The following is a 115,343-nucleotide window of genomic DNA, read 5'->3' as shown; positions in this document are numbered from 1 at the left end:
ATCATTATAAGGCCGCCAATAAAGAAACCAATGACGGCAATTAATGAAGGTATTTGTAGGTTGCTCAATCCGGAAATAGCATGACCGGAAGTACAACCACCCGCATATCTTGCTCCGAAGCCTACCATAAAACCTCCAGTTATTAGTACAAATAACACTACAGGATCACCAAGATTCTCCATTGCAAATATTTCGGGAGGCATATAAGCTTCTCCCGCACTATTTATTCCGTATTCGTTACTTAATTTATCTGCTAATTGCGTATTTATTTCTACTGTATTATTTGAGAGATAAGTAGACGCAAAAAATCCACCCAGTACAGCACCCAAAACCACCATAAGATTCCATCTCTCTTTTTTCCAGTCGAACCTGAAAAATTCTGCAGCTTGGCCTGCTCCTCCAACTGAACACATCGTGCGAAGATTAGAAGACATTCCAAATTGCTTACCGGTATATAGCAACACGAACATTGTTGCAGCAATTAAGGGACCTGAAACATACCAGGGCCATGGTTCATAAATCCATTCCATGTTATATATAATTTTGAACGAAGATATTGAATTGAAAATGTGCGTCAAGTAACAAATGTTACATGAACATATAATTTTGGATTTAAATCAAAAAAATTATAATTTCCTGCAAGTTTTAATTAAGGTCCAGCATAAAAAATAACGGCCTTGGGAATACCTAAGGCCGTTAGAAATGATAGGATATTGTTGTTAATTTTAGGAGGAGTACTTTTTTACATCCTCACTCAAATCAAAAACCGGAACTTCATTAATTTCATTTTCCAGTATACTGCTGCCTGCAGCACTACGATATCCTCCGGCACAGTGAACCACCATAGGTTTATCTTTTGGAAGATCACCTATATTATTACGCAGATCATTTAAAGGAATGTGGTATGCATTTTCAAAAATCTTTCCTTCTGAAACTTCACTAGTATTCCGAATATCCACGATCGTATAATCTTCCTTATTTTTATCAAAAGATTGTATATCAAATTTCTCTGAGGAACCTGAAACCTCTTCAGATAAAGTGAAAATTCCTTTCAATTGTTTTTCATAACCTATTTTAGCAACCCTTTCTAGGATCTCCTCTAGCTTATCTATACTTTCCAACACTAAATAAAATTGTTCTTCAGGCTCAATGATAGCTCCCAGCCAGGTCTCAAATTTATCACTTTCACTTCGTGCCATTATGTTGATACTATAGGGTAAATGGCCTTTCTTATAAAGTTGCTCATTCCTGGTATCAACTACAAGAAATTCATCTTCAATATTTTCCACATTTAGTTTAAGGGGTACTCTAAATTTAGCAGATTGAACATTTTCAGCTCCCTTGCGATTTAAATCGACATTAAAACCAAAATATGATGGTATAAAAGGTTGGTCTTTTAATATCTCTGCAATAAATTCATCTTCGGTTTGCTCTTTGAATGCCCAATTACCCATACGCTCATTACCCAGAGTACTACTATTGGCATCACTCATATTCTTTCCACATAATGAACCGGCACCATGGGCTGGATATACCTTAGTATCATCAGGAAGCTCATTAAATTTATTTTGAATTGAATAATACATCATTTGCGCTAACTCTTTACGTTTAGCTTTAGTATTACCTGCTTTTTCTCTTAAGTCTGGTCTACCCACATCACCAATGAATAAAGTGTCTCCAGTAAATAGAACATTTTCATCATTAAGGAATGCATGAAAAGTTAAGCTATCTGGGGAATGTCCAGGAGTAAATATTGGCTTAATGCTTGTGTTCCCAATCTCTATACTGTCTCCCTCATCGAAAGCCTGATGCGGGTAGGATACTCCAACTTTTTCACTTATATAAATAGTAGCTCCTGTCTCTTTGTGTATTTGAAGATGACTACTAACAAAATCTGCGTGTGGATGAGTTTCCAAAACCGCTACAATTTTTGCATTCTCCTCCTCGGCATATTTATAATAAGGAATAGGATTTCTACTTGGATCTATAACTGCCATTTGACCTTCACTTAGCAAAGCGTAGGAAAAATGGGATAGGGCATCATCTTTAAATTGTGTTATCTTCATAACTATTATTTTTTAGGTTTGTATTCCAAAGTTGCCAAAAATCTTTAATCCGCACAGTAACAAATGTTACGAATCAAATTTTTTTAGAACATTAATTTTTTTCACCTATCATTTGTAGTACACAACTTTTACCTTTGTGATATTTTCCTTCGTTTTGCTCTATTTCTAATTCTTCCAAATATTTAATTGTAAGTCCGGAAAACTCATTTCTCAACTCTTCTTTTGAAAATAACATTGCTTGTTCTTTAGGCCCTCCAGAATTATAATCAAGCTGTTTTTTAGAAAATGCTTCGAAGATTAAAATTCCTCCTGGTTTTAAAAATTGTAATAAATGGTTATGTATACCAGGTCTGTCTTCAGCATTAAAATGAGCATAAATAAGTGCGATAACCTCAAATTTGATATGGCTATCAAATTCCTGTGCGGAAGTGACCTCATAATTTATTTCCACATCATTCCTCTCAGCCAGTTCTATAGCTTTTGCCTTTCCAGCCTTACTCAGATCAAATGCAGTAACATCCCAACCAGTTTTTGCGGCAAATACGGCATTACGACCCTCTCCATCTGCAGGTAAGAGAATGGAATTAGGATTCAATTTACCTAGCTCAGTTCGAAAAAAGACATTTGGATCTTTACCATATATGTATTCTTCATCGCTATACCTTTCTTCCCAAAATTCCTTTGACTTATCTTTCATATCTCTACTGAAATTTTAAAAAACAGGTTTGGATAATTTTTCGTCCCATTGCATAATACCACCGGCAAGGTTGTTCGTATTAAAGCCTTTAGTATCCATGATTTGACAAGCCTGCCCACTTCGATTTCCACTACGACAGTAGATATAATAGTTCCTGTCTTTTTCTAAATTTGAGACTTCTCGTTGAAAAGTTACAGGTTCAAAAAGGTTGATCAATTTAGCATTAGGTATTATTCCGTCTTTCCATTCCTTTGGGGTCCGCACATCCAGAATAATAGCATTATTATCATTTTCAATTTTGTCTGCAAACTCTTTTGCATTTAAGTTTTTCATAATAGTAAATTTTAATTTGCACCTAATTTTTAACAAAGAATTCCATATAGAAAATAAATCCGGCCATTAGAAAGATAAAGTAACCAAAGCCTTTTTTAAGACGTTCTCCATTAATATAATTGCTTAGATAGGATCCTATGAAAATACCCAAAAAGGAAAGACCTGTTATTATTCCCAAAAATGTCCAGTCTATCTCCATAGTTATGGCATCCCCAAGGAAAAATCCCAGGAGTGATTTAAATGCGATAATTATTAATGAAGTTCCCACAGCCGTTTTCATTTCAATATTGGCTAAAATCACCAGGGCAGGGATTATTAGAAAGCCTCCTCCAGCACCAATCATACCAGTAATCCCTCCAACGATTAAACCTTCTGCCAGAATTAACGGATAATTATACTTCCTTTCATTTGAGGATTTTTTTTCTTTTCCAGAATCCTTTTTTCGTAACATAGAAAAAGCAGCTGGTATCATAAGAACAGCGAATAGACCAAACATGGCCATCCTTCTTGTAAACTCAAAATCTTGGATATAGAATAAGGATTCAGGTAACGCCGGTACCACATAGTGTCTAACGATAGTGACCCCTATAACAGCTGGAATCCCAAAAATGATGGCGGTTTTCCAGTCTACGTAACCTTTGTAATGTTGTTTGATCCCACCTACGAGTGCACTGGCTCCTACAATGAATAAGGAGTAAGCTGTCGCCACACGCTCCCCCATAGAAAATAAGTATGCCAGAACAGGTACCGCAAGTATAGACCCGCCTCCACCAATTAATCCAAGTGAGATCCCAATTATAAGAGAACTTATATAACCAAATATTTCAAGTAATTCCATTCCTAGATTTTTATTCTGGACGAAATTATAATTATGAATCAAAATCTACAGTAACAATTGTAACAAATGAGATAAGACTTGTGAAGGTTTCTAATAATTTTAAATAGGTCTTAAAGAATGTTCATATGCTTCATTAATTGATTATAAATAATTTATGTTTTATCTAAAAGGTGTTCTGAACCCCATAACTTTATTCTTTTTTTAAGAAATTGGAAATATATTTTGTGTGAATTTTAAAATTTAAAGAAGATGTTTTTAAAGGAAAAATAAATTTTTCATCGCGGTAAAATGCAAATAACAGAACCCGCCACCGGCATCGGTCGTAAGCATGGCATCAGTACTGCTGTTATTTCAAATGGTGGGGACAGGGGCAATTAAAGGTTTCCGATGAATCCAAATAGCTAAAGGTACACATTGAAATAATTTTCCTTACCAATCACCATGTAGTTTGGATGCTAAAAATCGGATTAATCGCATAGAAACTCAGGAAGATTAAAATAGACAATGTCATCCGAATTTTGAGAATATCAACCAGCCAAGAGAACATACATAAATTCAAATGGTGGATTACGGCCACTAATAATCGTAAGATTCAATAGGCAGAATATCAGCTATAAATTACGTGAAACTTAATTATTTAGAGGAAGCTTACAATTTATCCTCCAAGATTAAAAAAAGGCTGCTTAGAAGTAAACAGCCTTTTTCGGCTAATCAATTCAGAATACTTCTAGCAACTTTAATATTCTAAATAAAATTATTAAAAATGTATATTATTTCAAGTTTTCTTTTTCTTCTTTTTATTCGTGAATTTCCTAATTGTTGGAGATGAGGTATACCATAGCAAGAATCCACTTAAAACCGTAATAAGACCAAGTAAGGAAAATGCTCTTAATATTAAATTATTAAAATTATCCCGGCCTTCGTAATCCATTGTATGAGTCATCCATAAAAAATCGAACCAGCGCCAATCTCGGTGCCTTAGAGTTCTAAAAGCTCCATCAGTTTCAGAGACATAAGCTCTAATATCCTCAGATGTATTATAAGAAATCACGTAAGCTGGAAGAGGTCTGCCACGATATTCATGATGTTTTCCAGTAGAAGTTATTCTTTCTACCCCGGTCACTTCCAATTCATCAATTATATGTTGATTAGCAACTTCAACAGCTTCTGTTTCGGAAAGGGATTCTTTAATTTCTCCTGTCCTGGCATTCTGAAGAATTTCCTCGTTAATCCAGTAATAAGGTTCGCCTGCAACTTCTTTCAATTGTAAAGAATTCATCTCAATTTCAGGATTAAATTCTGTGGGACTTCCAAGCCCTGAGAAATTGGGATGTTTCATTTCTGTTTTAAGAAATTGATCTCCGTGTATTTCATCTATATCGGTCCAGCTGAAGTATAAACCACTTACAGTCCACATTATAAATTGTATACCTATAAAAATACCCAGGTATCTATGTGCCTGTCTTATCTTCAGGGCTGTTTTTCTTTTTACCATAATTATTTGGTAATAAAGCGATAATCATTGTATTCAACCACTATCGCTTTGTAAATATTTCTTACTTTTTAATATTATTTTTTTGGGGTTCTTGAAGATGAATGCATTTTAATTATTTTCCAATTACCGTCTATCTTTTTAAGAACAGAAGTCGCTACACCTTTTTTCTTTATAGTTTTTGACTCGCTGTTTTCGTCCGATTTGGTGACAATGGTATAAATATAAGTTTCGGTGGTAAAAGCATACGGAGCGTCTACCTGCACGTCAATTTTATAATCTGAATATTCAAATTTATTGAAATGACCTAATTCCGGCCCTATATGATGCTCTATATAGTTTGCATACGATCCTTCAACGCCGCCCGATTCAAAAATATGAGAGTCCTTGGTGAATAATTCAAATGTACCCTTGGTTGTTAGATTCTGCATAGCATTCTTGTAATTTTTCATGACGCTTTTTACAGCCTCCTTTTCTGCCTCCATATTTTGGCTATAAATTTGTCCGGTTGCTAAAAGCATAAAAATTAGAATTGCTGATAATTTTAAAATTTTCATAAGTTGGATTTTTAAGATTTTTAATTATTAAATTTTCGAATTGTATTTAATTTATAGGAAAAACCCATATATCATCATCAAGAAGATGACCTCCCTGGGAATCTATAGCTGCTTGATACTCATTTGGGTTTGATAATCTTTGGGATATCGTATACAATAATCTTCTAGGAACTATACCGGATGGATTTAATGGATTTACTCCATTTGCATTAGGAATTAGATCGGGAAAACCTGTCCTTCTATAATCATTCCATACCTGCATCGGGGCTTGTCCATACATAGCCTTATATTTTTCAAGAATGATGGTTTGAATACTTATAGATGGCAGATTATTTAAATACTCGTCAATTTCAGATGAAGTAATTCCTAAATACGTCATATTAGCCCTTACCGCTTCTTCTAAGGCTTCTGTTCCATCCTCCCCAGTTCTTGCTAAAGCTTCCGCTTCAATAAACTTCGTTTCTGAGTAACTAATCACTGGACTTGGACTATTCAATTGAGCCCAAAATAAATCAGGATTATTAGCTTGGAAATAAAGGAAATTCCCCCCATCTATCTCAGTCATATATAAGTCCATTCTTGGATCTCCCATCATTAAATTGACAAAGAAATCATCAATTATTATAGTATTAATTCTTTGGAAGCCAAACAAAGCAAGTGGATTTCCACCGTTTTGAGTATTTTCAAATTGAAAGTTCAGTTGTTCTGTATTGCTGGAAACGGCCATATCTAATTCGTCAAGGGCTAATTGTGCAGCATTGGGATTTACGCTGGTTTGTTCAAGATAAAACCTAGCTTTCAAAGAATGAGCTGCACTTATCCACTGTTCGTTACTCCCATTTAATAAATCACCTTGAATACCAGAAATATCGTCCGCATTAAGATCATCTATTGCTTCGGAAAGAAGCATTTGGATTGAAGCATAAATTTCTTCCTGATCATCGTATTTTGGAGATAGATTTTCTTGTCCTAAAAATGCCTCAGAATAAGGGACATCCCCCCAAGCATTGGTAACTAACCCCAGATTAATCGCCATATATATTTTTGCAATTCCTCTTGTGTTTAAAGCATTTGTCATTGTAGCACGTTCAATAATATCTGCGGCATCGCGCATGGATCCTGTGTAAAAACCGAGATTCCACACAGCATCCGGTTCACTTTCCCCAATTACATAAGAGGTGTACTCAAGTTGCTGAGCGTCAAAACCCTGCCATTGCTGCATAATTATACCTGCATATCTCCCAAGTTCAGAAACAATATTTCGGTGAGTTTGGGTTTGCATTGCAGGAACGATTGCAACTAATGGCACGCTTTCTCCCCCAGGCCTTGTTGGATCTTGGTTCAGGTCATCATATTCACAGGAAACCAATAGCGAGATGCTAAATAAAACTGTGAAAAATACTGTTGTTAATTTGTAATATTTCATAGTATTTTTTAATTAAAAATTAAGTTTGAACGTTAATGCATAACTTTTTGTATTCGGCTGGTTGAAGTAATCTAACCCTATCGCATTACTGGCTCCCGTGAGGTTAGTTTCTGGATCGACTCCGGGATAATCAGTAATCAAAAATAAATTTCTTCCAGAGGCAGTTATTGAACCAGAGTTCAAAAATGTGGCGTCAAGAAGGGAACTTGGAAGCTGATAAGTGAGGCTTGCTTCCCTTAACCTTACCCAGGATGTATCGAATACATAATCTTCATTTACACCCCCAAACCCATAACGTGTCCAGCGATAAGAATTAATTCCATTTTCAGGATTGGCTAACGCAACTTCTGTCGTATTAGGTTGACCCGTATTTACGTTAACCCCTTCAAAAACATAATCTGTAATTGTCCTTTGCTCAGCTGTAACCTGTGAGGTACCAAAATAATCAATAACTGCACAGGTACCACACCAAACATCTCCCCCTTGCCTTACATCTAATAAAGCTGATAATGAGAAATTTTTGTAAGACAATGTGTTTCTTATTCCCGCGTTCCAATCTGGGATGGGATCACCAATTACGCCTTCTTCTGTATCTACCAGAGGGTATCCACTATCATCTATTAATAAATCCCCATTCTCATTTCTTGCGAATCTCGAACCAAAAATTACACCATATGATTCCCCAACTATAACTCTGGATGAAGCGCTTATATCCTGCAACGTTACTGATTCTACATTTTCTGCAAGTTTTAATGTGGTATTTTCATAAGTAGTCCAATTTATATCAATATTCCAATTGAAATTGTCGGTTCTTATAGGATTAATAAAACCTAAAACTTCCCATCCTTCATTGGAGATGACCCCAGCATTAATTACTCGTGATGTAAAACCTGTTACTGCTGGTTGATCTACCGATATAATTTGATCTGTAGTCTCTTTATTATAATAAGTAAGATCCAACCTGAACCTCGAATCCCAAAATCTAAACTCGGCGCCTAATTCATATTCTTTAGTAGATTCGGGTCTTATTTCAGCATTTCCTAATTGCTCAGCTCTTTCAAAAGCTACAGTTGAGAATATTGGGAATTGGTTACCACTTACAAAACCGCCTGGTCCAGCATTTGCTGCATTGTAATAAGTTAGCGTACCGAACGCTGGAGCATCATTACCGGTTTTACCATACGACCCTCTTAATTTCGCGTAATTTAAAAAACCTGGTTTCAGTAATTCAGAGAACACAAAGGAACCTCCGACACTATAGGATATGAAATCATTGTTGTCATCAGGTAAAGTTGAGGACCAGTCATTCCGAAAAGCTCCATTTATAAATAACATATTATTATATCCCAGTTTAATATCTGCTAATAAAGCATCCAGTTGTTTTCTTCCAACATCTTCAAAAACTGACTGACTGGCCGTGTTGGAAACATGAAAGAAACCTGGTATAGTCAAATTATTTCCAATTGCTTGACGTGTTAATGATTCTGTCTTGAATCCGTCATAACCGAACACACCATTAAAAGTTATATCATCTGATATGTCTTTTTCAATGAGTAATAATAGCTGTGAATTTATATCCTCACTAAAAAGTGTTAGATCTGAAACCTGACCTTGTGGGTTACCGGCAGAGTTAATATCCACCCCTGCTTTTCTAACATCTGAATATTGATCATAACCTAATGTTCCTCGAAGGGTAGCCCAGTCCAGAGGTCTGTATTCAAATGATAAACGTCCAATAAAACGTTTTACATCATCTGTAGAAGGGTTTTTTGCAACAGTCCAGTATGGATTATCATAAATTCCGGCGCGATAACTTCTCTGGCCGCCATCTGGTAATAGATATGTACTTGTTGTATTTGCTGCATCTCTACCAGTTAAACCATTACCGTTATCAAAGGAGGGTGTAGTTCTTAGTAAACCAAGCATTACACCTGATACATTTGATCCTCTCTGTACTCTACTTCCTCCTGATGTAACATAATTTCCACTTGCAGAAAGTTCAAAATCATCTCTTAGTTTTGCACTAACATCAGCTCTAAATGACTTTCTATTAAATTCTTCCACTGGAACAATTCCTGTTTGATTTAGTAGTCCTCCAGACACATAGTATTTAATTCTGTCTGAACCTCCTCGAACAGAAACATTTTCCTCATTAAGGACACCTGTAACAAAAAAATCGTAGTGATCGTATGCATTAGCAGGCATTCCATTACCTTCTCCTTCAGGAACCAGACGTCCAAATCTACTATATGGGTAAGAGGTATCCCCGTCATATTCTAGACTAGAAATTCTTGGCCCCCAACTAAACCCGTCACCAGTCTCGGGCCCCCTATATGTAGTAACTCCATCAATAGGTCGTCCTTGTGCAAATTCTTTTTGTAGGTTAGGCAGTTGACTTACTTCACTAAATTGAATCGTCGATGAAACCGCCACGGTGGGCGCACCAGTTTGACCTTTTTTTGTGGTAATGATAATAACACCATTTGCGGCTCTAAGTCCATAGAGGGTTTGAGCAGCTGTTCCTTTTAACACATCAATGGAAGCAATATCGTTTTGATTTATATCTATTGCTCTATTGGAATTGTCTGCACCTCCTGTCCCATTCCCTACTGATGAATTATCAATTGGCACACCATCCACAATAAACAATGGGCTATTTGATCGATTGATAGAAGTATTACCTCTAATTCTTATATTAGAAGAAGCTCCAACAGAACCCGAAGAACTTACAACACTAACACCTGCTGCTTTCGATGCTAGCGAATTAACAAGATTGGTTTCTCCAGTATTTTCAATGTCCTCTGCGGTCACATTCTCCACAGCATAGCTGACTGACCGGGGAGTACTTTTTACTCCAAGAGCCGTAACAACAACTTCTTCCAGAGTTGCTGAATCCGGGCTCATCACGACATTTATAGTTCTTCCATCACCCACCGGATATTCAGTAGTTTGCAATCCGACGAATGAAAATATTAATATGTCTTCTTGAAAAGCTTCAATAGAATAATTTCCATCAAAATCTGTTTGAGTTCCTGCAGAACTTCCTTTAATTATAACATTAACGCCAGGCAGAGGCAAACCATCTTGATTTGTCACCTTACCCGACACCATAAATTGGGCGTTAAGTTTATTCACAGTGTTACTTGTCGAATCCTGGGAAAAATTCCCTTCGGCCTTTCGTTTTTTTAAAATTATCTGCTTATTTACCACTTGCCATTCCACATTTGTATCTGAAAACAGTTCCGTAAGCACTGTTTCAATTTTTTGTTTTTCCATCTTTATGGAAACCTCTTTATCTAAGGCCACCTCCTTTCTATTTAATAAAAATTTGAAATCGGAATGGGACTCTATTTCTCGGATAACTTCAGCCACAGTCGCATTTGGCATATACAAGGTGATTTTCTTATTCTGGGAGTAGGTATTCGCATGAATTTGAAAGAGGGTAACTATAGTTAGAAACACTGTAAGTTTCATTTTCAGGTCAACCTTTAGTTGATATGGTATAATACAATCGATAAAATAAGAGTTTTTCATAATTTAACATTCTTTAAATTGGTAATAATATTCAAACTATAGGAAGTAATTATTGGTTTAATAATTTTGTATATAGAGACTAGTTTTGGGTTACCGGATAAATACTTTATTATTTTCTATTTCGTACTTGAATGCATAGCTTTTATTAAACGATTCCAAGACATCTTCAATAGTTTCAATATCGAAAGTGGCATCGAACAGTTGCTTATCAAGATCTTTGTTTAAGTTCTGTATGGATACGTTGTATTTTCGTTCCAAAGCATGTCTAATTTTTAGGAAACTTGTGTTGCGAAAAATAAGTTTGCCCTGTATCCAGGCGGTATAGATTTCGGTATCTACACTTTGGATGGTAATGTCATTTCCTGCTTTCTGCCACTCGGCCTTAAAGCCAGGCTCTAGAACGATTCCTTCCTCATGTTTTCTATCTTTAACTCTAGTATTGATTTCAACCGATCCCTCGACCAGAACAGTATTTATATTTGAGTCTTCGGGATAATGAGATACGTTGAAACTGGTTCCCAACACTTTAATATTTAGTTCATCCGCATAAACCATAAAAGGATGCTTCTTGTCTTTCGTTACATTGAAATAAGCTTCTCCAGTCAAAAAAACGGTTCGGTCAAATCCCTCTAAAAACTGCACCGGATACCGCAAAGAGGTACCAGAGTTCAAAAAAACTTGTGTCCCATCGGACAGGGTTACATCGAAGCGTCGGCCGTAAGGTACTTTTAAAGTATTGTAAACAATTTTATTTACCTCAGGATCTTTAGTAATAGGGTCAACGGATTTCGCATATGTCAATTTAGACATATATTGAGTACCGATTACATTGCCATGGGCATCCTTTACTTCTCCAAACATTAAGGGATCTAAGGTTTTAACAGTTCCATTATCCAGAGTGATGGTGATGGCTTCTTCCTTGGGTTCAATTTTACCTGGGTTATTGCCTTGATTCTGCTGGAAAAAATAGCCGAGAACCAAAAACACAAGACCGACGGCTGCATATTTCATTAACGATCGAACTTTTCGGTAGGGAAACACGTATTTATCTCTTTTCATTCTTTTTTTAAGAATTTCCTTAATTTGTTTAACATCCGGTTTCACCATAGCAGTATTTATTTCGTAATGCGTGCGGACAAATTCTGTAAAAACCTGTTCGTTACCTTTAACCAAAATCCAATCGGATAATTCATTCAAATCTTCTACAGTTGCTTCTTTCAAAAGGTATTTTACAATTCGGTTTTCAGGTTTCGAGACGATCATATATTGGCTGGATCTTTATAGTTAAGACAAAGCTAATTCCCAATACCCTAACTTTTTATTTACTTTTTTAACATTTAATTATATATTTATGAAATAATTAATGATAAAACTATGGAGGAAAATGAAATGAGCGAATTGATAGAACGGTTGAAAAAAGGAGAGGAAGAGGCATTCATTCAGCTTGTCGATTTATACAATGCAAGGCTGTTCGGTTATGCATTGACACTAACTAACGACCAGGCCTTAGCTCAGGATATTATTCAGAATGTCTTTTTACGCACATGGGAAAGACGTAGAAAATTGCAAATAGCTACTTCCTCCCTGAAGAATTTTTTATTTAAATCCGTTTACAACGAATTCATCAACCAATACAAGAAAAACCGTTCGACCATGGCCTTAGAACAGAAATATTTCGAAGCCTTGGACAAGGCAGTGCAATACCACAGCGAAACCTCTTGGGAGAAAATCATGACCAGAATTACCAAAGAAATCGAAAACTTGCCCCCAAAATGTCGAGAAGTTTTGTTGCTTAGCAGAAAAGAGGGATTAACCAATCTTGAAATTTCAGAGTATTTAAAAGTTTCAATAAAAACCGTAGAAGCGCATTTAACTAAAGCTTTTGGAGTGCTGCGAAATAGACTGGGCGAAGAATATAGAACATTTTTGTTTGTGCTGTTCGGTAGGAAGGGATTCCAGATTTAGTCATACACGAATTAAAATAAATAAAGAGTAAGCAGGACTATATTATAAACTGTGTAAATGGAAATTATTATTCAACTGTGAGTTTTTATAGCAATTCAAAGGTGTTGACGAGCTCACCGGCTTTTTAAAATCATGGGATAGTGTGGCATTGAAAATATGCTGACAGGAGAACTGGATGATTCCTTGGCTAGGATTAAAATTAAAGGTCCGGCAATCACAACACTAGAAATGGTTTTGGTAAAAAAAGATTTGCGCCTTCTTAAAGCCCCGTATATCCCGCTTTTCAAATATCAGAATGCCTTTTTTTGCCTCCCTTGATCCAATACAGTGATATTGTTTAGGATTAATAACATCCTTATATTTTTATACACTATAAGAATTAGCTAAAAAAATATCAAAGAGATTAGGAGGTTTACAACTTTGAAATCTCTAATTCCACCATCTCCCGAATCATAAAAAATCACTAAAGATTTTGTGGGTTGGTAAAAACCCCCATTAAAACCAGTATACCTGACCGTTTGGATGTATAGAAATTTCCTTTCGGATTTTTGAGAACTCTACAAGAAAGTAAATATTGAGGCAGGACTTCCCAGGGTTCGAAAAAAATTAGGCTTAGGCTGGGCAAAATATGTATCCTTGGTTTTGGATTAGGGTATACAATCCTTGTGTATCCCATATTTACTCATTAAAAATATGTTAACCTAAACGGTTTTACCAGTATTTCCGAATGTTTTCCTTGAACCAAAAACCCAAAATTAATTCGTCATAACAAATTTAAAACTCTTGTATTAATGATGCTGAATATAAAGTCTTTTCAGAAGCTCAACTTTTTATGGATCTTTGCAGAGATATAGGCTTAACCATCGGTAATAAGAAATGAACATAGTCTCCCTTTGTTCCAATTCCATTGAAGTATGGATCCTATAATGAAATAAGGATGCTTTTATTTTAGAAAATTAGGAGCTATTTTTTTAATTTGCTGCTCCACAAGTTTTGCCTCATTTTCCTTACCTTTAGAAAAATGTTCTATGTATCTGGAATAAAGCATGCCAACTTTAATATATTTTTTCTCATCTGGAGGTAATTCTGAAAGATAGGGATCACTTTTGGGTGGTAGTTCTGATGTTATCATTTCAGTTAATTTTTCCAATTCTTCTCCTACTAAATATTTTCCCTGGAGCGCATTTGCCTGTTGGGAAAATTTAGGAGCTTTAAATTCTACCACACGCTTATCATCTGTATTAAGTATATAATTATCCAAGTTATTTTTCAAGACCTTTAAATTTCCTATATAAAATAAGCCTACCATGTGTTGATAAGCATCATTTTTTTCTACCCTATTATTTTTAAAAATCTTCGAAATATTTTCCTTTAGAGATTGTTGGGCTAGTTTAGCATTTAAGTCCTGGCCTATTAAAGCAATACTTGGCCTGGTACTATTAAAATCGGCACGCCAAACAGTTACCTGTGGGAAAACTGAAGAAAAAGTAGCAGCTATAGTATTAAAATCCTCTGGGGTTAACTGATACATTGGTAACCATTGAGCAAATAGACCACCAGGATTTAAAGTCTTCTTAATTTGTTGAAAATTTTCTACAGTATAAAGGCTTCCTGTACCGGCATGCCAGGGCGTAAAAAGATCTCCTATAATTACATCAAAAGATTCATTAGTGCCAAGTACATAGTTGCGTGCATCATCTTTAAGTATGTCTACGCGATCATCAGTAAATAATCCATTAGTCCAGGAAGAGAAATATTTTTTTGCTGCGGTGACTATGTTTCCTATAAGTTCAACAACCACAACTTTACTTACTGTATGATCTAAAGAAGCGCCTGCCGTTATGCCGGTGCCCATACCAAGGAATAATACTTTTTTTGGGGAAGGATGAACAAAAAGAGGTATATGTGCCTGCATTTGTTCGACTAAAAGAGACTCTGAATCGCCCAGGATATAAAAATTATCCAATCTCATTTGAAGGTTGTTTTCCGACTTGGTGATGGACACCACTCCATTATTGGAATTCCAGTATTCCAATAATTTTTCCTGAGGCCTTAATTGTACTATGGCAGGGTCTTTAATAAAAAATATCCCACCAATAATTATTACGGTTAAAAAGCTCCATTTAACTTTCTTGGAAATATCTAAAGATAGTGATATGTAAAGCGCCAACACGGCATATAAAATAGCAATAAGTTTAATGCTGACCCACAATCCAAATAATTGTAAAAATATAAAACCTGCGAGGAGCGGGCCTAAAAAACTACCTAAAGAATTAAAAAGTATTAACCTGCCTACAAATTTTCCTGGCTCTCTAAATTTTAAGGGAGCTGCCTTCAGTAGGAAGGGAAAAATAGTTCCCAATAAGGTGGCCGGGAGTACGACGATAGAAATACTTAATTTAAAAACTTCAACTAAATAAACAGGCCATGAAGCATATGGAGCTATATATTCCAGTCCATCTGTATATATATTAAAAATTATGGGAGAAATTCCAATTGTTAGGGAACTGAATAAAAGGAATAGGAATAATATTTCTTTTGACCCATAGTTTGTTTGTGCAAGTCTATTCGCAATGATTCCCCCAAAGCCTAATGAAATTAGAAAAACCACAAGTATAGCAGAAAATGAATAGACTGAATTTTGCAGAACCTGAGCAAACATTCTAAACAATAAGAGTTCTAAAGAAAGGGCAAGAAAACCAGAAGACAACGCCAATATAATAAATTGTGGAGTAGATAGATGATTCTTATAGACTGTATTATCACTTTCTTCTACTTTATTTTTGGGTCCAGCATCCAATTTTATAGGAAGTCCACTTTCTTTATTCTTAAACTTATCACATAATATCATTGCGAGTACACCTACACTAAAAGATAAAGTAATTGCCAAAATATAAGTTACTTGCATTCCAAATTTTTCGATCAAATAGAAACCGGTCAAAAAAGCCCCAATAGCTGCTCCAACAGTATTTAATGTATACAAGACCGTTCCTCTTTTTTCAAGGTTTTTTCGTTGCTTACCTACGTATTTTGACAACAGTGGAAAGGTTCCTCCCATAAGGATAGTAGGAATGATGAGAAGGAATGTACTGAACAAGAACTTTAGTAAAATTATCCAATATGGATTTCCCCCTGTCACAGAATACAATAGATTATAGTTTCCTTTATAAATTTCAATAGCCGGCAAAAGAAGCAAGCCAGAGATAGCTATACCAATTTCAATTAATCCATAAGTAAATAATGGCTTTTTAATTTTCACAGATTTGTTCCCCCAATACCATCCGCCTATGGCGATGCCCATAAAAAAGGTTGCGAGGGTGGTAGCTGTTGCATAAGAGGCATTTCCAAAAATTAAACTCAACTGGTACATCCAAGCAATTTGCAGTATTAGTGCAGATATCCCAGAAAAAAAGAATAAACAATAAATTAGCACCAAATGTATTGATCTCATTTATATAAGTTTATTTTTAAGCATAAGCATCCGTCTCTAAGTTTTACAATGTACCAAAGGAGCTTAAAAGCCCCCTCGAAATATAAAGATGATTTAATTATGGATTACGGTCTAAACAACCTTGGTAATTAGGATTATTGGCTTCAGACTGAGGGATAGGAAATGTCATATTAGGGCCATATTCCCCACCTTTAAAGTAAGCTCCCGAGGGGAAAACCTCTGAAACTTCTCTATTGTAAATCCTAACAAGCCTACGCATATCACCTAATCTATGCCCGGTACTAAACAACCAAAAAGCTCTTTCTTTAAAATGAAATTCCCTTAGTTGGGTTTCACTCATTTCCGATAAATCTACTGGAGTAAGCCCAATCCTGGCCCTTAAGTTATTATGGATTTCTTCTACCGCCTCCTTGGCATTTTCAGCTACCAGAGCTTCAGCTTCAATCAACCTTGCCTCTATGCCTGAGGCCAAGACTACAGGTTCGCCGGGTGAAGGATACTTTAATTGATTGTAATAGATTGTGACATCGTCCTGGCCTAAATCATCACCACCATCCCAGGGGGTCCTGGGATCCATTTCACTTCTAAATAAAAGACCATTCCCGCCTTTCTCGTCTGCAATAGAAAATTGCCTACGAACAGTAGTCATAGTATAAATTCCATTTTCCTGCCTTCTGGAATTTATAGAGTGTTCAATATTATATACAAAATCTGTGGAAACTGATGACAATTCATTAGCAGCTTCCGTCAAATTACCTAACCCAAGCAATGCCCTGGCCTTCCCCACTTTTCCTAAATTAGAATATCGCTCATTTCCTGTAGCAATGGCATTATCAAAACGCGAAATAGCAGTTTCAAACATTTCTTGAGTAGTAAGGGGCACTCCAAATTCAAGCTCTCCACCATCTGTTGGAGCCCTGCTGAAAGGTACTCCGGAACAAAAGGTTTCTGCAAACAAAGTATAGGAAAAACCAACAATACTTTGCATTTCGCTCTCAAGATTTGGATCTCCCCCTAATTCTGAAATCATGCTGATGGTTGCTTCTGCTGAAGCCCTGGCACGATGCAAATTACCATATATTACGTCAACATCTCCATTGGTGTTTTGAACCAATCTCGTATCTGCTTCACGGCGGGTAGGAAATGTACCGGAATAATAATATTCATCGGTCATTAATCCACTCATTACAATAAGGCCCGTGGTGCCCCCGTGTCCCGCTGATGAACCACTCATAGCTATTGCAAAATCACCTAAAGACCCGGCCCTTAAAGTGGCTATACCAGCTTCACTATCCAAGGATTCTGGCGTCACTATATCGGGATCCGTAACCTCTACAATAGAATCACAACTAGTCAAACCAAAGAAAAGGATTACGAGCAACGTGTATAAAGAGCGACAATGAATTTTCATAATTTTATTTATTATTTTCATAGTAGTTTTTGTTTAAAATGTTAAGTTTAGACGAGCCTTCCATGATCTCACGGGAGGTTGGCTTAAAAATTCCTCGGTCACAAAATTATTTTGACCTGCGGAACTTATTTCCGGATCAAGTCCAGAATAATCGGTCCAAAGTCCAAGGTTTTGTCCAGATACTGTAAAGCTTAAATTTGAAAAGCCAATATTTTTGATTAGTTCTCTGGAGAAGTTATATGTCAAAGAGAGTTCCCTTAATCGTAGGAACGAGGCATCTTCGATATAGCCGGCATCAGTCCCATAGAACTTAGATGCAATAGCTCTTGCTTGCCCTTCTAGAGATGATGAAGGATCATTCAACTCCCTGGTATTATTATTTCCATTTCGCCATGAGGCGGTATTATTATACAACTTCTGTCCTCCTCTGTAATTTAACAAGCCTTGGAGAATTATCCTTTCTCTAAACAATCCTAATTCAGGTGTAACGGATATGTCTGTAGTAGCAAAAGGAGTTCCTAAATAAGTTAATTCTCCTACTTGAACTTCGTCGATTGCAATCAGCCCGTCACCATTAGCGTCATTAAAAGTATATTGTTCATCCCAGTATCCTCCTAAAGGATAGCCCTCTACATGGCGCTGGACTCCAAAAATAACTGGTTGAATACCGTCACCAAGTCGTACCAGTTCATTGTCTATAAATGAAGCTATAAAGTTTAAATTAAAGTAGGTGGTTTCTGTTTCTAAAATACGTAGATCTAAAGCTACTTCAACACCGGTATTTTTCACTGAACCTAAGTTCTCAAACCTACCTTCTCCTACTCCAAGAGATAACGGTAACTGCCTAAAAATCAACGCATCATCAGTTTCCTTATTAAAATATGTTAGCTCTAAATTTATACGGTTAGTGAAAAAGGAGGCGTCCAGCCCCAATTCAATTTCACTAGATCGTTCCGGTTTTAAATTTGCATTTCCAACACTGCCAAAAGTAACTCCTGTTACATTTTGTCCCCCATCTACTGTCGCGGCAATTGGAGTAAAAAACCTGAGTGCATCATTAGTCCCTGGTTGAACGCCAGATGCCCCCCATGCACCTCTTAAGCGAAGTGAATTTAACCAGTCTCCTGTTTCAAAAAATGATTCTTTTGTAATTAACCATGAAGCACTTACTTTAGGGTAAATTACCGCATCGAAAGAAGCTCCAAATGCACTTCCTCTATCAGCACGGAGGGCTCCTGTAATGTAAAGTTTTTCATCAAAACCTACTTGCTCTTCCACAAAAACCCCCACTGTCCGTGATTCTACGGTTTGTTCTGAACTTTCTGTTACGGCAGCACCTGCGATTGACCTACTCCCAGCAACTATCTGAAAACCAGAAGCAAGTGTGCCCTGCGTTAGATTTTGTAGATATTGAAACCCTATTGAACTTCTTGAACTTATGTTCTTCCATATGTTGGCCTCATATGAACCTACAGCATCCAAGGTATAAACGAATTCATTAAACCTGTTGGAAAATTTGGCGCCCTCATCATAATTAAGGAAAGCAGGAGCCTCTCCGGTGGGAAAGAATTGACTATCCCACCTGGAAGTAAAGTCAAGGCCCCCGGCTAATCTAAAGGTTAAATTGTCATTTGGAGTCCAATTAGTATTAAGCCCGGTAGTATAACGGTTTATACGCTGTCTTGTATCAATGGTGAACAATTCCTCTGGTGTAAATTCCCCCCATCCATTATTAACATCCCGGGTTGCATTCCCACTGAGCCCCTGGGACATAAGTGCCAATGAGAAATTATCATTGAGTGGCAATTCTAAATCACTATTGGTATATCCTGTGGTAATATTTATTTTTAGTTCATCGGTAATATCTGTACCTAAATTGGCACGAAAATTTGTTCGGCGAATATTACTCACTGGTAGTACCCCTTCATTATCTCCGAAATTACCCGATACATAATAATTTATTTTTTCGGTGCCTCCTGAAACACTAAGCCCAACCCCATATGAATTCCCGGTTCTAAATGGTGAAGTGTCGGGATCGTTTAGAGGTTGAAAAGAATTAATGATGCTTGGTGTAAACTCTCCTTCTGCGGCTTCAAAATTGAAACCAGGATTGCCTGCGGCATCTAGGGCTTGGTAATTCTTTGGGTAGTCACCAATATCTTGAACTAACCCACTTTCCAGATAAGCGGACCATCTGGCTTTTCCAAATTTTCCTTTTTTAGTAGTTACTAAAATAACACCGTTAGCTGCGATGGAACCGTATAGAGTTGCTGCAGAGGGTCCTTTAATAATCTCTATGGATTCTATATCTTCTGGATTTATATCGTTAAATCTTGAAGGGGATTGACCACCAGTTTCAAACGAAATGGAATTAGATTGATTATTAATTAATACCCCATCAACATATATTACAGGCTCATTCGATAAAGAAGCACTATTAGATCCTCTAATCCGGATGCGAGAACCCATGCCGGTAGATCCGCCGCTATTATAAATTTGCACCCCGGAAGCCTGTCCCTGGATTAGATCAGAAACATTGTTGATGGGCCGCTCTTTTACATCATCACTTACTTGTAACTGTGAAATTGCATTACCTATTTCTACCCTTTTTTTGGTACCGGTAGCCGTCACAATAACTTCGTCCAAAGACTGCGAATCTGTCTTCATAACAACATTTAGAACGGTTTGGTCGCCTACGGTCTTACGAGCTGTCTTCATTCCTAAAAATTTAAACAAAAGCACAGATTCATTGGAGGGGGCTTCAATAGAATAATTCCCGTCAAAGTTTGTAGTAGCACCTATTGTAGTACCCTCAACAGTAATATTTACACCTGGTAAAGGCATTCCATTATCATCGGTCACAGTCCCAGTAATCACCTGTTGAAATACCTTTTTATTTCTTTGTTCGACGTTGTAAGAAGTAACTTTATTCAGATCAGATTTTAGGATTATTTGTTTATTAATAACTTGAAAAGTAATTCCTGTATCAAGGAATATATTCCTGAGGACTCGAGAAATAGGTTCTTTAACATAATTCACAGAAATTTTTCTTTCAAAATCAATTTCTTTACTATTATATAAGAATTTGAATTCACTAAGTGTTTCAATTTTTTTTAATACTTCTTCTATACTTTTTTCCTCAAGTTGTAGGGTGACTTTAGCATTCTGAGAATAGCTATTGGCCTGGACCTGAACAATCATTATAAAGAGGAAAAAGAATGTGAGCCTCATTTGTAATTTAAATTTGTTAGAATAATCAAATATCCCCCAAGGGTGTGTGCGGTTTTTCATATTTTTGAATTGGTTTGTGGTTTTACTTCGAGTTTAATCACATAATCTACCCGGGGAATGGTGCAACATTCCCTGGGTTTTTATATTTCTTTAATTAGTTCTTTCATATGCTTATTCAAATTTTAGTTAATAATTATCTTGTTTTTAGAGCGAATAAAATTAATGGGATAACTCTTATCAAAAGCGTTTAGAACCTCTTCTATAGTTTCAATATCGAAGCTGGCAGTAAATATTTCCTGATCTAATTTTTTATCATGATTTATAATTGTGACATTATAGTGCCTTTCGAGTTTCTTTACAATATCCCCAAAAGGAATGTGGTTGAATACTATTTTTCCGGTTATCCAGGCGGTATAATTAGAAGTGTCTATTTCTTTATATGAAAAGTCCGCTTTGTCCTTGCTCCACACAGCCATATAACCCGGGTTTAAAATAGAAAGATTTTCTTCTTCCAGGCTTCTGCCTTTAGGTGCTAAACCAATAGATCCCTCTACTAAAACAGTATTGATGTTAGATTCGTTTGCATAAGCTGAAACATTAAATTTAGTACCTATAACTTTAATTTTCGGTCCATTGGTATTTACAACAAATGGGTGTAAAGAATCTTTGGCAACCTCAAAAAAAGCTTCACCCGTTAAAAAAACTTCCCTTTTTTTTCCTTTTACAAAAACATTCGGAAATTTTATGGAACTACCGGCATTCATATGGATTTTTGTTCCGTCGGAAAGACTTAAAGAGAACCTTTTACCATAGGGAATGGAGAGGGTACTATATGAAATTTTAGTAACCTGCGAATTACTTTTATAAATTAGTTCATTCCCCTCCTGTCTTACTACTGGCTGATTATTATTGCTTTTTATATTTATATTTTGGAATTCTGAAAGGACTTTTGGAGCCTCGCCATCAATTTCCAGAGAAATTAAGTTATTGGGAGTTTGTTCCTCTTTAGGAAAACCACTGGAAAAAATGAAATCTTCATGGAAATAATATCCTACACTTAGGAAAAACACAGCAATTGCCGCATATTTAGCTAATGTTCTTAAGTTTAACTTATATTTTAAGGATTTATCCTTTCTAATTTTATCTAAAAGCAATTTTTTAGATTTATCACTGTCATAGTTATTCATACAACGATTTATTGCAAAATTTAATAAAGAACTATTCTTGAATATTTTATCATTAGATGTAGAATCTATTTCATCTACAAGTGCGTCTAGTTCTTTTGCATTAATAATGGAACAGAAATATTTGATTGATAAAATCTCAAATTCTTTTAACTTCATATAAATCGGTTTCTATATCTAAAACGTATCTAAAAATTAAAACCCTAACTTTTTATTATTTTTTTTTAATATTTTTACAAAAATTATGATAATTATGCTGGAAAACGAAATTGATTCTAAACAATTTAGTAAGAATGCACTACTTATTTCAGAATTAAAAACGGGAAACGAAAAAGCCTATACTCACTTGGTTGACCAATATCACGAACCATTATGTGCGTATGCTTATAGTCTCATTAATGATAGAGATATTGCCCAGGATATCGTCCAGAATGTTTTTGTTAAAATTTACGAAAAACGCAAATCATTAAAAGAAGACTTTATAATAGAGAGGTTCTTATACAAATCGGTTTTTAACGAATTTATAGATCAGTATAGGAAAAATAAGCTGGTTACAAAATTAGAAAAAAAGCACATTGAAGCTTTACACGAGTATTTTGAAAGTGAAGATGGAAAGCTAGAAGCGCTTTTCACCATGGTCCAAACAGAAATTGATAATTTGCCTCCAAAGTGTAAAAGAATTTTTGTTTTAAGTAAAAAAGAAGGACTTTCCAATAAAGAGATTTCAAACCATCTTAGTATTTCTATAAAAACGGTTGAAGCACATATAACTAAAGCTTTTTTTTTGATTAGAGAACGAATAGATCTTTCCTCTCGGCAGGAACTTATATTAACCTTATTGTTTAAAGGTTATAGCTATAGTTAAGCCTTTCTACAAATTACCTTTTGTACTCCTGAAACTGGGGAGTTATAGATTTTTCAACTATAAATTTATCTTTACCCTATTTGGTAAATAGGGTAAAGATAATTCAGTTTCAACTAGTTTGCGCTCGCTGCCTGTGAGACAGTAAAGTCAAATTTGGCTGCAATAGCTTCAGAAATTCTATCAATGGTGGCCGGTTTCAGATCCCAAAAACCATTAGGCCCATCACCCAAAAGAGACGAGGTAAAACCATTTACCTCACTTTTAGTAAAAAAAGTAGTACCGGTGTTGTTATTTCTGCTAAAACGTAAACTAAAAACAAATCCGTAGCCTTCGGAGAGGTTTTGGAATGCGCCACCAAAATCTCCATTTGTAAGCAAATTTTTACCTTGTTGCAAATAGTAAACCGCACGTATTGCCATTAATTCCGATATTTTTTGTCTTATAATAGCAGCTTGAGCATCCCGAACTGTATAATCTTTCGCTACTATCGCGGCACGACCTAATTTGAAGGCATCAAAAATATCAGCAGCAAAAGTAGAGAAATCAGGATCTTCGTTCACTGTGCCTAAATAATTATTTAAAAAGCTATCATCCTTTCCGATCGTAGCATTAGGATTGGCCGGATCAACAGATGTCCCATAAAGGTAACCATAGGCTTCATCCCAATTATGTTCCATAGTGGTAAAAACCTCTCCTTCTTCAGTAACTCCGTTATTATTGTCCTCCACTTTATTGGGAGCATCAAGAACTGAAGTACTTAGATAGTTGTTCAGCATCTGATCGGCCATCAGTGAGCCAATGAGGCTTTTAGCAAATATTTGAGTGTAGACCAGTCCCTGATTATTAACATACCGGGTTTTAGCACCATCTCCAAGCTGACCTGCACTACCTGCGGTTGCCAATACATTCTGGTTTGGAAATACCTCATTGATCTGACCAGAAATATAACTGTCAAAAAGAGCCTTGATTGCTGCTGATTCGGTTGTATTCGCACTAAAATAATCTTGAGACGCGGCAGTTTTACCACGAACACTTTTATCTGATGCATTTAGGTTCTCATTTGTGAAATTAGTATTTCCTTCTTGATGATCATACATTGCCTGTAATGATAACTCCGTTGTATTTTCAAAATCTGTGAAGGCGTTCAGTACTTCCTCTGCCATTAAGATTCGAGTTGTCTGACCGGTAAAATTTACAGTAGATTGTCCATCTCGCTCGAAGGTATAATCCGCTGGGGTTGCAAAGTTTGGGGGTTGGGTACTCGGTGCATCATCTTCAGAACATGAAACTAGGATAAGACTTAAAATGATAGCTGTAAAAAATGATTTTTTCATTATTATTTTTATTTAGATTTAATAAACAAATATAAAAGGAACGCTTGAAAGTTTAAAATTAATTTAGATTAAATTTAAATAGTGATATGCAAAAAAGTTTCTCGCTTTAGAACTATTATCTTTACCCTTGATGAGTACGGTTTTATAACCAGACTCAAAACCCATCGCATTTATGCGGATGAGAATAAATTATATTAAAAATTCTCGTATATAATGGGTTTTTTAATATATCATAAAATGAGTTTGATTATAACCTCAATTAGTAACATTCCTTCCTCTATATTGATACAGGTGTTTATAAAAAAAGTGAAAATTTAATTCAATCTAGTGGGAGTTAAAAAGGGATAGCTTGTTGTATGTCTTTAATCGTATTTAGACTATACCCAGTTAATATTGGTCCAAGAAAATAAGAATGGCGAGCAGTAGGCTAATTGTTCGCCACCAGGTTAAAATAAGGTCATAGATAGAAAATAATTATTTCGTATTTCTAGAAGAAGTATGTATTTTGGTAATTTTCCAATTTCCATACATCTTCTTTAAGATAGACGTTGCCACCCCTTTTTTCTTTATAGTCCTTGTATCATCTTTGTCATCTGGTTAAAGCACGATGTTATAAATATAAGTTTCTGTAGCAAACGCATAAGATGTATCAACCTGTACATCAATCTCATAATCTGAAAATTCAAATTTTTTAAAATGCCCCAATTCTGGTCCCAAATGATGTTCTATGTAGTGGGCATACGAGCCCTCGACACCCCCTGATTAATAAACTCTGGAATCTTCGGCAAATAACTCGAAAGTACCTTCGGTTGTTAGGTTTTGTAGGGCATCTTTATACCATTTCATAACTTTTAAGACCGCTCCTTTTTCTGTGTCGGGATCTGTGTTTTGACTATAGATTTGACTATTTGCAAATAACAATAACGTTAAGAATGTTGTAAGTTTTGTGTCTTCATAATTTTAGTTTTTAAAGATTTATTTATTTACGCGTATTCTATTCACATTTGCAATCCCAAACACCAGTACAAAAAACCTTAAAACTACCTCCAAAATTACCAACATCTTTGCAATTAAAGATGTGGGGAAGATATCGCCATAACCTACCGAAGAAAAAGTAATTGTACTAAAATAGAGGTATTCAAAAAACACCTTAGTACTCGAAGATTCAATATTAAGTGAAGATTTAAAACTTTCAGGCGCAAAAAATTGTAAAGAAGTAAAATCGAATGCAAATGAGGTTATAATCATACTGATGAGCAGCCCGAATAAAACAAGTATATGGCTCAACAGATGACTCTGGTTGATTATTTTCATCAATTGCTTAAAGGCAAGTTTTACTATGAAAAATGCTTTTACAAATGCGAACAATAAGATTATCCACGACAGCCAAAATGAATCCAAGAGGAAAGGCAGACCCCAAATGCTCAAAATTGCTAATCCTGCAATAAGTGCTATGGTAGTCCAACCTTTTGACGCAAGCTGAATGTAAAAATCATCTGTATGTTCTATTGCGTTGGTTTTATTCATCTATTACTTCTTATAGTAAAATTAATTTCTGCTATTAAACTGAAAGTAGTTTCACACATCCATATTTAGAAAACATCTTGCCACAGTTTTTATGTTTTATCTTTGTATGCAACATACAATGCCCTGGCTCTTCCTACACCAATTGCTATTTCAATAAATTATGGCAATACAATCCTCTCCGTGTCCTTGCTATTCATTATGCCGTAATAAAAGGCATAGCTCTAAAATGCTAAATAAACATAGCTGTGACCATGATAAGAGAATGAGGTTAGCCCCTAAAACTAAAAAGAATCCCTGTGTAAGAATTAAAGACTATGGCTACTCAGAAATGAGAATAATATTACTATTAAAACTCCTTATAAAAGGTAAACCTTATATTCTTCTTAGGAATCTTTGTAAATTTCTTCATAGGATTTACCTTTTCCATCCACTTTTTTAAAAACATTTCCTTTGTGAATACCGGTTTTATCTTTTAATCCCATCGCTACCAATATTTCTTTTAATCCTTCAATGGTATTTCTGTGGTAATTGGCGACCTTGACTTTTTTATCTACCACAGATAAAGAATCAATCCTGCCAGGATCCATTGTGGTAATACCGGTAGGACAAGTGTTTAAATTACATTTTAAAGATTGCACACATCCCAGGGCAAACATCATCCCTCGTGCACTATAACAGGCGTCAGCCCCCAGAGCCAAAGTTTTATATATATCAAATGCCGATATAATTTTTCCCGAAGCTAATATCTTAATATGTTGTCTTAAATGAAATGCAACCAAAGTTTTATTCACAAAGTGTAAGGCTTCCTGTAAAGGTGTACCTCCCCAGTGCAAGGAGTCCATATTAGCCGCTCCTGAACCACCTTCTGCACCATCTATAACTATAAAATCTGGATAACTTTGTATTTCTGCAAATACCTTTATCATTTTTTCAAACTCTTTTTGCTGTCCTAAACATAATTTAATGCCAATAGGCTTACCGCTGGACAATTCCCTTAATTTTTCAATAAATTTGATAAGCTCCTGGGTATTATTAAAAGCACTGTGATGGGCAGGGGAATGAATTTCAGTATGGGCTTCTATCTCTCTAAACTTTGAAATTTCTTCTGTATTTTTTTTAGCGGGAAGTATTGCTCCAAAGCCAGGTTTTGCGCCCTGGGAAATTTTAACCTCTATCATTTTCACGAGATCATTCTGGGCTATTTCAGTAAACTTTTCAGCATCAAAATTCCCTTCAGCATTTCGGCATCCAAAATATCCGGTTCCAAATTGAAAGATTAGATCTGCTCCGTATTTTTGGTGATAAGGTGTAAGTCCCCCCTCACCAGTATTTTGTGCAAATCCCGCTATTTTAGCTCCTCCATTAAAGGCCAGGGTAGCATTTTTACTTATGGAACCGTAACTCATACCGCCCAAGTTTAAAATACTTGCGCTATAGGGCTGGTTACATTTAGGCCCGCCAATTGTAACCCTAAAATCGTCCTGGAATTTTATTGACGGAAAGGCTGAATGTAAAAACCACTCGCGCCCCATTTTTTCAAAAGATAATTGAGTACCAAAAGGCTGACTTTTATTATCGTCTGCAGCTCGTTTATATACAATTTCCTTTTGGATCCAGTTAAAAGGCATCCCTTCGCTACGATTGAGCAACAGCGCTTCCTGAAGTACATGACGTTGTTGTTCTATGAAGTTTGTGATTCTACCAATTAAAGGATAATTACGTTGAATATTATCACTTTTTTGAAAATAATCTATTGAACCCAATATCAAAAAAGGAAGGATAACTAAAGTAATCCACCACAAATACGGGACCCATGCTATAATTAAACCTACTGTTATAATTATTGTAAAACTTATAATTAAAAAAGCTTTCCTCATATTTTTTTAATGTGAATGCTCCCCACCTTCTCCATGGCTTTCTCCGTTTTCATCCCCTAAAAACTGCCCTTGTGGCCCTACCCCTTCTATATACACAAGTTGGGATCCATAATGCCCAGCCCAGCCCACAGAATAACCTGCAAAGGCAAGCACTAAAAAAACTGAAATCTCAAACCATCTTTTTTGTTTAAAAAGGAAGAGGCTTCCCAATTTTAGCACAGCAGCAATAGCACTGGACCATATCGTCCAGGTGGCATATTTATCATGCTGTTCCAGCACTTTTTTAGCAGTTTCGGTAAGACCTTCAGTGTATGGATGTACAAATGTTCCGGCGACATAAGCTCCAATAAATCCAGCACCTACTGTAAGCAGGATGACCCAGTCCATAGTACGGCTCATTGTGAACAATTGTATAAACTGTAGTAACACGGCTAACAACAGTAAAGCAATGGGAAAATGGACCACTAAAGGATGTAGGTTAGGAAATTCATCAAGGCCTACTGCTTCAGAACCCTGGACTGGAGAAAAGGTATCAGGAACTGTATCTTCCATTGTTACTTCGATATTATTTAAGGATACTGAATTGAGGTCTTTCGCAAAAGCATTTGAGAAATTTACAAAAAAGACCAAAAGTAATGTGGTGAATAATAGTTGTTTAATTCTCATTTGTTATGGTTTTAGATTAGTTCTCATTTAACTGAAGTAACAAGGCTCCTATGATTATAATTACAATGATCCCAAAGATTGTAAAGTTGAACCATTTTTTAAATCCACTCCCCCTTTGTCCTTTTTCATTTCCAGTCTTGCAACAATCTTTCATTTAATTCTTTATTGCGCCTGAGGGGGAAGGGTTTTTCAGTATATAACACCCTTCCCTACAGGTCTTTAAACACCAAGTACCAGAAATTTCAACTAACCAATCAAACAATTATAAAAATTATTCTTTCTGATATTGGGTTTTATTTATAATTCACTTTTAAGGCCGGTTATATAATTTATAATTTCTAACTTATCTTCACTTGAAAGTTTCGCATCCCCATGGATCAGGGTATAAGAATCCAATGGCATCTCACCGTCTTCAATCTGGCTTATAATAGATCTCAACTTGCTGTTCTTTCTGCGATCTGAATAGTCACCCCATTCGTTAAAATTAAGTTCCGCCTTTCCTTCTCTAATATGGTCTTCCAGGAACCAGGCCACCGGCTGTACTTTGTTATACCAGGGATATTCAGTATTATTACTGTGGCAGTCGTAGCAAGATACCTGTATCTTATTCTGTATTTTTTCAGGCACAGTGTTGACCAACATAAAATCTGCACGGGACACTTCTTCACTCTGATTGCGTTCTATCGGAAAAAATTGTATTACAACCAATGAGACCAAAAAAAACCAGCCAATGAACTTAATTACTTTCAATTAATTAATCTCTTTTTGAATGTTTCCGCAGTCCATCATTTTACTTCCGAAATACGGGTTTTTAATTTCTTTTGTAGCACTTAACCACTGTGCCCCTTTATTGTTGTTATACATTGGACAAAAATCCTGATATAATTTTTTATTCGTTCCGGTTATGGCAATCATATCTATAACATCTTTGCTCAAAATATCGAAATGTTCCCGTTGATGGTCAATTGCGCTTTCGGCAATATGTTCTGCATGCTCCTTTGCATCTTCAATGATATCAGTTAACTCCTGCTGTTCCTCTGAAGAATAATTGCTCTTGTCAAAATTCTCAAATTCATCAACCAATTTGCCTCCGGCCTGAGCGGCTGCTTCCTGATCATCTGCAACTAGCGCATTTTTAAGCTGCAGGTAGTTATCGATAATGGTATTTGTAGCATTATTACCTGCATTCTCGGCCATCATTTTTCCGGAACCTCCCTGATTATCAGAATCTTCCTGATACATCTCACTGGACATCGGTTCAGAGACTTCCTTTTCCTGACTCGCGTCCTTACAAGACATTGCAGTTAGTGTCACCAATACCATAAGATAAATTTTTATTGTCATTCTTACTTTTTTCATTTTGATTTGATTTAATTTAATTTAATTTATAATGAAAGTTTTAATCTGTTCTATTTTGCGAGAGTTGTAAAATTCGCTTAACATTCTTCTTAATCCTATCTGTGTGTTTTTTACATTGCTATTTAATTTAAATTATTAAAATCTTAGTGATAGTCCACCACCAGCGCCAAAACGGTTGTCATAGCTTCCCATCAAGGAAAAATTCTTGGATAAAAAATATTCAATACCTGTACTCCAGGTAACCTCTTTTTTGAAATTATTTCCTTGAGGCAGTTCATCTACCCACCCAAAATCTGCCTGGTACTCGTACATTCCGAACAATATTGTTCGCGGAAAAATACTGATCGCACGGCTCAGGCTAATTTGCGGGCGCAATTTGCTGTCCATTCGCACATCCAACGTAAATAAGTAAGGAGTGAGATATCGTACACCTGCTATTGCTGTTGTTGTTATCTCATCGAGGCTATCCTCCATTCCGTTCTCGACATTTACACCGGCAAAAACTGTCAAATAATCATAAAGGTATCTATCATAAGCAGCTTCCACCTCCATATTCTTGTTCCACCCGTATTCCCCCCGAAAACTGAATTGATTTCGGATATTGGACGATATCAGGTTCAATGTGGTCATATGCGATGCCGCATCTATCATTCCGTAGGAATAATACTGATCGGTCTCATCCAAGAGCTTGGAGACAGGATATTCCTCTAACCTTGGATCCCTAGGGGTGTCATAGCTTACAATGCGTGCCATACCACCTACTAAATGGTAAAGGATATGGCAATGGAAAAACCAATCGCCGTATTCATTGCCATAGAATTCAATGGTCACCTTTTGCATTGGCGGTACATTGACCGTGTGTTTTAGAGGGGAATATTCCCCGTTTTCATTGATGACCCTAAAGAAGTGGCCGTGAAGGTGCATGGGGTGGTGCATCATAGTCAGGTTGTTAAAAGTAATCCTGGTCACCTCGTCTCCCTTGATTTTTATTTTATCTGCCTCAGATAAAGGGACACCGTTCATACTCCAGATATAGCGTTGCATATTCCCGGTAAGGTTCAGTAGGATTTCGGATACGGGCACATCGGGATCATAGCTGGTCTTCTCTGGCGACTTCAGGTAGTCATAGTTGTATTGCGAAAACATAGCCATTCCCTGCATGCCATCTGCTTCGTCCATTACTTCCCGTCCGGCAGTCGGGTTCGTCTTGTTCATATCCTCCATTTGAGAGGCCTCTTTCATTTTGGTATCCTTTTTCGTATCCATCCCGGCCATTTTGGAACGGTCCATCTGCATCGAATCCTTTTTCATATCCATTTGCATTCCGTCCATTTCATCTTTCTTCATTTCCATATCCTTACCATTGGACTTGTCCCCATTCATCATATCCATATTCATTTCCTTCATTCCTTCCATCTGCATATTATCGTCCATTTGCATGCCCCATTTCTCCTTCATCTGATATCGCTCGTCTTTGCCCGGGCGGAATTTTAAAGCGGGTGCACCCATTTTCATTTTCATTTTGGCCATTTGCTGCATCATCCCGATTTTATCCGGTCTGGAAACATCAGGGGCGGCAACGATAGGGCCTTGGCCCAAGTAAGCAGTTGCGGTTCCGGAGCCATCCTGGGCCATAATTTTAAATTCCAGTTTGCCGTTCTCCGGTATGGTCACGATAAAATCGTAGGTTTCCGCAACGGCAATAAAGGTTTTGTTTCTTTTAACAGGAACAACATCTTTACCATCTGCCGAGACAAGCAAAGGGTCTGGGCCGCCAAAGGCCATCCAAAATGAAGTTGATGCAGAGCCGTCAATAATGCGCAGGCGTACTTTCTCCCCAGGTTTGAATTCGGGATATTCCACATTTTCTTCTCCATTTATTAAGAACGCCGGGTAATATATGTCCGCTATATCCGCGCTTTCCATACGCTGTCTCCAAAAATCGACCTGCGCGCCCAGTGCCCCCCTGGCAATAACCTGGTTGAGCGGTGTGGCCGTCCCTTTTCTTATATTGTACCATTCTGTGCCCCGTTTTAAAAACCGCATTACATCCTGGGGCTTTTCATTGGTCCAGTCAGACAATACCAAAACCTGCTCTTTATCATACTCCAATGTTTTGTCTTTCGGTTGTATGACGATGGAGCCAAAAACACCACTCTGTTCCTGCAACATCGTATGGGAATGGTACCAATAGGTACCATTTTGCTTTATTGCAAATTCATATTTTAAGGTTTTGCCGGGTTCTATAGGTGGGGTAGAAAGGTAGGGTACACCATCATAAAAATTGGGCAGCAACATACCGTGCCAGTGAATGGAAGACTCTACGCTCATTTCATTCTTCACATAAATTATGGCATATTCCCCTTCATTAAAATCTAATGTGGGCCCGGGGATCTGACCGTTTACGGTCATACCCATAACCGGCTTGCCAGCCTTGTTGACCTGTTCTTCCCGCAAGGTCAACGTGTATTCCCGCACAGGCAGATCGTCAACGTTTCCTTCTACGGATGCCTCTAATTCTTCCTGGCTGTAACCCGAAAAACCTAAAAATATCAGTAGGATTAGAAAGTAATTTTTCAATTTCATAGTTTGTTATTTTATTTATTTTCGTTCTCCAAACGATAAATGATCTTCTTCATTTGGGCGATTTCCCTTTTCTGGGCCTCAATAATTTCTTCGGCCAGTTTCTTGGTTTCAGGATCCTGAAGGTCTGCCCGTTTACTGGTTAAAATTGCAATGGAATGGTGAGGGATCATCGCTTTCATATATAAGACATCTCCAATAATGGGACGTTGTGCCCTTACCAAACCTAAGGCTGAAACAAATAACACCAGGCTACCGATATAAATAGCGATATTCTTCTTCTTACTTTTATACATTTTCAGCATAAGGGATAACATGATCACTGCCATTGCTGCTATTCCCAGGCACGTCATATAAAAGCGGGTTAAACTAAAATATACATGGTCAAACTCATACGTATTCATGTACATCGTGATATACATAGCTATAAAAGACAGACCGAGCATTAGGAAAAACCGACCATAATTACTTCCACCAGACTTGTGGTTATTGTTGTTTTCTGAATTCATACAATTAGGTTTTACGGTTAATTGGGAAATTTTACTTTTTTATAGTTTTCTTTACGGAGCCGCAGTTGAGCATTTTATCACCGAAATATGGATTTTTAATTTCCTCAACGTCAGCATACCAGTACGCACCATCATTATTAAAAGCCATAGGACAGAATTTCTTGTAAATAGTCCCACCGGATAATGCTTCCTCAAACATTGGCCCAGCCAATTCTGTAAAATTTGAAAATAATCTTCTCTGCTCCTCAATATCGTCAGTATCTCCCAATTGCTCAGCGATAGATTTTAATTCTGCACGCTCTTCTGAGAAAGAATCGGCCATACTTTTAGCTGCATCCTTTGCCTGGCCGGAGTCCTCATTGGTAAGTGCCATTTTAATTTCCAGGTAGTTATGCCAGATTTTCCCTGTCATGCCATCTATAAAATCCTGATCGGCGATATCAGCCGTTTCTTTTTCAGCTTTCTTTACTTCCTCTGGAGTATTAATTTCTACACTTTGGCCTTTTTCTTTATCCATACAGGAAACAAAGATCAAGACGACTAGAAATAATATCCCAATTTTTGATAATTTTCTCATTTGATATTTTTGATTGGTTACAATCTTCTAAATTACTTTTTATCGGCAACTTATATTGTTACAATTATGATAGATACTTACACAATTTGGTCTAATGAACTTCTTAGGTTTTTATTCTGTTTTTTATAATTTGAAAGGCTCATCCCTGTTTCGTTCTTAAACTGTTTGGATAGGTAATTAAGGTTGCTGTAATCCAGAAGCCGACTTATTTCAGTAAAATTAAATTCATTAGACTGAATAAGCTCTTTAACCTTTTCAATTTTCAACTTTATAAAATATTTTTCAACGGTAGTATTTTCTGTATATGAAAAAATTCTACTCAATCGAATATAATCATATTCAGTTTCCTCAGACAAATAACTGGAAAGTGTACCTGTCTTTTGAACAGGTAGATTTTCAAACAACCTTAATAGGCTTAATTTGACTCTCTCTACCAGAATTTCATCTGAGCTTTTTAATAATTCAAAACCATTTACTTTAAGAACTTTATCCAGTCTTTTTGCGTCTTCGATTTTATTATTGCTTTCATAAACAACCCGTCCCAATTCCACATCTTTCACTTCAATCCCTGCCTCACACAATTCATTCCGTACCACCTTAATACAGCGGTCGCAAACCATATTTTTGATAAATATTTCTACGATCATAATTTTGTTGTTTTTATTCTTAGTCTTCCACCTGGAAAGGAAGTTTTAAAAGCACCCTCTCCCAGGCCAGGGAAATCTCACCAATATCCTCACCTGTTTTACTTATAGTATAGTCCAGTTCTTCTTGAATATTTTCAAGTTTTTCAGGCTTTACTTCTACAGTTATAATATTCTTCATAGGATCGTATTCATCTTTTCCATGCTGGTCCCAGTGACTGTTAAACATTACTTTCCAGACATTTTTTCCAGGGATTGTAAAAAACGCATATTTACCCGCTGGTAAGAGTTTTTCTCCAAGCATAAGGTCTTTATTAGTTTCTAGCCAGGTAACATTATGAGCTCCAGATTGCCACACAGTATTGTACCCCACCAAACCTCCAAAAACAATCCTGTTACGAACCCTTGGGGAAGAATAATCTATATGTACATGGGCCTCCCCTACCATCGCCATAGCACTTTTATGAGGGCTCATTACTTTTTTATTTTTATCTATAGCCTCACTTTTGACTATATCATGTGTTCCATGTTTATGCTCCTGTGCGAAACCGGAATAGGCCAGTACACCTATAAATACAGTAATTAATAGTGTTTTCATTTTTATTTTTTTTATTTAGTTTTGATACGGCTGGCAGAAGAATGAAGTATTATTCTTCATTAATCCCTGTGATTTTTTTAATATATAGCTGTAAAATCTGCCAAGGGTAATCATTTATATTTTTTTAGGTTAAGGAATAAATTGTAGAGCTGCAAAAGTGGATAAAAGGATCACTGCAAAGTGGTTGTATTTTTTTCCTTTAATTAATTTCTCTATAGATAGAACCACATTTCAGCATTCTTTTTCCGAAATACGGATTCTTGATTTCCTCTGTTGAACTTAACCACGCTGCCCCTTTATTATTGTTGTACATTGGACAAAAATCCTGGTAGAGTTTTTTATCGGTTCCTGTTATAACGATCATACCTAGAACATCCTTGCTCAAAATTTCAAAATGTTCACGCTGTTGGTCAATGGCGCTCGCAGAAATAAGTTCTGCATGCTCCTTTGCATCTTCAATGATGTCTTTTAACTCCTGCTGTTCCTCTGAAGAATAATTGCTCTTGTCAAAATCCTCAAATTCACCGGCCAATTTACCTCCGGCACTAGCGGCTGCTTCCTGGTCATCTGCTACTAGAGCATTTTTTATCTGCAGGTAGTTGTCTATGATTACTGATATGCTTTCAGACTGGGATTCACCTATTTTTTTTCCCTTAAAATCTAATTCAAAAGTATCTCCATTCTGCACCAGACCCTGTTCCCTGTTTTCACTTAATAGGTTTTGATCCCTACTGTTTTCTTTACAGGATATTACAATGATGGCCATTAATGTTGCCAAAATGCTGATTTTAAACCTTGGTTTACTCATTTTAAATAAATTTAAGTACGTTCTTAATATGATTGTAAATATTGAAAAAAGCCCCCTTCTAAAGATGAAGAAGGAAACATTGCTGTTTTGACAGGGAACCTATTATTGACTACGGCAAGTTACTGCCGCCCGGACACACGAAAAAACAGTTGCACAGAACAATTGAAGGCGTCCTGAAAACCTTAGGGTTTCAGGACTAATGTTCCCTCAGAATAAATCTCAAATAAGAAATGTAGCGTATAGTACCGAAATATCCTTAACAATTAAAGGCGGAGCGTAATCATCAAAAGGAGCCGGCTTTTCAGGTGTAAAATAATGCGGGATTAAAAAAGAATATGCAATAGTGATAAACAGCTGATCGATTGAGTCATGATTTAGCTGAATATTTTTAAAGTCTTTTTGCCCCTCTACGGTAGTTTTTGTAGTGGAACAGCAATCGCCCTGCACTAAGCCTTCGGAAGAAGCCTTTTCCATGCCACAGGTTTTTGCCTTTAAATTAATGGCGGTATCCACCAAATAGTCCCCACAAAAATGCTTGCTTATGGTAAAAGAAACAGTGGACATCAACATCAAAAAAGATATCAAATGAAGCAGGCTATTTCTAAAAGAATTTTTCATTTTTATGATAGTACCAAGCAAATATAAAAAAATAAAATATAAAAAAAGTTGTAATTTTATGGAATAGAGTTATAAAATCATGGATTTAGTAGATTTTTTTTAATTAAATCTATATTATTGAGTAAAGATAATTCTTAAATACATAAAGAAGTGTGTAATAAATGTCTGGCGAACTCAGGAATAATTAGAGACTCTGTCGTTTCACTACAGTGTTAGACCTCCCGGATTTTAACTTAAAATGTAAATTGTTAGAAAGTTTAGCTACCGTTTGAAATACGTAATTGGCTCCTCCGTTCAAATTTACGGGTAGAGACCGTATGAAGCTATTTTTTTGTTATAGCGAGCAAAGAATATAGTTCATAGGTTGTGTGGGAATAAGAAGGCGCCTTTATCGGCTTAACCTTTTTTCTTTCGTGGTTTCTAAAATTATACCTTTTCTTCCATACCTTTTTTGGCAGCTGTTTAAATTGTTATTCCATAATTAGATGGAGAAATTATAGGATACCAATGAATGTGTAAGCTTCCCTTAAAACCGAACTGTTTAAAAGTAGAATAATTCTTAATTTTAAACAGTATGAAAAAAAGTAAATTTTCCCCTCAGAAGATCTCTAAGATCCTTAAAGAATGCGATAATGGTAAAACTGCTGCTGAGATCAGCCGTGAATATGGCATCAGCACAGCTGCTTTCTATATTCTTAATGATTGCTATTATAGAATTTATTCCTTTTGAAATAATCTTTTCCAGACTTTCAAATTTAGGTCCTAGATCTTCGTGTGGAGAAATTTGGTTTTTTTCAAAAAAAAGCTAAAATCACATCTACAGATTCTGTATGTGATTTAGCTACAAATTTTGAATATTCACGAAATCGACGTGCAGTTTTTTTCTTGATGCGGATAGTTGCAAAATTGTCCATAATTGAAAAGATTTTCAAGTTTTTGCCGCAAAATATTAACGTTTTACTGGGGTGGGTTCCCAGTCGATTTGCGTCAAAAAAAATAACTTTAATTAATTGAACATCAATAGTTATATGGTTTTTGTGGATTTATAACATCGCTCTGCGTGTTATCCTCTTGCTATTCCCCCTTTTTGTCCGCCAGGCGGACAAAAAATTCATACAATACAGGCTAAACGCCAATTTCCATTTTCTTAGAATTCAAGATTCCTTGTGAAATAAATTGATGGATATAGTAAGCAGCGAAAGTCAAAATAATAGGCTCACTATCCGTAAAAATAAATGCTGAAGATCAGCCTTTTAAAGATAAGGTTTTTTTACTAAATGAAATTTTCAAAGCATAAAAAAAACATCTCTGGTATTTCAGAGATGTTTGTAATTCTATTTGGTCGAATTCAGATATTAAAAACATAGGTGTTATTATACATATTTCGTATCGCTTCCTCTTCGATAAGCCGTTTAAAATTGAAACCATGTTCTTTTGCATATCTTCTAATATCATCACCAGATTTAGTTCTACATCCCTTTTGGAATTTTTCAGAAGTCGTTTCTGTGCTTCCTTATTTAAGTTTGAATAATTTAGATATATCATAACTTTTTGGTTTAAAGGATTCCACTATCTGCGAAACTAAAATAATCACCATCGGGGGTCAGGATTAAATGGTCCAGGATTTTAATATCTAAAAGTTCTCCCGCTTTCCTAATTTTTTCAGTCAGGCGTTTATCTGTTTCGCTGGGCTTTAAAGTTCCCGACGGATGATTATGCGCTTTATGCAAAGCTTTACATAATGCTCATTATGTAAAGTAAATTATTATGTAAAGTAATCCTTTGAGTACCCCATAAATATTGAAGTATTTATAAAATTACTTTACATAATAATATTAGAATCTTTTCAGCCAACTAATCAAATTCTCATTTTTTGTCCATACAGGTTCCTCATCTGGATTGATATCCACGTATGCATTTTCCAAGGCTTTGCGCTTTTGTCTGGAATCGGCCCTGGCATAAATCTCTGTGGTCTGAACGGATACATGCCCCAAAATATCTCGGATATATACGAGATTCACACCAGCCTGCAACAAGTGCATGGCCTTGGAATGTCTAAAAGAATGGCAACTAGCCTTGTCGGGGATCAATGTGTTGTCTGCTTTTCTGGCCATATCCATATATTTATGGAGGATATGGTTGATTCCGGCACGCGTAAATTTTTCCTTTCTGCTATTAAAGAAAAGAGGATGTATATTGGCGGTGGGCTGGTCCAATCGATGTTCTTCCATATAATTTTTAAGGTGTATGATCTGCGCGTCTAACATTGGAACAAGCCGTACCCGGTTCCCCTTACCGATGATCTTGATTACAGGAGGCTTTCCCAGTCTTAACCTAGAAGGCGTCAGATCTATGATTTCCTGAACTCTCGCACCGGTATCATAGGTCAGGGACAGCAAAGCCAGATCACGCCTTCCTCTAGTGGTTGTTGTATCGGGCTGTTGCAGAAGTAACCTTATCCCTTCGATTGAAAGATAGGTTATGCTTTCCTTTCGGGTTTTCTTGGACCTGATGGACAGAACCTTTTGGCATTCGTGGAGATTGTCCAGGTTTTCGTACTGCAAGTATCTATAAAAGGAATGGATCGCTGCCAAACGCATATTTCGAGTCGAATCGCTACATTTCCGTTCTTTTTGTATCCAATCAAGGAATTCTATGATCGTTTCCTTTTTGATCTTTGCAAGGGTCAGTTTTTCTACCTTCAAGAGCTTCTCTTTTTCAATAAAATCTAGCAGCAAGACGAATGTATCCCTGTAAGCAGTAATGGTATTAACACTTGCACCTCTTTCGTCAGGAAGATACCTTATAATAAAATCGGATATATACTTTGAAAAATCAGTTGGCTTCATAATTCTTGAATTTAGGGAATACGTCCAAACATATTGCATCTATATCATTGATCAGGTTTGGATACATATTACTGGTTAATCTAACATAATGGTTGGTCGCACCGATGGACTGGTGTCCCAGATAGTTCGAGAGTATCGGCAGTGAGGCATAAAGATCGATACCCGATTCTGCCATTTGAGCAAGCGAGGTGACGGCGAAGGTGTGCCTGAGATCATGTAGGCGTGCGCTGCCCGGTATCCCTGCTCTGTCAAGACATTTTTTGAACCATGCCCTTACGGATTGACCACACTTGTGCCCATTGACCTTGACAAAGAAGTAGCCGGAACTTGTTTTTCTAGAAGGAAGTAGATTCCTATATTCTAGATATTCCCGGCAAACAGATACCAGGGATTGTGAGATAGGTATGATCCTTTGTTTTCCGTTCTTAGAATCCCTCACCAATAAATAACCTTCTTCCAGATTGACATCTTCATCTTTTAGAGCAATGGCCTCTCCCATACGGATTCCAGTACAGTAAAGTAGCCTAATCAGCGTGGGCATACAAATCATACAGGAATTCTTATTTAGCATGCCTATTCTTAATTCATCACAGACCTTGAACAGTAGATGAATCTCTTTCTGCGAATAGATGTAGGGGATAAATGTATTTTTTGGGAAGCGCGGTAATCTAGGAACATATGATGGTATTCCCAGATCACATAGGTAAGAGGAGAACTGTACAAGATGGCTTATTCTTGTATAGCGATAAAACTCGGATTCGTTGGGGCGCCTTTCACTCCATAACCTTGTAAAATCTTTTGTGATTCCCGATGTGGTTTCCTCCCTTTGGTCGGCCAAAGTATCGATTTTGGATAAAATGAATTCACCTGTTGTATACTTAAACCCTAGTTTTCTCTTCAGATCGATGTACTGTCCTATATAAGGGCCATATTTACTATTGTATAGCTTATTCATAAAAAACCCCTCCTTTCTGCTCATAAAAATTGGTAGGTACAGGAGGTACATCGAGCATACATTGCCTCATCGATTTAAGATCGATCCGGAGATAGTACCTGGTGGATTCTGTGCTTTTATGGCCAAAAACTTCTGAGATAATGGGAAGGGCAGTACTTTCTTCCAGCATTCTGAAGCCCAGACTATGGCGCAGGGAATGAGGTCCAAACTTCCTGCCTTTAATATCGATTCCTGCTTTTCTATAAGCTCTTTGCACAACATGGGTAACTACTTGGCTAGTATGGAATTGGGCATAAGGTGCCTTTGCTATCAAGAATACAAACGGGCTCTCAGATTTTGGTCTGCCATATTTCAGATAATCAATCAAGGCATTACCAACATCAGGCAATATCGGGAGCACCAATTCTTTCCCTGTCTTGACTTGTTTTATTTCTATAGTACTGGTATCCCAATGTAGTTCCGTGAACTTCAATCTTGAGATATCAGATGCTCGAAGCCCCAATCTAGCTGCAAAAAGAATAATAGCATAATTGCGTTTTCCCTGTGGGTTAGATCTATCGACAGATACAATCAGCTTTTCAATTTCCTCTTTAGAATATGTCGAAGGTAACTTAGGTTGATCGACAGCCCTGTATCTGGGTATCTTACTGGAATAATCAATAGCCAACAACTTCTGCTGATAAGCATATTTCATAAAACTGCGGAGTGCTAGAATAGTAACTTGTACCACGGTCTTTTTTCGACAATCCAGTTGATTTAGATATCCGAGGATAAAAGCTTGATCGATATCCCCCATGGAACCAATGCTATTTTTATTGCAATATTGCAGGAAGGGGAAAAGGTTTTTCCTATAACCATATAAAGTTGATACGGTCAATCTTTCTTTTAGTCTTTTATGCTCCAAAAATCCGGTAATTGCTCTTCCGATTGCTCCACCAAAAACGATTGGGTCTTCTTTGCGCTGACTCCGAGCAGGTGCGGTTATAATACCTGTATTCTTGAATTCAGTCAACATCCTGGCTCCATGATAGATATATCTTTCATTCTCTGACAGTTTTGGGATACTGCGTCCACCGAGCTTATTCTGGAGTAATGAATTCTCTACCTTTTGGTCATAACGTTCAATATCGTTTAAAACCATGTAATTCTTGATCTCTTTCCAGCCCCACCTATATCTGGCTATAGTACTTAATGAATAAGATAGTTCGGACTCGAGATAATCACCCGCTTTAGACATTAACTCATGGAATTCTTTGATTTGTTTGTTCATAATACAATTATCTTGAATGTGAATAATTTCACTAAATAAATGATTGCACAATGAATTTAAACTGAAAATGAGATATTATTATGTAAAGTAATTTTAAATACTTTCTAACAATAATGGGGGTTTAGCAGCTTCACTTTACATAATAATTTACTTTACATAATGTGCAATTATCAAATTTACGCTTAATGACTTTAATACCACGGCAAAAAGGATACGCAGATCTACCAAAGTACCTGTAATTCCACCGGTAAAAACTTCAAAAATGCCCTTCACTTTATTGCCGTTATTAAGTAGCATTACTTTAAAACATTCCTGCAGACCGATCTGATCTTTATTCCTTTCATTGTATAATAGTTCCGCAGCGCTTACTGAAGAAGTTATTTTAGGCGCCTGAGAGATTTTAAAATTTCCCTGATATTTTATCGATATTTCATTAACTTTCGTTTTCATTTGAATCTTATTTAAAGGGTTGAAATTGAAAAAAGAGGGCGTTACCGTGAACAAGTACCCGCCCTCTTTATTTTAAAATTACTCGGCTGAATTATTGTCGTTCTTTACGCCTAACAAAAGAATTTCACTGGCTACGACTTCGGTAACATATCGCTTCTCTCCTTCTTTGGTTTCATAGGAGCGATTAGTCAATTTACCTTCGATGGCAATTTCTTTTCCGGTTCCTACATATTTCTCTACAATCTCAGTGATTTTCCCCCATACCACAATATTATGCCATTGGGTTTCCTGTACTTTTTCTCCGTTAGAATTTTTGTAAAATTCATTGGTTGCAATGGAGAAAGTGGCTAGTTTTTTTCCACTTTCAAAATTTTTAATTTCGGGGGTCTGCCCCACATTTCCGATTAACTGAACTTTGTTTCTAAGCGTTCTCATCATTAAAGTTTTAAAGATTTCTAATTGATTTACTTATTATATCCGGAGCTTTTCTTTTTTGATGCTGATCCATTTTCAGCATATAGAATTAGAGAGGACTTATAAAAGGGCAGACGCAGTCAATCGGCTTATGCAGTCCGGCTAACTTTTATATGCTGGTATTTTGCATTGATAAAAAGGAAGGTACAGTATCGGTCAGGTAGGTAAATGGAAAACGATAAAATGAAAAACAAAACGGAAGGAGAATAAATTCTAATAACTCAAATTGCAGCTAACTAATTATTTCCAGTATAATAAAGTTATCTCTAAGCATTACTTTAAGTTAGAATTAGAAAAATGAATAAGTATATTAGAAATAATGATTTTAAGTTTCAGGATCTCTGCTAAAAATTTTAATCAAATTAAATATCATTACACAAAAAACGACCCATATAAACCCCGCAATGAACCCGCCAAATACGTCTGAAGGATAATGTACTCCAAGATAAATCCGGCTTAATCCAATCCCGAGGATTAAAATTGCGAAAATTGTGATCAGAAAAAACTTAATGAATTTATTTATCGGTAAACTGAAGATGAGATATATTATAAATCCATAGAATGCCATCGCCATAGTAGCATGGCCACTAGGAAAACTAAGCGTTTCTACTTTAACCAGATGTTCTGAAACAGGTCTAGGTCTATCTATTGTTTTTTTTAAAAGTAAATTAGAACCCAGAGCAAGAATCATTACCAAGGCAATTTGAGCTACATATTTCCAACTTTTTAAAATCCAATAAAAGAAAATAGCACTTAAACTAAACATAATCACATATCCAAGTGTATCCCCAAAATTGGTTATAAATGTAAAAACAGTAGTTATTGCACGAGATCGAAAATCTATAAAAAAATTAGTGACTGCGGTATCATAATTCGCTAAAACATCAGATTTTAAAAATTCAGTAAGCTCTATAAATAATTTGATCCCCCCTATTACAATGATAGCAGTAATTAAAGTAGTTATAATATAGGGAAGCTTGTGATCGTATTGTCTAAATTTATTTGAAAGAATTTCTTTTATCTTTCTTAATACGCTAAAAAGTTGTTTTCGCATAGTTCAAAATGAATAAATTATAATTAACGTGCAAATTAGGATTCGAATCTAAAGACAAATTGAATTTTCTATATTTACTTTAATATTTCTTTAGAATCAACCTCTACCTTTATTCCCTTAACTTTTTAATAATGAAATATCTAATTGCCGAGGATGAAAAAGAATTACAGCAATCTATCGCCACTTATTTGAGTCATGAAGCTAATGTGTGTGAAACCGCATCAGATTATCACGAAGCTTCAGAAAAATTAGAACTCTATGAGTACGATATTGTTATCCTGGATATTAACCTAGTTACTGGGAGCGGACTCGATCTACTCAAAAAACTCAAAAAGCAACAAAAAAAATGTGGCGTGATTATTATTTCAGCAAACAGTTCATTAGATAATAAATTAGAAGGATTGGATTTGGGTGCAGATGATTACATCACTAAGCCTTTTCATCTTGCCGAACTAAATTCACGCATAAAAGCAGTCCTAAGACGTGGGCAATTTGGTGGAGATAACACTATAAATTTTCAGGAAATTAAGTTGGACACTATGGCCCGTAGTGCCTATGTAAATGGGAAAGCTATTACACTTACAAGAAAGGAGTATGATCTTCTTTTATTCTTTATCACCAATCAGGGAAGAGTTCTATCAAAAGCAATTATTGCAGAACATCTTTGGGGAGACGATAGTGACTTGTTAGATAATTTTGATTTTATTTATGTGCACATCAATAATTTGAGAAAAAAACTTACTAAAGAAGGAGCAAAATATATCCAAACGGCCTACGGAAGTGGTTATAAATTTATCGCAGATTAAAAATTCAACCCCAAATAAAACAAAACTATTAAGAAAAGCTTCCAAGACTTTTCTAATTACCAGTATTGTGATAATGATACTCTCAGGTATTGTTCTTTTCATATATACCAAATCGCTTTTGGAGAATGAAATTGAAGAAGAGCTCTATTCCAATAAAGACCGGGTAGAGCGTTTGCTGAAAAACAATCCTGATCTCGTGGGAATCCCGCCAATCATGATGGCTGAAAAAACTGAAATTTCAGAAGAAAATGTTCTTATTGACACACTTATTTTTGATCCGCTTCAGGATGAAGTAGAACTTTTCAGGCAATTATCTGGTACCAGGAATATTAATGGTCAAGAGTATAAAATAACGGTCCGGGCAATGGTTATTGAATCTGAAGATATTCTTTCTGCAATTGTCCTCACATTCCTGTCAATAATTTTCCTAGCTTTTATTTTCCTTTTTTATCTGAATAAATCCCGTAATGAAAAACTATGGCAACCATTTTTTGTGAATTTGGAACGCTTAAAAAGTTTCTCTTTAAAGTCTGATAAACCTTTAGAACTTAATGATTCAGATATTGTTGAGTTTGATGAACTGAACAAGCAAATGCTGGCATTAACTTCAAAAGTTCAGGCCGACTATCGAAATTTAAAACAATTTACCGAGGATGTCTCTCATGAAATGCAGACACCACTTGCAATTATGCAAGCTAAAATAGAAACGCTCTTTGATCAACAAAATATAAACGAAAAACAATATGAGCAGCTTAGCTCACTTCAGTTTGATATACAAAGACTTAAACAACTGAACAATCGGTTGATATTACTTGCCAAAATTGATAATAATCAGTTTACCGCAGATGAGAATATTTCGATAAATGAAACTCTTAAACAGTCAATTGATAATTTTACTGAGATCACTCAGACCAGGATAGCCCTTAATGGAAAGGATGAAATAACTGCTATTATGGACAAAGCGCTCGCTTCTATACTATTTAATAATCTATTGACCAATGCTATAAAACACAATTTTGGAAACCAGCCTATCAGTGTGGTTATCGAAAAGAACCATGTTCAAGTTATCAACGCCGGAACTGAAGGCCTAAGTAATCCAGAATATATTTTTGATCGTTTTTACAAAGAAAGTAAAAAACCAGATTCCACAGGTCTGGGTCTTTCCATAGTGAAGAAGATTTGTGACTTTTATGGGTTTTTACCTTCCTATAGATTTCATGAAAGCAGTAAAAAACATATTTTCCAGATTGAATTTGATACTTGAAATTTTTTAAGTCTAAAACTTTAAATTTCCTTTAGATCGCACCACTACTTTCACGCAAAATTCAGCTGATGAAAGTATGCCTGAAGAAAGAAACTCTTCTTTTATTTTTCTTATTTATTTCAACCATTGCCGTAGGCCAGGGTATTACTGTTACAGGCCAGGTAATAGAACAAGATACGCAGGAAACACTCCCCTTTGTTACCGTATCTATTTTTGATGCAACTAGTCTAAACATAGTAACAGGTACCGTAACCAATGAATCTGGCCAGTTTACGGTAGAACTGCCTACCGGAAATTATCTACTGAAAATATCATTTGTAGGTTTTGAAACGCTAGAAAGAAAAATAACTGCCGGTGGACTTAACCCTATTTTTGATTTGGGAAAAATTGAGCTTGCCGCTTCTTCAGAATCGCTGGATGAAGTAGCTATTGTTGCAAAACGAACAACAGTCTCTTCAGATCTTGACAAAAAATCTTTTAGCCTTGATGATAATGTAGCACAATCTGGCGGATCTGTACTAGATGCCATGAAAACTATGCCTGGAGTAACTTTTGACCAGGAAGGAAAAGTGGTGCTTCGCGGAAGTGATAAAGTAGTGGTGCTCATTGATGGAAAACAGTCCAGTTTAACCGGGTTTGGTAATCAAAAAGGCCTTTCTAATATTCCCGCGGCTAATATTGAACGTATCGAAATCATCAATAATCCATCGGCAAAGTATGACGCCAATGGATTTGCGGGAATCGTCAATATCATTTATAAGGAGGAAAAGCAAAAAGGGCTTAATGGTGATTTGGGAGTATCTTCTGGTTTAGGTGTTTTGTCTAAGAGAAAAAAAGACACCCCCACAGATTTTGGCAGCTACTCGATCAACCCCAAACTTATTCCCAGCCTGAATCTTAATTACCGTACCGAAAAACTGAATTATTTTCTGCAAACAGAAATTATTCTACAGGAAGCTTTACCAAATAATGAATTTACTACTAGATATTATGACGATGGCAGAAACATCATCTCCCAAGTTCCGGAAAACCGCAGACAATTTCGAAGCATTATAACCGGAGGTGTTGACTATGAAATTTCAGAAAATGACAACATTACTTTTTCAGGAATGTTTGATCGGGAGAAACACATTGACACTTCTCAAGTGGCATTTATCAATTTAGACAATAATGTGCGTAACCGTTTATATACTTGGAAGGAAGATGAGGTGACCAGTTTTATCCATGCGGCTGTTAATTATGAGCATAAATTTAAGCAACCAGGTCATAAACTCTCCGTAAATGCTCAATATACGCGGGGATTGGAAGATGAAAGTTATTTTTTAAACGATAGTTCTACGGTTCGTATAGGTCGGGACATGACAAATATTAGGGCCATTGAGCATACTAGCAGTTTTTCTACAGATTATGCGAGGGCGCTAAGCAATGGAAGGATAGAATTGGGTGCAAAAGCTCGCTTTAGAAGACTTCCTGTGGATTATACTATAGAACGTGGGAACCAAAGTATTATATATCCCAGTCTGGGCGATTTTTCAGAATGGAGAGAAAATCTTTTTGCTGCCTACGGAAATTACCTGCTGGAAAAAGAAAATTTTGACATAGAAGCTGGCTTAAGGGCTGAACATACTGAAGTTTCCTACGAGCTTGATCCGGAAAACATTTATTATGAAACAAACGATAAATATAATTATTTTGAATTATTTCCCAGTGTACGCTTTACCTATAAACTAAATAACAAAAACAAACTTTCCGCTTTTTACAACCGTCGTATCGACCGGCCAGGAGAACCCGAGTTACGTATTTTCCCAAAATATGACGACCCGGAACTGCTTAAAGTGGGAAATCCTTATTTACGACCACAATTTACCAATAGTTTCGAATTGGCGCATCGTTATTCTTGGAGTTCGGGATCCTTATTTTCTGCGATGTATCACCGTGAAATTGATGCGGCGTACCAACGCATTTTCAGTATTGATGACAGTAATCCACAATACGATATCGTAAATAGAATTTATCAAAATACAGGGCATAGCACCAACACCGGTATTGAATTATTATTAAGTCAGGAAATTGCCGATTATTGGAAACTAAACTCAAGTTTAAATATTTATAGAAATGGTATTGATGATTTTCAGGGAACTTTATTGTTTCCTTTTGAGCGACCATTTTTCATAGAAGAGTCTAAAGATACCGCTGGGGATTTTAAGATAACCAATACGTTTACTTTTCCTTGGGAACTGGAAGCTCAAATTACGGGGCTTTGGTACAGTGCCCGAAACATTCCCCAGGGAGAAGAGCTCGCTCGTTCTTCTATTGATGTAGGTTTTAAAAAATCAATTTGGGATAAAAAAGGTGAGATCACTTTATCTGCATCAGATCTGTTCAACAAATTTGGTTTGAGACAAAAGATCAACGGTCAGGATTTTACGGCTCTGTATGAAAATTATTATGAGACTCAAATTGTAAGACTTGGTTTCAACTATAAATTTTGATATTTGAAACTTAAATTTTTTAATCTTTTAGTAGATATAACTTTTACTTAAAGTTTACTTTAGATTACCTCCTTAGATTTCAGTATTAAAGAATACATTAATTTATAAATCAGGGCTTATTGGCTAAAACTACTTTTTAGGTAAGACAATCTTTATTTGAATTAGCCATTATTTAAGGTACGATACCTGAATAAAAGCCCTGAAAAGGAAGGATCATCCTTACGAACTTGTGCCGAGCGCATTCGAAGTATCGTATTGCAAATCATCCTTCCTTTGTCAGGCACAAAACTCTAATATCCATAACTTTAAGATTCCATTAGAATTACGTAGTAATTTAATTCCATTATTTAAACAGACTTAAAAAATGGAAAAAATCATTTTAAACAAAGTTGCAGAAATAACTGTATTGTTCTGGATTATGAAAATTATCGCTACCACATTGGGCGAAACTTTAGGTGATTATATCGCACAGACTTTAGCACTCGGATATACTTTGGGTATTCTTATTACACTAATATTCTTTGTTGTGGTATTGGTTATTCAGCTTTATGCTAAGAAGTATATTCCGCTGTACTTTTGGCTTGTAATTATTGCTACCACAACCCTGGGGACCGAAATTTCAGATTTCATGGATAGGAGTCTGGGCCTTGGATATACTTACGGTAGTTTGATTTTATTTACTGGCCTCCTGGCAATACTATTAATATGGTATAGCAACTATAAAAACCTACAAGTCTATCCCATTTTTGAGAAGAAAAAGGAACTATTTTTTTGGACGGCCGTACTTTTTTCAAATAGTTTAGGAACGGCCTTTGGCGATTATCTCGGAGATGTGGCGGGACTAAGCTATTTGCAGGGAGCACTTATAACCGCTTCAATTATCGCAGTTGTAATTCTCTTGCACTACTTTACTAAGCTCAACCAGATTTTTCTGTTTTGGATAGCTTTTGTATTTACCAGACCTTTTGGGGCAACCTTCGGTGATTTTCTTACCAAACCTCGGGATAATGGAGGTATGGATTTGGGAACACTACCTGCTTCTTTAATCTCAATTGTGCTGATTTCCATTCTAATTTATATTTCACATAAAAAACATCATCAGAAGATGATGAAGGAATCTCTTTAGATTTGCTTAAAGCCAGCTTGAGATTTGCCCTGTAGATTTACATTATAATTATAAATAATTAGTACATATGAAAAAATTAATTTTAGGGGTAGGAATGGTTGTAGTGGCAATGACTACCATAGCATTCACTTCAGAAAATAAGGATAAAGTTCCTCAGGTCGTTAAAAACGCTTTTGCAAAAAAATTTCCCACAGCAAAAAAGGTGGAATGGGAAAAAGAAAATGAAACCGAATGGGAAGCTGAATTTAAAATGAACAATGTTGAATATTCAGCTAATTTCTTAGCAAATGGCACTTGGCAGGAAACCGAGCACGAAATGAAAACCAACGACGTTACACAGAATATTTTATCCTCGTTAAAGTCAAACTTTCCAGGATATGAGATAGAAGAAGTTGAAATATCTGAAACTTCTAAAGGGTCTTTCTATGAATTTGAAATTGAAAAAGGGAAGATAGAAATGGAAGTTACTCTTGATAGTAGCGGTACTATTATAAAAAAGCAAATGGAAGAAGAGGAAGACAAAGATTAAGTGTTAGTTTTCATAATTGATTGGTTAGTTTGAAATGCTCGATACTATTATTTAGGATCGGGCATTTTCATTGACTTTTAAACCAATCGATCTGTTCCTGCACTCCTTCTTCAAGAAGCACCGTGGGATTATAATTAAGTAAATCTCTTGCTTTAATAATAACTGCTTTCGTACGCAATTGATCGCCACTACGAGCGGGTTTTTCCTTACTCTGAATTTTGGTTTTGAGTAATTTTTCAACAACCTGCATACCTTCCTCTGTAGTGTATTCTTTATCAGTTCCAAGATTAATTATCTGCCCATCACATAGCTTCTCCTTACCTATTACACTTACAATTCCTTCAACAATATCTTTAATATGCGTAAAACTGCGTTTATGAGTGAGGCTACCTAAAAATAAAGGGAACTCTCTCCCATTCAAACCACATTTAATTAACTGACTGAACATTTTATCCGGGCGTTCCCGAGATCCATAAACTGAATATAACCTTAGAGAGCAGGCAGGAAAATTCCCAAGTCGGGAATGGGTCATGGCTATTTGTTCAGCAGCAAGTTTCGTGACCCCATAGTTAGATACCGGTTTTGCCATTTGTTCTTCATCACAATATACATCGGAACCATAAATCGATGAAGTCCCAATATTGATAAATAACTTTAAATTAAGATGTTGATTTGCAAAATCGGTTAAATGATGTGTCGCAATGATGTTATTATTTAGATAATCTTCAAACGTAGAAGTACTTGAGATTCCAGGTTGCGCAGCACAATGAAAAACATAATCAAAATCTCTGGGTAGAATTGTAACTAAAAAATCTACGCAGATATCCTGCTCGATCATAGGAATTCCAAAACTGCGTAATTGGTTGGCATTCTGCCTTTTTAAATGGACGTTATAGTAACCTGAAAAGTTATCCATCCCAATTACTTCATGTCCCATAGAATGCAATTTTTCAGCAAGGTGGGAACCAATAAAACCAGCTGCACCGGTTACTAATATTTTCATTTATATTCATTTGAATTACTTCAAATTAATGAAGAAAAAGCCTTTATCACAAGGCTTTATAACAATAGTTGTGAAAACAGTAAAACTTAAAAATTACTTTAGATTTACAACGTAGTATTGCAAATTAAGCTAACAATTCCTGCCTAAGAATGCCAAATACACTCACCATAATTGTACCTGTTTACAACGAAGAAAAAAATCTGACCAGAGTAGAAAAAGAATTGCAGTCCTACATCGATCAATGTAAGCTCAAAATCACCGTTTTATTTGTAAATGATGGTTCAAAAGATTCAAGCTTGCAGATTATTAAGCAAATATGTACCCAGAACAAAACTTTCAATTATCTCAATTTTGATAAGAATTATGGATTGAGCACTGCTATTAAGGCAGGTTTTGATCATGCTGAAAGTTCGCTCGTTGGATATATTGATTCAGATCTTCAAACGAGTCCAAAAGACTTTAATCTTTTATTGGAATATATTGATGATTATGACCTAGTAACAGGAGTACGCTCCAACAGAAAAGATAGTTTAATAAAAAATATGTCCTCTAAAATAGCCAACGGTATTCGTAGAAGCTTTACTCAGGACGGGATGGATGATACCGGGTGCCCGCTCAAGATCATAAAAGCTGATTATGCTAAACGTATCCCCATGTTTCAAGGCTTACACCGCTTTTTACCAGCAATGATTCTGCTTCAAAATGGAACGGTAAAACAGGTGCCAGTGCAACATTTTCCAAGGATTGCGGGTAAAGGCAAATTTGGTGTCTGGAATCGTCTGCTTGGTCCTTTAGCAGATTGCATTGCCTATATATGGATGAAGAAAAAATATATCAATTATAAGATAGCAGACAAAGCATGAGTAGTTGGTTAATTTATACTATTGGTTTTTCTGCTCAATTATTATTTTCAGGTCGTTCTATTTTACAATGGATAATTTCTGAAAAACAAAAGAAGGTGCTTACCCCCGTATTATTCTGGCAACTGAGTTTGATAGCTTCTTTTCTATTATTCATGTATGGTTATTTACGCAATGATTTTGCCATCATGCTGGGCCAAATACTGACCTATTTCATTTACATACGCAATATGCATCTGCAAAATCAATGGCTGAAATTCCCGAAAATGCTGCGTTGGTTTTTATATATTTTTCCATTTATCATTCTTTATATTGGCTATAATAACCATGTTTATGATCGCGCTAAATTATTTCAGAATGATAACATTCCGCTTTGGCTTTTGTTATTAGGTATTATAGCTCAAGTGATTTTTACTTTGCGCTTTGTTTATCAATGGTTTTATTCTGAAAAGCGGAAAGTTTCTTCCCTGCCTTTGGGTTTTTGGTTCCTAAGCTTATTTGGTTCTTTAATGATTCTTATTTATGCAATATTTAGGAAAGATCCTGTGTTACTTTTAGGTCATTCATTAGGCATTTTTCTATACGTTCGAAATATTTTGATCCTTAAAACCGAATCTAAGATCCTTTAGGTTTGCTTTAGATTTCGTTTAAATTTTCAAAAGATTTCAGTTCCACTTTTGTAGCAATAAACTACAAAGAGTGACCCTAAAAAATACTACTGACCGCTTTTATCTATTATTTATTTGTCTTGCATTTATTTGTCTCATCATTGGTTTAGGTTCTTATGGTCTTGCGGAAAGTAGTGAAGCCAGATATGCTGAAATCAGTCGTGAAATGTTTCTTTCAGGTGACTATCTAAATCCACAACTTTTAGGGATTTTTCATTTTCATAAGCCACCTATTACCTATTATATTACCTCTTTGGGCTATAAAATATTTGGTATCAATGAATTTGGCGCTAGATTTTTTCTTCAAGTTGCTATTGTAATTCAGCTTCTTCTAATTTATGGTTTAGCTCATTTACTATTTAGAAGTAGAAAAATTGCTTTTCTCTCCGGATTGATTTATTTCTCCATGCCTATTGTTCTTATATCAAGTCGAAACCTTACTACAGATGCATATTTAACCACCTTTATCATGGCAGCTATTTTTAGCTGGCAGTATTACATCAGCAATAAAAAGTTACCTTTTCTCTATCTGTTCTATATACTACTTGGGTTGTCACTTTTGACTAAAGGTCCGGTTGCACTCTTATTTGTTCTGGTATATATCTTCACCTATAAAATCATATGTAAATCTGGTTTTAAGATCAATACACATCATGTATTTGGTGTTTTAATATGCTTAACTATAGGAGCAAGTTGGTTTTTACTTTTAGTGGTTGAAAATCCAAAGCTCTGGGACTATTTTATTGAAAAACAAATTGCGGGAAGAATGACTGGTAGTTCTTTTAGTGAAAGAGCTAAACCTTTCTGGTATTTTATTCCCATAATATTTGGTTTACTTCTCCCCTGGCTAGTTGGAAGTATTCCTACTTTTAAATTTAAACTGAAATCTCTTTATAAGACAAAAAATCAATCTCTGGTTTTATTGATATCCAGTAGCCTGTTAATTCTACTTTTCTCAGTATTTCGTACCAAGCTTATATTATATATCCTTCCTGTATTTTGGATGATGGTTATTTATATAGCCAAACAATTAGAGAGCCTGGACAAGGAAAGTAAGAAATGCATAAGCCTGGTTTACTTGATAATTTTGACCATACTATTTATTGGTCTTCTTATTTGCTGGTTTTCTGAATTTGAGTTTATTAATATTCATACTTCAGCAATTATCACCTCCTTTTTAGTAACTATATTTTCTTTCGCTGTTCACTATTTCATAGAAAATGATAAAAAATATAAACCGGCAGTAGTTGGGGCTATTTTTAGTGGTGCTGTACTTTTAATTTCCAGCACTATTTTAAAAACAAATAGCCCATTAATTAACTCTACCCGACATATGGCAAATTTCATCAATACTATTTCAAAAGAGAAGGATAAAACCATCTTGGTTTACGACTATTTACTTACTTCTATTCCATTTTATTCTAATGCTGAATATATCACACTACAATCCACTCATAGAACAACAGATAGGGAAGTTCAATTTCAGAATAATGAGGATTGGAGGAAACAATTATGGGATGTGAATACTCCTGATGTAATAGCTAATCTTAAACAGTTATCCAAAGCCCGACATACTTTTCTTTTAGTTCGGAATAAATCGGAATTAAACGAAAATATCCAATTCTTGAGAAATGCGTTTGATCAAAAAAAGGAGTATCCTAAATGGACGATTTTTTACAATAATTAAGACTTTAGATTTCCTTTAGAATCTCTTTAGATTCTCAAAAGACTTTTCGTTCATCTTTGCTATCAGAGAAAATCAAAAGCCTATAGATAACATTTACTCAAATCTAAATTTTACTAATTAATGCTTATCTATTTGCAAAATTTCAAATCTTCATTTTGGACAGTAATCATCGTTTGCTGTCTTCTATTTGCTCAGTTTTCTTATGCTCAGGATACAAGTGAGACCATTCCACAAGTTGGCACAGTACAAAAAATAGGTGACGTAATATTGATTGCTTTACCTGTTGCGACTTTAGGAACCAGCTTGATTAAGGGGGATAATGAAGGAGCCTGGCAATTTACAAAGGGGCTATTACTTACAGAAGCAGTCACATTTGGTTTAAAATTAGGGGTAAATAAGCAAAGACCAGATATGAGTAATGATAATTCTTTCCCATCAGGACATACCTCTACCGTTTTTCATAGTGCAGGATATATACATAGAAGATATGGTTTTAAATATAGTATACCTGCCTATGCTCTTGCGGGATTTACAGCCGCAAGTCGTATAGATTCCAAGAAACATGATATCCTGGATGTTCTTGCCGGAACAGCAATTGGTTTGGGAAGCAACTTAGTCTTCACGACAGAGTATCAACAGGAGCACATGGAATTAACTTATGATAATTTTGAAGGGAATCATTTGATCGGCTTTAAATACAAATTTTAGAAGTATGAATAAAATTGAAACATCTATTTCCACAACAAATAGAAGAAACTTTATTAAAAATGCCGTGCTGGCATCTTTAGGTTTTTCAATTTTATCTAGCTGTAATACAGAAGAACTATTTTGTAAACAAGAGGCTGTGGAAGGTATTATACCCGATCCAAATGATTATTTAAGCTTACCCCCTGGATTTTCTTATAAAATAATATCATAATCTTTGAACAGGTAATAAATCATATATAGGCATAATGCAATGGCAACCCCATAAGTAATAATGTACTGGAGAATAAGTGGATCGGTTAAATTTTCAATAGGCAAAAATCCCCCGGTGGCATTGTAAGCGATGTACAGGAGGCCGAGAATTATATATCTGTGGAAACTAAGGTGCTTAAGATTAATGTTTGCAATGGTAGCAATAACTACAATAAAAGTATCTATCAGCAGGTAAAAAAAGGTGGTCCAATGTATTGAGGTGCCGAACATTTTTATTCATTTTTAGGCTCAAACTTGTTTGATTCCAGATTTTTGGTAACATTGCTCCAATGAAAAATCCTGCCATTCATAACCACATAAACATCAGGTTTTAAAAATTGTAAAGCGCAGATTGCATAGCCTAAATTGAATGAAGCATCGGTGTTTGCAGATGATCCTAAAATAAAGGAGCCGACAAGGACGATAGTCTTTTTAAGTTCTTCCTTTCCAAAATAAGTCGCGGTATCTTCCATAGTAAAAGTCCCATGGGTTATTAAAATTTTTTCTGCATTGGAAGCTTTTATTTTTTTTAACAAAAAATTCCTGTCTTCATCGGTAATTGATCGGCTATCCTTAGAAAATGCCCTTTCGATAATATAGGGAAACGAGACATTGGCCAGGTCAAGAAATTCTCTAATCGCTATTTCGCTTTGCTCTGTTTTATTTTCTGGGTTTTCATAATCCAAGCCTTCAATGGTTCCTCCTGTTGTAATAATATGTATCATAATTTTATTTTTTATAGAAATTAATGTTTATGGATATTCCCTTTTAACACAAAAAAGTAAAGCAGAAAAGCAGCTATGATCAGAAGGACAAGCGCGATAATCCCCTTCACCTTATCTTTTTTTGTGATTTTGTTCTTAGATGGTTTCTGAACTTTTTTCTTTCTTCTATTTCTTCTATTTTGGGACATTACATTTTGTTATACTATTTCCAATCCATTTTCTGTAAACGGATTGCTTTTAGGACGGCCTATAAAGCTACGCCAACATTGGCAAATACGGTGTGAAAAAAGCACTTATGACTTAAAGCCGAATGGCAGAGTTATAATGTAACAACAGCTGCCTAGTTTTTCTAAAAACATGCCCTTTTGGAAATTTGTTTAATTTCCAGAAAATAACTTCATAGGACTTATAAAATCTGATATAATTCATTAAAAGCGGGCACTACCATTATTTTAAAATAAGTACAGGAATTTCTGATTTGAAAATCATTTTCCTTCTCAGCCCCAGTTCAGTTAGTTTTTCTATAAAGTCATGTTTCCTGTAAAGTAGCGCCAAAATATCTATGATATTATCTTTCAAAAAACCGGTTATTTTATCTTCGGTTTTCCCTTCGGAAAAAAGATGAACAGAAATATTCTGCAGATTAAAAAACTCCTCATAATAGTTTTTAATCTCCTGTTCATTAATAACTTCATCTTTAATTTTGGAAAAATGAAATATAAAAAGGCGTGCGTTAAATGCCTTTAATAGATTAGCCAGAACCTTTAGTTCCCTATCAGGTTTCAGATTATCTGAATCCAGCGCCAGACAAACTCTTTTTAAATCAAAAGTTTCTAAATCTTCCGGTACTACCAGCACAGGGCAGGGTACATCCTTGCTCACTTTTTCACTGGTAGTTCCTGCGAGGTAACCTTCTACCTCACCTGCACCTTCTGTCCCCATAATTATCAAACTGGCTTTTTCTTCTGTTGCTAGTTGATAAATTATATCTGAAGGTCTTCCTGGGGCTACCATACTCTTATATTTTATTGTCGCCAGACGTGGAAAATTTTCGAGAAATTCCAGCATTTTTTCTTTGTACAATTTCTGATAAGAACTAAAATTGTCGGGAACCGGATAAACTATAGCCCCATATCCGGCATATTGATAACCTTCAGAATAGGCATGAACAAAGATAATTTCTGAATTTAAAGATTCGGCCACCTTTGCGGCATACTCAACTCCAATTTTGGAACTTTGACTAAAATCAATCGGTACTATTATTTTCATGGTTTTTTAATTTTAATTATACATTCAGTTTTTCAATTAATTATTTAAATAAAAGGTTTATTGTTTAATCCACTTTTTGGCAATTTCCTTTTCCTCTAAGTCAAAATATTTTACTTCAGCATTGGTAAAAGGTTTCATGAATTTTGTAATCCAGTCCTGCCATTTTTTGTTGCCCACCATCGCGATTTTCTCATAATCTTTTGCATGGGCAGTATCCATTTTTAGATCTTCCCACAGGCCTGGAAAATCCCAGCCGGTAAAATTCTCCATTTCAAAATACCAGCGTACGTTTAATCCTTTGTCCAAAATAGCATGAATAAGGGGATGTACCTTCTCAATATCCATCTCGGTTAAATCTCCCGATGCTCTGGTTGCAATAATATTATCTCCTGAAATCTCAATAATTTGTAACATATCTATTTTTATTAATTATTAACCGCCTAAATCGTAAAACCATTCTTCAGCTTTCATAATTCCTTCTTTTATGGCATTTCCCTTAGTATAATTCTTTTCTATAACCAGACTTTTAGCAATTTCCAGGGCTTTTTCCTTCACTGCAGGATGGAGGCCATCCAAACTGGTTTTAAATTCTTCAAAGGTCCATTCCATAGCTTCATTTTAATGGTTGAACAGTTCTTTTTCTTTTTCGGGATCTATCTCATTCTTTGACTTTTTGTCCAAAAAATAATCCAGTACGATGCCCACTATAATTGCTCCCACAAAAGCAACATACACCTGCCAGTTAAACTGAACTACCAGAGACAGGCTAATAATTATGGCCAAAATGGGTAGGATAGGTACTTTCCCTATGGAAAGGGGAACTTTAAAAGGTCTTTCTTTGTCAGGTGCTTTATAACGCAAAACGATGAGTGCAATATTCACAGCTACAAAAACGAGTAACGCCCCTAAAGAGGACATTCCTGCGACAATTTTAATATCTCCCAATAATAAAAATGCCGCTACCGCAGCCATAACCACCAGTGTAGTTACCCAGGGTACTTTCTGCGCATTGGTCTTGGTCATAAATTTTGGAAGCTCGCCCACGCTTGCCATACCGAAAAGCAACCTGCTAATGGAAATAATGCCACTAAAAGCCGCATTAGCCGTAGCAAAAAGTGCCGCAACTGCCAGGGCTACGGGCAACCAGGAATTTAAATTTGAAGCGGCCAGCGACAATGGGGAATCTACCTTTGCTATTTCTGCGGGGTCACTTATATTGAGTACCGTAAAAGATATTAGTAGGTATATAATTGTGGTAAACACCATTGTCAATAAAAATGCCCTCGGAATAGTCTTGCCCGGATTTTTTACCTCGGAACCCAATGCTGCCATATGCTCAAAGCCGGTATAAACAAAAAATAAGGTAGCAGTCGCTGCCAGGGTGCCGGAAAAGGACTCCACTTTAAAAAATTCTGATTTTGGTGGTCCTGTTTCCAAAAGTCCGACCGCAATAAGAATAAACAATCCCAATAGCTGAATACTGACCATAATGATATTGGCGGTAGATGATTTTTTGATGCCCGTAATGCTTATCAATGCAAGAATCAGTAGCACAGCATAGCTAACCAGTAAGGAAGGGATGTTAAAAAACGTATTGAAATACCCTGAAAAAGCAAGTAGCACCGCGGCGATGGTGGCCGAACTGTGAAATGCAATCGTCCAACCTGTTAGAAAAGATGGAATGTCGATTTTTGGAAAAGCTTTCCGTACAAAAATGAATTCTGCACCGGCATTAGGATAGGTAGAGGACAGCTCTGCATACGACATTGCCGAGACACTGGCCGCAATGGCGGCAAAAATAAAACTCAACCAAAGGTCTGTTCCCGCCTGTCCAGCGGCTGCACCAATTACAGTATATATTCCAGCACCAACAATGGTACCTACACCATAAAAAGTAAGGCGAAGAGTACCCAGAGATTTTTTTAATTCTGCCATAATACTATTAGTAATATATTATCCATTTCTATCTAAATTCCTTTTTTCCATCTCTGCCTTTACGATACCACGCTCAATAGCCTCTTCTTTTGAACAATTTTTGTTCAAATAGAAATCTCTTGCATAATTTAATGCTACTGCTCTAATATTTTCATCCAGCACATTTAGCCTCTCCTGGTAATCCTTAAATAAGTCCTCCTTCATTTTTTAAAATAGTTTTAGAACAAAAAACACCATAGTTAAGAGATATACAATATACGCTGCATCGAAAACGAATATCTGCCATCTGCTGAACCCGTGAAGCTCCTTGCTTTGATGAACAAATACCGAATATAAAAGCGGCATCAGTCCTACAAAAGCCAGGTTGACCCAAAACAACTGGAAATCTTCGATAGGTGTTGTTACCAATGCCAAAGGAAAAAATGCTATCGTCATGGTAACAGCATTATCGGCAATTACGCTCGTGGTGCCCGCGGTCACTTCACCTCCTTTTACCACACTCCATGTTTTAAATATTTCTGGGGCAGTCGTCATTATTCCGGTAATAAACAGCCCTCCAACAATTTCGGAAATGTTCAACACCGAAACAATATTTTCCGTAGCCTTAACAATAAAAAAAGCACCCACGGCTATTGCCATAGCTCCGGCTACTGATAACCACACTTTCTTCTTATCCCACTCCACACTTTCCCCTTTTTTCCTGCCTTTTATAATGGCACGCATTAAAAAAGCCGCATAGGCCGCCAGCATAATCCACCCATCAATGGGTTGTAACCCACGCCAGGCTTTTGGAAGGGTTAGTATAGCTACCAAAGCAATGATTGCCAGATAGGGGATGGACAATACCGAGACAGAACGTTTGTTCAGGGCCAGCAGGTTGGTATCTAAATGTTTTTGATGTTCCTTATTGTTTTTAAATTGTTTTCTGGAAGCGAAATAGGCGATGGTTACCATGAGTGGGATGGAAATTATATTGGAACCAAGCAAATTTCCTAATCCGATATCAGATACTCCCCGGGCAGCACTTGTAATATTTATCGCCACTTCCGGGCTCGCTGTTACAATAGCTAGGAAAGCTGCTCCTGCAGAAGCTGTAAGCCCCCATTGCTTACGCAGCATTTTCAAAGGTGTTAGGAGTTGATCAGCACCCCAATGTGCGGCCCAAGCTGCCAATCCCAATACTACTACCCAGAGCCAAACGTTCATAACTAATCGATTTTTATAATTGTCCTGTTACTTTCAGTATATTTCAACTTTTTCTTATCCGATATTTTCTGGTCTTTTTTTTGTTGGCTTTGAAAGATCAGGAGTAAAATCACTCCCGTGCTAATCCAAACATCTGCGGTATTGAATACAGGGTCGAAAAAAGTAAATTCATTGCCTCCCCATAATGGCAACCATTCCGGAAGCCTTGTATCAATAATAGGGAAGTACCACATATCCACCACATTGCCATTTAAAAATCCCGCATAACCACCGCCTGAGGGGAATATTTCTGCAATGTTGCGAAGTGCGGGATCACTTTTTTCAAAAAACAGTCCGTAAAATGCACCGTCAATCAAATTGCCCAATGCACCTGCGTATATAAATGCGGCACAGATTATAAAGACTTTTGCATATCCTTCACGTATCATCTTTTTGATATAAAAGGTCCCCCAAATAATGGCTGCTAAGCGAAATAGTATTAAAATAAATTTGGCCACATATCCCTCCCCAAATTTAAAGCCCCAGGCCATTCCGGAATTTTCCAAAAAATGCAAGCGAAACCAATCCAAGCCAAACACGTAGTACTCCTCGCCATAATAAAAATGGGTCTTCACATAAATCTTTATGGCTTGGTCTATTGCCAACAACAGTAAAATCAATAATGCTACATTTCTTTTATTCATAATCATTATGTTGTTAGCAATACATATTGTGTCGATCACATATTTAAATTATTTCGAAATTTTCAATATCCTTATGGCGCCTCGCATTACAAAAGTGAACACGATTCCACCAATGATCAAATCTGGCCATTTGCTATCCAGAAAATAGACCAAAACACCGGCCAGTATCACCCCACCGTTGACGATGATATCATTCGACGTAAAAATGGCACTGGCCTGCATATGCGCCTCCTTACTTTTGGCCTTATTTATCAACCAAAGCGAAATAAGGTTACCCAGAAGGGCGAAAATGGAAACAATGATCATCAATTGGAAAATTGGTGTTTCACTACTGGTAAAAAACCTTCTTAATACCTCTGCAAAACCAAGTGTTGCCAAGGCCATCTGAAAATACCCGCTGAATTTTGCCACCTTCTTTTTTCTGGAAATGGCACCACCTACTGCAAATAAACTTAGCGCATATACTATCGAATCTGCCAGCATATCCAACGAATCTGCAATAAGGCCCATAGAAGAAGAAATCCACCCCGTGGTCATTTCGATAATGAAAAAGCCGAAATTTATCCCGAGGACCCACCAAAGGATTGTTTTCTGTTTGGATTGGTCTTCTATTTCAGGAGGCTCGGCTTCTTCTGTCCCTTGGAAGGAATCCCCAAGGTTTAAACCGGCTATTGATGTTTGTATATCTTCGATTCCATTCACATGATATACTTCCAATTTCCTGTTGGGAATATCAAAATCCAAATATTTCACTTGTGTATAAGCCTCCAACTTCATCCGGATCATCTGTTCTTCTGAAGGACAGTCCATTTGACTTACTATAAAGGTACTTTTGTTCATTTCTCCCATATCACTTAACTATATTTTTCCTTCCTTTATTGGAAGTTAATAAGAGAATTACCGCACCGCCAATAGCTGCAAGTAACGAAGCTATCAAAATACTTATTTTCGAAATTTTAATCAATTCCTGATCATTAAATGCGAGATTGGTAATAAAAAGGGACATGGTAAAGCCAATTCCCGCAATCATACCAATTCCAATTATATGTTTCCAGTTTAGTGTAATATGTAATTCGGAAACTCCAAGTTTTTGCCCAATCAATGTAAAAATACCAATCCCTGTTACTTTACCAATTGCTAATCCCAAAAGGATCCCCAGCCCCAAAGAACCGGAAACAACCTCAATTAAATTTACATCGAGCTTTACTCCCGCATTCGCGACTGCAAAAATTGGAATGATAAAGAAAGCATTGAAATCAACAAGGGAATTTTCCAGTTTGAGCAAAGGAGGCCTTGAATTCTCAGTATCTGTTTTAATGGCTTTTAAAATTATTTGTTGTTTTTTATCCTGAAGGGGATTTAATTTTTCCAGCTCTGTTTTCTCAAGATTAGTAACGTTTGTGGCAGTCCTTTCTTTTAATATTTTACTGTCTAATTTGGGCACTATTGGAATGGTAATGGCAAAAAGTACCCCCGCAATAGTTGGATGGATCCCCGAATTAAGGAAGCAATACCATAAGATGATCCCAATAATAATATACCAAATCAAATTTTTGACCCCAGTCCAATTCATTAATAATAATAACCCAAATGCCCCCATGCCCGATCCAAGGTATATCCAGCTCAACTCGTTGCTATAAAACAATGCTATCACCAATATGGCCCCTATATCGTCAGCAATAGCGAGGGCTATTAAAAATGTTTTTAACTGCCTGGGGACATTTTTCCCCAGTAGGCCAATAATCCCTAGTGAATATGCGATATCGGTAGCCATAGGGATGCCCCAACCCTTTATATTTTCAGTGCCTAAATTTAGGCTAATAAAAATGAGGGCCGGAACTGCCATACCACCTAAAGCTGCCAACAAGGGGGCTGAGGCTTTTTTAATTGAAGATAATTCCCCCACCATAACCTCCCTCTTCAATTCAAGGCCGGCAACCAAAAAGAAAATTGCCATTAGGCCATCATTGATCCATTCTTCAATTGTTAGCCCAAAACTAAGATGCTCGGAAAATTCAAAAAGCAATTCATCGCCAAGAAAATGATGATAGGCACCTGCCCACTGTGAATTAGCTAAAAGAAGGGCAACTATAGTAGCAATTATTAAAAAAATCCCCCCAGCTGTTTCCCTGTCGAGGAACTTTGTTGCCGTTTCCCTGATATACCCAATAGTGGATTGATTTCGAACTGATTGCCCCATTTGATCTTATCTATTTTTTGAGTTAATTATTTAAACCTTAATATTTCAAAAAGCTCAGTAGCGTCTTAATTTTTAAGAACTTACTGTTAGGTCAACTTTAAATATGTAATGCCCTATCATCTGTAGCGGCCAGACACGCCTCTTTAAAGGTCTCTGAAAATGTGGGATGCCCGTGTGACATTCTTGCAATGTCTTCAGCAGATGCCCTAAATTCCATTGCTACCACCGCTTCGGTATAACTGTCTGCAATGCGAGGGCCTATCATATGCACGCCCAGTATCTCATCGGTCTGCTTATCTGCGATTACCTTTATAAAACCATCGGTATCCATACTTATCTTTGCCCGTGCGTTTGCCTTATAGGGGAAAGACCCTATTTTTATATTTTTATTGGCCTTTTTCAATTCTTCTTCCGTCAAGCCTACGCCGGCGACCTCGGGCTGGGTGTACACGATATTTGGGATGAGCGAATAATTAATATATGGCTTTTGACCAACAATAGTTTCGGCTACAAAAACGCCTTCTTCACTTGCTTTATGGGCAAGCATCGCCCCCCTGATTACATCCCCAATGGCATATATTCCTTTGACATTGGTTTCGAGATTCTCATCTACGATTATCTGTCCTTTTTCATTGATTTCCACTTCTATGTTTTCAAGTCCTAAATTTGCGGTGTACGGTTTTCGCCCAATGGCCATAAGGCAGTAATCGCCATCTAAACTCATTTCTTCTTTATCGGAAAGGTTTTCCGCTTTCAACACCACTTTGTTGTCCGTTGCTGTTGCATTCGTCACCTTATGTTTTAAATAGAATTCAATTCCCTGTTTTCTTAGGGAACGGTGCAATTGATGTCCCAATGCACCATCCATAGTGGCGATGAGGCTATCAAAATATTCTACTATAGAAACCTTTGAACCCAGGCGGGCGAATACGGAACCTATCTCCACACCGATAACGCCACCGCCAACGACCATTAAATGCTTGGGGATTTCCCGTAGGGCAAGGGCTTCGGTAGAAGAGATGATGCGCTTTTTGTCGATTTTAATATTGGGCAATGAAGCGGGTTTGGACCCTGTGGCAATGATGATTTTATCGGTTGCTATGGTTTCCGTTTTATCTTCGCCCTTAATTACAATCGTATTTTTATCCTTGATGGTGCCGTGGCCTTCATAAACGGCAACCTTGTTCTTTTTCATCAAATAGTCAACACCATTGATAATTTCCTGTACCACGTCCTGAACCCTTTGGTTCATTTTTAGGATATCGACATTGGCCTCTTTTACGTTGATCCCAAATTTTTCGAATTGATGCTTGAGCTTGTAATTATGTTCAGAGGCTTCCAACCAGGCTTTTGACGGGATACAGCCCACATTAAGACAGGTTCCTCCCAGGGTGCTATACCTTTCAACTATAGCCACTTTTAAACCTAATTGGGCACAACGGATTGCACCTACATACCCGCCCGGGCCAGATCCTATTATAGTTACATCAAATTTTTCCATATTCACATTTTTTTAAGTTAGTTACGGTGGAAAAAACCTTAAGCTTGACCATTGGGGGCTGGGATTCAGGCTTAAGGCACTTCCACCTATTATTTTTTACTACAATTTTTACATATCCCTTTTAATACCAGGTTCACATCGTTCACCTCATAATGGTCTGGCAAACTCTCTTCCGATATTTTATTTGGTAAACAGATTGTTTTCTTACAATCGGTACAATGAAAGTGCATATGTAAATCTGTACTGTGTTTAACATTGGTGTTTTCATCAGAAAGCGCATATTTTGCAAAAGCAGTTCCATCGTCAATTTGGTGCACCATGCTTTTTTTCTCAAAGAGCTTTATCGTCCTGTAGAAAGTGGTCTTATTGGCCGTTTTGATATTTTTATTGATAAAGACTTTTTGCATTTCATTTAAACTTACTGCATAAGTTTTCCTTTTGAGGTATTTGTATATCTTCGACCGCATTTGAGTAGGTCGAATACCGTGATTTGTTAATATTTTTTCCGTTTTTGTCATTTAATATTCTTTCAAAAAAGCTGGATTCTTCTAAGTCCCAATTTTTCTAATCTTTTTTATAAGCCAAAAGGCGTAGCGCATTGGCCACGACCACCAAGGTAGACCCCTCGTGAAATGCCACGGCTATCCCTATGTTTGCCCAGCTCAAAATGGTGGCCGGTATCAGCAGTGCCACAACCCCAAGGCTTACCCAAAGGTTCTGCTTGATAATAGCTTTTGCTTTTCTACTCAAGCCAATAGCAAAAGGCAGGGTTTCCAACTTGTCGGCCATTAGGGCAACATCCGCCGTTTCCAAGGCCACATCGCTTCCAGCCGCTCCCATTGCTATGCCCACGGTACTGTTCGCCATTGCGGGTGCATCGTTTACCCCGTCGCCTACCATTGCCACCTTGGATTCCTTTTCCTTTAGCTCTTTTATGGCATCCACTTTTTCCTCTGGTAACAAGCTCCCCCAAGCATCGGTCAATCCTATTTCTTTCGCCACGGCATCGGCAACCTTTTGGTTGTCACCAGTAAGCATAATCATTCGTTTGATACCGATTTCCTTTAATTTTTTGAGGGTTTCCTTGGCAGCTTCGCGAGGGGTATCCATTAGGGCAATAACACCTATATATTCTTGGTTTTTCCGAATAAGCATCGTAGTATTTCCCCCACCTTCGAGGTCACGGACTTTCGTTATTATCTCTTCGGAAGGGGTGCTCTCATCAAGCCCTTCGTACAGGTCGAGGTTACCGACATAGATTTTGTCATTGCCCAATGACGCTTTTATACCTTTGCCAAGCACGGCTTCCAAATCGGTTGCATCAGGTATTTCCTCGCCTTCCATCCGCTCCTTTCCATCGCGAACTACAGCTTTTGCCAGGGGATGATCACTCAAACTTTCCACAGCTACTGCAATTTTGAGAAGTTCATTTTCTGAAATATCCCCAAGTGGTACTACTTGCGTAAGTTTTGGCTTTCCTTCGGTCAGGGTACCCGTCTTGTCAAAGGCGAGCGCGGTAATAACCCCCAAGTCTTCCAAAGGACGACCCCCTTTGATAAGTACCCCGCCACGGGCCGCTCGTGCAACACCGCTCAATACCGCACTCGGGGTCGAAATCGCAAGGGCACAGGGACTGGCAGCTACCAATACGGCCATAGCCCTATAAAAGCTGGCACTAAACGGTTCATCGATGACCAGAAAAGCAAAGAGCAACAACACTACCAATACCAGTACGGAAGGCACAAAATATCTTTCAAATTTATCGGTAAGCAACTGGGTGGGCGATTTTTGGGTCTGGGCCTCGTTCACCAATTTTACCAATCGGGACAGTGTAGAGTCCTTTGCCTCTTTGATTACCTTTATTTCAAGCGTATTGTTGCCATTGATAGTCCCGGAAAAAACGCGGTTTTCGTCCTTTATATCATCGTCTGCCGAATAATCCTTACTCGTATCTTCCACAGGAATTTTATCCACCGGTACGCTTTCCCCTGTGATGGGGGCTTGGTTGACACTACTTTTACCATCGACCACAACGCCATCGGCAGATATTTTACTGTTTGGCTTAACTACAATAATATCGCCTTTATTCAACTTTTCAATACCAACTTCTTTGGTCTTTCCATCTTTTTTTAGCAAGGCCGTTTTCGGTGCTAAATCTGCCAGTGCCGCAATAGATTTTCGGGCTTTCTCCATCGCATAATGTTCAAGAGCGTGCCCGAGGCTGAACAGGAACAGTAACAAGGCACCTTCCGCCCAAGCGCCCAAAGCAGCGGCACCGATGGCGGCGACCAACATTAAAAAGTCGATTTCAAAACCACCTTTGGCCACTGTCTGTATGGCCTCTTTCGCGGTAAAATAACCTCCAAAAAAGTAGGCGCCTATGTAGAGGGACAAGCTGACCCAATCCGGTATCGAGTCCACGTAGGACAATCCGAAACCTATTCCGAGAAGGGCACCGCAAATGATGGCAAAAATAAGTTCGGTGTTTTTTCCAAAAACACCACCGTGGGCGTGGGAATGTTCTTCCCCGGCCCCGTGGCTTTCACCTTCCATATGATTCTGGACTTCGTTATCTTTATGCTTTTGTTCTTCTTTGCCCTTTGCCTTTTTTTTATTTAAATTTTGAGGATTCTTTTCCGCAGGTTCAAAGCCTTTATTCTCAGCAGAGGAGCTTTTATTAACTTTTATGTTTTCTTTTTCTAACTTTGCACTTATTTCATCAAAACTGGTCTCACGCTTATCATATTCTAAACGGATCATTCCTCCCGCATTGGCGGAAGCTTCCAAAACGCCTTTGATATTCAGCAGACTCTTTTCTATAGTCCTTGCATGCCGGGTATGTCTAATCCCCTCAACCTCTATAAGCAAATGTCCATATTTCTCGGTAATTTCAGCCCCGGTTCTTTCTGCCAATGATTGAATTCGGTCAATAGAGATAATGTCCGGATCATAATGAAAGCACAATTGTGGAACCGTATCTTCCTGATCATCTTTTATATGCACTTTTTCAAGACCTTCTTTGGCTTCTAATTCCTCAATAAGTCTTTGTACACAGGTATCTTTTTCATTTGGCACCTGAGGTAGCAGTACCGGAATTTTAAGTTGTAATTTTTTCATTTTAGGTATTGTTTGTTTTATGTTTTTTCAAAAAAGGGAAATGATGTGAAACCAATAATAGAATAAGAAAAGCGGATGTAACACTTCCAATGAGGTACATACCAAACCCAATTGATATACCAACCGCGGCAGTGGCCCAAATTGTAGCTGCGGTAGTCAAACCGGAAATTAAATTTTTCGCGCTATCCCTAAAAATAATTCCTGCACCAAGGAACCCAATACCGGAAACAATATTGGCGACAATGCGGGTTTGGTCAGTTACTTCAATATGAGTATTGATTATTGTAATTAATGCGGCCCCAAGGCAAACGGCTGCATACGTTCTAATTCCTGCCGCATTTCCGTCAATTTCCCTATCGAGTCCTATCAGGACACCTAGTAAAAGAGCGACAAATAATCTCGGTATCAGTGTTATTTCAGTTTGAAAATCCATTGTATTCATCTTGTATTATAAAATATAATAATCTGTTGGCTCTTTCTTTACAGGAACATCTGTTTCACCTATCATTTGTTTAATGTTTATTTCTATCGTTTCGGCCAAATCAGTCATGGGTGTATCCAAAGGGTCGTTTTCAAAGGGATCCTGCATGAGTATGGATGTTTTTTCAATGGCAATGAAAATGACTGGTATAATAAATGTTATAGCGATTTCAACTGCTATATTTTTATCGTCCAATCCAAAAGGCAACATTGTAGCAAAAACGTAGATGATCAAATGAATCAATAAGCTGTGTGCTTTGGGGAAGACAGTATTTTTTATACGTTCGCATTTGCCCATTGAATCACATAACCTGGCTATAGTACTGTCTATCTGTACCTGCTGAAAATCATTGACCATACCAATTTCTTTTGCCTTTAACAAAGTTTCAGAGTGTTGTGACAATAAAGCATTAGGAATATTAAATGCTTTAATCCCATAGGATTCTGAGTATACCTTAACCCGAGTGGAAAAGGGTAGTTTCCTCAACGATTCCCCTAGGGCATAGCACCAGATTACCTGACGATCGGTCATCTCTTTCACCATCTTTTGATAGCCTCCTTGACCCCTTGCAAAAAAAGACACACACTGCCTGACCAGTGTTCTGGAATCATTGACAATAGCCCCCCAAATAATACGGGCTTCCCACCACCGTTCATAGGCTTGATTGGTTCGAAAACCCAAAAGTAGAGCCACCGCAGTACCAAAAACGCCGGTTATTGCAATTGGAATAGAGATTTTTGACAAAAAACCATATTGGTCCATATAGCCAACCAGAATTGAATAACTACCGATAAATATCAGGTCAAATTTTATGGTTTTCAAGAAGTCAAAAATTGATATCCGCTTATTTAAGAGCATATTTAAAAATTATTTAAGTCCGTTCAATAAGTTGTTTGCTTATTCTCATAATGTAAACTATACTTCATTGCTACATTTAGAACAAAATTTTGCATCCATAGGTATTGGTTCTTGACAACTTATGCATTTTACTTTACCTAAAGGCTCGCCACAATGTTGTCAAAAAGAAGCATTTTCAGGATTGTTTTTGCCGCATTTTGTACATCTCACAACAACCTTGGGTTCATTAAATCTTGGGGCATTATTTTTACGTTGATGCTTGTTGGAATGATGACCATAATTTCCTCTTAATAAATGTTTTAAAAATCCCATATTGTTTAGTTTAAGTATGTTTCCATATATTCCAACGCCTCGGGCATATCCAACTCGCGGGTTCCGTTCCCGGTTCTGATAAAGAAATGCGAACGATCGCCCAAATTCAAATACACAGGTTTTTGTGATTTGTGAACCCTTACATAACAGATATCCTTTTCTTCAAATTGGTGAAAAGACACTTTAACCAAAGTGCAAAAATGGGTACCCAACTTGAGGGACACCAATTGCATTATATATTGCTCAAACCCGTCCTTGCCAGGTTTTTTTAAAGTACCATAATCCTGTTCCAGCCCCAGAATACTACCTTCATCATCAATTCCGATAATTAAATGCCCTCCTTGGGTGTTCATAAACCCGGCAATTGTTTTTGCTATTACGTCTTCCAAAGCCTTATTCGGTTTAAACTGCCTCAAATCCCATCTCAAGGTAGATTTAAATTCTACTTGCTGGTTTTCTCCTGCCGCAATCAGCTCTCTGATCTCCTCCAGCTTATCTCTTCTTCCGGTCAATTGAAATATTCTTTGCCTGACCATAAACATAAGCGACAAGGCAATGCCCAGCAGTCCAAATAGCAATTTGATTATGGCTTGATCCAAATCCCATACTCTAAATTCCTGCTGATATGAAGCAAGCAGGTATTTCCACCATTCGCCATTATCTCCCTGCATGTCATACATGTGGAGTGAAATAGCCAGGGGCTGTATTATAAATAAGCCAAGGGCTAATCCAATGAATATAAAAACAAATACTTTCCGTTTTTTCATTTTTACCTTCTTTTATATGCCATAGGTGCCATCGGCTTCGATACCTGTGGCCTTATAACTACTTCTTCTTATCCTGAAGGACTTTCTTCTTTTGTTCAAATTCCTCATCGCTTATCTCGTCCCGGGCGTATCGATCTCTCAGGGCTTCCATAGCCTTATCTTTCCGTCTGTTTTGTCCCGGCGTGGGGTAAGGAATTAAGAATATCCAAAAGATAAGGATTATCCAAAGCCCCCACCATATCCAGTGCATTCCCCCAAAATATCAGTCGTCCATCATAATCTTTCTGTTTAAATTTATTTAACTTTTTTAATGATTTCCTTTCTCCATCCATTCCTTGGCCAAATCTTTTTCTTCAGGGCTAAAGAATTTAATATGTGCCTTTGTAAAGGGTATCAAAACTTCCGTAAACTGTTCCTTCCATTTTGTATTTCCCACCAATGCAACCTTTTTAACGCGTTCTTCGTTCGGAAGTTTCAGTTCAATGCCCTTCCAATACGCACTTGCGGTCCACCCCTCAAAATTTTACATTATTAGTAATAAGCGAAAAATGATAAGACGGAAATATTTATATATCACATCTATCTCCCTAATTGCGGTACAAATTTTGTACGGCAGGAGGATATTTTATTTACACTTATTACATCTCCCCAGCGCTATTTTAATAAGGCACTACTGGAAGAGGATGGGATTCTATTTATACTTTTTCATCTTTCTATGTTATTTTGAATTAAATGGCATTCACTCTTTCTTTAAAATAAGCTGGGCAAATTTTATTTCTATGGATCCTTCAAGTCCAGGAACCACTTGATTTAAGCTTGGGCTTATAGTTTTCTCTATAAATCCACCGGCACTTAAAAGACAGGAAAATGTAGGACCTTGGGGGATGTGGGTCAATGTCGCTTTAAAGTAGTTTTGCACTTCTTTATTAGGAAGCCTGATCGTTACCAACCAATTAAAATCAATTGGTTCATGTGGGCGCAAAAGGAAATCCTCAACCGGGACCTTCCCGGTAAATCTTATCCATATAGGTGCTTGAGTACTTTTAAGATAGGTGGCTAGCTGTGGATTATTTGTGTCTATAGTTCTCAAATTTATGGAACCCGTAATTTCTTTACTTGTGTAATCAAAAAACATGGAAAGTTGATGGCTTTCCGCCTTAAATGCCTTGCCATCTATATTAGCTTTTATAAGGATATGCCCCTCCCGTGTACTGTATATAGTTTGGGTATGCAGGATAGGAGCCAGCATTAAAAAAAATATAGTTAGTTGTCCTTTTCCCATTATTTTTCCTGCCTAATTTTTTTCTGGTCCTTTGGTTCATTTTTATTTTGAAGAATATTTACCCGGTGTTTATATTCTTCCTCGCTTATTTCGCCCCGTGCAAAACGCTCCCTTAGAATTTCCATTGCTCCGTCTTTTTTCCGTTTTTGTCCAGGGGTGGGGTAAGGAATTAAAAATATCCAAAAGATAAGAATTATCCAAAGTCCCCACCATATCCAGTGCATTCCCCCAAAATTCCAGTTGTCCATCATAATCTTTCTATTTAACTTTTTTAATGATTTCCTTTCTCCATCCATTCCTTGGCCAAATCTTTTTCTTCAGGGCTAAAGCATTTAATATGTGCCCTTGTAAAGGGTATCAAAACTTCCGTAAATTGCTCTTGCCATTTTGTATTTCCCACCAATGCAACCTTTTTAACGCGTTCTTCATTCGGAAGTTTCAGTTCAATGCCCTCCCAATACGCACTTGCGGTCCACCCCTCAAAATTTTCCATTTCAATATACCAGTACACTTTATGGTTTGACTGTATATGGTTTTTTAATTGAGATATCAAATTGTCATAATCGGTAGCATCCAATCTATTTTGAGCTACCATATATACCTTGCTTTCTTTCTTATAAATTTTCATCATTGTTCCAATTTTTTAAATCAAAAAACTTAATCCAAGTCATTGCTACATTTCTCACAGACTCCCTTGGCCACCAGATTGATATCCTCTGCCACATAGCCTTCGGGCAGGTTTATCTGAGGGATTTTGTGCTCTGTAAGGCACACGGTTTCCCCGCAACTATTGCAATGAAAATGTAAGTGAAGGTCGTTTCCCACCTCACATTCACAATTGTCTTCGCACAGGGCATATTTAATGATGCCGGTGCCATCCTCAATTTGATGCACGATTCCTTTTTCTTCAAATGTCTTCATAGTACGGAAAAGCGTACTCCTTTCCGAGCTTTCGAAATCCTTTCCAAGGTCGCCTAAGCTAACGGCCACATTCAGTTGTGCCAGCCGTCTATAGGTCATCAAGCGCATTGCCGTAGGGCGGATGCCTTTGCTTTCCAACTTTTTTACTATTTTTTCCATTTGCTATAAAAGTATTTAGGGGTCGTAACGCTTTATGGATTCCCCGGTTTTTATCTGGAAGGCATCTTCAATATCGGAAAGATAAATTATTCCGTCACCGGGTTCAGTTGTTTTTGCATTCTCAAGGATAATATCTATTGCTGATTGTGCTTCTTCGTTTTGACATACCAGTTCTAACTTTACAACCGGACTGTCTGTTACACGGAAATCTAAAGAAGGTGATGCGCCTTTTGCTTTAAAAGCCCCGGTACCTTCCCCCTGGGAAAGCGTCATACTTTTGAATCCACTTTCACTAAGGGATTCTATCACTTTTTGAACTCGTTTCGGTTTTATAAATGCTTTTATTTCTTTCATTGCTGTAATATTAATTTTAGTATTAAGGATGAACCCTCTGGAATTTTAATTAAGACAAACATTTAACAGAGAGTCCATCCATCTAATTTTTTTAATTTAATGACCATGGGAAGTCTGGCTTTTCTGCATTTCAGAAACCAGATAATAGGCATTATTATAGGCAACCAACGTACCTTCAGGCAGAGGCTCCAGCAGTTTAATTTCAACCCAACCATCTTCATTTATTCCCGTTCTAACCTGCACTGGTTTCAATTCCCATTCGGTTTCACCATCTTCCTGGTGTTTTTGGGCCGTAAAGATGTAGGGATTTCCTTCTTCTTCAATTATTGCTTCTTCCGGTAAGGCAGGAACAGCTTCTTCACCGGTCCTGATTTTTCCGTTTATATACATCCCCGGAATTAGAAAATCTTCTTTATTATCGATTTCTGCATGCACATGTACCGCTTTGGGGTTTTGTTCAAATTGTTTCCCCACTGAATAAATTTCCCCGGTTAAATTACTGCCTGGAACCGATTCCAGTGTAAACGCAATCTTTTGGCCTTCTTTCACCTTATAAATATCTTTTTCAAAAACCATTAGATCGGCATGCACATGTTCATTATCAACTACCATAAACATACTGGTCTGAGGGTCTACATATTGTCCTACCTGTACCAGTACTTTTTCAATATAACCTCCAATTGGGCTTACTACCGGAATATATTCATATAATTCACCGTCTCTAACCTGGGAAGCATTTAGGTTTAACTGCCGTAACTGTGATTCATACCCCCGCACTTCACCTTGTACAGACTGGTAATCTGATTGGGTTTGTTGAAAAGATTTTCCAGATCCTACCTCTGCTTCATATAAACGTTTCTGTCTTTCAAATTCCTTTTCCAAAAATTGCATCCTACTATATGCATTAATATAATCAGACTGCATTCTGGTTAAATTTGGGTGAGAAAGATAAGCCAACACCTGACCTTTATTTACCTTATCCCCCTCAATAACCTTTATAGAAGTTATATTACCGCCTAAAATTGCCGTAACGGTAGCTTCATATTGTGGCGGCACTTCTAACTGGCCATTGGCTTCCACAATACCGGACAAAGCTTTTTTAGGCAAGGTATCTACTTTAATCCCCAGACTATTGAATTTCATTTCTGAAAGATGTACCGAACGCATCCCTCCTTCTTCTTCATCTCCTTCCTCACCGTGATTTTCACCTTCTTCGGTATTAGTAGTTGCAGTTTCACTGGAAGCATCTTCCCCTGCCGCAGGATTTTCTTTACATCCAAAGAATATGCTGAGCGTTAAGGCAAGCATTAGAATATTTATTGATCTTGTATTCATATCGATTTTCTTATTTTAATTTTTAATTTGAATTCTTAAGGTAATATTCCAGTTGGTAACGGCTGTCGAGATAATCGTTAAAAGCACTCCAGGCATTTACCTCGATTCTAATGGCATCTCTTATATTTTGGAGAAATGTCACATAATCGATAGCGCCTTCCTTAAAGGCCAGCACTGATCCATCTTGTTGCTCTTTAGCCAAGGGAAGCGCTTCATCCTTATAATAATTCCATGAATTTCTCCATTTGATGAATTCTTCCCGCATATTTTTATAGGCGGTTTCCAATTCGAGTTTATCCTGGTAAAAATTTTGCTCTGCAATCTTTCGATTCACTTTTGCTTCCTGAGTACGGCCTAATTCAGGCCCAAAGAATAACGGAATTTGAATTCCTATTTGATATTGGAAGAAACCCGATTGCCCGGCTATTTCCTGCCTACCGTACTGACCCTGAAATTTGGGCAAAAATTCAGATTTTCGTTCTCTGGTAACCGCTTTGGCAACATCTATCCTTTGTTCCGAAACCTGTAGCAACGGATGATTTTCAAGCGACTCTACCAGAAAGTTTAAAGGTTTGTCTAAAGTTTCAACAGGCAAATCTGGTACATCATAAATCGTATCACTAACAAACCATAGGTTTAAACGCTGTATTGATTTCAGGTAATTTCGGTATGACTGTTCCAGCTGTATTTTAACCTCGTTCGCCTGGTTGGAGGTAGCAAGATATTCCAGTTTAGAGGTAGCTTCTGTCTCATACCGGATTCTTGCAGCCCTTTCAATATCTTCAAAAATTGAATCCATTTTTCTATATACCTGATACGCCTTTTTAGTTGTATAAACAGATGTCCAGGCCCTGCTTACTTCACGTTCAATTTCAATAGTAGATAGCTCTAAGGCATTTTCAGCAAGTGCCACCCTTTCTTTCTGTAATTTCAAACGGGGAGCTATTCCAAAAACATCTATGCCTTGTTGTTGAACACCAATTTGGGTATAGATCCCATCAGAACCATTTCCTACCTCTTCTTTTCCTGTAAAGATTTGGGTATTCCCAAAATCATAAGCGGTTTTACGCAATACTTCCTCACTTTCAATTTCAAGTTGGGCAGCTTTTAATTGTGGAAAGTTTTGGATTGCCATTTCTTTAGCCTCTTCCAAACTAATAGTTTGTAAAGAATCCTGTATTGGATTTTCCGATGACATTTCATCAGATTGTGCATTTACGGAAAAGGTTCCGCCTAACATCAATCCAATTATCAAAATTGTGGCTAAAGATCGTGAATTGGAAGAACCAAGCTTGTTCTGTTCCTTTTTCTCTCGTCTCTTCTCTACAAATGTATAAAGGACAGGAAGAACAACCAGAGTAAGTAAGGTAGCTGTAAGCATGCCTCCAATAACAACCGTAGCAAGGGGTCGTTGTACTTCAGCTCCTGCTGACGATGAAAAAGCCATCGGCAGAAATCCAAAAATATCTGTTGTTGCTGTTAACATAATAGGTCGTATTCGTTCTTTGGTTCCTGTAAAAATTCTATCTTTTATACTGGTTACCCCTTCTTCTTTTAAGGAATTAAACCTGTTAATAAGCACCAGCCCGTTTAAAACGGCAACCCCAAACAATACAATGAAGCCTACACCAGCTGAAATACTAAACGGCATATCTCTTAACCAAAGAGCAAATATTCCTCCAATAGCCGCCAGTGGAATGGCTATATAGATCATAATTGATTGGGAAAAAGATTGGAGTGCAAAGTACAGAAGCACGAATATCAGAAATAGAGCGATGGGCACTACTATTTGTAAACGCCCTTTTGCTCTTTGAAGGTTTTCAAACTCCCCACCATAAGTAATGTAATATCCTGGAGGTAAATCTAACTCTTCATCCAATTTTTGCTGGATGTCATTTACCACAGATTCCACATCCCTCCCGCGGGCATTAACTCCCACATAGGTTCTTCTAAAGGTGTTATCCCTGGAAATTTGCATAGGACCCGGTACATAACTAATATCAGCTACTTCCTTAATCGGAACCTGGGTTCCATCCGGCAGATCTATATAGAGGGTACGTAAATCATCAATGCTTTGGCGGTGCGCCTCATCAAAACGTATAACCATATCAAACCGCTTTTCCCCTTCAAAGATCACTCCGGCCGTTCCTCCGGCAAAAGCTGCACTTATATAATCGTTAATCTTTTCAATGTCCAATCCATATTGCGCAATTTTTTTACGATTAAACCGCACCGTCATTTGTGGAAGACCAGATGTTCGTTCAGGGTTCACATCTCCTACGCCCGGTATAGTCTGTATTATTTCAGCCATTTTATCAGCTTTTTCAGCAAGAAGGTCTAAATCTTCACCATATAATTTTACCGCAACATCTTCCCTGACCCCGGTAAGCAGTTCATTAAAACGAAGCTCTACAGGCTGGCTAAAAACCAGGTTGACTCCCGTAAGTTCTTCATTAAGTTTCTCTTTGATCTTTTCTATCAATTCCTCTTTAGAACTTGCCGAAGTCCAATTATCCATATCCTTCTCTAATACAATAAACATATCGGCAATATCCATAGGCATTGGATCAGTAGGGATATCGGCAACCCCAATCCTCGCTACGGCGGTTTCTACTTCCGGGAAATTCTCAAGAAGGATATCTTCTATTTTTGTGGAAACATCAATTGCTTCACTCAAACCACTTCCAGGTCTTATTAAAGCCTGCATGGCGATATCCCCTTCATCAAGTTGAGGGACAAATTCCCCTCCCATTCTGGAAAAGATAAAACCGGCTACTATAAGTAAGACAACCGCAGACCCCAATACTATAAACTTCAATCTTAAAGCTCCTTTTAATAAAGGCATGTATCCTTTTTGAATCCCTCCAATAATTTTATCACTAACTTTTTCCAGCCAGCGTTCAAACTTTCCAAACCAGTTCTTTTTATTCTGAATTGGTTTCATAAATAAAGCAGACATCATAGGGACATAGGTAAGGCATAAGAAAATAGCACCTATCATAGCAAAACCAAAAGTAAATGCCATTGGCCGAAACATTTTCCCTTCTACCCCCGTAAGAAAAAGAATGGGCGCAAATACGATAAGAATGATAATTTGTCCAAAAAAGGCCGAACCCATCATCGTACTTCCGGCATCATAGGCTACTTCATCCATTTTAGCCTTATTAAATTTTATTTTGCCGGAACGCATCCGTTTTTGTATTTCATATACCGTACCCTCAATGATGATCACAGCACCGTCTATAATAATTCCAAAGTCAATAGCTCCCAAACTCATTAGATTGGCCCAGACATTAAATTGCTTCATTAATATAAAAGCAAAAAGAAGTGATAAAGGAATGGTCGTAGCGGTTATAAGTCCACCTCTTAAGCTACCTAATAGTATCACCAGGGCAAAAATCACGATTAAAGCACCTTCCAGAAGATTCTGGGTCACGGTACTCGTAGTTCTTTCAATTAAAACACTTCTGTCAAGGAAGGGTTCTATTGATAAACCTTCAGGCAAAGATTGTTCTACCGTCTCCATACGATCCTGAACATTTGCAATTACTTTATTAGGATTTGCACCTTTCAACATGAGCACCATACCGCCAACAGCTTCACGGCCATCCTGGGTAAAAGCACCATAGCGTACCTGGCTACCAAACTGGACCTCTTCAGCTGCATCTCCAATTGTTACAGGCACTCCATTTTCATTCTTGATAACAATAGATTTTATATCATCTAGTGACCTGATTAAACCCTCACCACGGATAAAATTGGCCATATTATTTTTTTCTATATATGCACCGCCTGTATTAACATTATTTTTTTGCAGGGCATCGAAGACTTGGGAAATAGAAACGTTTAACGCATTCAGTTTTTCGGGATTAATGGCAATTTCATATTGTTTTATAGAGCCCCCAAATGAATTTACCTCTACTACACCTTCGACGAGGGTCATTTGACGCTTTACGATCCAATCCTGGATGGTACGCAATTCCGTAGGGGAATAAACAGTGTCATACTCTTTTTGTGGCTTTATCGTATATTGATAAATCTCACCCAAGCCTGTAGTAATGGGTCCCATAGCGGGACTTCCAAATTTTTCAGGTATTTGGTCCCTGACTTCGTTTAGTTTTTCCTGAACCAGTTGACGGGGTTTGTAAATGCCCATATCGTCCTCAAAAACAATTGTAACCACGGAAAGGCCAAATCGGGAAACAGATCGTATTTCCGTAACCCCAGGTAAATTACCCATCGAAAGTTCAACGGGATAGGTTACAAACTGTTCAATATCTTCAGTGGCAAGATTTGGTGACTGGGTGATCACCTGAACCTGATTGTTAGTAATATCTGGTACCGATCCCAGGTTTACGGTGGACATGGACCAAATACCCATTCCTATAAGCGCTAAGGTAAGTAGCCCAATAATAAATTTATTATTAATGGAAAATGCGATTATCTTATTAATCATATAAATAAAAATTTAATTCAGTTAAAATTCTTGATAATAATTTTGTGCCTAACAAAATCTATCAATAGGACCAAGGATCTAGTATGAGAACCAGGATTTGGTCAAAAAAGAATATAATTATCCTTTAAAAAAACTGAATTAAACTTTTGGGGGATCTAAAAAGGAAAGAATAGGTTCTTCCACTGAGCTGTCAAAATAGACAAAGGCTTTTGATGGAATTTCCTTAATCAAAGCCTTGAAATTTGAAGAACCGAAATCTACCGTATGCACATGGCAGCAATGACAACTACAAAAAGGAGGGCATAAATCTACTACTTTATCATGAGAATGGTCGATATCTAAATTCTGAGCAGCAACCACTGTAACTTCTGAATCAGCAATCACTTGTGAAGTATCACTATCATTACAGGCTAATAAGTTAAGCCCGAATATATACAGAGATAATATGACAGCGATAATTTTCACACTACAAAGATAAAAAAAAATCAATGCACAGATTGTGCAAAAGACAAGTGCGTATATTGAATCAAGGATTTTTATATGGTTTAATATGTTACTAAAATTTTTCGATATCCTATTTTCGTATAACTAAAATAATCCGTGTGTCTCTCACTAGAATTAGATTAAATATATTCTACAACAATTTTGCTCCTCTTAACCTCAAGGCATTGGCAATAACTGAAACCGAGCTAAAACTCATGGCCAGAGCCGCGATCATAGGAGAAAGTAATAACCCAAAGAATGGATATAATACACCCGCAGCAATTGGCACACCCAGGGTGTTATAAATAAGAGCAAAAAACAGGTTCTCTTTAATATTCCGCATTACTTTTTCGCTGAGTTTGATTGCCTTAAGCACTCCTTTTAAATCTCCTTTCACCAGAGTGACCTCGGCACTTTCAATCGCTACATCGGTCCCTGTACCCATAGCGATGCCAATATCCGCCTGTGCCAGTGCAGGGGCATCATTAATACCATCTCCAGCCATGGCTACTTTTTTACCTTCCGCCTGGAGTTTTTTTACTTCCTCCATTTTATTCTGCGGGATCATACCCGCTTTAAAATCAGCCAGGTTTAATTCCTTTGCCACGGCTGAAGCTGTTTTCTCATTATCCCCGGTAAGCATGATCACCTTAATACCTTCATTTTGAAGTTCGGATAATGCTTCCCTACTGGTTCTTTTTATCTTATCTGAAATGGTCACAAATCCTACAATACTTGAATCTATTGCCAGATATGAAACTGTTTTCCCTTTTTCCTGTTCCGCAGTAACCTGATTATTTATTTCTTCTGAAATTTCAGCATTTTTAGCCTGCATTAATTTTTCATTTCCAAGCGCCAGTTGTTTTCCTTCAAAATTGGCCGTAACTCCTTTCCCGGTAACCGAATTAAATTCTGAAGCTTCGCCATATTTGATTTTTTCCGCTTTCGCATAATTAACAGTTGCATTAGCCAGCGGATGTTCACTTTGTGCATTTACAGAAGCGATAAGGCGGGTGAGCTCCTTTTCAGAATATTCTGAAGAAACCGAAACAACTTTTTCTACGGAAGGTTTACCCTCGGTGATAGTTCCTGTTTTATCTATTATAAGCACATCGATCTTGTTCATTTCTTCCAACGCACGGGCGTTCTTGATCAAAACCCCGTTTTTTGCACCTTTACCAACTCCCACCATCACAGACATAGGTGTAGCCAGACCTAAAGCACAGGGACAGGCAATGATCAATACCGCAATAGCATTTACAAGCGCATAAACATAGGCAGGATCGGGGCCATAGATTGCCCATACAGCAAAGGTTACTACAGAAATAATTACCACGATAGGCACAAAATAGGCTGAGATTCTATCAGCCAGTTTTTGGATAGGCGCCCGTGACCTGCTGGCATCATTTACCATTTTTATGATTTGCGCAAGCAAGGTTTCATTTCCAACTTTTTCCGCAGTCATGGTGAAACTTTGATTGCCATTTATGGTACCGGAATTTACCTTATCGCCTTCCTGTTTATCTACAGGAATAGGTTCTCCGGTGATCATGGATTCGTCAATACTGGATTTGCCTTTTTTGATGGTCCCGTCTACCGGGATTTTATCGCCGGGCTTTACTCTTAGAACATCCCCTTTCTGAATCTTATCTACGGAAATTGTTTCTTCTACCCCATCAACCACTCTTACAGCCTTATTCGGTGCCAGCCTTAGTAATTCCTTTATAGCTGAATTAGTTCTGCTGTGAGCACGTGCTTCCAGAACCTGTCCCATTAAAACCAAAGTGAGTATTACGGTGGCGGCTTCAAAATAAACATGTACGGTTCCCATTTCAGTCTTAAACTGATCAGGAAAAAAATTGGGGAATAGCATACCAAACACACTGAATATCCAGGCTACCCCCGCTCCGATACCTATTAGGGTAAACATATTCAGATTCCATGTTTTAATGGACCTGTAAGCACGTTCAAAAAACATCCAGGTTGCATAAAAAACCACCGGCAGGGAAAGTCCGAACTGTATCCAATTCCAAATCTTCATATCTGCCAGGTCATACAGTGGATTATCGGGAATCATTTCAGACATCGCTATCAGGAAAATAGGAAGTGTAAATGCTACTGCGATCCAGAATTTCTTCAAAAGTGTCTTATAACCTTTTTCTTCAGCAGAACTCTGTGGTTCTTTGGGAACCAGATCCATCCCGCAAATAGGACAATCTCCTGATTCATCTTTTATTATTTCAGGATGCATGGGACAGGTATATTCATCCCCTCCTGAAGAAGGAGAACTCAAATCCATTTGCTCCACCAGATCCATTCCGCAGACCGGGCAATCGCCAGGTTTATCATAAGTTTTTTCTCCTTCGCAATGCATGGGACAATACCATGTGCCGGTTCCTTTACCTATTGGTGTTTTATCTTCAGACTGATGCTTATGTTTTGCTTGTTTTTCCCCGGGGAGCATGATATGATAATTTCCTCCGTGCTCCTGTAGGGCTTTTTCAAAAACATCAACTTTAATGTGTTCTTTCATACTGATCTCTGCATCCCCTTTTTCAAGGTTTACAGCAGCATTTACAACACCTGACACCGTATTTAAGGTTTCTTCCACATGAGATCTGCAGCGATTACAGGTCATTCCCGTAATCTTATAAGAATGTTTCATCAGTTGCCCGGCAGATTGATCAGTTTTTCCCGGCATCATTATATTATAATTGCTTCCCTCTAAGGCACGCTCAAATCTTTCCAAAGGAATATGTTCCTTCGTTTCAATCACTGCTTCCTCCTTTTTTAAATCAACAGAAACCTGAGTGACCCCATTGACCTTGCTCAAGGATTTTTCTACATGTGACCTGCAACCATTACAAGTCATGCCGGTAATTTTATAAGTATGTTTCATTTTCCTTTATTTTTCATCCTGATCGTGAAACCGACCATTTAATTCTGGGACAGACTTTTCAGAATAATACATCTCATTACAAACCCTAGTTTTTATCGCTTTTTTTTATAAACTGAGTGAGAAATACCGCTCCCAACATGGCGACTCCAAAAATTCCAATTACTTTTTTGTGTTCATAAACTTGATCAAATTTACTGTAATCTTGGGCGGTGTTATTAAAACTACCATGAACACCGTGATCCCCGGCCACTGGTTCCCAAAGATTGTGTTTTCTATCGGCATCCTCTAGATTTTCGGTCAACTGCCCATCAACTCCATTTCTGGCCATATAATGATCTAAAAATTGAGGTACTAGTTTATTGCCCCAAACAGTCTGAATGGTGGGATATCCTACCATTCTCTGTCGAACCCCAGATTTAGCCACATTTACAATTGCTCTTGCAGCGACCTCTGGTTGATAAATTTTACCCATGGGTTTAGGCTTTTTGTCAAACCTGGTCTTTACCCAACCAAACTGGGTGGTATTCATTGCCGGCAAATGTACTATGGAAAGATCTATATTTAGGTTATCATGTATTATCTCCGCACGCAATGATTCAAAAAATCCCTGAATGGCATGTTTGGAAGCACAGTAAGCAGACTGCAGTGGAATACCGCGATAGGAAAGCGCAGAACCTACCAGAATAATTTTCCCATAATTTCTCTGCTTCATTCTTTTTAATGCAGCCAGGGTTCCATAAACCTGCCCCAGGTAAGTTACATTGGTAACTCTGGAAAATTCTTCCGGATTCATATCTATCGCTTTGCTAAAAACACTCACCATGGCATTATTGACCCAAATAGCAATAGGACCAAGATTTTCTTCAGCAAAGCTTGCTGCCTCTTCCATCTCACGAGCATTTGCCACATCGGCAATATAGATCCATGCCTCTCCACCACATTCTTCAACATCCCTTTTTGAGCCCTCCAGTCCATCTTTACCTCTGGCAATAAGTAAAATTCTAGCTCCTTTTTTCGCAAATTCTATTGCTGTTGCCCTACCCACTCCAGCAGAGCCACCGGTGATTACAACACATCCATTAAGGCCACTTCTGTTATTATCTGATAATTTCATAGTTTGGTGTTTATTTCAATTTCGTGTACAAAATATTTTGTCAACTTTTTCTACTGAAGTTTCTGGAAACCAGCTCATGTCCCTTCAGCAATAAGGGTATTGATTAATTTTCTTTTGCCCGCAGATACTCCTTTATTATTTACACCTTGATTTTTACCAATTTCAAAGCCTTTAATAGAGTTTTCTTCTAAAGTAACCCTGAAAGTACTGGTGGCTTCATCAATAAAAAAATGTTCTATTTCCTTATTCAAATGTATAACGCCCACCGGACTTTTACTGGGACTTACGGTAAATTCAGCTGAAGTTTCTTCATTTTTTATATCGGTTACATACACCCAATTCTCAGGTGAAGGTATTGGTAATTCAATTTTTATATAATCATGTATCTCCAGCTCCTTCATTTTTTCACCTTCAGCATTATAAATTTGAAATTCTGCTGAAATCTCTGGTAATGCAGACCATCTGTTCACATCAAACAACTTTTGCTTAGAGCGAACAAACTTTTCCCTGGCAAGCTCCGGGGAATCAAATCTATTTTCGCTACTATAAGTTTTATCTTTTAATCTGCTTCCTGAATTTTGCTCTTGACTTTGCCAAAATTCCTTTATCCATCCCCATATACCCATTACTTTTCAGTTTAAATTGGATTTAACTCTTTCTCCCTTCATCATATCTATAACAAGGCCTGCCCACGTAAAATCTTGAGCACCGTAACCTTCTCCAGTTAGCGGATTGTAATATTCTCTGAAACCACTTTTCTCAATAAGCTCTTTGATACTGGAGGTCAATTTTCCAGCAAGTTCCTCGTATCCATTATTTTTTAAGTACTGGTGTAAAAACCAGTTATGCACAATCCAGGTAGGACCCCGCCATATATAGAGCGATTCCTTCGGATTAAACGCAGATGAATTTAAAGCTACAGATGGCAATGGATAGCTTGAATTAAATTCGTCACCCTGCACTAAATGTTTATCAATCACCTGTTTCTTAATTTTTTCAGATATTCCAGAAAGCACCACAGGATAAAAAACAGTAGGCGTTAGAATTTTTATTTTTTTATCTGTTTTCCCATACACATCGTAAAATGCTTTATTTTCCTTATCATACATAATCGTAACAATGCTTTCTGTTACTTCTTTTGCCCTGTTATAAAATACCTGCGCATCCCTGTCATCTACCTTTTCACATAATTCTCCCAGGCTTTGAAGATTTTGTGCATAAATCGTATTCAAACCCACTTCTTTAACCAGGAAATAGCTCTTCTTATAAATCTTTTTTAGATTATAATTATTCAGGAAATTTCGAAAATCCACCCAAATGACCTTCATGTAAAGCAAGTTATTGGCCTTTCCTTTAAAATTTAGCGGAACATCGAAAGTGGGTTTCCAATCCATGCCAGATTCGAAAGGTGATATGATACTAAGCAAATGATCACCTTCAAAATCACGGTTTTCAGCCAGCCAGTTATAATATCTTTTTAACTTCGGAAGTACTTGCTTTAAAAATTCCAGATCACCCGAAGCATTAACAATTCTGCTCACTGCCTGTGCAATAAGAGGTGGCTGGATAAGAGAACTCATATGACTGTTAAGGAAGTTTTTATAACTGAATTTCGACTGAAAAATATCTGCCCATCTACCTGGTTTCAATCGGTCCCAATAGATCATATGCCCAATAAAACCATCCTCCTCCTGAAGTCTTAACAAACTATGTATATGCTTCTCAGCCATTTCAACTTCATCTATAGCGACCAGAATAAAAACGTGAAAGCAGGTATCCCAAAAGAATTGGTAGGGATACCTATCTGGAGCAGGCCGGGTGTAATGATAACGTGGGCTATCATCCTCTTCAGCCATTTCCATATTCTCATAGATAATTTCCCTGACTTTTTTTAAAAGCTCTTCATCGCTCATTAGAATGCAAGTAAGTTTCTATTTTACGTATTTATCCCAGAGTCCATATTCTTCTTTCTTCGGTCCTCGAGGGAAAGAAAGTCCGGCTACCAATAATCCTACAACCAAACCGGTTATTTGCAATCCTAAAGTACTGCCATCTACCACCCATGGACCCACTGCAAGTACTAAACCTAACAGGATATTAAAATATCTTCCGCGACGAACAACCTCTCCCATGCATATTACCGAAGTAACTACGATAAGAGAACCGCTGAGATGGAAAATATTAGAAGGCATGGTTTGAATCTCTACTCCAAATACCGCCGGTGCAAACATTACTGCAATACCTAAAAGAGTTGAAACTGCCAGCGTCCATGGAACACTCATCCCCCAAATGGAAGATTTATAAACGGCCACTGGTTTGTTGGGAAATTCCATAAGTTCAGTAGTACGATCATCTGTATTTTTTTCAAAAGCTTTTCCACCTTTCCAGAACACTTCCCACATATTATCTCCTCTCTTTTTAGCCTGGACCATATGTTGTCCCATCGCGATTACCTCATCAAGTTCCAGCGGGATCATTGGCAGCATAATAGCCGCGGCCAACAAACAAAAGGTGCACCATTCTCCAACTATAATAGGTTGGGATATCACCAGAAATATATGGACCAAGCCTAAAGGAATGACTAAGATCCCAAAGAACGTAACCATCCATGGCATAGTTCGCCATCTGGAAGGACTTCCCATCCAGCCCATCAAAAATTCGAAGGTGTAAGCAAGCGCCCCAAAAGCTCCATCTGAAATTGGCAAAGAATGGGACATATTAGGATTTAATATTTTCATCGTGCTTTCCCCGAAAAAAGGATCTGCCGCAAAATCTGTATATCCTAATTGAAATGTTCCCAGATACCGGGAAACGATCCATCCAAAGAAAGCTAGTACGATCATGATCCAACGTTGGGGCCAGCTGGAAGGATTATAGCTCCACCCGGGAGGAACCACAGATCCCATTTTCATGTAGGTGATCATATTCGGCATGCCAGGAATAAGAATGGTCAATGCAATCACCATTACCCCTACCATGGTATCATTATTATAAATATAGGCATTGGGTGCCCAATATAACCGGAGCAAAGTTTAGCCAGATCCCAACAAAACAGGCTATCCAGAGACTTATGGGCCGGTTAGGAGTTAGGGAACGCCACCCAAAGAACATCAGCAGCAATCCACAAATTATATCGCTCCACTGCATGATTTGAACCCGCATTGCATCACTGAGCCAGACAGATCTTCCTCCTGATGGCTGCATTATATCTTTCCCATAATCAAAAGAAAAAGGGGAAACTACTAACCATGCTCCCAGGAGGATAAGCAACCAGTATATCCAAAGAGTTTGCTTATGATGCATGTGCAGCATTTTCATTCTGTCCATCCCATTATCCTCGCCATCGTCCTTTCCTTTCTTCATTTCTTTCTCGGCCATGGGTCTAGTTACTCCCCGACTCCCCATTCCAGGTGTTTCAGCTTTTTTTTGGTGGTTTTGATCTGCCATATTGAAAATAATTATATTATAATAAGACTCCTTTCCCTTATTTCAGAAATTCAATCAATCAGACTTAGAATAAACCTGTTAAATAAAAAACCCCACAAAATCTCCAGAGAAATTAATTCTCTATTGAAAATTTAATGGGGCCTTAACTATAATTTGATTTTACGCCAAAAACTCTTCGCAGGCGCGTTCACATTCTTCACAGGCTTTAGCACAATCTTTACAATGTTGTGTTTCATGTTTGCTGCACTCGTCAGCACATTTCCTACATATTTCTTTGCAGTATTTAACAAGGCCGGTTACCTCTGCACCATCCACCGCAAGAATTTGATTCAAAGCAGCACATGCTTCAGCACAAATTCGATCCAGCCTGATACACTTTACCATTTTTTGAACATCGTCTTCTCCAAGGCAGGCATCTGCGCAATAATTACAATGGTTGATACAGTTACCTAATGCAGTAATTAATTTTTCATTTCTCATAACTAATTGATTTTTATGGTTATAACATAAAGATAGAAATGAGTTCAAACCGATACTTATAAAATTATGGTAAGATCTTTCAGTTTTAAATAAATTTAACTTGTGGGAAGAATATTTAAGATTTTTTTTCATCTACCTGATTCCAGGTCCATCCATCCTGCTGTACCAGGGTTAGAAAAATTTTACGAAGATCTTCAGACTTAGTGTCTAACGCGTGGTTCCCCTTGGACTTGTCAATTAAACTAAGTTCCTCTAATTTTTGTATGGTTGAATATGCTGGAGTTTCATTACTGGTATTTATATGCGTTACCTCTTTTAAAACTTCAAAATAATTCTCGAAAGCAATATCTAATGGACGTAAGTCTCCTTGCTCTGGTTTTACCCTATCATTTAAGTTAAATGCTAGAATAAGATAGGCTTCGTAAAGTCTAGCAAGTTGTAAAATAATGGCATTCTTCTCTTTGTGATTATGGAAATAGTGAATTACAGGATAAGCCCTATGTTGCTGACTATATTTTATAATTGATCCAGATAGTTCGTCAACTTTAGAAGTAAAGGATTGAAAGCTTTTACCATCCCAGAAGTTTAGGATTATTTTTTCAGGACTGCTCCCTAATATGCTAAGTCTTATTCCCAGTTTTCGTTGCTCTATAACTGCTGATAGTACAGGGATGAAATATGTGACCGACATAGTTAAGAGAATGAGGCCGGTAAAAGAATAAAAGCTGGTGAGAATCCTGCCCCCATTTCCGGCAGCTATAAAATCTCCCATGCCCAGGGTAGATAAGGTATATCCGCTGTAATAAATAATTTCCAAAAGATCTGCAGGAATTTGCGTGCTACTGTTAACAATAATTCCAGGTTGTGATATCAAAATAAGGACAAAACTAATCCACAATAAAAATACCCAGATTAAAACAATTGAAATCAACAAGATATAACCTGCATGAGATAAGATTTTTGATTTACCATTACCACCGGAAACAAAAAGAAAAAGTTTCCAGAAGAGATGAGAATACCTGCTAGTTAACCAGCCTCCTCCTTGCATAGACAATGTCGTTTGAAGTATATCCAGTACTGTAGCTATATAAATAATGAGCCCTAAAGCCAGAAATATTGCCATATCATAAATTATTACTCAGATCGTTTTAAATAGAATTCAATCCTGTCATTATAAAATACACTAGTAACGGTGAACTTTCAATTATAGCTATTTTGTACACTCATATCTGACCATGTTTAGTAAATGATATAAGCAGGAAAATACAGGTTTTAGTGTCCATGTCCTTCAGATTCGAGGTAATCGCCTTGAGGCCCTACTCCTTCTATATAAACCAATTGAGAACCATAATGTCCTGCTTCAGATACAGAATACGCAGCGAAGCCCAAAACCAAGAAAACCGCAATTTCGAAAATACGGTTCTTTTTAATCAAGAAGATACTTCCAAGTTTTAAAACGGCTGCCAGGGCACTGGCATAAATGGTCCATTCTGCATATATATCATGTTGTCCTAAAACCTTCTTTGCCATTTCGCTAAGATCATGGGTATGAGGATGCGCATACACTCCTGCAACATAAGCTCCTATAAATCCGGCACCGGCACATAGAAGTATTACCCAGTCGAGGTTTCTTTTAAGAACGAAAAGCTGAATTAATTGTAGGATTCCGCCGAGAAGCAATAGTACAATTGGAAAATGTACTATTAAGGGATGCAGGTTAGGGAAGTCATCCAGTTTAGCTTTAACTGGTTTATCCTGATTATTTTCAAGTTTGGTTGATGCATTAACTTCTTTCTCCAGATCTATAGTGTCAACCTGTTGGATCGTTTCTTCTTCGTGGTTATGATGATAGTGCTCATCATCCTGTGCCCCTCCAAGTATGGGTAAGAACATCAAAAAAAATATAAGAACGGTTTTTTTCATAAAATTTAACTTTAAAATAACCAATACCTGTCTCCTATTATAATTGGCCTTATTAAGTAATAGTTACAGAAGCTAAAAATGAAAGAAAAGGAGGGAGAAAAAGAAATTCAACTAATTAATACTTAAGACCATCCCTCCATTTTCCTCAAACTTATTATTCATGTTCATCGTCATGGTCCATAGACTCATCATGATCCATTTCCATATCATCGTGGTCATCTTCAGTAGTTTCCCTGCAGGAGAACATCGTAAGATTAAAAGCTCCCACAAATAAGACCAACATTAGAATTCTTAATTTTTTCATGATATCTATTTTTAAAGGTTTATTAAAATATTGCTTGTATGTAATGTATTTTTAATTGAAAAATGACTTCATTCTGGACCCGGTTCAGAATCTTATTTCAAGATAAATCAGGGTAATTTGCCGACCTTAAAATTCCCTAAACATCAGGACAGGATGATAAAAGCACTTTTAAGATAGAAAAACGGCTAATCAATAAAAACTATAGATTATGAATAACTTTTTCCAGTTTCTCCTTAATCTCTTCGGCTATCTCACCCAAAGCTCCATTATCAACGGCCTGCATAGAGGCTATAGGGTTAACTGCGGCTACTTCTATCTCCCCGGCTTCCTTTTCCTGAACAATAACGTTGCATGGTACCAATCTTATCTTCTGCTTTTAATGCTTTATGTGCATAAGGCGCATTGCAGGCACCCAGGATGCGATACTTTCTGAAATTTACATTCAGCTTTTTCATTAAAGTCTCGGTAACATTGATCTCGATTAAAACCCCAAACCTTCTTTTTCGAGTTCCTAGGTAACTTTTTCGATTACCTGCTCAAAATTTCCTTTTATCGTTTTATTAAAATAGTAATTCATGATCCATTTTTTTTAAGAATACTTTTCTGCTCTTCAAACTCGTCTTTACTTATTTCACCTTTTGCATCCTTTTTTTAAGGATTTGCAAAGAATCTTCGAGGTTGTTTTCATTCTTTGTTTTCCAACGACTAACGGGCAATAAAATCGCGGCCAGAACAACAGCTCCTATTAAAATCCACCAGTACATCATCATAATTTCAAAAATTATGGTTTCTGTTTATGCTCTTTATGCTTCTCCCCTTCTTTTTTGGATTTGTCCATATGTTGTTTCATTTTTTCCATCATTTCAGGATCGTCATGTATTTTTTCCATCATTTCCTTCATCATTTCAGGGTTTTCATTTATTTTATTCATCATTCCCTGCATCATTTTTTTTCTGAATTCAGGATCTTTCTCCATGGAATGCATCATCTCATGCATTATTTTTTCTTTCATTTCTGGATTTTCCTTCATTTTCTTCATCATCATTTTCCCCATCATTTCTTTCATTTCGGGATCTTTTTCCATCTTTTCCTGCATCATTTTTTTCATTTTCTCCTTCATCTCAGGATTCTTCTTCATCATGGCTTCCATTTTCCCTGATTCCATCATTTGCATATGGTTTTGCATCAATGTTTTCTTTGCCATTTCATTGTTGGCAGCCAGATCCAGAAGCTCATTGAATTGAGCCGGATTGCTGATGATTTCCTGATAAACCGCATTTCTGTTTTGCTGTGTTTCCATCGCTTCGCTGGCATTAAAAGTTGCATTACAACTTATGAATGTCGCAATAGTTCCTACTAAAAAAGTTACTTTTAAAATTGTTTTCATTGTAATTTGTTTTAAATGGTTGATAAAAGTTTTTGTTTTAAATAATACTAAGCTTTCAAGGGTAACCTCGATTCCGGTATTTGCTAAACTATTTTAAAGTTCCTCATCATTCCCATATCTTCGTGTTCGAGGTTGTGGCAATGGTAGAGAAACAATCCTTTAAAATCTTCAAATCGCATGATCAAATCCATTTGCATTCCTGGTAAAAGATAAACACTGTCCTGCCGGCCTTCGTTGATAAAACCGTCTTTGGTTGCTTCCCAAAGTTTATCATCTACCTTATCAGCGTTTCGGTTTAAGATGTTGAATTGTAATTGGTGGATATGAACAGGATGTGGCATTTGCATCATATTTCCCATGCCTCCCTGACCACCCATCATTCCGCCGTTGCCATGCATTCCGCCGCCCATCATTCCGCTGTCATCATCAGGATCTGAAGAAAACTGGCTTCCATTATTGATACGCCAAATTTCGGTAGTATCTAATTTCACGGTCTCTTCTTCGGCTACTTCAGTGCCATTATAGGTGTGACCGTTAATGGTCCATTCCATCATTCCGCCCATAGCAAAAGTGAAAGTCCTGGGATTGTTTTTATTGATGGCATCTGTGGCTGCTAATGTATTCAAAGAACTGAGCTCACCGGGTAATTGAGCATCGTTTTCTGCAGAAGCTCCCACATTTATTTCCATAATATCAAACTGAGTGTCATAAGGCAAGTGATTGCTATTGCTATTTCCCATCATCCCGCCATTCATCATGCCACCACCCATCATATCCAGTGAGATAGGTAAATGGACCAGTTTAATACGACTATTTTCTACTTGTTGAGATAAATCCAACCATATATCTACGCGCTGAGCCGGCCCTAACATTAAATAAGGCATTCTTTTTGGCGCTTTCAGCAGTCCTCCATCTACCCCCAATACGGTTATCGCTTCGCCATGATCCCATGCCAACTTATAGGCTCGGGAATTGGAACCGTTTAAGAGTCTTAGCCGATATTTCCCATTTGCGCCCAGTTCCAGGGTATTATCAATCTTACCATTGATCAATATTTGCTCACCTAAAAAACCCTGCATTCGATCCATCTGACCATCGCCTAGGTATTGGAGTTGCTTATTATCATCAAAAGTCCTGTCCTGGATCACCACAGGAATGTCATATTCACCCTGGGGTAGATTTAATTTTTCTTCTTCTTTATCAGAAACGATAAACAATCCTGCTAGCCCCTGATAAACCTGTTCCCCGGTATGCCTATGCGGATGGGGGTGAAACCAATAAGTACCAGCCCTGTTCATCACTTCAAACTCATAGTAATATGTGTCGCCCTCACCTATTACATGCGCCGGGTGGCCATCATTTTCGTGAGATACATGCAGGCCGTGCCAGTGTACTATAGATTCCGCTGGAATCTGGTTTTCATACCTCACCCTAACCTTATCCCCTTTCTTTACCCGAAGAACAGGTCCTAAATAGCTACCCTCTATATTTTGTAAATTATCTTCACTTCCTTTTATAATAGATGCTTTATAGGAATATGTATTGGTACTTTTGTCTGGAAAGATGTTAGTCTGAGAAGGTGATGCGGTGAGTTGTATATCTAAATCGGCAATAAAATCCTTATTCATTTTATTCCCCGTCTCTGGATGCCGGGTGGAGGTATCCGATTTACAAGATCCAAAAAAAGGCATTACATAGAAACCTGCTGCTGCCAGGCTTGCAGTTTGAATAAAATTCCTTCTGTTTACGTTTTTTTTAATCATAATAAAATTTTGAATTGCATCCGTAAAAATTTCAGTTTAAGGAGGGTTACAGCTCTCCTTTAATTTTAGGGAGCTCGACAATTTAAAAAGTCGTAACAAACTAACAGCTCCTAATTCGTCAACCCTTTTTCCGGAAGTTTTCGATTTAAAAACCATCTTTCACCTAGAAAAATGAGCAACATAGAACCAAATGCTATCCAAATAAGTGCAGGATCCCTTTCTATTTTAATAAAAACAAAAGAACTTAATACCACTAGATCCAGAATTATGGCACTAATTACGATCCAAGCTTTCGCCTTTATATCTTCTCTCATTTTGGTAAGCACCCCCCAGTGAATAATAATATCCATAACCAAGTAATAAATTGCCCCAAGAGAGGCTATCCTGGAAAGATCGAAAAAGATAGTAAGCACAATAGCAATTACTATAATATACACCAGCATATGCTTTTGAATACTTCCTTTCATGCCAAAATGGCTATGTGGGATTAGCTTCATATCGGTAAGCATAGCCGTCATTCTTGACACCGCGAATACGCTGGCAATAACCCCTGAAATCGTAGCGATTATGGCTATAGAAACCGTAAACCATAAACCAAATTGGCCAAATAAAGGCCTCGATGCTTCCGCAAGACTATAATCCTTTGCTTCAATTATTTCAGGAATACTTAAATTGGAAATAACCCCCCAGGAAACCAGTAAATAGGTCACCCCGCAGATCAATAAAGATATGACAATGGTCCTGCTTACATTTTTATGCGGATTAACAATTTCACCTCCACTGTTGGTGATCGTAGTAAAACCCTTATAAGCGAGGATCGATAAGGCAAGTGCTCCAAGATATTCCATAACTCCCCTTTCCCCGCCGGTATCTCCTGAAGGTACTAAATCTGATACTACAAAACCCGAAGCATATATAGCTCCTCCGGCAAAGATCAATAATCCACCGGTTTTGAGGATCGCCATGGCTAGGGAGGATTTCCCTATTACCTTATTACCTGAAATGTTAATTACAAAGGCTAAAATGAGTAAGCCTACTCCTAAAACGGGAATGAGATAACTGTCTTTTGGCGCATCGAACAATTGCAAAGTATAACTACCAAAGGTCCTGGCCACCAGACTTTCATTAATAATCATAGAGAACGTCATCAGTAAAGCTGCAAAAGCAGTTACAAGTTCCTTTCCATATGCTTTCTCCAAATACATGGCGATACCTCCTGCAGATGGATACGCATTAGACATCTTGTTATAGGAATAAGCACTAAATCCTGATATAATTCCACCCACAATAAAAGCTATTGGAAAATACTCACCAGAAAGTTCTGCCACTTGACCAAGAAGCGCAAAGATTCCTGCACCAATCATAACATTGGTACCCATAGAAATGGCTCCTATCAGACTTAAACTGTTTTTTTTGTAATTTGACATATTGTATATCTTAAAACCAGATTTCTAAACCGGTCCCGCCCCAAAGCGGTTATCATAACTACCAATTACCTGGATTGTTTTGCTCACTACATATTCCATCCCCACTTGCCAGATAGTTTCATTTTCAAAATTTGAACCTTCAGGAAGATCATTCACCCAGCCAAAATCTATCTGGTATTCGTCTTTCCTGTTGACTAAAAACTGTACTTACTCCCATAAGAAAGAGACCTAGCAAATTCATTTTTATCAGTTCTCGCATATAATTTTCTTAATTGGTCTCAAAAGTAGTTTAAACTATGCACTTTAGTGCATCTCGCTTTAGCTTCTAAAAATACTTACTTTTGTTGATATGACAGAACAACGAAGTAATGGACATACCGTTTCAAGGCTAACCGTACATGTTGTATGGTGTACGAAGTACAGATATAGAGTTTTGAAAGATGATATTCAGATTCGTTGCAGAAGTTTGCTGATACAAATATGCGAAGCAGAGGATGTAAGTATATTGAAGGGAGTTGTATCTAAAGATCACGTTCATATGCATTTAGAATATCGTCCTTCGTCAAATGTAAGTGGGTTGGTCAAGAAGTTAAAAGGCCGTAGCTCTCGGAAACTTCAACAAGAATTCCCTGAGTTAAAGAAAAGATATTGGGGAAGACATTTTTGGGCAGTAGGCTATGGATGCTGGAGTACGGGTAATATAACGGATGAAATGGTAGATGAGTATCTTGAACATCATAGGAAACCTGACGATCGAGATAACAGTGACTTTATAATTGAAAAATGACCATGGTGCGACTTTGAGTCGCTATCATAAACTATGGACATTTCAGTCCATAGTGGTTAATTTTTAACTTCACTCTCTCCGAGAGATTTCCTTCCTTACTATAAGAGCTGTAAAATATTCAGATTAATTCTCCTCGTTTTTCAGTCGATAAATGATCTTCTTCATTTGGGCAATTTCGCGTTTCTGTGCTTCAATGATCTCCTCGGCTAGTTTTTTGGTTTCAGGATCTTTAATATCTGCCCTTTTACTGGTTAATATCGCAATGGAATGGTGGGGGATCATCGCCTTCATATATAAAACATCCCCAATAATAGGTCGTTGTGCTCTTACCAGACCTAAGGCTGAAACAAATAACACGAGGCTACCGATATAAATAGCGATGTTCTTTTTTTTGTTTTTATACATTTTCAGCATAAGAGATAACATGATCACTGCCATAGCTGCAATTCCCAAACAGGTCATATAAAAGCGGGTTAAACTAAAATATACATGGTCAAACTCATATGTATTCATGTACATCGTGATATACATAGCTAAAAAGGACAGACCAAGCATTAGGAAAAACCGACCATAATTGCTTCCACCAGACTTGTGGTTATTGTTATTTTCTGAATTCATCTAATTGGGTTTTTAAGGTTTATTGGGAAATTTTACTTTTCTATAGCCTTTTTTACGGAGCCGCAGTTGAGCATTTTATCACCGAAATATGGATTTTTGATCTCCTCTACATCAGCGTACCAGTACGCGCCATCATTATTAAAAGCCATAGGACAGAATTTCCTGTAAATGGTCCCTCCGGAAAGGGCTTCTTCAAACATAGGCCCAGCCAATTCTGTAAACTTTGAAAATAACCTTCTCTGCTCCTCAATATCGTCAGTGTCTCCCAACTGCGCAGCCATTGATTTTAATTCTGCACGCTCTTCAGAAAATGAATCGGCCATACTTTTTGCTGCATCCTTTGCCTGTCCAGAATCATCATTGGTAAGTGCCATTTTGATTTCAAGATAGTTATGCCAGATCTTCCCCGTCATACCATCTATAAAATCCTGATCGGCAACATCTGCGGCTTTTTCTTCATTTTTTTTCACTTCCTGAGGCGTGTTTACTTCGACAGATTGGGTTTCTTTTTTATCCACACAGGAAGCTAATAGTAAAACTAATAAGGGAGCAATTCCCAACTTAATGATAGATCTCATAATATTAATGGTTTGGTTAATTGATTAGGTTGATTTTTTTACACCTCTATTTACTTAAATTAATTAAAAAATTGTAGTATTTGTTATAATTCTCAACATCGATTGAATTGAGAGAGATAAATATATTTTAGCTAAAGGTTAATTAAAGTGAGCTTACTTCTAAGGAATAGCAAAATTAAAAATTGATGAAATCAATTTCTTATGTTTTTATGGGAAAAACTTTCACAATTAAGTTTATTTAACAAAAAAGTGACATTTTATAAGAAATGAGTTATAGATTCTATGGAGAAGGAATAATAAATTTCAAATTACCAAATCAAAAATTGATAACACTATCCAAAGCTTCATCAGCATCCCTATGGATAAAATTTGCCTGATAATTTAAAGTGGTTTTTAAATCACTATGTCTATATAATTTTTGCAGCATTAAAGGGTGAATTCTATCACCTGCAATATTTCCAAAGCTATGACGGGCTATATGATTCGATAATGTTTTATCAATGCCACAGAGTTTAGCTATTCTTTTTAAATATTTATTGAGAAGTTTAGTGGTACTCTTTGTCCGTGTATAAATTTGTTCGGCTTGAGTTTGATCTACTTCCCGTAAAAAAGGGAATAAATATCCGTTATTGAATTTCTTATCTGGGCGATAGTAATCAATTATAATCCTAGCTTTATCAGGAATTTTTAAACTTAAAGGCTTACCATTTTTTTCCATGACATAGTATAAACGGTTATCCTTGAAATCAGACCATTTTAATTTAATTACATCTGAGATTCGCATCCCGGCAAAATAAAAAGAAAACAACCATATGTTGTGAGTATGCCATATAGTTCTGTACTTCTCTAATTCGAGTGATTCTATCTTCTCAATTTCTTCTACATTCAATCCAATTTTATTACCTGAGCTTATTCTAATTTTCTCTTTCTCACCAGCAAAAGGATAATATTTCTGGGCAATTACTCCTTCTTTAATTGCAATATTATAAAGAGTTCTAATGAAAATAAGCTGATTGGTTATTGTCCTTGGTTTATGATTCAAGTAAGAAGAACAAAATGTCTTATATTTTCTAATAAAAGACTCGTCAATATCCCGGAATCTTAGGTTATCATTTTTTTTAAAATATGCAACACCATCCATCCAGTGATATTTAGATCTTCTTGCCTCGCTCACTCGCTTTAACCGTCTTTGTTTAATTTCTTGGATGATTTTTGCCTTACTTCTCGAATTCTTTAGTTGTATAAATTCTTCAATATTATATAGTATTGATAACTGCGCTTTAGCAACTGAAAAAACTCCCGTGTCATATTTACTTTGAATATGTTCAGTGGCAACAGTAAAGAATGATTTAGAGCCATCTGGCCCTTTTAATTTTTGTTTTATTTGCCTTGGCGTAATTTTTTTCTCTGCATTGAAATAGATATCATTGACTTCAATCATCCTTTTCATCAAAAAATTATTTAACTGCTTAAAGTTTGGATGAGTCTTTTTAACCTTACAAGCAACGTCATCCCAATCTTTTTCAAATACAGAATGTCCCAGCCAAACATAATTCGTTTTATAATTTTCGCTAATTCTTAAGGCCAGAGGTATCCTTCCATCCTTCTTTTTCATGTTTTTTCTCAAAACAATCTTTAAATTTGCCATACAGTTAGGATTTAAAACCTTGTAATATAATAATTTATACCTAAAAACTAGTACAGAATAAGTACAGAATAAGTACAGAATCGGTTGATTTTAGGCCATATTATATAATATCAAAATTTACCAAAACAACGATAACTAATTGATTTTCAAGTATTTTGTATAAATTTGACTTCTAGCAGAATATTTTCATAACCCGGAGGTCCCGAGTTCAAATCTCGGTCTCGCTACAATAATAACAAGGCTTTTGAGAAATCGAAAGCCTTTATTTATTAATGGGTACAACATAGGTACAGAATGTTTGATGTTTTCAACTTAAATTTGACAGCATATAACTTCAGAAGTTTCTAAGAAACTATCTAAACCTTTCTATTCTTTTCAGAAAAAAATCGCAGCGAAAGTGTACTAAAGTAATCGAGAATTATTGGTATGTTCTTATTTAATCAACCCATATTAATACCCATGCGAAAGTATAAAATAAGCAAATACTATCTGCCTGGTGAGTATTTATATAAGAGGTTAAACCGGGATTAAATTGAAAGTTTCTGAATTTGAGCACTATTACTTTTACAATTCAGCCTGCCTTTTAATTCAAATTTTACAAATTCTTCTGAAAGCACTCCTTCAATTCTATCAAGTAATGTATCAACAGCAATATCGCCCTGTTCTTCTCCAAGTCTGTCATAAGCATCATATGCAGTTGAAAGATGCTCTTTATCTCCCAAATTGGATAAACTTAAAACGTGTACATTTTCCGGAATTGAGAACACGGATTTTGAGCAATTTTTAGTACCAAAAATGGTTAATGGTAACTTATTCACTATAACAGCGTCGATTTTTTCAGAGTGAATTAACTTGTGTAGTTTTTGATGACAAACTTCAGAAGACCCAAAACTCAAAATTTGCTTTTTACCATCTTTCCTTTTAATTGCATCTAAATATCCCTGTTTCTGAGATTCAGCTTTATTTGTAGATGGATTTTGCGCTAAAAAGGCAACATTCCTATAACCTAAATTAAAAAGATTCATTGTTGCTTCTTCCGCTAAAAGAGTTTCATTCAATCCTACTTTATCACAACTTATAGTATCCTCCAAATGATCAAGCATTACCAAAGGGATTTTATAAGATAAAACCTTTTCGATATGTTCGTTTATTTTCTTGTACTGCGATTCTTCTGATACCGCGAGGATAATTCCATCTACTCTACTTTTAATAAGCTTTTCTATACATTCTGCTTCTTTATCGATAGAATCATTAGAGAAACAAATAATAGTTCTAAAACCGCGTTCGTTGGCTTTATTTTCAATTGCGTGAAGAGACTCAGAAAAAAATTTACTGAATATATTTGGTATGACCACCCCAATAGTCTTGGATTGCTTCCCCTTTAAACTTTGTGCCATACTATTCGGGATATATCGCTTTAATAGAGCTAATTCTTTGACCCGGCTTTTCGTTTTTACACTTATTTCAGGACTATCATTTAATGATTTGGAGACCGTGCTAATAGATAAGTTTAACGACAGGGCCAACTCCTGTAATGTTATTTCATTCCTCATAATTTATTCAAATCATTAACAATAGAAATAGAAGAATCAGAAAGGTTAAATTACTGCATAAACTCTTCAGCCTTTTCCACCATCTCTTTGTTTCCACAAATAAAAGGTGCACGCTCGTGTAGTTCTTGAGGTTGTAATTCCATGATCCTTCTAGAACCATCAGTGGCTTTCCCGCCTGCCTGTTCTGCCAAAAAAGCCATAGGATTGCATTCATAGAGTAAACGTAATTTTCCCTTGGGTGCTGTTGTTCCCTGCGGATACAAATAAATCCCCCCAAGCAACATATTTCTATGGAAATCTGCTACCAGTGATCCTGTGTAACGTGAAGTAAATGGCCTATTCTCCTCCTCATTCAGCTCCTGTACCCATTTTATATATTTTTTGATACCCTGCGGAAAATGCACATAATTCCCTTCATTTACTGAATAGGTATTTCCTTTCTTCGGAAACTTTATATCGGAATGAGAAAGGAAAAAAGAACCAATTCCAGGATCGAAAGTGAATCCATTAACTCCATTTCCGGTGGTATAGACTAAGATGGTCGAAGTTCCATAGATAAGGTATCCGGCAGCAACCTGATTTATTCCAGGTTGTAAAAAATCTTCTAAAGTTGCCGGGGTGCCTTTCTTTGAAATTCTTCGATAAATACTGAATATCGTACCTACGGTAATGTCTACATCAATATTGCTGGAACCGTCCAATGGATCTATTAAAACTATATATTCAGCATTCTTATGCATCTCCTCATCAAAAACGAGATAATCTTCCAGTTCTTCTGAAGCCAGACCGCATATTTCACCACGATTTCGAAGCGTACTTACAAAAATTTCATTAGCAAGCACATCTAATTTCGCCTGACTTTCCCCCTGCACATTCTCCTTTCCTGCTTTTCCAAGAATTTCTGCCAGGCCTGCTTTATTGATCTGTTGGTTCACCACCTTTCCTGCTAACCGGATAGAACTCAGCAAAGCGCTCAATTCTCCTTTAGCATATGGAAAATCTTTTTGATTTTCAATAATGAACTCTCCTAAAGTAGTATGTCTTTCCATTTATTCGATTTTATTGTGTCCTTTAGAATTAGACTTACCAACTAGGAGGCTAAATCTTTTATTTGCTTTTGTAGTCTTTAATGATTTCAACACATTTTTTTACAACTTGTTGGATTTCATCATAATCAAAATCTCCATTGGAATCTTTTATCATAAGTTTAGAACCTATACCAACGCAAGAAGCTCCTGCCTTCAGCCATTGTTCTATACTTTCTCCAGTTGGCTCCACACCGCCCGTAGGCATTATGCTCGTCCATGGTTGCGGACCTTTAATAGCTTTTATAAATTCCGGACCATAAATAGAACCAGGAAATAATTTTACAATTTCACAGCCTATCTCTTCAGCCCTGGCGATTTCAGTCAGAGAACCACAACCAGGAAAAAACGGGATCTTTCTGCGGTTACAGATAATTGCGATATCCTCTCTAAACACCGGAGTTACAATAAAATCGGCACCGAGCTGAATATAGAGTGACGCTGAAGGACCATCGGTAATAGAACCAATTCCCAGAGCAAGATCTGGATATTCTTTCTTTACATACCCGGCCATTTCCTCGAATACCGTATGAGCATTCTGAGCACGAGCGGTAAATTCCAGAACCCTGGCTCCTCCTTTATAACACGCGTCGATCAGGCTTTTAGCAACATCTATATCTGTATGACTAAAAAGTGGAACCAGGCCTGTTGATTTCATTACCTCATATACTTCCAGTCTTGATAATTTTGCCATAATTTGATTATCTTTTAATTAATGCAGAAAGATCGCCTTTCATGATTGCTTGCACTTCTTCTAAGGAAGCTATATTTATATCGCCAGACATAGTATGCTTATAAGCGCAGGTAGCTACCGCAAAATCCAGAACTTCCTGATAGTCCATTTTCATGTGAATTCCGTAAAGAATACCCGCCATAAAAGCATCTCCTGTTCCCAAACGATCTACAACCGGTAGTACTTCTTTTACTTCTGAAGTAATAAGTTCTCCGGAAGCATACATAATTCCTCCTATTTTTTGATGCGAGGCACTTTCAGAATAGCGCAACGTGGTAGGTAGAAATTCCAGATCTGGACATGCCTTTAAAATTTCATCGTAATATTCCTTTAACGTATCGGGTTTCCTGTAATCGGGATCTATACTTTTTTTACCCAGCATTTTATTAAGCGTAGCAAGATCTGCCAGGATCACATTGGTGATCTCCAACATTTCGGGGAGTATCTCATCTGGTTGTTTACCCCATTTCCACAAGGTGGACCTGTAATTAAGATCACAGGAAATTTTTAGTCCCATCTTTTTTGCCGTTTTACAGGCAAGCAAACATTCCCGGGCGGCTTCTGCTGAAATTCCCGGGGTAATACCAGACCAGTGAAATCCGGTAGCATTGGCAAATACCTTTTCCCAATCTATCTCTCCCTGCTTAATATTTGCAACAGCACTATCAGCCCGATCGTAAATAACTTTGCTATGTCTTATGGCATTACCTTTTTCAAGAAAGTAAATGCCCAGACGCTTACCTTCCTTTACAATGTGCTGGCTACCCACCTGATACCTGGAAATCTCGGAAATAGCTTTATTTCCAAAATCATTATCCGGTAGTTTGGTTACGAACTGCGTAGAAAGCCCCCAACGTTGCAGTGATGCCAGCGTATTAAACTCGGCACCACTATAAGAAACCTCGAAAGAGTTTGCCTGGAAAAAACGCAAATGTTCAGGTGGAGACAATCTCATCATCATTTCCCCAAAGGCTACAATACTTTTCATGTGATTCTATTTTGAAAGTAAGAAGATAGTCAATGTCTGAAATATTCAATAAAACAGACATTTTTTACTTCCTACTTCAGCATTCTTTTTTATTAGATTCCCAGGGCTTGTCCTCCACCAATCTGGATGGTTTCCGCAGTCAAGAAAGCCGCATCTTTACTTACCAAAAATGCTACAACCCCAGCTACATCTTCCGGCTCTCCCAAACGTCCTAACATGATGTTGTTCTTCCACGAAGCGAATACCTCTGGTTTTGTAGATTTAATCTGTGAATGAAATGGAGTATCTATAGTCCCGGGAGAAACTGCATTGACCCTAATTCCATATTCTGCAAGATCTTTTGCAAGTGCCCTGGTTAACGTATGCACAGCTGCTTTAGAAGTGCCGTAAATACCGGCGCCGGGACCTCCAGCGTTCCAACCTGCATTAGAAGTATAATTAATAATTGTAGGGTGCTCCCCTTTTTTTAAATAAGGAATAGCTGCTCTGGATGCAAAGAACGCAGAATCCAGGTTCAGTGCCATTACAGATCTGTAAAAGTCGGTAGTCATTTCTTCAAATCTTGATCTACCACCAAGACCCCCCGCATTATTTATAAGAGCATCTATTTTACCATATTTCTCTCCGATCTTCTTGATATTTGAATTAACAGCATCTTCATCGGTAACGTCGAAACCATAATATTCTGCTGAAATCCCTTCTTTTTCAAGTTCTTTAAGCCTGTCAGCTCCTTTATCGTTTTCTATCCCGTTTAAAATTACGGTATAACCATCCTTACCAAGTCTTCTGGCTACTTCAAATCCTATCCCTCCGGTAGCACCGGTGATTACTGCTATTTTTTGGTTTGATTCACTCATAGTTCATTAATATTTATAATTATTATCTAAAAAATTTAATTTGATTTCACTTCTACTGGTTCTATTCTTCTTATAAGTATGTATATAGACAATACTGCCAATGGTGCTAGAATTGCAATTACTATAAATGCCGGGGTATAAGAAATTTCAGTTATTTGCGGAATTAGCCAGTTCATTATTATTACTGATACCGCTGCAACCGTTCCCGCAAGTCCTGCCAGGGTCCCCACAGATGGGCCTTTAAGCAGATCACTGGAAAGCGTTTGAATGTTTCCAATGGCAAATTGAAAACCGAAAAGTACAATCGATGTGATATAAATAAAGGTCATTGGATTGTTGGCATCAACGAGGAAGATAATACCTAACAAACCGAGGAATATCAAAGCACCTCCAATAAGTATGGAAAGTTTTCGTGAAAAATCCAATGAATGTTTTTCCATTAATTTACCAGAAAACCAGCCCCCTGCTAAGCTTCCGGCCATCCCTCCTAAATAAGAGATCCAGATTGTTGATCCAATGTCTTCAATACTAAATCCGAATTCGGAATTCAGGTATAGTGGCATCCATCCTACGAACAGCCACCAGATTGGTTCAATAAAGAATCGACATACCAACACTCCCCAGGATTCTTTATAACTTAATATTTTCGAAACGGGTAAGCCTTTTTCTTTGTCGCCTACTTCGTCGGGTTCTATTCTACCTGAAAGGATAAGATTTCTTTCTTTTTCCCCTAACCACGGGTGATGTTTTGGAGTTGTTTTGTTAATGATGAACCAGGGTATGATCCAGACAAAACCCAGAAGACCTAAAATAATGAAAGTGGTTCTCCATCCAAACTGAGCATAGAGAAAAGCAATAAGCGCCGGTGCAACTACGCTTCCAAGAGAGGCACCTGCATTAAAAATTCCCTGGGCAATCGCTCTTTCTTTAACCGGGAACCATTCTCCATTACTTTTTACAGCTCCAGGCCAGTTACCTGCTTCACCAAAACCTAACATTGCCCTTACCATTGATAGAGAAACAAGCCCTCTGGCAAATGCATGCAGAATTGCAGCGGCAGACCATAATGTAATGGAAAAAATAAATCCTAGACGGGTACCAATTTGATCATATAATTTTCCGGATAAAAATTTACCAAGCGCATAGGTGATCATAAATACGTTCAGCATCACGGCGTAATCAGATTCGTCCATTCCCAAATCTTTACCCATTTCTGGCCACATGACACCAAATGCCGTTCTATCAATGTAATTGATGATAGTGGCAAGTGCTATCAAAGCAATAATCCACCATCTTAATCCTCTTATCTTCATAATTTCAGATTTATAGTCCGTGTAGCTAGACTTAATTTTTGACAAAAAATGCCTTATACCATCAGGATCAAACAACCTGTGGTGCTATTTTTTAACAACCTGGAATGAGGATATTTCTTAAGAAAGGTATATCAAGTAATTCCGGTTTAAATTCTTCTCTCTATCAATTTTCTATGGGAGCGTGCAATCCCATTTTTAATATCAGATATCTACATTATAACAGTATTTATACAGACTTCTAAAATGTAATTTCATCTTTTCCTTTGCTCTGGACGGATCTTTATCCTCGATAGCATCCAGAATGGCTTTATGTTCTTCTATTCCAAGAAATGCCTGGTTTTCATCACAAACATGATATTTAGCAAAATTGGTAATGATTTCAGGAGTAATTGTAAGCATAAATGTGTTCATAGTACTGTTACCACTGGCTTTCGCAATAGCTAAATGAAATAAAAGATCTTCCTGAACAGCATCTTCTCCATTTAAAGCTTTGGAACTATAGGCTTCCAGCGTTTCTTTCATATGCTCTAGCTGCGTTTCCGTACGTCTTGTTGCTGCCAGACGAACCGTTTTCAATTCTAATAAAATCCTTGTTTCCACTAGTGATTTAAAATCTGGATCTGCCAGGCTTAGAATATCAGAGATCATTCCGTTTAGCGCAACTACGCCGATATTGGCCAGATAGGTTCCGCTTTGTGGAACACTTTCCAATATTCCGTAGAATTCTAAAGTTTGAATAGCTTCTCTTAAATTATTACGGCTTACGCCAAATTTTTCAGAAAGCATTCGTTCTGAAGGCAGTTTATCGCCAGGCTCTAAATTCTTAAAATTTATATACTCTCGTATTTTACCCAAAATCTCATTCCGCGTTTGCTGCTGAATTTCAATTTTCGTATATCCATCTACTTTCATCGTTCCTTTATTAGAATCCTTATTAAAACTGGTTAACCAATCTGGTTATTCAAATTTATAAAAAATAATCTTAGTTATAAAGCTTAGTTCATTTAATTACAACCAATTTTTAATTATTAGCGATCCCACCGGTGCGTCCACCGGATGGATCACTAATAAGGCCACTCAAACAAAATTTATCTCTCAAATTAATGGATAACTTCTAATTCGTAATATTTCACAAAAGAAAAAGCATTTTCATCGGTACTTACCAGATAATTCCCAGCTTTAAAGTAATTTTCAAAAATCCCCCACCTCTGAATATGTTTACTATCATATACTACTGTCTCATCGTCATTCAGGATAATTTCCATTTTTGCTTCAGTCACTTTTATTTCCAGGGTAAAGGCTTCATGACCAACTTCTTCCGAGAAATTAAAACCTTCATCGTCCCCCCAGGCATCAGTATGTAATATTTCCTGATCTGAAGCTGTAGTTTCTTTTAAAACTTTCGTTTTTACTCTAACCCGTCCATTATTCCAGTAGATCTTTAAAATTGGAGGAGCATTGTTATCATCTTCTCCTATAAGATCTCTCTGTTCATCTGTAAGTCTTCCATGAATTTGCATGATAATAACCCGATGAAAATCCCCGTCATTGTCTTTAGATATTTCAGGAACTGCAAGCCTGCCTCGCATTTTACCACCTTCCTCAAAAGTCCAGTTCTTGTTATTACTACCTGGTTGCATTTGCTCCCGAAGTTCTGTTCTGGAATAAGAGGAATTTGCAGTAGAAGATTCAGGATAGGTATAAAAAACTAAAGACCCATCTGTAGAATCATTGTACATAAATCTTTTTAAATTCTCATTAGTGGCATAGTCCAGAATTTCTGGCGGTTCCACTTCAGATGGATTTCCAATGGGAAGTGTTACTTTCCAATTACTAAGATCTATTTCTGGTAATTTATAATCGTTTTCAGCAGGCTTCTCCTCTGGTACTTCTTCTACAATGGGAGGGGATTCAACTACATCTGCTGTATCATCCTTCTCACATCCCATATAAATCACGCTACCTGCGACTAAAAGACCCAGATTAAGCTTTCGCAATATGTGCTTAATAGTTTTCATATTAATGAGATACTTTGAGATCATAGAATTTTACTTTTGCAAAGGCATTATCATCTCTTGTTTGCAGGTAATTCCCGGCTTTGAAATAATTTTCAAAAACTCCCCATTTCTCCATATGAATGTTATCATAAGTATGAAATTCATTATTGTTCAAAGAGACTACCAATTTCCCATCTGATACATCAATTTCCATATCGAATTTTTTAAAACCAACTTCTTCTTCAAAGGTGTAACCTTCATCGTCGCCCCAGGCCTCTTCATATAAAATACCTTCAGGTTTAGTTCCTAAAAACTTCAATTCCTTGGTTTTGATCCTGATCTTACCTTTATCCCAGTAAACTTTAAGGATTGGCGGTGCGTTATTATCCTTTTGACCAATCTGTTCTTTTTGCTCATCGGTCAACCTTCCGTGAATTTGAAGGATGATCACTTTATGATATTTCCCTTCTTCATCACGTGATACATCTTCCATTTCGATGGTCGCCTTCAAGTTCCCACCTTCCTTAAAGGTCCAGTTAACATCATCGTCACCTGCCACCATCTGCTCCCGTAATTCAGACCTTGAATATTTTGTATTCGCAGTGGTTGCATCACTGGGATAGGCATAGAACACCAAAGCTCCGGAAGTTGAATCATTAAACATGTAAGGCTTCAGGGTTTCATTAGAGGCATAATCCAGGATCTCTGGTGGCTCCACACTCATGGCGCCACCTTTACCCTGTCCTGCCGGAATGGTGACCTTCCAATTTGAAAGGTCAACATTAGGCAGTTTATACTTTCCTGCAGTATTATTGGTTTTAGATTCTGAACCATTTTTTACAGCAGTTCCTGATCCCTGGCATTGAATTGAAAGCCAGGCAAAACCAAGTATGAAAATGCTCATTGAAATTTTCTGAACAGATGAAGATTTTTTTATAAACATCCTCATTATCCTTCAGTTCCTTCTCCAGTACCATCACCTTCGGCCTCTTCCTCTTCTTCTGATTCTTCGCCTTCAGTTTCTTCCTCTACAACTGGTATGATTGAGACATCATCGATATATGCTGTTTCAGCATTATCACTATCAAATAACATAGAAATTTCACCATTGGCACCGGTTTCAAACTCTACAATAAGGGTATTGAAATTTCCTTTACCATCATTAGTAGTACCACTTTCCTGTGCTAATAAAGTAGCCGATTCAAATTCATCAAAATTTGATAACTGACCGTCTATAATTGAAACTCTAACAGAATCCCCATCACCCGTCAGCGCATAAAATGCAGTGAAAATATACTTAGTATTAGGAGAAACGGTTATTGCCTGATAAGACTGGCGGGCATTTGTAGTACTTTCAGGATATTTTGCAGCCTGGGTGTCTCCCCTACCATCTGAACTCGTGATCTGGTGAATACTAGCACCACTCAGTCTCCAACAATCTCTACCATCCTGACCATCTCCACAGGCCTCGCTTCCATCTTCAAAGCCTGGTTCACCTATAAATGGTGTAATTGCTGCGGGTACTGGTGGCTCCTCCACTAAAATTTCAGAAGTAAAAGTATCTGTAACTCCTAATTTATCTGACACAGTTAAACTAACCGTATAAGTCCCTTCATCTGGGAACGTATTGGATGGATCTAGCTCTGTTGAAGTATTGCCATCTCCAAAATCCCACATATAATCTGTGGCACTATTTGAAAGGTTGGCAAAATTAAAGGTTAGAAAATCTGTATCACTTTGGGAAGCAGAAAAGTTTGCTGAAGGAGGTGTTTTATCAGCAATAGATCCGGTTTCCGGTAGTTCGTATTCGTAATCACAAGAGACTAATGCTCCCATGCTGAATATGACAAACAAAAGTTTGTAATATCCTGGAATAAGGGTTTTATTTATTATCGTATTCATTTTAAAAATTTTTATTAGATTTTTCTAGTATCCTGGATTTTGTTCCATTAAGCCATTACTCAGGTTAATCTCTCTCTGCGGAATAGGCAGTAACAAATCTGTCGCACTAAAATCATAGCCGTTTTCATCTGAAAAAGCTGATAATACTTCTTGTGCTAAGCCAAATCGAACCAGATCAAAAAACCTGTGATTTTCAAATGCCAGTTCTACACGTCTTTCTTCCAGTAAATCCTGTTTCGTAATATTTGTCACAGCATCTGTTAAACCAGCTCGATCACGAATTTTTTGAAAAGAATCCAGGGCCGCAGAAGAGCTTGTTTCCTGGCCACCTGCTAAAATAGCTTCTACATGTAGCAGCAAAACATCAGCATATCTTAGCACGATCCAGTCGTTACCCGCTAATTCCGGATTACTGGACGTTGGCTCTATCCCAAGGGCATCATCACCGTTCGGTATATATTTTGCCACCTGGTACTGCGTTGGTTGTGCTTCATCCAGCCTATAGGAATATTCTGTTCTATTTCCCCCTTTAGCGTCCAGTGCTATTCTGGCATCTGCAGTTACATAATTCACACCACTTGTTCTTCCTACAGAATTCAACATTTCAGCAGAAAAATTCTGGCTGTCTGAGGTAATGTCTGAGGTATAACCTACAGCATAGATCACTTCGCCATTTCTTTCATTATAAAAAACATCTTTGAAATTTGATTCAAGGGAATAATCTCCGCTATTAATCACAGATTCTAACAGCGTCTGAGCCTCGGTATAATTATTTTCATTAGTAAGATATACCTTAGCTAAAAAAGTTTGAGCCGCTGCTCTGGAAGCTCTGTTAACAAACATATTGTCAAGACCTGATATAGCAGTTTGAAGATCAGAAATGATCAAATCATAAATCTGACTTTCTGCAACTCGAGTGTAAGCCTTTTCTTTTTCTAAAGGCCCTATTAATTCATCTATTAGAGGCACAGGTCCAAATAATCTTACCAGATTAAAGTACGCATAAGCCCTTACAAATTTTGCCTCTGCTTCAAATTGAGCAGCATCTTCTTCACTGGCGGCATCAAGATTTGCCAATACTAAATTAGCTCGATAAATAATCTCAAAATAACTTATATAATAATTAGTAACGATACCATTACTGGTAGTGACTCTATAATTTTCAAATTGGGCTGCTTCGCCTTCACGAGATTTGGTACGTGTATTATCGCTACGCATTTCTGTGATATAAAATTCTCGCTGAATGCTGAAATTATCGTCCAGATCGTTTGAATTTACACCCTGGATAGCATCATACATACCAATTACCGCAGTTTCCAGTTGTTCGCTATTCTGAAAATAGCCTTCTGCAGAAATCGCAGATTCCGGTTCAGGTTCTAAAAAATCTTTCCCACACGAAACCAGAGTCATCATGGTAATTCCTAAGAGTAAGTATATTCTTATATTCATAATAATGTTTTTTAAAATTCTATATGATTAAAAATCAGCATTTATCCCAATTGAAATAGTTTTAAAGATCGGGGAACCAGCTCTTTGATATCCATACGTTGTAGGTGAGGTATTATCAATAGATTCTGGATTAAAACCTGTGTAATCATCTGCTGTCCAATATTTAAGATTCTGTCCCGCAGCGTAAATTCTCATACTCGTTAAACCTATTTTTGAGGTAAGTGTTACCGGTAGATTATATCCTACATTCACATTTCTAAGTGCTATATAAGAAGCATCTTGAATAATATCATCGGTAAAGATTTTCTCTCGTATGAAATCCTGATCAGGAGTGATGGCTGGATCAAAATCTGCCCCACTATTGAAATGGTTGAAAATATACTGGTCTCCCATATTTCTAACTTCAGCTCCATGACTACCCTGGAAAAGAAAGCTAATATCAAGGTTACCAATTCTAAAATCATTGGTCACACTCCATACAAGATCCGGATAGGGATTTCCTAAGATTGTCTTATCATCATCGTCTATGACCCCATCTCCATTTAAATCTTTTACATACACATCCTGGGCTTCCGCACCAATCGGAAAGTAAGGTCTTTCACGTAATTCCCTCGGAATATCTCTGTCCACAACCCAACCATAGAAGGACGAAATAGGCTGACCTTCTAAATTAATCCATTCTGCAGCTCTTTTATCATCAACAATTCCAATCTGTCCATTAGAATCTGCAAAATCTGTTAGTTCATTTTCATTTTTAGAAGCAAGAATGGTGGTATTCCATGAGAAATTAGAGTTTGCTATATTTCTGGTTCGAAGTTCCACTTCAATACCAGTATTCTCAACTTCTCCAATATTCACCAATGCATTTCTAAATCCAGTGCTCGCTGAAATAGGATTAAAAAGTAATAACTGATCACTGGTTCGTTTATAATAATCAAGAGAACCTGTAATTCTGTTTTTGAAAAAACCAAAGTCAAGGCCAGGATTTATCTCCTTTGAACGTTCCCACTGAAGATCTGGATTAGCTATATTCAAGGATATAAAAGCAGGTTGTACTGCTCCTCCAATAGTAGCTGAAGATGGTCCTAGTAATGGTAAGGATGGATAAAGATCTATGATATCACTATCGGTATCCAAATCTTTATTCCCGGTAAACCCGTAACTAACTCTAAATTTAAAGCTACTTAAAAAATCAACATTCTGTAAGAAATTTTCTTCAGCAATATCCCATCCTAAAGAAAGTGCCGGGAAATCTCCATATTTTGAATCAGCTCCAAAAACTGAACTACCATCACGACGATAACTAAACGAAGCAAGGTATTTATCATCATACGCGTAATTTAACCTGGCAAAATAACTTTGAAATCTTTCTTCATAAACCCAGGATTCTATTTCGGAAGCTACTGTTGCAGCAGATAAAGTCCTGATTAAATCTGATGTATAACCCGTTCCAAATGCGAAACTTCCTTCATAATCCCATTTTTCAAATGTGATCCCTGCTACCACATCAAATTCATGTTTATCAATATTCTTATCGTAAGTAAGATAAGTTTCCGAAGCCATGTGAATCCTTTTTTCATTCTCTACATCATAACTGGCATCTGAAGCTCCATTTCTACTTGCTTCAACCCCCTGCCATCTATCTCTCATGGTATGCTGGTAATCCCCCGAAAGCGTAGTTCTTAAATTAAGATCATCCATAATTTCATAGTCGGCATAAAAATTACCATAGACTTTAAACTTATAATCATTTTCATCTCTTTCCAGTACTTTTGCCGCAGGATTTTGATTCGATGTATCACTTATGTCTACTAAGTTACCGTCACCAAATAAATCATAATTATCAAAGTGGCGCTGTCTTGCATAATCTCCTACCTGCACATCTGGATATACATTTCGATCTACATATTGTATAGTGTTCTCGTCATGGTAGACTGGCAACCAGGGACCCTGACGTAGAATATCATGCGTGGAACCATCAAACCTTCTTCTATTCGTATAAGAAGGCGCAATGTTACCTCCAAATCTGAATTCGTCACTAACCTTGGTATCCAGTTTTAACCTTAGATTATATCTTTTATAGTCATCAGTTATAAGAACCCCTTCATCATGAAGATAGCCAAGAGAAATACTGAATTTTGTGTTCTCGGTACCTCCACGTGCACTCAATGAATGGTTTTGAATAATACCTCCATCAAAGATTATATCCTGATAATCCCTGTCAATCCCAATTTGCTGAATATATTGGGAACGTTCTGATAGTTCTCCCGTAACTGCGAGTTCTTCCGCGAGAGTTTCAGCAACAGAGAAATAATAGGCATCACTTTGTCTTGCCTCTTTAAAACCTGTATATCCTTGATAACTAAATACTGTTTTCCCTGCTTTACCTTGTTTAGTGGTAATTAAAATAACACCGTTACCTCCTCGAGATCCATAAATAGCGGCTGACGCTGCATCCTTTAAGACATCGAAAGATTCTACTTCACTCATATCTAAACTTCCAAGAAAATCATTATCTACGACAAGTCCGTCTACTACAATCAATGGAGCTGAACTTCCGGTCAATGACCCTGTTCCCCTAATACGAATAGTTGGTGCAGACCCGGCTTCACCTTCTGTAGCCTGAATATTTACCCCAGAAATTTGCCCTACAAGGGCATCATCTACTCTGGCAACTGGTAATTGGTCTAAATCTTCATTAACAACACTGGATACCGCACCAGTTAAATGGCTTTTCTTTCTCGTACCATAACCAATTACTACGGTCTCGTCCAGTAGTTGGGAGTCTGCCGCTAAAGATACATTAAGTGATTCTTGATCTGTAACAGTGATTTGCTGACTCACAAAGCCTAAATAGGAGAACTCCAGTATGTCCCCCTCCACTACATCGATTTCGTAATTTCCATCAAAATCGGTTACTACTCCGGTAGCAGATCCCTGGATTAATACGTTTACCCCTGCAAGAGGCACATTGTCCCCCTGAGAAGTCACGGTTCCTGAAAGTGAATAACTTTCCTGAGCAATTAATGCTAGATGGCAAAGTAAGGCCATACAAAAAACTGCTGTTTTCTTCAAATTCATAAGTTTTTCATTTATTAAAATTGATAATTAATCTAACCGCGAAAAGCGTAATACTTAAATAAGGAAATGGTAAATGAAAAATGCCTATGTAGGTTACTTATGAAATTGTACCTTTGTGGTACATGTTTACGATCAAGTAATAGGCATGTGTTTAAATAACTTCTCTCAATGAAGTTTTAATAAAAGGATAGGCGTGCACCTATCCTTTTTTTTATTTCCTAAATTAAAATTTTAAAGAACTTTTCTGGTAAACCAATTTGGTTTCCCAATCTGGTTTACCAAATATATATTAATTAATTGTTAACTAAAAAATAATCTTATATAAATTTTTACAATTCTTTAATTATTGTTTAATATTCTGAGCTTTTAGAAAAAGTCTTCTCTAATAGGACTAAAAACATCTATAAGAATTCCTTTCTCTTTACAGATTGCACCATGCATTTTATGAGGAGGTATATAAAAAGAATCTCCCCCTTCCATCATTTTAGTTTCATCTCCTATAGTAAGTTCAAATTTTCCGCTTACCACGTAGGTTACCTGTGAATGGTGATGCTCATGCATTGGTCCTACCCCACCCTTTTCAAATTCAACCTTGGCTAATAAAATTTTATCATCATAGCCCATGATTTGTCTTTGAACACCTTCTCCAACGGTTTCTTTTTCAACTTCTTTGGATTTTAAGAATTCTTTACTTGTACCTAAATCTTTCATTTTATTTAATTTTCAATTAATGTGTAATTACCTTTCCAGGAAATTTCACGGTTACCTATTTTTATATTATGCTGGTCTTCAGCATCATTATTTGAAATTACGAGTAAAAGCTTATTTTTATTTGTTCCGGTAATTTCAATACCGGTATATTCATCACTATCCAGTAATACCTCAACATTCTGAACCTGGCTGAAGCTATTATTCCCTAATTCGGTTACCGGGTTATAACTGCCATGTGGTTCCAGAACCGAAGCAAACACCGCGTCTTTAGTATTACTTTTTCTCCAGATATAAACCGGATCTCTTCTTAAATTGAATTCAGGATCTGAAGCTCCCAACCTGCCCAGAATAAGACTATCATTCTGCATGGTTGCGCTAGTGAGCGTATAAAATTTGTTATTTTCAGACCAGGTAAATCTGGCATTTCCAGCTTCCGCAGCACCAGAAGCTTCTTTCCATAGATGCTGATATCCATTTTTTGAACCTAATTTTTCCAGCTTTTCAGGTGAATCATACTCAAAACTGGTTTCTATAATCTGTCCGAAATAATAAAAGGGTAAGTCATATTGATTTGATTGATCTCCTTTTACCCTGAATATATCTACCAGCACAGGCTTCTGAAATATGTCATTTTTGATCAACGCCATGGTTCGTTGCATCTTAGTGCCTGGATAAGCATTCTCTTCCTTAGCACTTATGATCTGAACATTATCCTTTGAAAAATCTGAAAAGTATTTTTCTGAATGATATTTATTTCCGGTATCGAAATCTCCATTAAAATGCGATGTTTCATTCTGAACTATGGTATTATGAGCGATACTTTGTTTTGCCCAGCTAGTGTTTTCCTTTAAATAACCTCCGCCGTTCTTGGGTTCAATATTTACAAATCTGGAAAAGCCGTAATCCTGAATCACTTCTTCCCCATCATTATAAAATGAATAAGAAAGTTTATCATAATGACCGTGGCTATCGCCCTGAGAAGTGAATTTCATTACTAATGAAAAGATACTTTCATCTTCTGTGATCCGCAATATTCCTACGCCACCTTTATTTCCTTTTGAACCGTCGCTAAGTACAATAGATTTTTTTTGAAATTCTTTCTCTTTATCATTTTTCAACCCAAGGGCAACTGCCAATCCCGCATCATCAAGTGTTACCTCTCCCTGCTTTTTTGCAACCGATAAAAGCCTTGGATCCTGCTCCCCGTAATAATAAGCCGCATCTACCGCCATTATTACTGATTTATTGAAAAATGACATGCCTTTCTGAGCGTCATTTAATGGAAAGAATTCCCCATCGGCATCGGTTAAATTCAATAACGCATCTACAGACTTAATAAGAACCCCATCTTTATATTCGAAGATTTTGAGTTCAGGCCTTTTGTTCTGCAACGCCTTAGCAAATAACATAAAAGGATACATGGCGTACCGCTGATAATAAGGACCTTCAGTATAATATCCGGAAGGAGAAAAAGCTTCTTCAATATTAGCCAAAAAACCGGCTTTCTGTCCGGGCTGCTGAATTAGACCGCCATCATTATCCCTGGCGGCTTTATCTATATTCGTATTCTCTAGTCCATATAATGCCCTGTTCACCAGTTCATCATTATCCATAACCAAACCAATCATACCCACGGCTGCATTTCCCCAGGTGCTATGATTATGAATTCGATTAAAGAATTTAGGGTTTCCTTCAGAAAGGAAATCGGCATAAGGATGGAATAAATTCTCTTCTAAGAACTTTTTATCTTCAGTACTTAACCAGTCATATATACTGTCATAAGCCTGACTCATCGCTACAAGCCAGTTGGAATCGTTAAGTGATTGCCAGAATAATTTACCTCTTGCATAAGATCGTTCTTCAGGATGTAATGGAAGTTCAGGATAAAGCCGGGCTTATTCCATGAGCATCTCTTTAATATATCGAGCGTACTTTTCCTCCTCTAAAATTTTATAAAGCACTCCAGCCTTTTGTGCTGTCGCATAATTCTTTTTGTGCCTTTCATGGGTATACCCACCGGCAAGATCTTTTGGAACAGGAACCTGGATATCCCGAGCCATTTCCTTATCTACTTCTTCTTTTACCTGCTTTAGGGTCTGATCAAATAAGGATACCGTCCCCAGGTTGGACTGGATATTTTCCACTCCTTCTTCAGTAAGGACTAAACCCGAAGAATTACTTTTCAGATTCTTCTGAGCATTTACTGAAAAAACTAATATTAAAAATAAGGAGGCTATGTAATATCTCATATCATATTATTGATTAATTGAGGTTGAAATTAAAAAAATAAAACTGGTTTACCAAATTGGTTTACCAATGTACAATAATTTTTTACTTAACCAATAATTTCAGAAGAAACAAATAAACAACCCGGGCAACGTCGTAAGCAGTACCTGCAAAATCCAACAGTACCTCCAGCTCTTGCAGCTCCTTATTTTTTATAGTGTGTTTATCCTGAAATGAACTTCCAAGGACAAAATTTGGGTAGACTGTACTAACGCAAATCTTCTTAGCACCGAATTTTATAGGAGTGTGCGTCAAGATTTCAGCATTGCTGGTAGCCTACAGAGTTTCCGGATGTCTTCCTTTATATGCAACCTACGCTGTATATTGGTTTACTGCATCTGCACCAAAACAATAGTGAATTGCACATGGGCACCC

The 115,343-nt window shown here is 37.1% G+C and carries 106 protein-coding genes and 5 pseudogenes (1 of these 111 cut by a window edge); 14 read left to right on the top strand and 97 right to left on the bottom strand.

Annotated features, from left to right (window positions below; all coding sequences use genetic code 11):
- From GFO_RS05920 to GFO_RS17235, 10 genes are all read right to left on the bottom strand, one after another.
- On the bottom strand, positions 1-530 hold the 5' portion of the coding sequence (locus GFO_RS05920; protein WP_011709160.1) for a YeeE/YedE family protein. The gene continues 28 nt to the left of window position 1, outside the view; the window shows 530 of its 558 coding nt (coding positions 1-530); the start codon lies at positions 528-530; the stop codon falls past the left edge of the window.
- A 195-nt stretch (positions 531-725) separates the two neighbouring features.
- Complete coding sequence (locus GFO_RS05915) at positions 726-2,066, bottom strand: MBL fold metallo-hydrolase (protein ID WP_011709159.1); 1,341 nt, start codon at positions 2,064-2,066, stop codon at positions 726-728.
- 91 nt (positions 2,067-2,157) lie between these two features.
- Complete coding sequence (locus GFO_RS05910) at positions 2,158-2,763, bottom strand: class I SAM-dependent methyltransferase (protein WP_011709158.1); 606 nt, start codon at positions 2,761-2,763, stop codon at positions 2,158-2,160.
- A 15-nt stretch (positions 2,764-2,778) separates the two neighbouring features.
- Positions 2,779-3,096: a rhodanese-like domain-containing protein gene (locus GFO_RS05905; RefSeq protein WP_011709157.1), complete on the bottom strand. Its 318-nt coding sequence runs from the start codon at positions 3,094-3,096 to the stop codon at positions 2,779-2,781.
- Positions 3,097-3,118: 22 nt separating this feature from the next.
- Positions 3,119-3,934: a sulfite exporter TauE/SafE family protein gene (locus tag GFO_RS05900; protein WP_011709156.1), complete on the bottom strand. Its 816-nt coding sequence runs from the start codon at positions 3,932-3,934 to the stop codon at positions 3,119-3,121.
- 775 nt (positions 3,935-4,709) lie between these two features.
- Entirely contained in the window at positions 4,710-5,429 is a 720-nt protein-coding gene (locus tag GFO_RS05895; protein WP_011709155.1) for a PepSY domain-containing protein, read from the bottom strand.
- A gap of 74 nt (positions 5,430-5,503) precedes the next feature.
- Positions 5,504-5,983 carry a YybH family protein gene (locus GFO_RS05890; RefSeq protein ID WP_011709154.1) on the bottom strand — a complete coding sequence of 160 codons (480 nt, stop codon included), beginning with the start codon at positions 5,981-5,983 and terminating at the stop codon, positions 5,504-5,506.
- Between the two features lie 46 nt (positions 5,984-6,029).
- Entirely contained in the window at positions 6,030-7,409 is a 1,380-nt protein-coding gene (locus tag GFO_RS05885) for a SusD/RagB family nutrient-binding outer membrane lipoprotein (RefSeq protein ID WP_011709153.1), read from the bottom strand.
- A gap of 12 nt (positions 7,410-7,421) precedes the next feature.
- Positions 7,422-10,943 (bottom strand): SusC/RagA family TonB-linked outer membrane protein, encoded by a 3,522-nt coding sequence (locus GFO_RS05880; protein ID WP_011709152.1) that lies wholly within the window; start codon positions 10,941-10,943, stop codon positions 7,422-7,424.
- A gap of 90 nt (positions 10,944-11,033) precedes the next feature.
- Positions 11,034-12,164: a FecR family protein gene (locus GFO_RS17235; protein WP_158308615.1), complete on the bottom strand. Its 1,131-nt coding sequence runs from the start codon at positions 12,162-12,164 to the stop codon at positions 11,034-11,036.
- Between the two features lie 153 nt (positions 12,165-12,317).
- On the opposite strand from GFO_RS17235, the gene GFO_RS05870 reads away from it, so the two are divergent.
- Positions 12,318-12,908 carry an RNA polymerase sigma factor gene (locus GFO_RS05870; protein ID WP_011709150.1) on the top strand — a complete coding sequence of 197 codons (591 nt, stop codon included), beginning with the start codon at positions 12,318-12,320 and terminating at the stop codon, positions 12,906-12,908.
- 943 nt (positions 12,909-13,851) lie between these two features.
- On the opposite strand, the gene GFO_RS05865 is transcribed toward GFO_RS05870, so the two are convergent.
- The 4 genes from GFO_RS05865 to GFO_RS05850 all read right to left on the bottom strand — a co-directional run bounded on the left by GFO_RS05865 (position 13,852) and on the right by GFO_RS05850 (position 22,344).
- Positions 13,852-16,278 carry a fused MFS/spermidine synthase gene (locus GFO_RS05865; protein WP_041250029.1) on the bottom strand — a complete coding sequence of 809 codons (2,427 nt, stop codon included), beginning with the start codon at positions 16,276-16,278 and terminating at the stop codon, positions 13,852-13,854.
- 178 nt (positions 16,279-16,456) lie between these two features.
- Positions 16,457-17,791: a RagB/SusD family nutrient uptake outer membrane protein gene (locus tag GFO_RS05860; RefSeq protein ID WP_011709146.1), complete on the bottom strand. Its 1,335-nt coding sequence runs from the start codon at positions 17,789-17,791 to the stop codon at positions 16,457-16,459.
- Between the two features lie 12 nt (positions 17,792-17,803).
- Positions 17,804-21,001: a SusC/RagA family TonB-linked outer membrane protein gene (locus GFO_RS05855; RefSeq protein ID WP_158308614.1), complete on the bottom strand. Its 3,198-nt coding sequence runs from the start codon at positions 20,999-21,001 to the stop codon at positions 17,804-17,806.
- A gap of 182 nt (positions 21,002-21,183) precedes the next feature.
- Positions 21,184-22,344 carry a FecR family protein gene (locus GFO_RS05850; protein WP_011709144.1) on the bottom strand — a complete coding sequence of 387 codons (1,161 nt, stop codon included), beginning with the start codon at positions 22,342-22,344 and terminating at the stop codon, positions 21,184-21,186.
- Between the two features lie 94 nt (positions 22,345-22,438).
- Here GFO_RS05850 and GFO_RS05845 point away from each other — a divergent pair, with 94 nt between their 5' ends.
- Positions 22,439-23,050 carry an RNA polymerase sigma factor gene (locus GFO_RS05845; protein ID WP_041250027.1) on the top strand — a complete coding sequence of 204 codons (612 nt, stop codon included), beginning with the start codon at positions 22,439-22,441 and terminating at the stop codon, positions 23,048-23,050.
- Between the two features lie 113 nt (positions 23,051-23,163).
- Here the strand turns inward: GFO_RS05845 and GFO_RS05840 are convergent, their stop codons facing one another.
- The 13 genes from GFO_RS05840 to GFO_RS05775 form a co-directional block, all read right to left on the bottom strand.
- Complete coding sequence (locus GFO_RS05840; RefSeq protein WP_011709142.1) at positions 23,164-24,384, bottom strand: DUF4856 domain-containing protein; 1,221 nt, start codon at positions 24,382-24,384, stop codon at positions 23,164-23,166.
- 975 nt (positions 24,385-25,359) lie between these two features.
- A complete protein-coding gene (locus GFO_RS05830; RefSeq protein WP_011709139.1) occupies positions 25,360-25,911 on the bottom strand; it encodes a potassium channel family protein in 552 nt (183 codons plus the stop codon).
- Positions 25,912-26,294: 383 nt separating this feature from the next.
- Positions 26,295-27,788, bottom strand: a complete 1,494-nt coding sequence (locus GFO_RS05825) for an FMN-binding glutamate synthase family protein (RefSeq protein ID WP_011709138.1) — start codon at positions 27,786-27,788, stop codon at positions 26,295-26,297.
- A gap of 6 nt (positions 27,789-27,794) precedes the next feature.
- Positions 27,795-28,454: a DUF2231 domain-containing protein gene (locus GFO_RS05820; protein ID WP_011709137.1), complete on the bottom strand. Its 660-nt coding sequence runs from the start codon at positions 28,452-28,454 to the stop codon at positions 27,795-27,797.
- 297 nt (positions 28,455-28,751) lie between these two features.
- Positions 28,752-29,204, bottom strand: coding sequence for a heme-binding domain-containing protein (locus GFO_RS05815; RefSeq protein ID WP_011709135.1), 453 nt, complete (start codon positions 29,202-29,204; stop codon positions 28,752-28,754).
- Complete coding sequence (locus GFO_RS05810) at positions 29,205-29,813, bottom strand: DUF3347 domain-containing protein (protein ID WP_011709134.1); 609 nt, start codon at positions 29,811-29,813, stop codon at positions 29,205-29,207.
- 135 nt (positions 29,814-29,948) lie between these two features.
- On the bottom strand, positions 29,949-32,399 hold the full coding sequence (locus tag GFO_RS05805; protein ID WP_011709133.1) for a multicopper oxidase domain-containing protein: 2,451 nt from the start codon (positions 32,397-32,399) through the stop codon (positions 29,949-29,951).
- Positions 32,400-32,410: 11 nt separating this feature from the next.
- Positions 32,411-32,905, bottom strand: coding sequence for a DUF305 domain-containing protein (locus GFO_RS05800; protein ID WP_011709132.1), 495 nt, complete (start codon positions 32,903-32,905; stop codon positions 32,411-32,413).
- A 31-nt stretch (positions 32,906-32,936) separates the two neighbouring features.
- The gene (locus GFO_RS05795) at positions 32,937-33,482 is read right to left on the bottom strand and encodes a DUF3347 domain-containing protein (RefSeq protein WP_011709131.1); all 546 of its coding nucleotides are present in this window, start codon (positions 33,480-33,482) and stop codon (positions 32,937-32,939) included.
- 77 nt (positions 33,483-33,559) lie between these two features.
- Positions 33,560-34,129, bottom strand: coding sequence for a helix-turn-helix domain-containing protein (locus tag GFO_RS05790; RefSeq protein ID WP_011709130.1), 570 nt, complete (start codon positions 34,127-34,129; stop codon positions 33,560-33,562).
- A gap of 19 nt (positions 34,130-34,148) precedes the next feature.
- On the bottom strand, positions 34,149-34,724 hold the full coding sequence (locus GFO_RS05785; RefSeq protein WP_011709129.1) for a DUF2911 domain-containing protein: 576 nt from the start codon (positions 34,722-34,724) through the stop codon (positions 34,149-34,151).
- Positions 34,725-34,923: 199 nt separating this feature from the next.
- A complete protein-coding gene (locus tag GFO_RS05780; protein WP_041250025.1) occupies positions 34,924-35,532 on the bottom strand; it encodes a DUF3347 domain-containing protein in 609 nt (202 codons plus the stop codon).
- A 219-nt stretch (positions 35,533-35,751) separates the two neighbouring features.
- Complete coding sequence (locus tag GFO_RS05775) at positions 35,752-36,150, bottom strand: HYC_CC_PP family protein (protein ID WP_011709126.1); 399 nt, start codon at positions 36,148-36,150, stop codon at positions 35,752-35,754.
- Between the two features lie 574 nt (positions 36,151-36,724).
- On the opposite strand from GFO_RS05775, the pseudogene GFO_RS17645 reads away from it, so the two are divergent.
- Positions 36,725-36,841: pseudogene (locus GFO_RS17645) on the top strand (transposase); the annotation flags it as partial.
- A 103-nt stretch (positions 36,842-36,944) separates the two neighbouring features.
- On the opposite strand, the gene GFO_RS18125 reads toward GFO_RS17645, so the two are convergent.
- The 8 genes and pseudogenes from GFO_RS18125 to GFO_RS05730 form a co-directional block, all read right to left on the bottom strand.
- Positions 36,945-37,064: a BfmA/BtgA family mobilization protein gene (locus GFO_RS18125; RefSeq protein WP_367183336.1), complete on the bottom strand. Its 120-nt coding sequence runs from the start codon at positions 37,062-37,064 to the stop codon at positions 36,945-36,947.
- Between the two features lie 642 nt (positions 37,065-37,706).
- Positions 37,707-37,874 (bottom strand): annotated as a pseudogene (locus GFO_RS05760) (JAB domain-containing protein); the annotation flags it as partial.
- A gap of 111 nt (positions 37,875-37,985) precedes the next feature.
- A complete protein-coding gene (locus GFO_RS05755; protein ID WP_232501936.1) occupies positions 37,986-39,038 on the bottom strand; it encodes a site-specific integrase in 1,053 nt (350 codons plus the stop codon).
- Positions 38,986-39,978 (bottom strand): tyrosine-type recombinase/integrase, encoded by a 993-nt coding sequence (locus GFO_RS05750; protein WP_011709120.1) that lies wholly within the window; start codon positions 39,976-39,978, stop codon positions 38,986-38,988. Before GFO_RS05750 ends, GFO_RS05755 begins: the two co-directional genes overlap by 53 nt.
- Positions 39,947-41,224, bottom strand: coding sequence for a tyrosine-type recombinase/integrase (locus tag GFO_RS05745; RefSeq protein WP_011709119.1), 1,278 nt, complete (start codon positions 41,222-41,224; stop codon positions 39,947-39,949). The genes GFO_RS05750 and GFO_RS05745 overlap by 32 nt, the downstream gene beginning before the upstream one ends.
- A gap of 147 nt (positions 41,225-41,371) precedes the next feature.
- Entirely contained in the window at positions 41,372-41,674 is a 303-nt protein-coding gene (locus GFO_RS05740; protein WP_041250023.1) for a JAB domain-containing protein, read from the bottom strand.
- A 78-nt stretch (positions 41,675-41,752) separates the two neighbouring features.
- Positions 41,753-42,109 carry a single-stranded DNA-binding protein gene (locus tag GFO_RS05735; RefSeq protein WP_041250022.1) on the bottom strand — a complete coding sequence of 119 codons (357 nt, stop codon included), beginning with the start codon at positions 42,107-42,109 and terminating at the stop codon, positions 41,753-41,755.
- Positions 42,110-42,473: 364 nt separating this feature from the next.
- Positions 42,474-43,202 (bottom strand): phosphatase PAP2 family protein, encoded by a 729-nt coding sequence (locus GFO_RS05730; protein ID WP_011709116.1) that lies wholly within the window; start codon positions 43,200-43,202, stop codon positions 42,474-42,476.
- Positions 43,203-43,333: 131 nt separating this feature from the next.
- On the opposite strand from GFO_RS05730, the gene GFO_RS05725 reads away from it, so the two are divergent.
- From GFO_RS05725 to GFO_RS05705, 5 genes are all read left to right on the top strand, one after another.
- A complete protein-coding gene (locus tag GFO_RS05725; protein WP_011709115.1) occupies positions 43,334-44,008 on the top strand; it encodes a response regulator transcription factor in 675 nt (224 codons plus the stop codon).
- Entirely contained in the window at positions 43,983-45,272 is a 1,290-nt protein-coding gene (locus GFO_RS05720) for a sensor histidine kinase (RefSeq protein WP_444542122.1), read from the top strand. The genes GFO_RS05725 and GFO_RS05720 overlap by 26 nt, the downstream gene beginning before the upstream one ends.
- Before the next feature lie 68 nt (positions 45,273-45,340).
- Positions 45,341-47,764, top strand: a complete 2,424-nt coding sequence (locus GFO_RS05715) for a TonB-dependent receptor (protein ID WP_011709113.1) — start codon at positions 45,341-45,343, stop codon at positions 47,762-47,764.
- Between the two features lie 364 nt (positions 47,765-48,128).
- A complete protein-coding gene (locus GFO_RS05710) occupies positions 48,129-48,890 on the top strand; it encodes a COG4705 family protein (protein WP_011709112.1) in 762 nt (253 codons plus the stop codon).
- Positions 48,891-48,957: 67 nt separating this feature from the next.
- Positions 48,958-49,419 carry a PepSY-like domain-containing protein gene (locus GFO_RS05705; protein ID WP_011709111.1) on the top strand — a complete coding sequence of 154 codons (462 nt, stop codon included), beginning with the start codon at positions 48,958-48,960 and terminating at the stop codon, positions 49,417-49,419.
- 67 nt (positions 49,420-49,486) lie between these two features.
- On the opposite strand, the gene GFO_RS05700 is transcribed toward GFO_RS05705, so the two are convergent.
- A complete protein-coding gene (locus GFO_RS05700; RefSeq protein ID WP_011709110.1) occupies positions 49,487-50,422 on the bottom strand; it encodes an NAD-dependent epimerase/dehydratase family protein in 936 nt (311 codons plus the stop codon).
- 149 nt (positions 50,423-50,571) lie between these two features.
- On the opposite strand from GFO_RS05700, the gene GFO_RS05695 reads away from it, so the two are divergent.
- The 5 genes from GFO_RS05695 (at position 50,572) to GFO_RS05675 (ending at position 54,556) form a co-directional block, all read left to right on the top strand.
- Positions 50,572-51,285, top strand: a complete 714-nt coding sequence (locus GFO_RS05695) for a glycosyltransferase family 2 protein (protein ID WP_011709109.1) — start codon at positions 50,572-50,574, stop codon at positions 51,283-51,285.
- The gene (locus GFO_RS05690) at positions 51,282-51,911 is read left to right on the top strand and encodes a lipid-A-disaccharide synthase N-terminal domain-containing protein (RefSeq protein ID WP_011709108.1); all 630 of its coding nucleotides are present in this window, start codon (positions 51,282-51,284) and stop codon (positions 51,909-51,911) included. Before GFO_RS05695 ends, GFO_RS05690 begins: the two co-directional genes overlap by 4 nt.
- A 70-nt stretch (positions 51,912-51,981) precedes the next feature.
- Positions 51,982-53,637 carry an ArnT family glycosyltransferase gene (locus tag GFO_RS05685; RefSeq protein WP_011709107.1) on the top strand — a complete coding sequence of 552 codons (1,656 nt, stop codon included), beginning with the start codon at positions 51,982-51,984 and terminating at the stop codon, positions 53,635-53,637.
- 120 nt (positions 53,638-53,757) lie between these two features.
- The gene (locus GFO_RS05680; protein ID WP_011709106.1) at positions 53,758-54,345 is read left to right on the top strand and encodes a phosphatase PAP2 family protein; all 588 of its coding nucleotides are present in this window, start codon (positions 53,758-53,760) and stop codon (positions 54,343-54,345) included.
- Between the two features lie 4 nt (positions 54,346-54,349).
- Complete coding sequence (locus GFO_RS05675) at positions 54,350-54,556, top strand: hypothetical protein (protein ID WP_011709105.1); 207 nt, start codon at positions 54,350-54,352, stop codon at positions 54,554-54,556.
- On the opposite strand, the gene GFO_RS05670 is transcribed toward GFO_RS05675, so the two are convergent.
- From GFO_RS05670 to GFO_RS18010, 43 genes and pseudogenes are all read right to left on the bottom strand, one after another.
- On the bottom strand, positions 54,538-54,825 hold the full coding sequence (locus tag GFO_RS05670; RefSeq protein ID WP_011709104.1) for a hypothetical protein: 288 nt from the start codon (positions 54,823-54,825) through the stop codon (positions 54,538-54,540). The two genes, GFO_RS05675 and GFO_RS05670, sit on opposite strands and share 19 nt — an antisense overlap.
- A gap of 2 nt (positions 54,826-54,827) precedes the next feature.
- Positions 54,828-55,319, bottom strand: a complete 492-nt coding sequence (locus GFO_RS05665) for an asparaginase domain-containing protein (protein ID WP_011709103.1) — start codon at positions 55,317-55,319, stop codon at positions 54,828-54,830.
- 447 nt (positions 55,320-55,766) lie between these two features.
- Positions 55,767-56,588 carry a universal stress protein gene (locus GFO_RS05660; RefSeq protein WP_011709101.1) on the bottom strand — a complete coding sequence of 274 codons (822 nt, stop codon included), beginning with the start codon at positions 56,586-56,588 and terminating at the stop codon, positions 55,767-55,769.
- 57 nt (positions 56,589-56,645) lie between these two features.
- The gene (locus GFO_RS05655; protein WP_011709100.1) at positions 56,646-57,002 is read right to left on the bottom strand and encodes a SpoIIAA family protein; all 357 of its coding nucleotides are present in this window, start codon (positions 57,000-57,002) and stop codon (positions 56,646-56,648) included.
- Positions 57,003-57,020: 18 nt separating this feature from the next.
- Positions 57,021-57,197: a hypothetical protein gene (locus tag GFO_RS17790; RefSeq protein WP_008615607.1), complete on the bottom strand. Its 177-nt coding sequence runs from the start codon at positions 57,195-57,197 to the stop codon at positions 57,021-57,023.
- A gap of 9 nt (positions 57,198-57,206) precedes the next feature.
- A complete protein-coding gene (locus GFO_RS05650) occupies positions 57,207-58,523 on the bottom strand; it encodes an APC family permease (protein ID WP_011709099.1) in 1,317 nt (438 codons plus the stop codon).
- 18 nt (positions 58,524-58,541) lie between these two features.
- Entirely contained in the window at positions 58,542-58,727 is a 186-nt protein-coding gene (locus tag GFO_RS05645) for a hypothetical protein (protein WP_011709098.1), read from the bottom strand.
- A gap of 3 nt (positions 58,728-58,730) precedes the next feature.
- Entirely contained in the window at positions 58,731-59,729 is a 999-nt protein-coding gene (locus tag GFO_RS05640) for a sodium:calcium antiporter (protein ID WP_011709097.1), read from the bottom strand.
- Positions 59,730-59,731: 2 nt separating this feature from the next.
- Positions 59,732-60,412 (bottom strand): lipoprotein signal peptidase, encoded by a 681-nt coding sequence (locus GFO_RS05635; protein ID WP_041250265.1) that lies wholly within the window; start codon positions 60,410-60,412, stop codon positions 59,732-59,734.
- A gap of 48 nt (positions 60,413-60,460) precedes the next feature.
- Positions 60,461-61,252, bottom strand: coding sequence for a cation efflux transmembrane domain-containing protein (locus tag GFO_RS05630; RefSeq protein ID WP_188619036.1), 792 nt, complete (start codon positions 61,250-61,252; stop codon positions 60,461-60,463).
- Positions 61,253-61,262: 10 nt separating this feature from the next.
- Positions 61,263-62,612 carry a Na+/H+ antiporter NhaA gene (gene nhaA / locus GFO_RS05625; protein WP_011709094.1) on the bottom strand — a complete coding sequence of 450 codons (1,350 nt, stop codon included), beginning with the start codon at positions 62,610-62,612 and terminating at the stop codon, positions 61,263-61,265.
- A gap of 97 nt (positions 62,613-62,709) precedes the next feature.
- On the bottom strand, positions 62,710-64,113 hold the full coding sequence (gene lpdA, locus GFO_RS05620) for a dihydrolipoyl dehydrogenase (RefSeq protein WP_011709093.1): 1,404 nt from the start codon (positions 64,111-64,113) through the stop codon (positions 62,710-62,712).
- A gap of 89 nt (positions 64,114-64,202) precedes the next feature.
- Positions 64,203-64,631: a Fur family transcriptional regulator gene (locus tag GFO_RS05615; protein ID WP_011709092.1), complete on the bottom strand. Its 429-nt coding sequence runs from the start codon at positions 64,629-64,631 to the stop codon at positions 64,203-64,205.
- 46 nt (positions 64,632-64,677) lie between these two features.
- Positions 64,678-67,230, bottom strand: coding sequence for a heavy metal translocating P-type ATPase (locus tag GFO_RS05610; RefSeq protein ID WP_011709091.1), 2,553 nt, complete (start codon positions 67,228-67,230; stop codon positions 64,678-64,680).
- A 1-nt stretch (position 67,231) separates the two neighbouring features.
- Entirely contained in the window at positions 67,232-67,663 is a 432-nt protein-coding gene (locus tag GFO_RS05605; RefSeq protein ID WP_173362634.1) for an MgtC/SapB family protein, read from the bottom strand.
- 15 nt (positions 67,664-67,678) lie between these two features.
- Complete coding sequence (locus GFO_RS05600; RefSeq protein ID WP_011709089.1) at positions 67,679-68,569, bottom strand: bestrophin family protein; 891 nt, start codon at positions 68,567-68,569, stop codon at positions 67,679-67,681.
- A gap of 57 nt (positions 68,570-68,626) precedes the next feature.
- Positions 68,627-68,716, bottom strand: a pseudogene (locus GFO_RS18120) (zinc-ribbon domain-containing protein); the annotation flags it as partial.
- A gap of 170 nt (positions 68,717-68,886) precedes the next feature.
- Positions 68,887-69,648 (bottom strand): AlbA family DNA-binding domain-containing protein, encoded by a 762-nt coding sequence (locus GFO_RS05595; RefSeq protein ID WP_011709087.1) that lies wholly within the window; start codon positions 69,646-69,648, stop codon positions 68,887-68,889.
- 58 nt (positions 69,649-69,706) lie between these two features.
- The gene (locus tag GFO_RS05590) at positions 69,707-69,898 is read right to left on the bottom strand and encodes an SHOCT domain-containing protein (protein WP_041250021.1); all 192 of its coding nucleotides are present in this window, start codon (positions 69,896-69,898) and stop codon (positions 69,707-69,709) included.
- A gap of 57 nt (positions 69,899-69,955) precedes the next feature.
- Positions 69,956-70,126: a SpoIIAA family protein gene (locus GFO_RS17945; RefSeq protein ID WP_341475727.1), complete on the bottom strand. Its 171-nt coding sequence runs from the start codon at positions 70,124-70,126 to the stop codon at positions 69,956-69,958.
- A gap of 261 nt (positions 70,127-70,387) precedes the next feature.
- Complete coding sequence (locus GFO_RS05580; protein ID WP_011709083.1) at positions 70,388-70,930, bottom strand: hypothetical protein; 543 nt, start codon at positions 70,928-70,930, stop codon at positions 70,388-70,390.
- On the bottom strand, positions 70,930-71,181 hold the full coding sequence (locus tag GFO_RS05575) for an SHOCT domain-containing protein (RefSeq protein WP_013073461.1): 252 nt from the start codon (positions 71,179-71,181) through the stop codon (positions 70,930-70,932). Before GFO_RS05575 ends, GFO_RS05580 begins: the two co-directional genes overlap by 1 nt.
- A 20-nt stretch (positions 71,182-71,201) precedes the next feature.
- A complete protein-coding gene (locus tag GFO_RS05570; protein WP_011709081.1) occupies positions 71,202-71,561 on the bottom strand; it encodes a SpoIIAA family protein in 360 nt (119 codons plus the stop codon).
- Positions 71,562-71,587: 26 nt separating this feature from the next.
- Complete coding sequence (locus GFO_RS05565; RefSeq protein ID WP_008613756.1) at positions 71,588-72,010, bottom strand: Fur family transcriptional regulator; 423 nt, start codon at positions 72,008-72,010, stop codon at positions 71,588-71,590.
- A gap of 15 nt (positions 72,011-72,025) precedes the next feature.
- A complete protein-coding gene (locus GFO_RS05560) occupies positions 72,026-72,364 on the bottom strand; it encodes a P-II family nitrogen regulator (RefSeq protein ID WP_008613762.1) in 339 nt (112 codons plus the stop codon).
- Positions 72,365-72,460: 96 nt separating this feature from the next.
- Positions 72,461-73,699, bottom strand: a complete 1,239-nt coding sequence (locus GFO_RS05555) for an efflux RND transporter periplasmic adaptor subunit (protein WP_011709080.1) — start codon at positions 73,697-73,699, stop codon at positions 72,461-72,463.
- Positions 73,700-73,721: 22 nt separating this feature from the next.
- Positions 73,722-78,155: a CusA/CzcA family heavy metal efflux RND transporter gene (locus tag GFO_RS05550; RefSeq protein ID WP_011709079.1), complete on the bottom strand. Its 4,434-nt coding sequence runs from the start codon at positions 78,153-78,155 to the stop codon at positions 73,722-73,724.
- A 138-nt stretch (positions 78,156-78,293) separates the two neighbouring features.
- Positions 78,294-78,620 (bottom strand): DUF6660 family protein, encoded by a 327-nt coding sequence (locus GFO_RS05545; protein ID WP_041250263.1) that lies wholly within the window; start codon positions 78,618-78,620, stop codon positions 78,294-78,296.
- 169 nt (positions 78,621-78,789) lie between these two features.
- A complete protein-coding gene (locus tag GFO_RS05540; protein WP_011709077.1) occupies positions 78,790-81,537 on the bottom strand; it encodes a heavy metal translocating P-type ATPase in 2,748 nt (915 codons plus the stop codon).
- Between the two features lie 85 nt (positions 81,538-81,622).
- Positions 81,623-82,651 (bottom strand): SDR family oxidoreductase, encoded by a 1,029-nt coding sequence (locus GFO_RS05535; protein ID WP_011709076.1) that lies wholly within the window; start codon positions 82,649-82,651, stop codon positions 81,623-81,625.
- Between the two features lie 74 nt (positions 82,652-82,725).
- Positions 82,726-83,277, bottom strand: coding sequence for a hypothetical protein (locus tag GFO_RS05530; RefSeq protein ID WP_011709075.1), 552 nt, complete (start codon positions 83,275-83,277; stop codon positions 82,726-82,728).
- Positions 83,278-83,283: 6 nt separating this feature from the next.
- A complete protein-coding gene (locus tag GFO_RS05525; RefSeq protein WP_011709074.1) occupies positions 83,284-84,564 on the bottom strand; it encodes an amylo-alpha-1,6-glucosidase in 1,281 nt (426 codons plus the stop codon).
- Positions 84,565-84,582: 18 nt separating this feature from the next.
- Positions 84,583-85,680 (bottom strand): vitamin K epoxide reductase family protein, encoded by a 1,098-nt coding sequence (locus tag GFO_RS05520; protein WP_198408249.1) that lies wholly within the window; start codon positions 85,678-85,680, stop codon positions 84,583-84,585.
- Positions 85,640-86,098: an SPW repeat domain-containing protein gene (locus GFO_RS17870; protein WP_011709072.1), complete on the bottom strand. Its 459-nt coding sequence runs from the start codon at positions 86,096-86,098 to the stop codon at positions 85,640-85,642. The genes GFO_RS05520 and GFO_RS17870 overlap by 41 nt, the downstream gene beginning before the upstream one ends.
- A gap of 159 nt (positions 86,099-86,257) precedes the next feature.
- The gene (locus GFO_RS05515) at positions 86,258-86,710 is read right to left on the bottom strand and encodes a four-helix bundle copper-binding protein (RefSeq protein WP_308420164.1); all 453 of its coding nucleotides are present in this window, start codon (positions 86,708-86,710) and stop codon (positions 86,258-86,260) included.
- Positions 86,694-87,701, bottom strand: a complete 1,008-nt coding sequence (locus tag GFO_RS05510) for a potassium channel family protein (RefSeq protein ID WP_011709070.1) — start codon at positions 87,699-87,701, stop codon at positions 86,694-86,696. Before GFO_RS05510 ends, GFO_RS05515 begins: the two co-directional genes overlap by 17 nt.
- A 149-nt stretch (positions 87,702-87,850) precedes the next feature.
- Complete coding sequence (locus GFO_RS05505; protein ID WP_011709069.1) at positions 87,851-88,501, bottom strand: DUF2231 domain-containing protein; 651 nt, start codon at positions 88,499-88,501, stop codon at positions 87,851-87,853.
- 154 nt (positions 88,502-88,655) lie between these two features.
- Positions 88,656-88,805: a hypothetical protein gene (locus GFO_RS17715; RefSeq protein WP_011709068.1), complete on the bottom strand. Its 150-nt coding sequence runs from the start codon at positions 88,803-88,805 to the stop codon at positions 88,656-88,658.
- A gap of 199 nt (positions 88,806-89,004) precedes the next feature.
- Positions 89,005-89,382 (bottom strand): annotated as a pseudogene (locus GFO_RS05500) (DUF302 domain-containing protein).
- Positions 89,383-89,586: 204 nt separating this feature from the next.
- Positions 89,587-90,192, bottom strand: coding sequence for a hypothetical protein (locus GFO_RS05495; protein WP_011709065.1), 606 nt, complete (start codon positions 90,190-90,192; stop codon positions 89,587-89,589).
- A gap of 83 nt (positions 90,193-90,275) precedes the next feature.
- Complete coding sequence (locus GFO_RS05490) at positions 90,276-91,955, bottom strand: multicopper oxidase family protein (protein WP_011709064.1); 1,680 nt, start codon at positions 91,953-91,955, stop codon at positions 90,276-90,278.
- Positions 91,956-92,065: 110 nt separating this feature from the next.
- Positions 92,066-93,382 (bottom strand): APC family permease, encoded by a 1,317-nt coding sequence (locus GFO_RS05485; RefSeq protein ID WP_011709063.1) that lies wholly within the window; start codon positions 93,380-93,382, stop codon positions 92,066-92,068.
- A 24-nt stretch (positions 93,383-93,406) separates the two neighbouring features.
- A complete protein-coding gene (locus GFO_RS18010) occupies positions 93,407-93,538 on the bottom strand; it encodes a hypothetical protein (RefSeq protein ID WP_011709062.1) in 132 nt (43 codons plus the stop codon).
- 193 nt (positions 93,539-93,731) lie between these two features.
- On the opposite strand from GFO_RS18010, the gene tnpA reads away from it, so the two are divergent.
- Positions 93,732-94,169 (top strand): IS200/IS605 family transposase, encoded by a 438-nt coding sequence (gene tnpA, locus GFO_RS05480; RefSeq protein ID WP_011709061.1) that lies wholly within the window; start codon positions 93,732-93,734, stop codon positions 94,167-94,169.
- Positions 94,170-94,292: 123 nt separating this feature from the next.
- Here tnpA and GFO_RS05475 read toward each other — a convergent pair whose 3' ends face one another.
- The 18 genes and pseudogenes from GFO_RS05475 to GFO_RS17930 form a co-directional block, all read right to left on the bottom strand.
- Positions 94,293-94,787 (bottom strand): DUF305 domain-containing protein, encoded by a 495-nt coding sequence (locus GFO_RS05475; RefSeq protein ID WP_011709060.1) that lies wholly within the window; start codon positions 94,785-94,787, stop codon positions 94,293-94,295.
- Between the two features lie 32 nt (positions 94,788-94,819).
- Positions 94,820-95,365, bottom strand: coding sequence for a DUF3347 domain-containing protein (locus tag GFO_RS05470; protein WP_011709059.1), 546 nt, complete (start codon positions 95,363-95,365; stop codon positions 94,820-94,822).
- Between the two features lie 316 nt (positions 95,366-95,681).
- Complete coding sequence (locus GFO_RS05465) at positions 95,682-97,013, bottom strand: site-specific integrase (protein WP_011709058.1); 1,332 nt, start codon at positions 97,011-97,013, stop codon at positions 95,682-95,684.
- Positions 97,014-97,540: 527 nt separating this feature from the next.
- Positions 97,541-98,566 (bottom strand): LacI family DNA-binding transcriptional regulator, encoded by a 1,026-nt coding sequence (locus tag GFO_RS17230; RefSeq protein ID WP_011709057.1) that lies wholly within the window; start codon positions 98,564-98,566, stop codon positions 97,541-97,543.
- 50 nt (positions 98,567-98,616) lie between these two features.
- The gene (fbp, locus tag GFO_RS05455) at positions 98,617-99,615 is read right to left on the bottom strand and encodes a class 1 fructose-bisphosphatase (RefSeq protein ID WP_011709056.1); all 999 of its coding nucleotides are present in this window, start codon (positions 99,613-99,615) and stop codon (positions 98,617-98,619) included.
- A 58-nt stretch (positions 99,616-99,673) separates the two neighbouring features.
- Positions 99,674-100,345 carry a bifunctional 4-hydroxy-2-oxoglutarate aldolase/2-dehydro-3-deoxy-phosphogluconate aldolase gene (locus GFO_RS05450; RefSeq protein ID WP_011709055.1) on the bottom strand — a complete coding sequence of 224 codons (672 nt, stop codon included), beginning with the start codon at positions 100,343-100,345 and terminating at the stop codon, positions 99,674-99,676.
- 7 nt (positions 100,346-100,352) lie between these two features.
- Complete coding sequence (locus GFO_RS05445) at positions 100,353-101,372, bottom strand: sugar kinase (RefSeq protein WP_011709054.1); 1,020 nt, start codon at positions 101,370-101,372, stop codon at positions 100,353-100,355.
- Positions 101,373-101,464: 92 nt separating this feature from the next.
- Positions 101,465-102,229: an SDR family NAD(P)-dependent oxidoreductase gene (locus GFO_RS05440; protein WP_011709053.1), complete on the bottom strand. Its 765-nt coding sequence runs from the start codon at positions 102,227-102,229 to the stop codon at positions 101,465-101,467.
- 35 nt (positions 102,230-102,264) lie between these two features.
- A complete protein-coding gene (locus GFO_RS05435; protein ID WP_011709052.1) occupies positions 102,265-103,542 on the bottom strand; it encodes an MFS transporter in 1,278 nt (425 codons plus the stop codon).
- 201 nt (positions 103,543-103,743) lie between these two features.
- On the bottom strand, positions 103,744-104,454 hold the full coding sequence (locus GFO_RS05430) for a FadR/GntR family transcriptional regulator (RefSeq protein WP_011709051.1): 711 nt from the start codon (positions 104,452-104,454) through the stop codon (positions 103,744-103,746).
- Between the two features lie 188 nt (positions 104,455-104,642).
- Entirely contained in the window at positions 104,643-105,560 is a 918-nt protein-coding gene (locus GFO_RS05425) for a polysaccharide lyase family 7 protein (RefSeq protein ID WP_041250259.1), read from the bottom strand.
- Between the two features lies 1 nt (position 105,561).
- Positions 105,562-106,443, bottom strand: coding sequence for a polysaccharide lyase family 7 protein (locus GFO_RS05420; protein WP_041250258.1), 882 nt, complete (start codon positions 106,441-106,443; stop codon positions 105,562-105,564).
- Positions 106,444-106,487: 44 nt separating this feature from the next.
- Positions 106,488-107,441, bottom strand: a complete 954-nt coding sequence (locus GFO_RS05415) for a PKD domain-containing protein (RefSeq protein ID WP_011709048.1) — start codon at positions 107,439-107,441, stop codon at positions 106,488-106,490.
- 24 nt (positions 107,442-107,465) lie between these two features.
- On the bottom strand, positions 107,466-108,890 hold the full coding sequence (locus GFO_RS05410) for a RagB/SusD family nutrient uptake outer membrane protein (RefSeq protein ID WP_011709047.1): 1,425 nt from the start codon (positions 108,888-108,890) through the stop codon (positions 107,466-107,468).
- 27 nt (positions 108,891-108,917) lie between these two features.
- On the bottom strand, positions 108,918-111,971 hold the full coding sequence (locus GFO_RS05405; protein WP_011709046.1) for a SusC/RagA family TonB-linked outer membrane protein: 3,054 nt from the start codon (positions 111,969-111,971) through the stop codon (positions 108,918-108,920).
- Positions 111,972-112,337: 366 nt separating this feature from the next.
- Complete coding sequence (locus tag GFO_RS05400) at positions 112,338-112,682, bottom strand: cupin domain-containing protein (RefSeq protein ID WP_011709045.1); 345 nt, start codon at positions 112,680-112,682, stop codon at positions 112,338-112,340.
- 5 nt (positions 112,683-112,687) lie between these two features.
- Positions 112,688-114,559: pseudogene (locus tag GFO_RS17940) on the bottom strand (heparinase II/III domain-containing protein); the annotation flags it as partial.
- Positions 114,560-114,577: 18 nt separating this feature from the next.
- Entirely contained in the window at positions 114,578-114,931 is a 354-nt protein-coding gene (locus GFO_RS17930) for a hypothetical protein (RefSeq protein ID WP_011709043.1), read from the bottom strand.
- Positions 114,932-115,343: the final 412 nt, after the last annotated feature.

This window comes from Christiangramia forsetii KT0803, assembly GCF_000060345.1.
Lineage (GTDB): Bacteria > Bacteroidota > Bacteroidia > Flavobacteriales > Flavobacteriaceae > Christiangramia > Christiangramia forsetii.
This window is presented reverse-complemented; position numbering and strand designations above follow the sequence as displayed.

Coding starts and splice junctions, on each gene's coding strand:
- GFO_RS05795 (WP_011709131.1), bottom strand. CDS start 33,482: ATGAGAAAATTATCAAAAATTGGGATATTATTTCTAGTCGTCTTGATC.
- GFO_RS05675 (WP_011709105.1), top strand. CDS start 54,350: ATGAATAAAATTGAAACATCTATTTCCACAACAAATAGAAGAAACTTT.
- GFO_RS05610 (WP_011709091.1), bottom strand. CDS start 67,230: ATGAAAAAATTACAACTTAAAATTCCGGTACTGCTACCTCAGGTGCCA.
- GFO_RS05540 (WP_011709077.1), bottom strand. CDS start 81,537: ATGAAACATACTTATAAAATTACCGGCATGACTTGTAATGGTTGCAGG.
- nhaA (WP_011709094.1), bottom strand. CDS start 62,612: ATGGGGCAATCAGTTCGAAATCAATCCACTATTGGGTATATCAGGGAA.
- GFO_RS05665 (WP_011709103.1), bottom strand. CDS start 55,319: ATGATACATATTATTACAACAGGAGGAACCATTGAAGGCTTGGATTAT.
- GFO_RS05830 (WP_011709139.1), bottom strand. CDS start 25,911: ATGAATAAAACCAACGCAATAGAACATACAGATGATTTTTACATTCAG.
- GFO_RS05825 (WP_011709138.1), bottom strand. CDS start 27,788: ATGAGGAAAGCTTTTTTAATTATAAGTTTTACAATAATTATAACAGTA.
- GFO_RS05845 (WP_041250027.1), top strand. CDS start 22,439: ATGCTGGAAAACGAAATTGATTCTAAACAATTTAGTAAGAATGCACTA.
- GFO_RS05570 (WP_011709081.1), bottom strand. CDS start 71,561: ATGATGAAAATTTATAAGAAAGAAAGCAAGGTATATATGGTAGCTCAA.
- GFO_RS05405 (WP_011709046.1), bottom strand. CDS start 111,971: ATGAATTTGAAGAAAACAGCAGTTTTTTGTATGGCCTTACTTTGCCAT.
- GFO_RS05905 (WP_011709157.1), bottom strand. CDS start 3,096: ATGAAAAACTTAAATGCAAAAGAGTTTGCAGACAAAATTGAAAATGAT.
- GFO_RS05785 (WP_011709129.1), bottom strand. CDS start 34,724: ATGAAAACACTATTAATTACTGTATTTATAGGTGTACTGGCCTATTCC.
- GFO_RS05880 (WP_011709152.1), bottom strand. CDS start 10,943: ATGAAAAACTCTTATTTTATCGATTGTATTATACCATATCAACTAAAG.
- GFO_RS05640 (WP_011709097.1), bottom strand. CDS start 59,729: ATGAACGTTTGGCTCTGGGTAGTAGTATTGGGATTGGCAGCTTGGGCC.
- GFO_RS05800 (WP_011709132.1), bottom strand. CDS start 32,905: ATGAATTCAGAAAACAACAATAACCACAAGTCTGGTGGAAGTAATTAT.
- GFO_RS05690 (WP_011709108.1), top strand. CDS start 51,282: ATGAGTAGTTGGTTAATTTATACTATTGGTTTTTCTGCTCAATTATTA.
- GFO_RS05555 (WP_011709080.1), bottom strand. CDS start 73,699: ATGAATACAAGATCAATAAATATTCTAATGCTTGCCTTAACGCTCAGC.
- GFO_RS05565 (WP_008613756.1), bottom strand. CDS start 72,010: ATGGAAAAAATAGTAAAAAAGTTGGAAAGCAAAGGCATCCGCCCTACG.
- GFO_RS05605 (WP_173362634.1), bottom strand. CDS start 67,663: ATGGATTTTCAAACTGAAATAACACTGATACCGAGATTATTTGTCGCT.
- GFO_RS05575 (WP_013073461.1), bottom strand. CDS start 71,181: ATGATGGACAACTGGAATTTTGGGGGAATGCACTGGATATGGTGGGGA.
- GFO_RS05655 (WP_011709100.1), bottom strand. CDS start 57,002: ATGTTACAAATTATTGAGATTTCAGGAGATAATATTATTGCAACCAGA.
- GFO_RS05410 (WP_011709047.1), bottom strand. CDS start 108,890: ATGAATATAAGAATATACTTACTCTTAGGAATTACCATGATGACTCTG.
- tnpA (WP_011709061.1), top strand. CDS start 93,732: ATGACAGAACAACGAAGTAATGGACATACCGTTTCAAGGCTAACCGTA.
- GFO_RS05485 (WP_011709063.1), bottom strand. CDS start 93,382: ATGTCAAATTACAAAAAAAACAGTTTAAGTCTGATAGGAGCCATTTCT.
- GFO_RS17790 (WP_008615607.1), bottom strand. CDS start 57,197: ATGGAATGGACCTTTGAAGAATTTAAAACCAGTTTGGATGGCCTCCAT.
- GFO_RS05530 (WP_011709075.1), bottom strand. CDS start 83,277: ATGGGTATATGGGGATGGATAAAGGAATTTTGGCAAAGTCAAGAGCAA.
- GFO_RS05860 (WP_011709146.1), bottom strand. CDS start 17,791: ATGAAAATAATAAATAAAATTATGAAAATTCATTGTCGCTCTTTATAC.
- GFO_RS05680 (WP_011709106.1), top strand. CDS start 53,758: ATGCTTATCTATTTGCAAAATTTCAAATCTTCATTTTGGACAGTAATC.
- GFO_RS05590 (WP_041250021.1), bottom strand. CDS start 69,898: ATGCACTGGATATGGTGGGGGCTTTGGATAATCCTTATCTTTTGGATA.
- GFO_RS05630 (WP_188619036.1), bottom strand. CDS start 61,252: ATGAACAAAAGTACCTTTATAGTAAGTCAAATGGACTGTCCTTCAGAA.
- GFO_RS05740 (WP_041250023.1), bottom strand. CDS start 41,674: ATGAAAACGAAAGTTAATGAAATATCGATAAAATATCAGGGAAATTTT.
- GFO_RS05440 (WP_011709053.1), bottom strand. CDS start 102,229: ATGAGTGAATCAAACCAAAAAATAGCAGTAATCACCGGTGCTACCGGA.
- GFO_RS05870 (WP_011709150.1), top strand. CDS start 12,318: ATGGAGGAAAATGAAATGAGCGAATTGATAGAACGGTTGAAAAAAGGA.
- GFO_RS05670 (WP_011709104.1), bottom strand. CDS start 54,825: ATGTTCGGCACCTCAATACATTGGACCACCTTTTTTTACCTGCTGATA.
- GFO_RS05810 (WP_011709134.1), bottom strand. CDS start 29,813: ATGAAAAAAGTAAGAATGACAATAAAAATTTATCTTATGGTATTGGTG.
- GFO_RS05465 (WP_011709058.1), bottom strand. CDS start 97,013: ATGGCAAATTTAAAGATTGTTTTGAGAAAAAACATGAAAAAGAAGGAT.
- GFO_RS05645 (WP_011709098.1), bottom strand. CDS start 58,727: ATGAAGGAGGACTTATTTAAGGATTACCAGGAGAGGCTAAATGTGCTG.
- lpdA (WP_011709093.1), bottom strand. CDS start 64,113: ATGGAAAAATTTGATGTAACTATAATAGGATCTGGCCCGGGCGGGTAT.
- GFO_RS05600 (WP_011709089.1), bottom strand. CDS start 68,569: ATGCTCTTAAATAAGCGGATATCAATTTTTGACTTCTTGAAAACCATA.
- GFO_RS05470 (WP_011709059.1), bottom strand. CDS start 95,365: ATGAGATCTATCATTAAGTTGGGAATTGCTCCCTTATTAGTTTTACTA.
- GFO_RS05550 (WP_011709079.1), bottom strand. CDS start 78,155: ATGATTAATAAGATAATCGCATTTTCCATTAATAATAAATTTATTATT.
- GFO_RS05595 (WP_011709087.1), bottom strand. CDS start 69,648: ATGAAAAAACGGAAAGTATTTGTTTTTATATTCATTGGATTAGCCCTT.
- GFO_RS05915 (WP_011709159.1), bottom strand. CDS start 2,066: ATGAAGATAACACAATTTAAAGATGATGCCCTATCCCATTTTTCCTAC.
- GFO_RS05535 (WP_011709076.1), bottom strand. CDS start 82,651: ATGAAATTATCAGATAATAACAGAAGTGGCCTTAATGGATGTGTTGTA.
- GFO_RS05890 (WP_011709154.1), bottom strand. CDS start 5,983: ATGAAAATTTTAAAATTATCAGCAATTCTAATTTTTATGCTTTTAGCA.
- GFO_RS05525 (WP_011709074.1), bottom strand. CDS start 84,564: ATGAGCGATGAAGAGCTTTTAAAAAAAGTCAGGGAAATTATCTATGAG.
- GFO_RS05910 (WP_011709158.1), bottom strand. CDS start 2,763: ATGAAAGATAAGTCAAAGGAATTTTGGGAAGAAAGGTATAGCGATGAA.
- GFO_RS05445 (WP_011709054.1), bottom strand. CDS start 101,372: ATGAAAAGTATTGTAGCCTTTGGGGAAATGATGATGAGATTGTCTCCA.
- GFO_RS17715 (WP_011709068.1), bottom strand. CDS start 88,805: ATGAAAAAATTAAGAATTCTAATGTTGGTCTTATTTGTGGGAGCTTTT.
- GFO_RS05635 (WP_041250265.1), bottom strand. CDS start 60,412: ATGAATAAAAGAAATGTAGCATTATTGATTTTACTGTTGTTGGCAATA.
- GFO_RS05660 (WP_011709101.1), bottom strand. CDS start 56,588: ATGAAAATAATAGTACCGATTGATTTTAGTCAAAGTTCCAAAATTGGA.
- GFO_RS05775 (WP_011709126.1), bottom strand. CDS start 36,150: ATGAAAAATTCTTTTAGAAATAGCCTGCTTCATTTGATATCTTTTTTG.
- GFO_RS18125 (WP_367183336.1), bottom strand. CDS start 37,064: ATGGACAATTTTGCAACTATCCGCATCAAGAAAAAAACTGCACGTCGA.
- GFO_RS05715 (WP_011709113.1), top strand. CDS start 45,341: ATGAAAGTATGCCTGAAGAAAGAAACTCTTCTTTTATTTTTCTTATTT.
- GFO_RS05735 (WP_041250022.1), bottom strand. CDS start 42,109: ATGAGAACGCTTAGAAACAAAGTTCAGTTAATCGGAAATGTGGGGCAG.
- GFO_RS05900 (WP_011709156.1), bottom strand. CDS start 3,934: ATGGAATTACTTGAAATATTTGGTTATATAAGTTCTCTTATAATTGGG.
- GFO_RS05475 (WP_011709060.1), bottom strand. CDS start 94,787: ATGAATTCAGAAAATAACAATAACCACAAGTCTGGTGGAAGCAATTAT.
- GFO_RS05840 (WP_011709142.1), bottom strand. CDS start 24,384: ATGAAAAAATCATTTTTTACAGCTATCATTTTAAGTCTTATCCTAGTT.
- GFO_RS17870 (WP_011709072.1), bottom strand. CDS start 86,098: ATGGCAGATCAAAACCACCAAAAAAAAGCTGAAACACCTGGAATGGGG.
- GFO_RS05745 (WP_011709119.1), bottom strand. CDS start 41,224: ATGAACAAACAAATCAAAGAATTCCATGAGTTAATGTCTAAAGCGGGT.
- GFO_RS05430 (WP_011709051.1), bottom strand. CDS start 104,454: ATGAAAGTAGATGGATATACGAAAATTGAAATTCAGCAGCAAACGCGG.
- GFO_RS17230 (WP_011709057.1), bottom strand. CDS start 98,566: ATGAGGAATGAAATAACATTACAGGAGTTGGCCCTGTCGTTAAACTTA.
- GFO_RS17930 (WP_011709043.1), bottom strand. CDS start 114,931: ATGAGATATTACATAGCCTCCTTATTTTTAATATTAGTTTTTTCAGTA.
- GFO_RS05780 (WP_041250025.1), bottom strand. CDS start 35,532: ATGAGTAAACCAAGGTTTAAAATCAGCATTTTGGCAACATTAATGGCC.
- GFO_RS05560 (WP_008613762.1), bottom strand. CDS start 72,364: ATGAAAGAAATAAAAGCATTTATAAAACCGAAACGAGTTCAAAAAGTG.
- GFO_RS05790 (WP_011709130.1), bottom strand. CDS start 34,129: ATGATCGTAGAAATATTTATCAAAAATATGGTTTGCGACCGCTGTATT.
- GFO_RS05495 (WP_011709065.1), bottom strand. CDS start 90,192: ATGAAAACAATTTTAAAAGTAACTTTTTTAGTAGGAACTATTGCGACA.
- GFO_RS05755 (WP_232501936.1), bottom strand. CDS start 39,038: ATGCAATATGTTTGGACGTATTCCCTAAATTCAAGAATTATGAAGCCA.
- GFO_RS05415 (WP_011709048.1), bottom strand. CDS start 107,441: ATGAATACGATAATAAATAAAACCCTTATTCCAGGATATTACAAACTT.
- GFO_RS05400 (WP_011709045.1), bottom strand. CDS start 112,682: ATGAAAGATTTAGGTACAAGTAAAGAATTCTTAAAATCCAAAGAAGTT.
- GFO_RS05850 (WP_011709144.1), bottom strand. CDS start 22,344: ATGAAGTTAAAAGAATTTGAGATTTTATCAATCAAATATTTCTGTTCC.
- GFO_RS05820 (WP_011709137.1), bottom strand. CDS start 28,454: ATGAGAATTAAACAACTATTATTCACCACATTACTTTTGGTCTTTTTT.
- GFO_RS05420 (WP_041250258.1), bottom strand. CDS start 106,443: ATGAGCATTTTCATACTTGGTTTTGCCTGGCTTTCAATTCAATGCCAG.
- GFO_RS05425 (WP_041250259.1), bottom strand. CDS start 105,560: ATGAAAACTATTAAGCACATATTGCGAAAGCTTAATCTGGGTCTTTTA.
- GFO_RS05450 (WP_011709055.1), bottom strand. CDS start 100,345: ATGGCAAAATTATCAAGACTGGAAGTATATGAGGTAATGAAATCAACA.
- GFO_RS05805 (WP_011709133.1), bottom strand. CDS start 32,399: ATGAAATTGAAAAATTACTTTCTAATCCTACTGATATTTTTAGGTTTT.
- GFO_RS05885 (WP_011709153.1), bottom strand. CDS start 7,409: ATGAAATATTACAAATTAACAACAGTATTTTTCACAGTTTTATTTAGC.
- GFO_RS05505 (WP_011709069.1), bottom strand. CDS start 88,501: ATGAAAAAAACCGTTCTTATATTTTTTTTGATGTTCTTACCCATACTT.
- GFO_RS05705 (WP_011709111.1), top strand. CDS start 48,958: ATGAAAAAATTAATTTTAGGGGTAGGAATGGTTGTAGTGGCAATGACT.
- GFO_RS05710 (WP_011709112.1), top strand. CDS start 48,129: ATGGAAAAAATCATTTTAAACAAAGTTGCAGAAATAACTGTATTGTTC.
- GFO_RS05700 (WP_011709110.1), bottom strand. CDS start 50,422: ATGAAAATATTAGTAACCGGTGCAGCTGGTTTTATTGGTTCCCACCTT.
- GFO_RS05615 (WP_011709092.1), bottom strand. CDS start 64,631: ATGACAAAAACGGAAAAAATATTAACAAATCACGGTATTCGACCTACT.
- GFO_RS05580 (WP_011709083.1), bottom strand. CDS start 70,930: ATGGGAAAAGGACAACTAACTATATTTTTTTTAATGCTGGCTCCTATC.
- GFO_RS05490 (WP_011709064.1), bottom strand. CDS start 91,955: ATGATTAAAAAAAACGTAAACAGAAGGAATTTTATTCAAACTGCAAGC.
- fbp (WP_011709056.1), bottom strand. CDS start 99,615: ATGGAAAGACATACTACTTTAGGAGAGTTCATTATTGAAAATCAAAAA.
- GFO_RS05650 (WP_011709099.1), bottom strand. CDS start 58,523: ATGGCAGAATTAAAAAAATCTCTGGGTACTCTTCGCCTTACTTTTTAT.
- GFO_RS05865 (WP_041250029.1), bottom strand. CDS start 16,278: ATGTACCAGTTGAGTTTAATTTTTGGAAATGCCTCTTATGCAACAGCT.
- GFO_RS05895 (WP_011709155.1), bottom strand. CDS start 5,429: ATGGTAAAAAGAAAAACAGCCCTGAAGATAAGACAGGCACATAGATAC.
- GFO_RS05750 (WP_011709120.1), bottom strand. CDS start 39,978: ATGAGCAGAAAGGAGGGGTTTTTTATGAATAAGCTATACAATAGTAAA.
- GFO_RS05725 (WP_011709115.1), top strand. CDS start 43,334: ATGAAATATCTAATTGCCGAGGATGAAAAAGAATTACAGCAATCTATC.
- GFO_RS05510 (WP_011709070.1), bottom strand. CDS start 87,701: ATGGCAATATTTCTGGCTTTAGGGCTCATTATTTATATAGCTACAGTA.
- GFO_RS05695 (WP_011709109.1), top strand. CDS start 50,572: ATGCCAAATACACTCACCATAATTGTACCTGTTTACAACGAAGAAAAA.
- GFO_RS05855 (WP_158308614.1), bottom strand. CDS start 21,001: ATGAGGCTCACATTCTTTTTCCTCTTTATAATGATTGTTCAGGTCCAG.
- GFO_RS05435 (WP_011709052.1), bottom strand. CDS start 103,542: ATGAAGATAAGAGGATTAAGATGGTGGATTATTGCTTTGATAGCACTT.
- GFO_RS05730 (WP_011709116.1), bottom strand. CDS start 43,202: ATGCGAAAACAACTTTTTAGCGTATTAAGAAAGATAAAAGAAATTCTT.
- GFO_RS05515 (WP_308420164.1), bottom strand. CDS start 86,710: ATGAAAAAAAATCTTAAATATTCTTCCCACAAGTTAAATTTATTTAAA.